Source organism: Kitasatospora aureofaciens (assembly GCF_001188955.3).
In the GTDB taxonomy this organism is placed as follows: domain Bacteria; phylum Actinomycetota; class Actinomycetes; order Streptomycetales; family Streptomycetaceae; genus Kitasatospora; species Kitasatospora aureofaciens.
Genome location: NZ_JPRF03000023.1, coordinates 57,216 through 145,481, shown reverse-complemented (window position 1 = coordinate 145,481; position 88,266 = coordinate 57,216). Strand labels below are relative to the sequence as shown.

The window sequence follows — 88,266 nt, the reverse complement described above, 5'->3', positions numbered from 1 at the left end:
GCGGGCCGCCCGCGGCGGGCGGCGGCTGGGGCAGCGCGACCAGCAGCCGGCCGTCCACCCAGGCGGTCCAGCCGTTGGAGCAGAGGATCTGCGCCCAGTCGCCGTGCCCGGCGATGAGTCGGACCGGGAGCAGCGGGTCGATCCGGGCCGACGGCCGTGCCGGGTCCGGGGCCGTCCAGCTCGCCATGCCGCCCGGCGGGGCGACGTGGGTGGGTCGGAACGCGAACTCGTCCATGGGCGGGTGGATTCCCTCCGCCGCGCGGGCCGGAGCCGATGGCTGAGCGGACGGCTGAGCCGGTGGCCGGGGCTGCGTACGGCACTGTCACCGCGGATCGGTTTCCACTCTACCGGCGGTGGCCGGGGCGGCTACTCGCGCATGATCGTCTACTTGCGCATGATGGTCGGCTCGCGCCGTCGCAGCAGGGCGAGCACCGCCAGCCCGTACGCCACCGCGAGGGCGAGCAGGGCGGCCATGTCGATCAGCCAGCCGGTGCGCTCGTGGCGGAACATCGGGTCGTCGGTGATCGGGCTGGGAGCGATGAGCCGGCCCAGGTCGACGGTGCGGGCCATGGCGGCCAGGCCCCACCGGGACGGGATCAGCCAGGCGAACTGCTCCAGTCCGGGGACGCCGTGCAGTTTGAGCATCAGGCCGCTGAACACGACCTGGACGATCGCGAGGAGCACCAGCAGCGGCATCGTGGTCTCCTCCTTGCCGACGAACGCGGAGACCACCAGGCCGAGCACCATCGAGGTGAAGGCGAGCAGCGCGATCGAGAGGATCAGCTCGGGCAGCTGGGGCATCAGCACGCCGCTGGTCACCGGCGGTGGGGCGTTCGGCCGCGGCTGTGCGGTGAGCGTGACTCCGGCCAGGCCGACCACGGTCAGCAGCGCGGACTGGGCGATCGTGACGATGCCGAGCACCACCACCTTCGAGACCAGGTACGCCGATCTGGACAGCCCGACCACGCGTTCCCGCCGGTAGATCGCGCGCTCCTTGACCACCTCGCGCACCGCGTTGGCCGAGCCGATGAGCACACCGCCGAGGCAGAGCGTCAGCAGGCAGTTGATGGCGTTCTCGTCGGTGAGCCGTGAGCCGGCCATCACCCGGCACATCGCGCCGATGAGGAACGGCAGGACGACCATCACGGTGAGGAACAGCCGGTCGGCGGCGAGCACCGCGGCGTACCGGCGCACCAGGGTGCCCAGCTGGGCGAACCAGCTCTGCGGCTTCTCCCGGCCGATCACGGGGGCGGAGGCCGCCGGTGGCTGCGCCGGGTGCGCGGCTTCGGCCGCCACGTACTGCCGGTACTGCGGCGAGGCGCGGAACCGCTCCTGGCAGACCCCCTCGGAGTCGCTCTCGAAGGACTCGAAGGCCTCCGGCCACTCCTCCTCGCCGAAGTACTCCAGCGCCTCGGTCGGCGGCCCGTAGTAGGCCGTCCGGCCGCCGGGGGCGAGCACCAGCAGGCGGTCGCACACGTTGAGGCTCAGGACGCTGTGAGTCACCACGACCACCGTGCGGCCGTCGTCGGCCAGTCCGCGCAGCATCCGCATCACCGAGCGTTCCATGCCCGGGTCCAGGCCGGAGGTCGGCTCGTCGAGGAAGAGCAGCGAGGGCTTGGTGAGCAGTTCCAGCGCGATGCTGACCCGCTTGCGCTGGCCGCCGGAGAGGCTGGCGATCACCTGGTCGGCCCGCTCCTCCAGCCCCAGTTCACGGATCACCTCGGAGACCCGGCCCTCGCGCTCGTCAGCCGCGGTGTCGCCCGGGAAGCGCAGTTCGGCGGCGTAGGACAGGGCGCGGTGGACGGTCAGCTGGGTGTGCAGGATGTCGTCCTGGGGGACGAGGCCGATCCGCCGGCGCAGCTCGGCGTAGTCGTGGTACAGGTCGCGGCCGTCGTACAGCACGGTTCCCTCGTCGGCGGGGCGCAGCCCGGTGAGCGCGTTGAGCAGGGTGGACTTGCCGGCGCCGCTGGGGCCGGCCACCGCGAGCAGCGTCCGCTCGGTGAGCGGGAAGCCGACGTCGTCCAGCAGCACCCGCTGGTCCGGGCCGACCCGTACGACCAGGTGCTGGACGTCCAGGGAGACCTCGCCGGTGTCGTCGTACTCGACCAACCGGCCGTCGACCAGGCAGAACTCGCTGTGGCCGATGCCGACGATGTCGGCCGGGCCGATCGGGGAGTGCCGCACCGGGAGGCCGTTGAGGTAGGTGCCGTTGTGGCTGCCCAGGTCGACGATCTCGTGGCGGCCGTCCGGCAGCTCGCGCAGTTCGGCGTGGTGCCGGGAGACCAGCAGGTCGTCCAGCACCAGGTCGTTGTCGGGCGCCCGGCCGATCCGTACGGTCGGGCCGGGCAGCTCCAGGACGGCGCTCGGGCTGCGGAAGACGCTGGAACTCTGCGGGGCGAGCAGCGTCGGGTGCTCGGCGGCTGCCGGTTCGGCGGCGGGGGCGGGCAGGCCGGCGAAGGTCGCGGACGGGCCGGTGGCCGGATCGCCGAAGCGCAGCCTGGTGCCCGGGCCGATGTCCTCGCGGTCGACCCGGCGGCCCTCGTCGTAGGTGCCGTTGGTGCTGCCGACGTCCTCCAACAGCCAGTGGCCCTCGGCCGTGCGCAGCACCGCGTGGTGCCAGGAGACCCGGGGGTCGTCCAGCACGATCTCACTGGTCGGGTCGCGACCCAGGTGGTAGGCCCGGGTCGGGTCGATCAGCCTGGAGTCGCGGTCGGTGACCAGGACGAGGGGCGGCGCGGTGGGTGCGCCGGGGCGCTCTCCCATGCAGCGAATTCTATCGTCGGGTGGGGCCGTCGTGCTTCGCGAACGCCCTTCCCGGATGCTGGCGTTGGACTGGACCACTGCCGCGGCGCGCCACTGTCGTCCCGCGTGCCCGCCCCCGGGGGGGTTAGGGATGCCATGAACGGTCCGGCCGCAGTTGCGCCGTGCCCGGACCGTTCGAGCCGGCCGTGCAGACGGCCGGGTGCCGCGCCGCGGGCGCGCGGCGCCGTCCGGCAGCTGGTCGCCGCGCGGCTGGGCGTCGGCCTTCGTCGCGGAGGCCGCCGAACCCGCTGAGCGGTCGGCGCGCTTCACCGCGCTCTGGTGTCGCGGCGAGGCCCGTGTGAAGGCGTACGGCGGGCGGCTGATCCAGGCGCTGGGGGTGTCGGCGGGCCCCTCCCCGCTGCTGCTGATCGACCCGCGACCGCTCGGCCGGTCCGGTGGGGCTGTGCGACATACCCGTCCCCGGGCCGCACCCGGGCCGCCGTCGCCCCGCTCGGTGACCGCCGATGGGACCAATCGCCTTTACTGGCAAGTAAGTTGATTTGACATCGGATAAATGGACGATCACCGTCGGCCGCTGGTAGCGTCCGGCCGTACCTCAGCTCCTCCGTTCCTCCGCTGAGCCCTTCCCGGCGAGCCGAAAGGCGCGTACGACGTGACTGCGCACAACGCTGCACCGCACGACGCGGCACCGAACGACCCCGCCCGGACCGGTCGGCAGGTCACCGTCCGCTTCGCCGCGACGACCGGCGGCTCCGGCCCGCTCACCCGCAGCCAGGACGACATGGTCCGGTGCATCAGGCGCGATGCCCCCGAGCAGATCAACAAGGGGTCGGTCTGGCCCGTGCCGCCCGGCGCCACGCTCGCCGCCGGTCTGCGCGCGCTGGGCGCGCTGGTCGAGCGGCACGAGTCGCTGCGGACCTCCTTCCCACCCGGCTTCGGCCCCGACGGCTTCCCGGACAGTCAGGTGGTGCACGGGGACGGCCGGTTCGCCGTCACCGTGATCGAGTCGGGCGGCCTGGACGATCGCGAACTGGACGCACTGGCAGCCCGGTTGGGTGAGGCCGACGTCGCCGTTCCGGTGGAGCTGACGGCCGTGCCGCGGGTCCGGTTCACCCTGCTCGCCGACGGTCCGGACCTGCTCCGGCTGGTCGCCGTGGTGTGCCGCGCGGGCGCCGACGGCGCCGCCACCGGCCTGCTGATCCAGGACTGGTACGCCCTGGCCGCCGGCAAGGAGCTGCCGCCCGTCACCGCTCCGACCCCGATCCAGATCGCCGCGGCCGAGCGCAGCCCCGGGGCCGCCGCAAGGTGACCGGCGCGACCCCGAGATCGTCGCCCGGCTCGACGCCCTCACCTGAACGTGGGACGGCCGGGGCGTCGGGTCGCACTCACCCCAACGGGTCCTCCTCCCTCCCCCGGCCCGTCTCGCCGAACTCCCACGGCAGGTCCCAGGAACAGGCCGCGGTCGTCCCGGAGGTGAGCCCCCACGGGCTCGGGACCTCCTGGGCCACCTCCGTGTCCCCGCCCTGGAGCGGCAGCCGGTCGATGACCGAGACCAGCGCGGGCGGCAGCTGCGGTGCCAGCCCGCGGTGCACGCGGGAGAGGATGTCGCGTCGGACGTTCTCCGGCAGCAGTGGCCGGCTCATCCGCAACGGCCGTGGTCCGGGCGGGCGTTCGGCCGATGACAGCTGCTCGGACCATGCCCGCCAGTAGTCCGCGTCGTCGGTCTCGCCGAGCTTCAGATGGTGCAGGTGGAGGCAGTAGGCGGCCGTCCCGCTGCCCGAGCCGGCGGCGAAGCGCCACCAGAACTCGGCGCCCTCCTCCTTGCCGGTCGCGTACAACAGGGCGCCGAACACCTCGGCCCCCTCCGGCTGGATCCGGCGCGCGTTGACCAGCAGGTCCAGGCCCCGGGAGGCGCACGGCGCGCCCAGCACCAGGGCGATCACCAGGCCCAGTTCGAAGGAGGCCTGCTCGTGCTCCGAGGGCAGGTGGGCCGGGGCGGCGGTGAGCCTGGCCTGCCGCAGGACCGCGATCCGCTCAGCGTGGGCGCGTTCGCGCCGGGGCACGCGGAACACCGTGCGCTCCCCACCGGCGGTGCGCGTCCCGCTGTCCGGCTCGACCTCCCGGCCGGTCGTCACGACTCGCCCTCGTGGTCCGGCAGTTCGCGCACCCCGAGCCGGCGTGCCAGCCGCTCCCGGGCGTGCCGCAGATTGGAGTGCACCGTGGCCACCGGCCGTCCCAGGTAGGCCGCGATCACCTTTGCGTGCAGCCCCAGCAGATAGCGCAGGATCACCACGTCCCGCTGCCGGTCCGGCAGTTCGAGGATCGCCGCGTACAGCCGCACCTCGTCCGCCTCGCTCTGCAGGAGTCCGGCTGCGACCTGCTTGAACGCCCCGATCACGGCGGCGAAGGTGACCGCCTCGACCTCGACCGGCTCGTCCGCGGCCACCCAGTCTCCGACGTGCCGGTTCGCCAACCGCCAGGCATACGCGGCCGGTTCCTCGAACCGCAGCACCTGCGACCAGCAGCGGGCCAGGTCGGCCTTGACCGCCTCGACCACCAGCAGGGCGTCGGCCCGGCTGCCTATCCGGGTCAACGCGAGGGCGTGCCACGCGGGTTCATGGGTCTCACAGAACGCGGCGTAGGTGATGTCCAGGCGCGGGACCGCCTCCACCTGCACCGCCGTCCGCTCCGGTCCGGGCGTGCCGGTGCCCTCCACCGCCGTCCCTCCGCGGTGCCCACGCACGGGGGCACCCCTGTCGATCGTCATCGAGCCTGCTTTCCGTGGCCGTCGGCTGCTCGCCGGGTCACCCGAGGGTCGGGCTGTCCGCGCCCATCCTCATTCCATCAGGCCCGTCACTCCAGGCTGCACACCGAATACAGATTGTCATCACATGTGATTGGTCCATGGGTTGAGCCCCCAGGAGGGACGATTGCTCCCCGGATGCGGTGGGCACCAATCGGACGGTGTCCGCGAGGCCGCGCGGGAAGAGGGGGAAGCCGGATGAGCCGCTACGACGGGGTCGACCTGCAGCTGAACGTGCCGCACTCGGCCCGGATGTACGACTACTTCCTCGGCGGCTTCACCAACTTCGCCGCCGACCGCGAGGCCGCCGGCCACGTCCTCGCCTCCGCCTCCTGGGTGCGCGACGCCGCCCGGGCCAACCGGGCCTTCATGCGCCGCTCGACCCGCATCCTCGCGCGGACGGGCATCGAGCAGTTCCTCGACATCGGCACCGGCATTCCCACCTCGCCCAACCTCCACGAGGTCGCCCAGGGCGTCCGGCCCCGCGCCCGGGTCGTCTACGTCGACAACGACCCGATCGTGCTGACCCACGCCCAGGCACTGCTCGCCAGCACCCCCGAGGGCCGCACCGCGTACGTCGAGGCCGACGTCACCGATCCCGACGGCCTGCTCGCCGAACCCGCCCTGCGCGAGACCATCGACTTCGACCGCCCGGTCGCGCTCTCCCTCAACGCCCTGCTCCACTTCGTCCCCGACGCGGCCGGCGCGTACGAGCTGGTCGAACGCCTGAAGTCCGCGCTCGCCCCCGGCAGCGCCCTGGTGATGACCCACGTCACGCCCGACTTCGCGCCCGAGGAGGTCGGCCGCATCGTCGGCGTCTACGAGGCCGCCGGCACCGCCCTCCAGGCCCGAACCCGGGCGCAGGTCGCCCGCTTCTTCGCCGGCTGGAGCCTCCTGGACCCCGGCGTCGTTCCCCTCCCGCACTGGCGGCCGGACCCGGACGAGCCCCCGGTGCCCGCCGCCGACGCCGCCGGCTACGCGGCAGTGGCCGTCCGGTCCTGACCGCCGAGGTGTGACCGGCGACGCCGTCGCGGCGCACCGCCGTACCCTTGTCACCCACTCGGGGGTCACTGCGCAGCTTTCTTGTGCCCGTTCCGGTCCCGCTGCACCCCGACCTGCCGTTCCGCCGGGGCGCGGACACCGGCGGCGGCTACGGAGCCCTGGTCGGGATGCACCTCAGTGCGGCTGTTCCGGCGGAACCGACCGGTATGGGGGCCGGCGCGGCGAAGGGGCGGGCCCGGACCGGCGGGCCCGCGGTCTCCCACCCGTGCGCCCCCGCCACCCCGGGCCCAGACTGGATGGCGGACCGCCGCACCCCGCGAGGGAGACGCATGCTGCTGGGACTCACCACCGCGCTGGTCGCCACCGTCTGCTTCGGGTTCGGCGCGGTGTCCCAGGCGCGCGGGGCGCGGGCGGCACCGCGGGCGGACCGGGTGCGGGCAGGCCTGGTGGCTGCTCTGCTGCGGTCCTGGCAGTTCGTCCTCGGGACGGTCCTCGACATCCTCGGCTTCGTGCTGAGCATCGTCGCCCTGCGCAGCCTGCCGCTGTTCCTGGTGCAGGCCGTCACCAGCTCCAGCCTCGCCGTCACCGCGCTCGCCGCCGTCTGGCTGCTGGGCGCGCGGCTGCGGCGGGGCGACGTCGCGGGAATTGTCGCGGTCGTCGTCGGTCTCAGCCTGCTGGCGCTCGGCTCCGGCGAGGAGGGCCGGGAGCACGCCCCGGCGGTCTTCCACTGGGGGCTGTTCGCCACCGCCGTCGCGATCCTGCTGGCCACGCTGGTGCTGGTCCGCCGGGACGGCACCGCCGCCGCGGCCGGGCTGGGCCTGCTGGCGGGGATGGGCTTCGGCATCACCAGCCTCGCGGTGCGGGTGCTGGACGCGTCCGGCCTCACCGCCGTGTTCACCGATCCGGCCGCATACGCCCTGGCACTGGGTGGTCTGGGGGGCTACCTGGCGTACGCCCTCGCCCTGCAGCGCGGCACCGTGACGGCGGCGACCGCCGCCGGGACGGTGGCCGAGACCTTCGGCCCGGCCCTGGTGGGGGTGGTCGCGCTGGGGGATTCCGCGCGCCCCGGCTTCGTCTGGTGCGCCCTGGCGGGCTTCGCGATGGCGGTGGGTGGAACGTTCCTGCTCTCCCGCTTCGGCGAGCTGGAGGGCGAGTCCGCCGAACTGTCGGCCCCGCACCAGGGAGCCGAGGCCCGGGGCGGACGCCGTGGTCGGGCCCGTCCCGGTAGCCCGGACGGCTCTGCCGTGCGAAGGTGACTTGCCGGACAAATCAGACGGCAGGACGCCCCACGGAGCGGCAGGTGAGCGATGGCGGAGGACCCCGCGATGGCTGAGGAAGCCCGGTCCCGGTCCCGGCGGTCAGGGTCGACCGACCGCCCCGTCGTGCTGATCACCGGCGCCTCCTCGGGCATCGGCCTCGCCACCGCCACCCGGCTGGCCGACGCCGGCTGGCAGACCCTGCTGTCGGGCACCGACCGCAACCGCCTCGACGCCCTCGCCGGACGCACCGGCGGACGCGCCCTGCCCGAGGACCTGAGCAAACCGGACGGCCCCGCCCGCCTCGCCGAAGCCGCGCTCGGCGCCGCCGGCCGGGTGGACGCCCTGGTCGCCAGCGCCGGCCTCGGCTGGCGCGGCCCCTTCGCCGAAACCCCCTCCGACACCCTCGACCGGATGATCGAGGTCAACCTCGCCGCTCCGCTGCGCCTGATCCGCCTCCTGCTGCCCGGCATGCTGGAGCGCCGCCGCGGCCGGATCGTGCTGCTCGGCTCGATGGCCGGCCAGGTCGGCGTGCGTGACGAGTCCGGCTACTCGGCCACCAAGGGCGGACTGGCGATGTTCGCCGAGAGCCTCTGGTACGAGCTGCGCGGTACCGGGGTCGGCGTGCGGCTCGTCCTGCCCGGCGCGGTGGACACCCCGTTCTTCGACCGGCGCGGCACCCCGTACCAGCGCGAACTCCCGCGCCCGGTCTCGGCCGAGCGGGTCGCCGACACCGTCGTCGCCACCATGACCACCGAGCGGGACCGCCTCTTCGTCCCGCACTGGCTCGGCTTCCCGGCCAGGATCCACGGGGTCGCGCCCGGTGTGTTCCGCCGGATGGCCTCCCGCTTCGGGTGAGCCCCCGGGCCGCCCCGGCCATCGCGCTCGCCCTCGCGGCGGGCGCGGAGTTCCTGCACCTCGCCCCGGCGGCGGTCCGCCTCCCGCCGCTGCGCCGCACCCTGGCCCGCCGCACCGCCGGCCACGGCACCACCCCGGGCCACCTCGCCCTCACCTTCGACGACGGCCCCGACCCGCGCAGCACCCCGTACGTCCTGGACGCCCTCGACGAGCTCGGCGCCCGCGCCACCTTCTTCCTGCTCGGCGCGATGCTGGAGCGCGCCCCCGCCCTCGGCCGCGAACTGGTGCTGCGCGGCCACGAGGTCGCCGTGCACGGCTGGTACCACCGGCGGCAGTGGTACCCGGCCCCGGGCCGCGACCTGGGCGAACTGCGCCGCGCCACCGAGGCGGTGACCGACCTGTGCGGCGCCCGACCGCGCTGGTACCGCCCGCCGTACGGCGTGCTCACCGCCGGACCGGCGCTGGCCGCCCGCCGCCTGGGCCTGCGCAGCGTGCTGTGGACCGCCTGGGGCCGCGACTGGACGGCCGCGGCCACCGGCGACTCCGTCTACGCGACCGCCCGCCCCGGCCTCACCGCCGGGGCCACCCTCCTGCTGCACGACTCCGACTGCACCTCCGCCCCCGGCTCCTGGCGCGCCACCCTCGCCGCCCTCCCGCTGATCGCCGCCCACTGCCGCGCCCACGCCCTCACCCTCGGCCCGCTGCGCGACCACGCCGTGCCGCCCGTCTCCTGCGGCGCACGCTCGTCGAGGCCTCGGCTTGACCTCAAGTCGACTTGAGGTGCGAGCGTGATCGGCATGACCGAGAAGACCTTCAACGAGATCACCGACGGGACCGCCGACGGGACCACCGGCAGGATCACCGACGGGACCACCGACGAACCGACCGGGGCCCGGGAGGTCCGGGCGATCAGGGAGGTCGTCGCCGTCGTCGAGCGCACGCAACGGGCCAAGGACCCCGACGGTTTCCTCGCCCTCTTCCGCCCCGACTCGCTGTGGACGACCGCCCACGGCAGGGTGCTGGTGGGTTTCGACGCGATCGCCGCCTTCACCCGGGAGGCGCTGCCCCGGGCGGACTGGGACGGCGAGGTGACGTACGAGGTCGCGCACGTGCAGTTCCTGCGGCCGGACGTGGCGGCCGTCAAGGTCCGGCAGGTCTACCACGGGCCCGGGGGTGACTCCGAGGGCACTCCGCTGTACCTGATGTCGCGTGACGAGGACGGGCGCTGGCTGCTGCACGTCGGTCAGAACACCGCGGTGCAGGCGGGGTAGGGGCGCCCGGCTACCCCAGTCCGACCCGCTCCAGCGCCGCCCCGAAACCCTTCTGCCAGGCCTTCGGGTCGGCGCCGGTGGACGGTTCGGGGGCCGGGCGGCCGAGGGCGGCGAGCGCGTTGCGGACCACCTCGGCTGGGCGCGCGGTGGCGACGTCGGCGTGGCCGAGCTCCAGCTCGTGCTGGAGGTTGTCCCGGCCGTGGCCCTGGACGACGTCGAGCAGCAGCAGCCGGCGCCCCAGTGCCCGGGCCTCGCTGCAGGTGTCGCCGGAGCTGGTGACGACCAGGTCGGCGGCGGCCATCAGGGCCGGGATCCGGTCGGTGTAGCCGAAGGGGTGCAGCCGCGGCTCCCGGCGGGCGGCCGCCCGCAGTCGCCGCTCCAGCTCCCGGTTGCGCCCGGCCACCGCGAGCACGTGCGGACCGGCGGCGGCCAGCGAGGCGGCGGTGCGGGCGATCGGCCCGAGCCCCCAGGCGCCGGACATCAGCAACACGCACTCGGCGTCCGGTGCCACGCGGAGCTCGGCCCGGGCCCCGGCCCGGTCCGGCGGGCGGTAGAACGGCTGCCGCAGCGGCGCGGGCACCACGGCGACGTCGGCGTCCGGCAGGTAGCGGCGCACGGCGCAGGCGGCGACCTCGGAGGTGACCAGGAACAGGTCGGTGCCCTCCTGCACCCAGAGCCGGTGCGGCGTCACGTCGGTGCAGAACACGAGGTGCCGGAAGTCCCGCCGCGGCAGCCGGTTGACCGCCGAGGTGGCGGTGGCGAACACCGAGACCACCAGCTGCGGCCGCTGGTCGGCGACCAGCTCGCGCAGCGCCGGGACGAGCCGGCTGCGGGCCGCCGCGTCGGCGAGCAGCGCGATCCGGGCACCTGGGCGCAGCGCCGAGAAGTGGAAGGCGTCGTAGACCCCGGGCAGGTCGAGCAGCCGACGGAAGACCGCCTCGCCGACGGCGCCCGAGCGGTGCCCGAGCAGGGCCATCGCGTCCACGGTGCCGGTGGTCCAGCCGCGTTCGTGCAGGGTTTCGGCGCAGGCCTGGGCCATCACGTCGTGCCCCTGGCCGAGCGAGCCGGAGACCAGCAGGGCGTGCGGCATCGGGCGGCCCCGGTCAGCCGGCGGTGGTCGGTGCGGCTGCGGTGGCCCGGTACCAGTCGGCGTAGCGGCGCACGCCGTCGGCGAAGTTGGTCCGCGGCGACCAGCCGAGCAGCCGCTTGGCCTGGGCGGAGGAGATCCGCCGCCCGGTGTAGTCGGCCTTGCGACCGTCGATGTGCTCGATGCTGACCGGGCCGAACAGCCGGTCGACGGTTTCGGCGATGTCGCGCACCGAGACCGCGGTGGAGCCCTCCAGGGCGAAGGTCCGGTCCTCGGCGGCGGGGGACAGGGCCCGGACGTGGGCGTCGGCGAGGTCCTCGACGTAGACGAAGTTGCGGCTCTGCCGGCCGTCCCCCGCGATGGTGATCGGCCGTCCGGCGAGCGCCGCCTGGACGAACCGGGCGACGACCAGCTCGTCGCGCATCCGCGGACCGTAGGGGATGCCGAAGCGCAGGATGGTGAAGTGCTGCCCGTACAGCTCGCGGTAGCTGTGCACCAGCATCTCGGCAGCCAGTTTGGTGGCCACGTACAGGTGCCCGCTGTGCTCCAGCTCGATCGGCACGTGTTCGTCCAACTCCTCTTCCTCACCACCGAGTTGACCGTCGGTGAGGGCGGCGCCGTAGACCCACACGGTGCTCGCCAGCACGGTGCGGCTCAGCCCGCCGCGCCGGGCGGCCTCCAGGACGGCCTCGGTGCCGTCGATGTTGGCCCGTACGGCCCCGACCGGGTCGGCGGAGACCTGTTCGACGTCGGCCATCGCGGCGAGGTGGTAGACCACCTCGCTGCCGGCCAGCGCGGAGGTCAGCGCCGGCACGTCGAGGATGTCGATCCGGGCGTGTTCGGCGTCGGGGTTGAGGTACTTGTCGGTGGTGTCCACGGAGAGGACCTCGTGGCCGGCCGCGATCAGGTGGTCCACGACGTGTGAGCCGATGAATCCGCAGCCCCCGGTGACGGCTATCCGCACGGTCTTGCTCCCTTCGCTCGGCTGCCCGGCCCGCCGCTACCCGGCCAGCCGCCGGTGCACGGCCGAGACGGCCTCGATCACCTGCTCGGTCTCGTCCTCGGTCATGTCGGAGTGCACCGGCAGGCAGACCTGCCGGGCGCAGACGTCCTCGGCCACCGGCAGCGGCCCGCGCCGGTAGGGGGCGAGGACCGGCTGCAGGTGCAGCGGCAGGTCGTAGACCTCGCCGGACAGCCGCACCCCGTACTCCTCGGCGACGGCCCGCTTGAAGGCGGCGCGGTCCACCCCGGGCGCCAGCAGCGCCACGTACTTGTAGTAGTTGCCGCGGCTGCCGGGCGGTTCGAGCACCGGCTCCATCCCGTCCAGCCCGGCCAGCGCCGAGTCGTAGCGGCGGGCGACGGCCCGGCGGGCCTCGATGAACTCCTTGAGCCGGCGCAGGTGCACCGCGCCGACGGCCGCGTGCAGCTCGCTCATCCGCCAGGAGTAGCCGAGCCGCACGTGGTGGTTGGTGCTGAAGGAGCCCTTGCCCTGGTCGCGGTAGATCCGGGCCTCGTCGCGCAGCTCCGGCGACTCCGTGAGCACCATGCCGCCCTCGCCGCTGGTGGTGACCTTGGTCGGGTAGAAGGAGAAGGCCCCGGCCAGGCCGAAGGTCCCGGCGGCGCGGCCGTCGTGGCTGCTGCCGTGGGCGTGCGCGGCGTCCTCGACCAGCGGGACGCCGTGCTGGTCGCAGAGCGCGCGCAGGGCGTCCACCTCCGGGGTGACCAGCCCGCCGATGTGGACGAGCACCACGGCCGCGGTCTCCGGGGTGAGGGCCGCCGCGAGGGTCTCCGGGGAGAGCGCCAGGGTGGCCGGGTCGACGTCGGCGAACACCGGACGGCCGCCGGCGTGGACCACCGCGCCGGCCGTCGCGTAGAAGGTGACGGCGGGGACGACCACGTCGCGGCCGCGGACGTCGACGGTGCGCAGGATCATCTCCAGCGCCGCCGTGCCGCTGCTCACCGCGACGGCGTGCGAGGCGCCGTGCTCGGCGGCGAAGGCCTGCTCGAAGCGCTCGGTCCACGGCCCGAGGGTCAGGGCGCCGGTGGTGAGCATCTCGGCCACGGCGTCGGCGACGGCCGCGCGGTCGTTCTCGTCGAACACGATGCGGGCGGCTGGCACGCCCATGGGGCACCTCCGGCGGCGGGCTGGGTTCAGCACCGATCGGGACGGGTCGGCCCGGACCGGGTGGAAACGGTCGGGCCCAGAGGCCCATCACGCTACTTCGCCGGGCCCGTCGCGGCCCGTTCGTCACCTCCGCACGGGTGACCCGCCGCTGCTCCCGCCGCAGGCCACCCGCCGCTCCCGGCTGCTCCCGGCGCGGGGCGTGCGCTCCGCCGTACGGGGGAGGGCCGTACTGCGTCCGCAGTACGCGAACGGCCTGCACAGGGACGACGACGGAGCAGGGGTCGGCGATCAAGGATTGGTCATGCTGCGAGCGGACCGCCTTCGTGCACCCGCACCCGCACCCGTCCCCGTCCGCATCTGCTTCCGAATCCGAAGGAGTCCGCTCTCCCGTGGCAACGTTCCTCTACCGCCTGGGCCGATGGGCCTTCGCGCGACGCCGGCTGGTGGCCCTCCTGTGGGTCGCCGTCCTGGCAGTCGGCGGAGTCCTGGCGGCCAAGGCGCCCGCCGCACCCGACGACGGCTTCTCGATGCCGGGGACGGAGGCCCAGAAGGCCTTCGACCTGATGAACGAGCGCTTCCCCGGCGGCCACGCCGACGGCGCCTCGGCCCGCCTGGTGTTCGTCGCGCCCTCCGGGCAGAAGATCACCGCCGGGCCGAACCAGCAGGTCGTGGAGAAGACCGTCGGCGAGCTCGTCCACGGCGAGCAGGTCACCAGCGCGGTGGACCCGTTCAAGATGAAGGGCGCCGTCTCCAAGGACGAGACGACGGCCTACGCCACCGTCAGCTACTCCGCCAAGGCGGGCGAGGTGTCCAGGAGCGCCACCGACGCGCTCCAGCAGGCCGCCCAGCACGGGCGGGACGCCGGGCTCAAGGTCGAGATCGGTGGCAACGCGCTGATGGCCAAGCCCGAGGCGGGCGGCAGCAGCGAGGCGATCGGCATGGCGCTGTCCGCGGTCGTGCTGGTGATCACCTTCGGCTCGCTGGTCGCCGCCGGCCTGCCGCTGCTCACCGCCGTGATCGGGGTCGGCCTCGGCATGTCGCTGATCACCGCCCTCGGCAGCACGCTCGGCCTCTCCTCGACCACCGGCACGCTGGCCATGATGCTCGGCCTGGCCGTCGGCATCGACTACGCCGTGTTCATCGTCTCCCGCTACCGGGCCGAGCTCTCCGAGGGCCGCACCCCGCAGGAGGCGGCCGGCCGGGCCGTCGGCACCGCGGGCTCCGCGGTGGTCTTCGCGGGGCTCACCGTGGTGATCGCGCTCGCCGGGCTCTCGGTGGTCGGCATCCCGATGCTCGCCAAGATGGGCATGGCCGCCGCCGGGACGGTCGTCATCGCCGTACTGGTCGCGCTGACCCTGGTGCCCGCCCTGCTCGGCTTCATCGGCCGCAAGGTGCTGCCCCGCAAGGTCCGCAAGGCCGAGAAGGCCGGCGGCGCGGTCCAGCCGGCCGGGGCCAGGGAGAACGGCGGCGCCCGCTGGGCCCGGTTCGTGACCCGCCGCCCGCTCGCGGTGCTGCTGCTCGGCGTGGTCGGCCTCGGCGTGCTCGCCGCCCCCGCGCTCGACCTGCGGCTCGGCCTTCCCGGCGACGAGGCCAAGCCCACCTCCACCACCCAGCGCCGCGCCTACGACCTGCTCTCCGAGGGCTTCGGCCCCGGCTTCAACGGCCCGCTGACCGTCCTGGTGGACGTCAAGGGCACGCCGGACCCGAAGGCCGCCGCGGGTGAGGTCGCCAAGGCCGTCTCCGGCGTTCCCGGCGTGGTCGCCGTGGCGCCGCCGATGTTCAACAAGGCGGGGGACACCGCCCTGCTCAACGCCGTCCCGGCCACCGGCCCGGCGGAGGCCGCGACCAAGGACCTGGTCCACACCATCCGCGGCCAGGCCGCCGGACTCAAGGCCTCCACCGGGGCGACGGTCCTGGTCAGCGGTACGACGGCGATGAACATCGACGTCTCGCAGAAGCTCACCGACGCGCTGCTGCCCTACCTCGCGGTGGTCGTCGGCCTGGCCGTCCTGCTGCTGCTGGTGGTCTTCCGCTCGGTCCTCGTCCCGCTCAAGGCGGCGCTCGGCTTCCTGCTCTCGGTGGCCGCCGCGCTCGGCGCGGTCGTCGCGGTCTTCCAGTGGGGCTGGCTGGCCGACCTGATCGGCGTGGAGCAGACCGGTCCGGTGATGAGCATGATGCCGATCTTCATGATCGGCGTGGTCTTCGGCCTCGCCATGGACTACGAGGTGTTCCTGGTCACCCGGATCCGCGAGGGCTTCGTCCACGGTGAGCAGCCCCGCGAGGCCATCGTCACCGGCTTCCGGCACAACGCCCGGGTGGTCACCGCAGCCGCCTTCATCATGATCGCCGTCTTCGCGGGCTTCATCGGGATGAGCGAGCCGATGATCAAGATGATGGGTCTGGGGCTGGCCGCCGCCGTCGCCTTCGACGCCTTCGTGGTCCGGATGACGATCGTCCCGGCCGTCCTGGCCCTGCTCGACCACCGTGCCTGGTGGCTGCCGCGCTGGCTCGACCGCCTGATACCGGACGTCGACGTCGAGGGCAGCAAGCTGCACACCGCCGCCCCCGAACCGGCGGCCCCGGCCCGGGAATCGGTCACCGTCTAGACCCGGCACCGGCCGGACCGGGCCGCCCACCGGGGCGGCCCGGTCCGGCGCCGGTCGGCTCGGACACCGGTTCGAGCGCCAACCGCTACCGTTGCTGTCGGGGCCGCCGTCCGTACGGACGCCCCCGACCCGGCCGCGCCGCACCCCACTCGGGGCGCGGCGCCGCACCGACTGGCAGTACCCGGCGAGGGGCGGCCAGGGCACCCCGACCCGGAGAGCACGACCATGAGCGACACCTGGCAGCGCCTGCGCCGCGAGCACCCCCGGCTGCTCGACGCCGCCGGAGGCCTGGCCCTGCTCGCGGTCACCGGCCTCGGCGCCACGGTCGACCAGGTCACCGGGCACTTCGCCCCGGTCGACCCGGCCACCGGCGTCCTCGCCCTGATCGCCGCCGCGGCCGTGTTCTTCCACCGCCGCCACCCGCGCGCGGTGGCCGCAGTCACCCTGGTCTGCACCATGATGCTGACCTGGACCAGCCCGCGGCTCACCCCGATGCTGGCCACCCCCCTGCTGCTCGCGCTCTACTTCCTCGCCGTGCGCACCGACCGCTCCACCGCACTGCGCGCCTCGATCGCCACCGCCGTCCTGCTCACCGGGATATCCCTGCTGTTCGGGCCCACCGGCCCGATCGGCGAGCGGATCAGCGTGCTCGCCTGGGCCCTGCTGCCCGGCGCCCTCGGCGACTCCATCCGCAACCGCCGCGCCCACCTCGCCGCGATCGAGGAACGCGCCGAACGCGCCGAACGCACCCGCGAGGAGGAGGCCCGCCGACGGGTCGCCGACGAGCGGATCCGGATCGCCCGCGACCTGCACGACGTCGTCGCCCACCACATCGCCCTCGCCAACGCCCAGGCCGGCATCGCCCTCCACCTCATGGACAGCCACCCGGTGCAGGCCCGCGAGGTGCTCAGCCACATCACCGACGCCACCGGCTCCGCCCTCCACGAGCTGCGCGCCACCGTCGGCCTGCTGCGCCGTGCCGAGGATCCGGCCCCGCTCGAACCCGCCCCCGGCCTGGACCGGCTCCCCGAACTGATCAACACCTTCGAACGGGCCGGAGTGCCGGTCCGGCTCACCGTCGAGGGTGAGTCCCGGCCACTGTCGCCCGGCGTCGACCTCACCGCCTTCCGGATCGTCCAGGAGTCGCTGACCAACGTCGCCAAGCACGCCCACGGCGCCGACGCCGAGGTCACCCTCTCCTACAGCGGCAGCCGGGTCGCGGTCACCGTCGCCAACGGCCGCCCGACAGCCACCGGTCGCCCCCGCACCGCCCTGCTGCCGCCGCCTGCCCCGGGCGAGAGCGGCTTCGGCCTGATCGGCATGCGCGAGCGGGCCGGCGCGGTCGGCGGGCGCCTGACCGCCGACCACCGGCCCGGCGGCGGTTTCCTGGTCACCGCCGAACTCCCGCTGCGCACCGGCGCCCGGGACGACGCCGGGCCCTGGACGGACGGTGCGGCCCGCCCCGCGGCCGCCACCACCGAACCGGGCGGCCCGGCCGAGCCCGCCGCCAGGGAACGGCCCGCCCACGCCTTCTGGCGCGACTGCACCGTCCGGCCCGCGCGCCCCGACCGCTCCGCCGACTCCGCGTCCGCGGCCGGCTCTCCCGACACCATCCGACAAGATCGCGTCATCCGGAAGGACAAGGACCACGCATGACCATCCGCGTGCTGCTCGCCGACGACCAGGCCCTGCTGCGCGGCGCCTTCCGGATGCTGATCGACGCCGAGGAGGACATGGAGGTGGTCGGTGAGGCCGCCGACGGCCGGGAGGCGGTGGAACTCGCCCGGGCCACCAAGCCCGACATCGTGCTGATGGACATCCGGATGCCCGGCGCCGACGGCCTCGGCGCCACCGCCGAGATCTGCGCGGACGAGGAGCTGTCCGGCACCCGGGTGCTCATCCTCACCACCTTCGAGATCGACGAGTACGTGGCCCAGGCGCTGCGCGCGGGCGCCGGGGGATTCCTCGGCAAGGGCGCCGACCCGAAGGAACTGCTGGCCGCCGTCCGCACCGTCGCGGCCGGCGACGCCCTGCTCTCGCCCGCCGCGACCCGGGCCGTGATCGAGCAGTTCCTCGCCCAGCCCGACCCGGCCGCCGTCGCGCCCTCCGAGCGGCTCTCCGTCCTCACCGCCCGTGAGCGCGAGGTGATGTCGATGGCCGCCACCGGGCTCACCAACGAGGAGATCGCCGAGCGGATGTTCGTCAGCCCGTTCACCGTCCGCACCCATGTGCACCGGGCGATGGCCAAGCTGGACGCCCGGGACCGGGCGCAGCTCGTCGCGATCGCCTACCAGTCCGGACTCGTCCCGCCCGGCAGACCGTCCTGACGCACCATCACCACTGCGATCCGCAACTCGCGCCGTCTACCGCGATTGCGGACTGAGGCAACGTCAGAACTCCCTCCTGAACGCTCCAAGATCCGGTCCTGGCCGAAAACCGCCGCCGAACTGGTGTATCAGCGAGTAGTCTGCCGATGACTCAGAATGAGGAGGATGTTCGTGGAAACCAAGGACACGGCCGGCGAGGTGCGGATTCTCCAGCCGTTGCCCGGGCGCACGGAGGGCGGATCGGAGGCGTTCGAGCTGCGGCTCGCGCGTCTGCTCCGCGTGCTCGGGGCCGAGGTCGCACCGGGGGCGGACTACCCGAGCGCGGCCCGATGGGAGGTCCACAAGGCGCTCGCCGGGCGGTCCGAGCTGCCCGAGGAGTACTTCGAGCCGCTGCTGGAGGCGGCGGTCCACGACCCCAACCCGAGCTTCAACCGCCGCCTCGTTGAGCCCGCCCTCGTCGCCTTCGGCCAGCGCCGGGTCCGCCTGACCCTGCTGGGCTACCTGCAGACCGGCACCAACCCGGAGCGCGCCGGTGCCGCCCGGGCCTGGTACTGGACGGCACTGACGGTCGGCGGCGGCCGGAACGCGACCGCCGACGAGGGCGCGACCGTCCGCGACAGCTGGAACGAGGCCGCGCTGCGGGAGTTCGTCGCCAACGAGGACCTCGACGTCCGCCGCTGCATCCTGCCCGGCCTGCCGCTGGTCGCGCGCGCCTACCCGGCCGAACTGCACGCCCTGGTCGAGGCGGCGGTCACGATCGCCCGCTCGCATCCCGACGAGTACATCCGCCACCGGGCCGAGATCCAGACCGGCCTCTGACCTTAGGGATCACCGCTCCGGACACAGCCTTTCGGGTGCGCCCGCCGAGGTGCGTACCCGGAGTGGGGATCCCTGCGGACCGCCCCGCCCCCACCCGGGCCCGCCGAATTTTTCACGGGGCGGGGCGGTCAGCCCGTGTTGACGGTGATGTCGCCGATGTCCGTACCCAGGTCCAGTTTGAACTTGCCGTTGGGGTCGTTCTGGACGCCGATGTGCTTCGAGCCGATGTCCGTCCCGGCGCTGACGCGGTAGGAACCCGGCGGGACGGTGAGGCGGATCTCGCCGTTGTCGGTGCTGGCCTTGACGTCCTGGGCCTTGGCGGCGGTGAGCTTGATCGCGCCGCTGTCCGTCTTGGCCTGGATCCGGTCGCCCTTGAGCGAAGTGCCGTCGATGTCACCGCTGTCGGTGCGCAGGTCGACCGCTCCGGTTGCCTGGTCGACCGAGATGTTGCCGGAGTCGGTGTGCACCGACACCGAGCCGACCTCGGTGAGGTGGATCCCGCCTGAGGAGGTGCCGCCGCTGACCGGCAGTCCGGCGGGCAGCTCGACGGTGTAGCTCACCGAGCAGTTGTGCCCGCAGCCGCCGAGCACCAGGACCCCGTCCTCGATCCGGGTGGTCGTCCCGGGCTTGCTGTCCTGGTAGGTGATCTTCCGGTGGACGGAGGCACTCCCGGTGCCGGACTTGCCGTGGACGGTGACCTCCCCGGAGAGGTCGTCCAGCTTGACGGCGGTGATCCTTCCGGAGACGGTCGCGTCGTCGCTGACCTCGGTCCCGACCGGGTCGCAGGCGGTGAGCGCGCCCACGGCGAGCCCGGCGACCACGGCGGCCCCGGCAAGACGCTGATAGCTGCGGTACTGGACCATGGTGTTCCCCCACGTCATGGACGGTCGTCGCGTGCGGACGGACTCCGTGACCGCCCCGGTCCGGAGCCGTCGCGACGACCGTAGCGGGGGACGGAGCCCGGGTCCCTGGTGCCAGCCCCCCTGTCCGGGGTCCAGAAGTCCCCACCCCCGGCCGCGCACCCCGCCCCGCACCACCCTCGAACCACTCACCCCCGTGCGTCCCTTTCGTCGTGCCCCGGCGGCCGTCCCGGCGCAGGATGGAAACCCCGGGCGGTGGGCCCGGCGGAGCCGGCGGGCCGGACGGAGCCGTCGGCAGGGCACGACACGGGAGGCCGAGGTCGTGGGGATCGCTATGGCAGACATCCGCGAGTGGCGCGGCCAGCCGGTGGTCGACGAGAAGGACCGCCGTATCGGCACGCTGGAGTCGGTGTACGTCGAGACGGCCACCGACGAGCCGTTCTTCGCCACCGTCCTGACCGGTGTGACCAAGCGCCGCCTGGTCTTCGTCCCGCTGGAGGGCTCGGTGGCAGGGCCGGCCTACCTGCGGGTGCCGTACCCGAAGGCCAAGGTCAAGCAGGCACCCGCGATCGGCACCGACGACGTCCTGCCCGCCACCGACGAACCCGAGGTGTTCGCCTACTACGAGCTACCGTACGCGACCGGCACCGGGGGCGAGCGCCGACTGGCCCGCCGCTGATCAGGGGCCCTTTCGGGAGGGCTTGGTCCAGCCGGGAATGAATACCCCGCCGGGTACACTTGGCAGCCGACAGTCGATGTGAAAGGCGGCCCGGACATGCAGGTGGACGAGGAGGCGGTCGGCGCGGTCCTGAACCGACTGCGTCGGGCTCAGGGCCAGTTGGCCGGGGTGATCGCGATGATCGAGGCGGGGCGGGACTGCAAGGACGTGGTCACCCAGCTCGCCGCGGTCTCGCGCGCCCTGGACCGGGCCGGGTTCAAGATCGTCGCCAGCGGGATGCGCCAGTGCATGGCCGCCGCCGACGAGGACGGCGCGCCGATGAGCGAGGCCGAGCTGGAGAAGCTGTTCCTCGCCCTGGCCTGAGCACGGGCCGGAGCACGGGCCCGGGCGCGAGCCGGAGCGCGAGCCGGAGCACGGGCCCGCCAACCCGGCGTCCCCACCGCTCATCCCCGGAGGGCCGCGACGGATCACCCGTCGCGGCCCTGCGTGTGCCGCCCCTGCCGACGCCCATCAGTGCGCTACCGCCCCGGAGTTCGCGAACCGCCCGATGCTCCGTCACGTGCCGTTCACGCCCTGGTTGCTGGCCTTCGGATGAATGAGCCCGCCCGCAGTTGTACAGCCAACTGCGGGTGCTCCTCCCTCCCAGCCTCCGTGACCAGCCGCGCGCGGTCCGGCACCGTCCCCCGGCGGACCGGTCCCGCGCCGGCGGACAGGACAACCGTGGCCGCAGGCAGCGCCCTGACCCTGACCTCCTCCAGCAGCCCCGCCGAAGGCGACCGGCTCACGTTCCACTGGACCACCGACGCCCCCGACGCCAAGAACTGGGTCGGCATCTACGACGGCAGCCGCCAACCCGGCAGCGGCGCCTCGCTGCTCTGGAAGTACACCCCCGGCACCTCCGGCGACGTCCAGCTCGACACCTCCGCGCTGACCGGCGGCCCGTACACCGCCTACCTGCTGGCCAAGGACGGCTACGGCGTCCTGGCACAGACCGCCCCGTTCGGCTTCCGCGCCAAGCCCCCGGTGGTCCGCCCGCATGCCGCCGTCGACTCCTTCACCGCCACCCCGGTCGCCCCCGGCGCCGCCGTGAAGATCGGGCTCGGCGGCCTCTGGTCCCGTCCCGCCGGCAATGCTCCCGGGTCGGCGGCCTACCGCAAGCTCGGCGGTGCGGCCTGGGCCTCGGTCGGCGCCGACGGCACCGTCACCGGCACGGCGCCCGCCGCCCCCGGCCGCAACCCCGAGCTGGTGGTGGTCGGCGTCAAGGACAGCACCGGCGCCACCGACACCGTCACCGTGCTCGTCCCCGTCGTGGATCCGGCGGCCCCGCCCCGGCTCAAGGCCGCCGGCTGGAACCTGCACGACGCCGGCTCCGGCTGCACCGACGCGCTGGAGAAGCAGCTGCGCATCGTCCTCGCCCAGGGCCTGGACGTGCTCGCGCTGCAGGAGACGGCCGGAGAACGGGCCAGGACCCTGGCCGACGCACTGGGCTGGTACGCCCACCAGAGCCCGGGTAGCGTCGGCATCCTCAGTCGCTACCCGCTGACCGAACTGACCCCGGCCACCGCCGAGTTGCCCGCCGTCGCGGCCACCGTCCAGCTGCCGGGCGGTCGCAGTGTCCGGTTCTGGGCCGCCCACCTCGACGAGGCGGGCTACGGCCCGTACGCGGTGCAGGACGGCAGCAGCGCCGCCCAGGTGCTGGCCGCCGAGAACGCCTCGGTGCGGCTCAAGCAGGCCAGGGCGCTGGCCGCCGCCGTGCGCGCGGACCTCGCCCGGCGCATCCCGGTGGTACTGGCCGGCTCCCTCTCCTCGCCCTCTCACCTGGACTGGACGGCCGCCACCGCCGCCGCCCACAACGGGGTCGGCGCGCTCAGGTGGCCGGTCACCGCGACTCTCCAGGAGGCCGGGCTCACCGACACCTTCCGCGAGGAGAACCCCGACCCGGTCAAGGCCCCCGGCTTCACCTGGTCGCCCACCCGCAAGCGGCGCGGCGACCGCCCCGAGCCGCAGGACCGCATCGACTTCGTCCAGTACGCCGGAGCGCTGAAGCTGGTCGAGGCGCACACCCTGGTCGCGGGCTGGCCCCAGCCGGAGCCGAACACCGCCGCCAACGAGTGGCCCTCCGACACCGCCGCCGCCGTCGCCACCTTCCAGCTCTGAGAGGCCACTTCACGATGCCCGAGCTCTCCCGCCGCACCTTCGTCGGCGCCTCCGCGGCCGTCGGCGCCACCGCCCTGACCGGCCTGTCCAGCACCCAGGCCGAGGCCGCTCCCGCCACCGCGGCCGACACCGCCCTTACCGGCACCATCAGGGACGTCAAGCACGTCGTCGTCCTGATGCAGGAGAACCGCAGCTTCGACCACTACTTCGGCACCCTGAACGGCGTGCGCGGCTTCGGCGACAAGCAGGCGCTGCAGTTCCCGGACGGCACCGACGTGTTCCGTCAGCCCGACGCCCGGCGCGGCGACGGCGGGGTGATGCTGCCGTACCGGATGGACACCTCGAAGTACAACGCGCAGAACGCCGGCGGCCTGGCCCACGACTGGGCGACCGGCCACCAGGCCATCAACAACGGCGCGATGAACAAGTGGATCGCCGCCAAGGGCGAGCGCACCATGGGCTACTTCACCCGGGACGACATTCCCTACCAGTACGCCCTGGCCGACGCGTTCACCCTCTGCGACGCCTACTTCACCTCGCTGGCCGGCCCCACCGACCCCAACCGGCTCTACCTCTGGACCGGAACCGCCGGCCCCGGCCGTGACGGCACCACCGGCCCCTGGATCGACAACACCCCGGTCACCGACAACCCCGTCGCCGACTGGACCACCTACGCCGAACGCCTGGAGGCGGCCGGCATCAGCTGGCGGGTCTACCACAACCCCAGCAAGGACGACCGCACCGGCGACTACGACGACAACGCCCTCTCCTACTTCAAGCAGTTCCACGCCTTCCCGCACGACGACCCGCGGTTCGTCAACGCGATGACCAAGTTCGACCCCACCGACTTCGACCGCCACTGCAAGGACGGCACCCTGCCGACCATCTCCTGGCTGGTCGCCCCCTACCTCTTCTCCGAACACCCGGAGGCCGGCCCCGCCTACGGCGCGCACTGGGTCAACCAGGCCCTGCAGTCGCTGATGTCCAACCCGGAGGTGTGGCGGCACACCGTCTTCCTGGTCATGTACGACGAGAACGACGGCTACTTCGACCACATGGTCCCGCCCACCCCGGAGGCCGGCACCCCCGAGGAGTTCACCCAGGGCCGGGCCATCGGCCTCGGCAACCGCGTCCCGCTCTGGGTGGCGTCCCCCTGGTCGCGCGGCGGCTGGGTCAACTCCCAGGTGTTCGACCACACTTCGGTGCTGCGCTTCATGGAGCTGGTCACCGGCGTGGCCGAGCCCAACATCTCCGCCTGGCGCCGGGCCGTCTGCGGAGACCTCACCAGCTGCTTCGACTTCGCCGCCCCGGACCACTCGCTGCCGAAGCTGCCCGACACCAACGCCCTGATGGCCAGGGCCGACGCGGGTACCAAACTGCCCGGCGTGGCCCTCCCGGCGGTCGGCACCCAGTCGATGCCGGTCCAGGAGCGCGGCGAGCGCCCGCACCGCCCGCTGCCATATCAGCCGTGGGCCGACGTCGCGGTGGACCGCCGGACCGGCAAGGTCACCTGCACCATGAGCAACGACGGCTCGGTGGCCTTCCCGTACACCGTCTACCCGAACATCCTGCTCCCCTTCGCGGGCACCCCGTACACCGTCGCCCCCGGCGCGAGCGCGACGTACGTCTGGGACGCCGCCGCCACCGACGGCCGCTACGACTTCACCGTCCACGGCCCGGACGGCTTCGTGCGCCGCTTCGCCGGCACGGTGGTCCGGGACGGGCAGGACGGCCAGAACGACATCGGCGTGCCGATCGTCACCGCCGACCTGCGCGGCAGCCTGAAGCTCATCCTCCAGGTGGCCAACGACGGCCTGACGGACGTGGCCTTCACCGCCGCGCCCAACGACTTCGCGGGCAGCGCGCAGACCGTGTGGGTCAAGCCCGGCAAGCAGGTCGAGCTCGCCTGGCCGCTGGACGGGCAGGGCCGCTACGACGTCGTGGTGACCGCCCACACCGGGCAACGCTTCGCGCAGCGCTACGCGGGCTGGGTGCACTGATCCGATGCCCGTCCGGCCGGGGCGCCGATCCGGTGACCCCCGGCCGTGGCTCGGCCGCGGTGCCGGGCCCCGCCGCTACCGTCGGGCCCATGCAGAAGATCACCACCTTCCTCTGGTACGACGACCAGGCCGAAGCGGCCGCCGCCCTCTACACCTCGCTGTTCCCCAACTCCCGCGTCACCGGGGTCACCCGCTACGGCGAGGCCGGGCCCGGGGAGCCCGGTTCGGTGATGACCGTCGAGTTCGAACTCGACGGCCGGCCCTACGCGGCGCTCAACGGCGGCCCCGAATTCACCTTCACCGAGGCGCTCTCGCTCCAGGTCGAGTGCGACGACCAGCGGGAGGTCGACGAACTCTGGGCGAAGCTCACCGCCGACGGCGGCCAGGAGGGCCCGTGCGGCTGGCTCAAGGACCGCTTCGGCCTCTCCTGGCAGATCACTCCGCGCGTCCTCCTCGACCTGATCGGCGACCGGGACCGGGCCAAGTCCGACCGGGTGATGGCGGCCATGCTGCGGATGCAGAAGATCGATATCCAGCAGCTGCTCGACGCGGCCAGGGGCTGAGGCCGTGACCGCCGTCAGCCACCGGAGCACCGTCTACCTGCGTGCCACCCCGGAGCGGGTATGGCACGCGCTCACCAACGCCGACGAGTCCGGCCTCTACTGGGGCCACCGCAACGTCTCCACCTGGCTGCCCGGCTCGCCCTGGGAGCACCAGCGCACCGACGGCTCCGGGATCGCCGACGTGATCGGCATCGTCGAGGTGTCCGACCGCCCGTACCGCCTGGTCACCACCTGGGCCGGGCCGGAGGGGCAGCGCGCGGAGGGGCCCAGCCGGGTCACGTTCGACCTCCGGCACTGGCAGGACCTGACCCGGCTGACCGTCACCCACGAGAACCTCGCCGACGAGGACGAGCGGGCGGACGCCGAACGGGGCTGGTCGGCGGTGCTGTCCAACCTCAAGACGTACCTGGAGACCGGCCACCCGCTGCCCCAGCAGCCCTGGCTGATGCCCTGACCTCCGCGGGCCCGTGGCGACGGGCGCATGACGACGGGCCCAAGACAACGGGCCCGTTCATCGGGCCCCGGCTCAGCGGGCCCGGATCAGAGCAGGCCCCGGATCAGAGCAGGCCCCGGATCAGCGCCCGGCCCCCACCGCCGGGCGCTCCCGTTCGCCCCGCCGCCGCCCGCCCCGCAGGACAGAACGCAGCCGGGCGAGGCCGGAGAACCGCTCGCGGCTCACCAGCGAGGCCCGGTCCAGCTCCTCCATCAGCCGCCGGCTGCGGTGCTCCAGGTCCAGTTCGTCCAGGATCCGGTCGATCTCGGCGAGCATCGAGCCGTGCAGCTGCCAGGCCTCCGGGTGTTCCTGGACCTTGCGCAGCAGTACCTGGGCGACGTTCTCCCGGGTGGCCAGGGCCGCCGCCAGCTCGGCGGTCAGCCGCTCCTCGGCCTCCTCGGCGTTGCGGCTGACCTGGGTGGTGACCAGCACCGCGAAGCTGACCATCGCCCCGCCGACGTGCGCCAGCAGCTCCTCCAGCCCGACCGCGACCTCGGGCGGGAACAGCTGCTCCTGCGGCCCGCGCCGCTTGGCCAGGTCGGTCACCGAGCGGGCCAGCACCCGGATCACCACCACGCAGATCTCCAGGGTGTCCAGCCCGGTGCGCAGCACCAGCCGGGAGAGCAGCCCCTCGCTGATCCGGGGGTTGAAGCGCAGGCTGTCCTCGGCCTGGCGCAGCGCCGCGTCCACGTCCGCGATCGCCTGGTCGAGCCGGCGGGCCTCGTGCAGCCGCTCGACGGCCCGGGCCACCGGAGTGGGGCGGCCCAGCTGCTCGGAGATGTCGAGCAGCAGCTGGCGGGCCCGCCGGGCGAGGTCCTCGATCGACTCCCCGGCGGTGTCCACCCAGACCGGCGGGGCGAAGAGCAGGTTGAACAGCAGGCCGACGGCCGCGCCGATCAGGGTCTCCAGCACCCGGTCCCAGGCCTGGGAGGCCAGCTTGGTGACGCCCAGGATCAGCATCGCGCTGATCGCGACCTCCTGGACGAACTCCTCGACCCGGACGTACCGCCCGATCACCAGGGAGGCCAGGATGACCAGCCCGAGGCTCCACCAGGAGAGCCCGACCACGGCGCTGAAGCCGATCGCGATCAGGACTCCGACCACCACCGAGACGACCCGGCGGACGCTGGTCTTGAGCGTGGAGTAGACGGTGACCTGGACCACCAGCAGCGCGGTGAGCGGTGCTGTCAGCGGGGCGGGCTCACTGCTGAGCTGGGTCGCCACCCCGTAGGACAGGGTGGCGGCCACGGTGGCCCGCAGGGTCTGGACGGCGAACGGGTCTCGGGCGCCGCGGCGGAGCTTGGCCGTGAGGGACTCCGGGAGAAGATCCATGTCGGCCTTCTTTCCCCGCGACAGCCGCTCACACTGCCGGTCGCCGCAGGGAATACTCGTCTAGCCCTCGCGGTTGAAGCGCAGCTTCCAGGGCGCGAGCGCCGACTCCACCTGCACCCCGATGCTCATCTTCGAGGCGCCCTCGATCCGCTCCTCGAACCGGATCGGCACCTCCCGGATGGTCAGCCCGCGCTGGATCACCCGGTAGTTCATCTCGACCTGGAACGAGTAGCCGTTGCTCTGCACGGTCGGCAGGTCGATGGCCCGCAGGGTGCTCGCCCGCCAGGCCTTGAAGCCCGCGGTGGCGTCCCGGACGCCCAGGCCGAGGATCGCGTTGACGTAGAAGTTCGCCCAGGCGGAGAGCGCCTTGCGGTGCCAGGGCCACTCCTCGGCGGTCGAGCCGCCGGGCACGTAGCGGGAGCCGAGCACCACGGCGGTGTCGTCGGCGAGCAGGACGCGAACCATCTCGGGTATCACCGAGGCCGGGTGCGAGAGGTCGGCGTCCATCTGGACCACGACGTCGGCGCCCTCGTCCAGGGCCCGGGCCATGCCGGCCAGATAGGCGCGGCCGAGGCCGTCCTTCTCGGTGCGGTGCAGCACGCCGACGGTGCCCCCGGAGTCGGCGGCCAGCTTGTCGGCGAGCTCGCCGGTGCCGTCGGGGGAGTTGTCGTCGACCACCAGCAGGTGCAGGTTCGGTACGGCGAGGTCCGCGAGGAGCCCGGCGAGGACCGGAAGGTTCTCCCGCTCGTTGTACGTGGGGACGACGACAACGACCTTGGGGGAGGCCTCGACCATGTCCTGTTTTCCTCCTGCCGTCGCCGGCCGGCACCCCGTGCCGCACCGGTCGGTTGTCCTGGACGACCTGCGCTGCTGTCAGACGTGCGAGTGTAGCCCGGCTGCGGGCCCGCTCCCGCCCGGGGCCGGGCGCGCCGGGTTCCGGAGCCCCGTCACGCCGCGCCGTAGACGGCGGTCAGGTTGTCCCGGGCGGGGTGGGTGCGGCCGGCCGGGCCGGCGGCGAAGGCGCGCAGGACGTTCTCGGTGACCTTGCGGACCACGTCCCCCGCGTGGGAGTCGATGCCGTGGTCGGCGTTGCCGCCGCCGGGGCCGTTGGCGTCCAGGGTCTCGACCCAGCGCATGGTGCCGCTGGCGAAGACCCCGGCGCCGCTGGGGACGGTGTAGTACGCGGTGTCGGAGTGGGAGTGCCGGCCCTCGCAGACGACGGGGGAGTGGGCGATCACCTCGATCGGGCGCGGGGTGGGGAAGGCGGTGTCGACCCGGTCGTACTCGACGCCGACCAGGTGCGGGAAGGACGCCCCGGCCGTCACTCCGGTGCCCTCGAAGGCCCAGTGGTCCGGCGAGGTGACCACGTACGGGGCGTCCACCGGGTAGCCGTCGTAGATCACCCCGAGCATCGAGCTCTCCGGGTCGGCGCCCGGGCCGACCCGGAAGTCGGTGGTCGCCGGGGCACCTGCCTGGTGGCCCGGGTCCTGCGCCCAGGCGTCCTTGTAGCAGACCACCGTACGGTCCGGCCCGAGGTCGGTGGGCTCGAAGCGGATCCGGCGGAAGCAGCAGTTGGCGCCGAGGATCGCCAGGTTCGTCCCGGCGTCGCGGGCCGCGACCACGTTGGCGCGCTGTTCGGGGGACCAGTACTCGTCGTGGCCGAGCGACAGCACGGCGCTCGCCCCGTGCAGCAGTCCCGGGTCGCGGGCCACGTCGATCCCGGTGGTGTAGGCGAGCGGCAGCCCGAGCTTCTCGGCCAGGGCGACAAGCGGCGCCTCGTAGACCAGGAACAGTCCGGCGCCGTGGTCGTAGCCGTACGGCCGGTCGAAGACGACCCGCAGCGAGCGGGTGGCCAGCGTGCCGGTCGGGCCGTTGTAGAGGCTGTAGCCGCCCCACTCGTTGTAGGCCTGCCAGGTCGCGGGGGCGCTCATGACCACGGTCCGGCCGGCGGTGCTCGCCGAGCGGACGGTGAGGGGGACGTAGCTGCGGCCGGAGCCGTCCTCTGCGTCCAGGCGCAGCAGGTAGGCGCCCTCGGGCCAGCCCGCGGTGTCCACGGCGAGGGTGCGCTGCCAGCCGGTCAGCACGGTGCGGGTGGTCTGGTCCACGTGCGGGGCGGCCTGCCTCGTACCGGGGACGTGCTCGCGGCGCCAGACCAGTCGGGCCCGGGCGCCGCCGTACCAGCCCATCCGGTAGGCGGAGACGGTGAAGGCGGCGGCGGAGGTGGAGACGTGCAGGCCGAAGGACTCGCCGGGCAGCACGCTGACCCGGTCGGCGAAGCCCTCGACGGCGCCGGCCCGGCCGGGGTCGGCGATCTGCCAGTCGGGGTTGCCGGGGCGGGACTGCTCGTCCTGGGCGTCGCCCTTGAGGCCGGCGTGCTGGGCGTCGGTGGGCCCGGCGGTGCCGGGTGTGGCCCGGGTGCCGGGTGTGGGCAGCGGCGCGGAGTCCGGGTGCCGGCTGCCGCAGGAGGTGACGGCGGCCGCCATCAGGCCCAGGCCGAGGATCCTCCGCCGAGTCGGTTCCGTCACCGCTGCCTCCCTGTCGCTCCGTTGCCGCACCCGTGGGCGCGTCAACCTGCCGAGTCAATGCGCGCGGACATGTTTACCCCTTTCGAGAAGGTGCCTGGCACCGCCGCGCCGGAAGCCCTGATCACGGCCGGTCGGAGCCGCCACCCGGGAGGGCCGTACGGGCGCACCCCGGCGTGTCGGCCCGTGCGGTTGCCGGGCGGCCGAGGGCCGGTCACCTAGCCTGACCAGGCCCGCCGTCCGGCGGCCCGGGGGGCCGGAACCGTGTGGCGGCCGGCCGAAGTCGTGGACAGGGGTGCACGTGGTCTCGTCGGGTTCGGCCCAACCGGGAGCGGCTCCCCCGACGCGGGGTGCGAGGTTCCGGGCGTGGATGCTCGAAGGCCTCTCGGACATGGCCAAGCAGCACCCCGGCCCGCACGCGGAGGCGCCCCGGGAAGAGGGCGCGCACTGGTTCCGGGTCATGTGCCTGACCGGCCTCGACTACTTCTCCACCCTCGGCTACCAGCCCGGCATCGCGGCGCTCGCGGCCGGCCTGCTGTCACCGATCGCCACCATCGTGCTGGTGGTCGTCACCCTGTTCGGCGCCCTGCCGGTCTACCGGCGGGTGGCCGTCGAGAGCCCGCACGGCCAGGGTTCGATCGCGATGCTGGAGCGCCTGCTGTCGTTCTGGCAGGGCAAGCTCTTCGTGCTGACCCTGCTCGGCTTCGCCGCCACCGACTTCATGATCACCATCACCCTGTCGGCCGCCGACGCGACCGCGCACCTGATTGAGAACCCGCACCTGCACAGCGCCCTGTCCGGCAAGCAGGTGATGCTCACCTTCGTCCTGGTGGCCCTGCTCGGCGCGGTCTTCCTCAAGGGCTTCAGCGAGGCCATCGGCCTGGCCGTGGTCCTCGTCGCGGTCTACCTCGCGCTGAACGTCGTCGTGGTGGTCAACGGCTTCTGGCACGTCCTCGAGGAGCCGCACGTGTTCGGCGACTGGACGGACGGGCTCACCGCCGAGCACGGCAACGCCCTCGCGATGATCGGGGTGGCGCTGATCGTCTTCCCCAAGCTCGCACTCGGCCTGTCCGGCTTCGAGACCGGCGTCGCCGTGATGCCGCACATCGAGGGCGACCCGGACGACACCGAGGAGAAGCCCACCGGCCGTATCCGCGGCGCCCGGCACCTGCTCACCACCGCCGCCGTGATCATGAGCGTCTTCCTGATCGCCACCAGCCTCATCACGACCCTGCTCATCCCGACGGCGGCCTTCAAGAGCGGCGGACAGGCCAACGGGCGGGCACTCGCCTACCTCGCCCACGAGAACCTGGGCAGCGCCTTCGGCAGCGTCTACGACCTGTCGACCATCGCCATCCTCTGGTTCGCCGGCGCCTCGGCCATGGCGGGACTGCTCAACCTGATGCCGCGTTACCTGCCCCGCTACGGCATGGCGCCGCACTGGGCGCGGGCCGTGCGGCCGACGGTGATCGTGCTGACCCTGATCGCCTTCCTGCTCACCTGGCTGTTCGACGCCAGCGTCGACGCCCAGGGCGGCGCCTACGCGACCGGCGTGCTGGTGCTGATCAGCTCCGCCGCGGTCGCGGTCACCATCGCCGCGCACAAGGCCGGGGAACGGCGCTGGACCGTCACCTTCGCGGTGATCGCCGCGGTGTTCCTCTACACCACGGCCGTGAACATCGCCGAGCGCCCGGACGGCGTCAAGATCGGCGCCTGCTTCATCGCGGGCATCATGCTGGTGTCCTTCCTCTCCCGGCTCAAGCGCGCCTTCGAACTGCGCGTCACCGACGTGGTGCTGGACGAGGTCGCGGAGCGCTTCGTCCGGGACTACATGCACCGCCCGCTGCGGCTGATCGCCAACGAGCCGAACAGCCGGGACCTCGCCGAGTACCGCGACAAGCTCCGCCAGATCCGCCAGGACAACGACATCCCGGCCGAGGACGACCTGGTCTTCGTCGAGGTCACCGTGCGTGACCCGTCCGACTTCGAGGCCGAACTGACCGTGCACGGTGAGGTGCTGCACGAGCGCTACCGGGTGCTGTCGCTGCAGAGTTCCAGCGTGCCCAACGCGCTGGCCGCCCTGCTGCTGCAGGTGCGCGACCTCACCGGGCAGCAGCCGCACATCTACTTCGAGTGGACCGAGGGCAACCCCTTCGCCCAGTTCCTGCGGTTCTTCCTGTTCGGGCAGGGTGAGATCGCCCCGGTCACCCGGGAGGTGCTCCGCGAGGCGGAGCCCAACCGCAGCCGGCGGCCCGCGGTGCACGTGGGCTGAGCCGCCCACCGCGGTTGCGCGTCGCTCAGCGGGGTGGGCGGTTCCTGCTCCAGGCCGGCGCCACGAGGGCCACCAGGGCGACGGCGAAGGCGAGTTGGAGGATGTGGCGGATCCAGTCGATGCCCGAGGTGTGGCGGACGCCGATCCAGCCGGAGACGGCGTTGCCCAGCAAGGCCCCGGCGGCGCCGAGCAGCATGGTCAGCCACCAGGGGATCGACTGCGGCCCGCGCAGGATCAGCTTGGCGAGGACGCCGAGCACGAAGCCGATGAGCAGAATCCACAGGAGCTGGAACATCGCGGTCCCTTCCCGGCGTCGCCGGCCCGTACCAGCGCGCCGAATCGCCGAAGACGCGGTTCTCCCATGATCACCTGGTCCGGCCGAACGGGCACCTCGGCGGGAGTCGTTGCAGGTGAGGCCCCGGCGGCGACCGGTCCGCGGCGGGAAGGGGCGAGAACGCGCCGCCGGTGGGGCCGGAAACGTACTGTCCGAAGGGTGCTTCGTGTCGATAGGAATGGCTCCTGGCGCGGACAGGCCGCGTCGCCCGAGAAGGAGCCGCCCCGTGACCCGACTTCGAGCCGCCGCCCTCGCCCTCGGCTGTAGCGCCGCCGCACTCACCCTCACCATGGGCACCGCCCAGGCGGCTCCAGGCAGCACCAGCACCATGTGCTCCTCCTCGCTGACCCCGGCCGGCTTCGTGGACGTCCAGTGGTGGAACAGCGCGGGGTGCGGTTCCGGGTTCAACCCGAACACCAAGAAGATCATGGACCTCACCGGTTACCCGGTCGGCACCGTGCTCAACGCCTGCGCCTCGACCTGGCCGCCGGCCGGCTGGACGATCGTCAGCAGCTACTACAGCTCCGGCTGCCAGTACTCCGCCGTGCCGAGCTTCGACAAGAACTCCTGGCAGCTGAAGCGCGTCTCCTGAGCCGGAATCGCCGGCGAGTCCGGAGCGCTCGGCGGATTCGGAGCGCTCGGCGGATCTCAGAGCGCCCGGACGTCCTCGACGGCCTCGCGGACGTCCAGGTGCGGATCGGCGGCGAGGCCGTCCAGCAGATCGGCGACGCCCGGCGTGGACCAGCCCTGCACCGCCCAGACCAGCTCCCGGCGGACGGTCGGGTCGGGGTGGGCGGCCAGCGGGGTGAGGCGTTCCAGCGGGCCGCGACGGCGCAGGCCGAACCAGTGCAGGGCGGCCCGTAGCGTGTCCGGATCGCCGGGCTCGCCCGCCGCCTCGATCCGGGCCAGCAGGACGGGGACGGCCGGTGGCGGCCCGTCCAGCGGGTGCGGATGGCGCTCGCGCAGCCGCCGGCCGCCGTACTCGCCGCGGATGCGGCAGCCGAAGCAGGTGCAGGGGCGGGTGCCGTGCGCGCCCGGGAGGTAGCGCCAGCCCGCGACCTGCGGCACCGCGCGGACCCGGTGCACCTCGCGGGCATCCACCGCGCGCGGCACGACCACCTCCCAGCCCCGCGGGTCCGGCAGGGCAGCGATCCGCGCCACCGCCTCGGCGGCGGTCAGCCACCGCTGGGCCTCCTCGGCGCGGTCCCGGTAGTGCCCGACGAGCACCTGCTGGGCGTCGTCCAGGCGGACGTGTACCGCGGCCAGTGAGCCCTTCGGGCCGAACCGGGCCAGCTCGCGCAGCCACTGGTGGGTGAGGGTGTAGGAAGGCAGCACGGGGAAGCAGTACACCCCCCGCACACCGCCCTGGCCCCGGCTGTCGGCCCGGATCCCGGTGCGGCGGATGCGCGGCGTGTTCGCCGTGGCGGTCAGGTGCACGAACATCGCCATGGCAGCGGATGGTAGCCGCCCGTGCGGCGCCGGTTCGACGCGTTTTCGGGTTACGCCTCCGTTCCCCGGTTCGTGCGGCGGCCGATCAGGGCGGCCAGGCCGTCCAGGATGCGGGCCAGGCCGAAGTCCAGGGCCTGGTCGCGCCCCTCCGGATCCGGATCGGCCATCGCCGCGGCCACCGCGGGGAAGCGGTCCGCGTGGCGGTGCACCACCGTGCCGAAGGCGGCGAGGAGCTGGGCCTCGGGGGAGCCGTGCGGGCCGGTCGCGCGAGCCTGCACCGCGATGCTGCGCACGTGCCCGGAGAGCAGTACGGCGGCGTCCATCCGCTCGGCGCCGGTCAGCCCGTGGCCGTCGAGGGCGGCCACCACCCGCTCCAGCCAGGCGAGTTCGTTGGGGCCGGGCACCCGGGGGCCGAGGGTGGCGTCCAGCAGCCAGGGGTGCCGGGCGAAGGCGTCCGCCAAGTGGCGGGCCCAGGCGGTGAGTTGTTCCCGCCAGTCGGGGGCGTCCGGGGCCGCGGGCGGCTCGCCGACCGCCGACTCGACCATCAGCGCCACCAGTTCGGCCTTGCCGGGGACATAGCGGTAGAGCGACATCTTGGTGAAGTCGAGCAGCCCGGCCACCTTCTGCATGGAGACCGCGCCCAGCCCCTCGGCGTCCGCCACCTCGACGCCCGCGGCGGCGATGCGCTCCAGGCTGAGGGCGGGCTTCGGCCCGCGGGTCGGCCGGGTGGGCCGGTCCCAGAGCAGCCGCACCGTGTCGTTCGCCGCCTCGCCCATCTTCCGCTCCCGTCCCGGGGGTTGTCCGCCCGCGCGAACTGCGTCTACCGTACACAGCAATGAACTGTGTCCATTGGACACAGTTATCAGATCCACGGACGGAGTGGTTTCCATGAGCGCTTCCCCGCACACCAGGGTGCTGATCTCGGGCGCGAGCATCGCCGGCCCCGCCCTGGCCCACTGGCTGGGCCGGTACGGCTTCGAGGTCACGGTCGTCGAACTCGCCCCGGCCCTGCGCGGCGGCGGGCAGAACGTCGACTTCCGGGGGCGCACCCACCTCACCGTGCTGGAGCGGATGGGCGTGCTGGAGGAACTGCGCACCCTCGGCACCGGCGGCAGCCCGATCACCTTCGTGGACGAGCGGGGGCGCCGGTTGCTGCACCTGCCGGCCGACTTCGCGGGCGGCGAGCTGGAGGTCCCGCGCGGGGAACTGGCCCAGGTGCTGTACCGCCACGGCAACTCCCGCGCCGAGTACGTCTTCGGCGACTCCGTCGAAGCCCTGGAGGAGACGGCGAGCGGCGTGCGGGTGGCCTTCCGGCACGGCGCGCCGCGCGAGTTCGACCTGGTGATCGGCGCCGACGGGCTGCACTCCACCGTGCGGCGGCTCGCCTTCGGCCCCGAGCGGCAGTTCGTCCGCCACCTCGGCTACTACGCGGCCACCTGGGAACTGCCCAACGACGACGGCCTGCCGGTCGGCGGAGTCGCCCTGAACGTCCCCGGCCGGCTGATGTCCGTCGGCGCCGACCACCGCGACCCGGCCGGCGCGGGCGCCTTCTGCCTCTTCGCCTCGCCCGAACTGCGCTACGACCGCCACGACGTCCGGCAGCAGAAGGCACTGGTCCGCGCCGCCTTCGACGGCCTCGGCTGGCGGGTGCCGCAACTGCTCCGGAGCCTGGACGCCGCGCCCGAGCTGTACTTCGACTCGATCAGCCGCGCGGACGTCCCCTCCTGGTCCACCGGCCGGATCGCCCTGCTCGGCGACGCCGCCTGCGGCGCCACCATCGGCGGAATGGGCACCGGGACCGCGGTGGTGGCCGCGTACGTGCTGGCGGGCGAGCTGGCGCTGGCCCGCAGCGACCACCGGGCCGCCTTCGCCCGGTACGAGAAACGGCTGCGCGGCTACGCCGAGGGCTGCCAGAAGGGCGGGGACCGGACCGGCCCGTTCCTGGCTCCGCACACGGCGGCCGGGCTGCGCCTGCGCAACGGGCTGCTCAACCGGCGGTGGGTGCTGAACCGGATGCTGGAGCTGGGCAAGCAGGTGTCCAGCCTCGAACTCCCGGACTACGAAGCCCTGTTGGCCGGCCGGGTCAATGCGGTGGGTTGAGCCGGCTGCCGTTGTCGAGCAGCGCCTCGACCCGGACGGCGGCCCGGGCGGGCCGCTCGACGGCGAGGGTGCGGTCCGGGGCCGGGCGGTCGACGGACCAGTCCGGGCCCCTGACGATGAGCCGGGTGACCCGTCGGCTGCCCGCCGCGAGCAGGTACTCGGCGCCCTGCGGGGAGCGCCACCACGTCCAGGCCACGGTGTCCTGCTCGAACCGGCTGCACGAGCGGCCCGGGCCGCCGCCGGTGCGCTGCGGGCCCCGGGCCGAGGGCAGCAGCACGGCGGTGGCCGCACTGCCCTCGCCCGTCCAGCGGTCGGCGCGCAGGCAGAACCAGGCCGCCGAACCCGCGTTCTGGGGCAGCGGCTGCACGGCGAAGGCCCAGAGGTTGAGCTGCTTGACGCCCGGGGTGCCGTCCGGCACCGCGCAGCCGGCCCGCGCCCAGGCCTGCAGGGCGTCCTGGGCGGTGGCCTCTCCCAGCCGGCGGTAGTGGCGCACCAGCACGGCCTCCGCCTCCGCCACCGGGCGGGCCCAGCCGCTCCGGGCCACCGGTGCCGCGCCCAGCGTCCGTACTGCCAACGGGCCCTCCCGGTGCCGCCAGTGCTGTCATGGTGGACGGTTCAACGAGTCGATCATGTGATGGTTGCGCCGTACGGGGGGGGTGAGGTGTCGCCGGGAGCGCGGAGGAGCGACGGCGCGGGCGGATGGTTCGTCGGGGAACTGTTCGATGGCCGGGGCCCTTGGTCCCACCCGTTCGGCCCCTTGGCCTCTGGCGATCCGCGCGGCCGGAGGCCATGCTTCCGGTACCGGCCCGGACGATCCGCGCCCGGTCGGACCAGCATCGTTGGACGAGGTGAACCGGCGTGCCGCATGCCACCGTCGAATCTGTGATGACCAGCCCCGTGGTCCGGGTCGCCCCCGAGACCGGGTTCCGGGAGATCGTCACGCTGATGACCGAGTACGACATCACCGGGGTGCCGGTAGTGGACCCGGACGGACGGCCGCTCGGGCTGGTGTCGGAGGCGGACCTGCTGCGCACGCTGGCCGCGCAGGAGGACCCGGCCAGCCTGCTGCCCGCGCCCGAGTCGGCGCAGGTGGGTCACGGCGGCGAGGTCACCGCAGCGGACCTGATGACGGCCCAGCCTGTGTGCACCACGCCCGACACCAGTGTGGTGGCGGCGGCCCGGCTGATGAGCCGGCACGGGCTGAAGCGGCTGCCCGTGCTGGACGAGGAGGGGCGGGTCATCGGGATGGTGAGCCGCGGGGACCTGCTGCGGGTGTTCCTGCGCGAGGACCGGGTGATCCGGCGGGAGATCGTCGAGGAGGTGCTCGGCCGGATCGACGGGGTGAGCCCGGCCGAGATCGGGGTGGAGGTCGACCAGGGCCGGGTGGTGCTCAGCGGCAGCGTGCCCGAGGCGCACCTGGTACCGATCGTGTTGAACCTGTGCCGCGCGGTGGACGGGGTGGTCTCGGTGACCGACCGGCTCCAGGCCGGGGGTGCCACCGCGTCGATCGGCTGATCGTCCGGTCGCCCCGGCGGCCACGCGAGCCCAGGCAGCCCCGGCCTCCCCGGCTGCTCCGTTCACCCCGCTCGTCCCGCTCGTCCCAACCCGCCCCGGACTGCGGAGGACCGGTTCGCATACTGCGGAGCGTATCGGGGAACTCACCCTGTGTGCCCGGCGGTTCGAGGCTGCCGGGGCGCCGGAGCAATGGGGAGGCGGCCGTGGCGGTCGTGTTCGACGCTGACTTCACTTCGACCAGGCAGTGGATCGCCGGGCGCAGCAGTGCGTACCCCCGGATGGGGCCGACCAACCGGAGCGACCACAAACTCGACTACCTGAGCAACGAGTACTGCCCCGGCGGGGTGTTCACCGCCGTACGGCGCCGCACCGGCGGGCTCTGGACGTGCAACCTGCTGACCACCGAGGGCAGTCCGGAGGGCTTCCAGGTCCGCACCGGGGACGTGCTCGCGACGCGGGTCACGCTGCCCCGCGAGGTGGGCGCCTGGCCGGCGATCTGGACCTGGCGGGACGGCGGCAACGAAGTGGACTTCTTCGAGTACCACCCGGACAACCCGGACCTGCTGGAGATCTCCAACCACGTGCGGGGAGGCTTCCGTTACTGGCACGGGGGTGGCGTCGGGATCGGCCCCGGTGCGAGCTTCGGTATGCGGGTGGTGCTCGGCGCGAACTCGGTGGACTGGTACGTCCAGGACGAGCTGGTCTACGCGGACCTGCACGGCGTCGGGGCCGGTTGGCACGCTTACCTGATCGTCAACCTGTCGGTGTCGGACGGTACCTACCACGAGCGGCCGCCGTTCGGCGGGCCGGAGCGGTTGAGCTGGGTCTGCCACAGCCTGACGGTCGAGCGCTGACGGGGGCTCGGCAGGGGCTCCGCAGGGTGCGCCTCAGGGGGCGAAGGCTGCGGTGACCGGGCCGCCCGGGCCGGAGCGCTGGAACCAGACCGCCCGGCGGTGCGGGCCGATGTGCGCGGGGTCGGTGACGTACAGGTCGTCGCGCGGAGCGCTTTCGTTGCCGGGGGCCAGCGCGGCGTCCACGGCGCGGTCGGCGAGTGCGCGCAGCAGGGCGGCGGCGGTCGCCTCGGCGGCGCTGGGGGCGATGGCCAGGGCGGCGAGTTCGGCCCAGAGCGCGGTGGACACGTAGGCGATCGGGGAGTGGTTGAGCGCCGGGTGGGGGCGGCCGTCGGCGTGGCGGCGGAGCACTCCGGCCGCGACGAGCTGCTCGGGGGAGCGGTGGTCGTCGGGTGGGTGGTGGCTCATGGGCGGCAACGCTACCCCGGTGAACGGGGTGGCATTGCAGGAACGTTTTCTCAGGCTTTCTTCACGGCGCTTTGACCGGTCGCGGGCGCACGATGGTGATAAGGCGCTGATCACCCCGGGCGGTGCGGCAGCCCTGCTGTACGGCGGTCGGCCCTCACGGCACCCAGGGTGATCCCGGTGCCGAGCACCTCGGCGGGCCCGGCGGGTCGGAGGAGGAGGTCCTGATGAGGCACTGGCACGGGCACGGCTTCGGGCCCGGATACGGAGGGCCGGGCGGCTGGGGCATCGCCGTCATGGCGATCGTCACGCTGATCGTCCTGGTGGTGCTGGTGCTCCTGGCCGTCGCACTGTTCCGGTACGTCTCCCGCTCGCGGCAACCGATCGCGCACGGCCCCGGCGCCGTGGGTGTCGGGCCCGGCGCGCCGCACGGCTGGGCGCACGGCCCGACTCCGGAGCAACTGCTCGCGGAGCGGTTCGCGCGGGGCGAGATCGACGCGGAGGAGTACCGGCACCGCCGGGAGACGCTGCGCTCGCCGGACGGGCCGAGCGGGACGAGTGGGCCTGGAGAGGCTGGTGGGCCGGATGGCCCCAGCGGGGTAGGTGGGCCGAGCGCGGGCTGACCGGGGTCGGCCGGGGCTTCGGAGGGGCGGGCGAGGCCCGCCGCACGCGGAGTGCGGCGGGCCTCGGTGCGCGATCGCCCCTGTCCTGCCCGTTACTCGACGACCAGCTCGACCGGGATGTTGCCCCGGGTGGCGCGGGAGTACGGGCAGACCTCGTGCGCCTGCTTGACCAGCTGCAGGCCGCTCTCGCCCGCGAGCGCGTCGGGCAGCTCGACGCGGAGCACGACGGACAGGCCGAAGCCGGCGTCGTCCTTGCCGATGGACACCTCGGCGGTCACCGAGACCTCGCTGGTGTCCACCCGGGCCTGCCGGCCGACCAGGCCGAGGGCGCTGGCGAAGCAGGCGGCGTAGCCGGCCGCGAACAGCTGCTCGGGGTTGGTGCCCTGGCCGCTGCCGCCAAGCGCGGGCGGCATCGCGAGGGCGAGGTCGAGCTGACCGTCCGAGCTGACGGCGCGGCCCTCGCGGCCGTTGGCGGTGGCGACTGCGGTGTAGAGCGCGTCCATGGTAGGTCCCTTCGTGGTGCGCGGTCCGTGGTGCGTGGAGGTGCGCGGGGGCGTGCGGAGTGGTCGTGCTTCGGCGGCGGTCGGGCCTTCGGTCGAGGTCCGGCTGCCGACCGCTCCATAAGTAGAGCACGCTATTCAATTGCGCACAACTCAATTGCGTAACTGTGATCGGTACCATGGGGTCATGACCACGCTCCCCGGCATGGCGGACGAGGAACTGCTCCGCCTCGACCAGCAGATCTGCTTCTCGCTCAACGCGGCCTCGCGCGCCTTCGGCGGCGTCTACCGGGTCCTGCTCCGGGATCTCGGACTGACCTATCCGCAGTACCTGGTCATGCTGGTGCTCTGGGAGGACGGCGAGCTGCCCGTCAAGCGGATCGGCGAGCGCCTGCGGCTCGACTCCGGCACCCTCTCCCCGCTGCTCAAGCGACTGGAGACGGCCGGACTGGTGCGCCGGGAGCGCAGTCAGGAGGACGAGCGGTCGGTCACCGTCACCCTCACCGCCGAGGGGTCGGCGCTGCGCGGGCGTGCCGGACAGGTGCCGCGCCGGCTGCTCGCCGCGACCGGGCTGCCGGTCGAGGACCTGGCGGCGCTGCGGGAGCTGCTGGACCGGGTGACCGTCGCGCTGGACTCGGCGGACGTGGAGCCGGCGCCGTAGCCGTGGCCGTGGCGGGCGCCGATCGTGGCGGGGGCGCCGCAGGGCTTGTCAAGCCGGTCTCCAGCGAGGTGTGATCTGGGTCACGTGCGGCCGGTCGGGTGTCGGTCCGCGAGTGCGAACGGGCAGGTCAGCGGCGCTGTTCGAAAGTGAACGGAAATCTTCGCCAATTGTCCGCCCGATCCGGTCAACAACCCGCGCCTCCCGGACGGTTACACCACGAGCCCCCAGAGGGCCGTCGGCGTGCCACCCGGTGGGCCGGCCAGCTGACCCAGGAAGGGGGCGCGTGTGAACACTCCCGGGCCGGGCGAGGAGCGGAGCCTGCGGGCCGACCCGCTCGACGACCTGCCGAACGACTTCGAGGCGTTCTTCACCCGCGAGAACACCGGCTACCTCCGCTACGCCCAGCAGCGTCTGCGCCACCGCGAGGACGCCCAGGACGCCGTGCAGAACGCCGGCACCACGCTCTACAAGAACTGGCGCCGCGCCCTGGCCAGCGAGGACCCGCAGGCCTTCGCCTTCAAGATCGTCAAGGACGCGGTGATCGACGTCCTGCGCGAACGCCGCCGAGCCGAGCGCAAGCGGCTCCGGGTGATCGCCCAGCGCCGCCCCGACACCAGCCAGGACGAGCTGGAGGAACTCGCCGAGCTGGACGCCCTGGACTGGGCGATGGACGAGCTCGCGCGGGCCGCGCCGATCCAGGCCGACGTGGTCCGGCTGCGCCAGTCGGGCCTGTCGTACCCCGACATCGGCCGGTCGCTCGGCATCGCGCACACCACCGCCCGCACCTACTACAGCCTCGGGCGGCGCCACCTGGAGTACCTGCTGGAGCACCCGGACGACGGCGGGCAGGCCACATGAAGGTCGCCGCGCTGCTGCACGCGCACGCCGCCGAACTGCACCAGGAGTTCCGCGACCACGATCCGGCGGCCTTCACCCGTCGGCTGGCCGAGCGGCTGGCCGACGCCCGGCGGGCCGTCCCGGCCGGGCGTGAGCGCCCCGCCCGGCCGCCCACCGTCGCCCGGCCGCGCACGCCCTCGCGGCCGGGGACCACCCCCGGACCGCCGGGCGCTCCGAACTGCGGCGCGACCTGCGGCACCTGTGCGCGGGAGTGGCCGGAGCGGCGGAGCCGGGAGAGCTGGCGCTGGACCTCGAACTCGCCGAGAAGGCCGCCTTCCGGACCCTCGGCTGCATGCTCTACGGCATGGGCCGTACGGCGGACGCGGTCTTCTGGTGGCGGATCGGCGCCCAGTACGGCGACCAACTGGCCGTCCACTGCCTGGCCGTGCACTACGCCGCCGAGGGCGAGCTGCGCGACGCGGCCCGCTGGGCAGCCGAGGCCGAGGACCTCAGCGCCCCGGGCCGGCTGCCGGAGTTGGCCCCGCAGGCCCGTCCGGGCTGCGCCGCCGAGCTGGCCCGGCTGCTGGCGGAACGGTACGACGGGGAGATCCTGCTGACCCTTCGGGAGGCGGTGGCGGCCCGGACGGGGGCCGCCGACGCCGGGCCTCTGGGCGTCCGGGCGGTGCGGGGGCGGGGGGTGACGCGGATCCGCTGAGGGGGAGCGGGCAGGCCCCGTGCGAGTCCGTACCGGCCCTATGTGAGTCCGGAGAGGGCGCTGCCGAGGTAGTCGGCGCCGAGCACGATCGGGACGGCAGTCATGATCGCCGCATTGTGCGCGGCCGTCCAGGCGCGCCACTCGCCGAGGGCGCGGACCGAGCGGTCGGCACCCCGGAGCTGGACGGCGAGTGGCAGGAGGGTGCCCAGCGAGCCGATCAGCACCAGGACGGCGGCGGCCACGGCCATCGCCCCGGGGGCGGGCCGGGCGGCGGCGATCGAGGCGGCCCCGCCGACGGCCGGGAGCAGGGTCCTGGGAGGGGACACGACCAGCGCCGCGGCGAGCCCGGCGGACCTGATGGGGGTCAGGCGATCGATCCCCAGCAGCCAGGCCGGGGGCGCGGTGACGTGCCCGGGGCGGGGACGGTCGCGCCACTGCTCGGCCGCCAGCAGGAGCAGTGCGGCGCCGAGGACGAGCTTCAGCCAGGAGCACCAGGTCGGAGCGCCGTCCGCCGGGTTCAGTGCGCTGCCCGCCACCAGCACCGGCGCCACGACCACTGCCAGGCCGAGCACCCAGCCCGCGGTGAACGCGAGCCCGTTGGGTCGGCCGCGTGGCGAGGCGAGGATCAGGAGCACGGCGATCAACGGCAGCGGACTGAGCGCGACCGCCACCGCCGAGGCCAGCACCGGACCGACCGCCTCACCCATCCCCGGACCTGCCTTCCCGTCGGCGGGCGCCGTCCGCCATTCAGCTACGTCCGGGGGCGGGGCGCACGACCGGGTCGGCCGTTCGGGTGAGGGTCGGCTGCGGAGGAACGGCCGGGGGCCGCCGCACCGGTGCGGTGCGGCGGCCCCCGGGACCGGCTGGAACGGGCGACGCCCGATCAGTCGGTCCCGGACTCGATCGCCGCGTGGTCCAGCGCGGTGGACTCCGCCTCGTGGCCGTTGCCCGCGGCGATCGGCGCCGCGCCGCCCGGGGCGAGCTCGCCGATCAGGCCGCTCCACTGCGCCAGCTGGCCGTGGCCCGCGTACAGCTCCAGCTTGCTGCGGGAGTCCGCGATGTCCAGGTTGCGCATGGTCAGCTGGCCGATCCGGTCGTCCGGGACGAACGCGGCGTCGACGCTGCGCTCCATCGACAGCTTCTCCGGGTGGTAGCTGAAGTGCGGGCCCTGGGTGTCGATCACCGAGTAGTCCTGGCCGCGCCGCAGCCGCAGCGTGACGCTGCCGGTGACGGCCTGGCCGACCCACTTCTGCAGGCTGTCGCGCAGCATCAGCGCCTGCGGGTCGAACCAGCGGCCCTCGTACATCAGGCGGCCGAGGCGCCGGCCCTGGGTGTGGTAGGTGGCGATGGTGTCCTCGTTGTGGATCGCGTTCAGCAGGCGCTCGTAGGCGATGTGCAGCAGCGCCATGCCGGGGGCCTCGTAGATGCCGCGGCTCTTGGCCTCGATGATCCGGTTCTCGATCTGGTCCGACATGCCCAGGCCGTGCCGCCCGCCGATCCGGTTGGCCTCGTGCACCAGCTCGACGGCGTCGCCGAACTCACGGCCGTTGATCCGGACCGGGCGGCCGAACTCGAACTCGACCGTGACGTCCTCGGTCTGGATCTCGACGGCCGGGTCCCAGAAGGCGACACCCATGATCGGGGCGACGATCTCCAGTGAGGCGTCCAGGAACTCCAGCCGCTTGGCCTCGTGGGTGGCGCCCCAGATGTTGGCGTCGGTGGAGTAGGCCTTCTCGGCGGAGTCCCGGTACGGCAGGTCGCGCTCGGCGAGCCACTCGGACATCTCCTTGCGGCCGCCGAGCTGGTCGACGAACGCCTGGTCCAGCCACGGCTTGTAGATCCGCAGGTTGGGGTTGGCCAGCAGGCCGTAGCGGTAGAACCGCTCGATGTCGTTGCCCTTGTAGGTGGAACCGTCGCCCCAGATGGATACGCCGTCCCCCTGCATGGCCCGCACCAGCAGGGTGCCGGTCACGGCGCGGCCGAGCGGGGTGGTGTTGAAGTAGGTCTGCCCGGCGGAGCGGATGTGGAAGGCGCCGCAGGCGAGGGCGGCCAGGCCCTCCTCGACCAGCGGGGCCCGGCAGTCGATCAGGCGGGCCTGCTCGGCGCCGTACGCGCGGCCGCGGGCCGGGACGTCGGCGAGGTTCGGCTCGTCGTACTGGCCGATGTCGGCCGTGTAGGCGTAGGGGACGGCGCCGTGCTCGCGCATCCACGCGACCGCGACGGAGGTGTCCAACCCACCGGAGAATGCGATGCCGATCCGTTCACCGACCGGCAGCTTGCTCAAGACCTTCGACATGCATGCACCCTTGACCCACCCGCGCGGCGCGGGCTCCTGATTTAGCGACGTGTGAGGGGATTCGGCCTGTTTGATCCGATGCCCGCACTCTGGCATAGATTTGCAGAGTACCGCAAGAGCATACGAACGCGTCGGTCGGGGCGGTCGCTTGGGAAGGCGTTCTGGGCCGCCCGGTGGACGGGCCAAGTCGGAGGATCGGCAGGGGGGTTGGGGGCCGAATGTGGGACGGGCCGGACTCCCGGGGATGGGGTCCGGCCCGTCCGTGCTGCGGCGGTGCGGCGGTGCGGCGGTGCGGTGGTGCGGTGGGGTGCGGTGGCGGCGTGGTCAGGGGGTTCGGCTCGGTTCTCGGCGGTGCGGTCCCTGGCGGTGCGGCCGCGGCGGTGGCGTTCTCCCGGGGTGCGGGCGGGCGGCGCGGGCCAGCAGCCAGGGCGAGCGGGAGGCGAGAACGCCCAGCCCGAGGGCCACCAGGTGCCCGGCGTCCGCCAGTTGCTGGTCCGCCGCCCAGGCTCCGGCCAGTGCCAGGGCGAGGGCCGGCAGGCCGTACCGGCGCAGCGCGGGCGGGCCCAGGGCCAGCAGGCAGCCGGCGGTGGCGACCAGTCCGTAACTGATCCCCACGTCCCGCGCGCGGGAGAGCGCGCCCGGGATCCGGGCGACCAGCATCACCCACATGGCACCCTCGGTGAGCAGGGTCGCGCCCACGTGCCCGGAGGCGAAGACCGCGCCCGCACGGGTCGGGCCCCAGCGCCACTCGGCCAGGCCCAGGACCACGGCGACGGCGGCGATGCCCGCCCAGGCCGGGACGCCGTCGACCACCAGACCACTGGTGAACAGCGACCACCACTTGCCGACTTCCATGTGGTGGACGTTGCTGCTGTTGTGCCGGACGAACCGGGCCCGCTCCGCGTGGCCCTGGGTGGCGAGCCAGGAGGCGACGGCGGTCAGCAGAAGGACGTAGACCGTGGTGAGCCGCAGACGGACGGCCGTCGCGGTGGCGTTCGCTCTCAGGGCGGCCGTTCTGGAGGGAGCCCCGGCGGAGGCTCCGGAGACCGGACGCCGGGCGGCAGCCGCCGGGCCGGCGTCGGTGGGGTCGGTGTCGGTCGGCCTGGTCGTTCCGAGGCGGTCCCTCATCGTGGCTGGCGCCCTCGCTGTGCGGTGTCCGGTGCCCGGCGGCTCCACGGGCGGCCGGAGAACCAGCCTATGCCAGTTCCCGAGGGCCGCCGTGGCGACGGTCCTCGGCCGGTACCCTCGGCGGTGCCCGGAGGCGGGCGGAGCAGGGGTCGGAGGTCGAAGCGGAGGCGGGGCGGGATCACCCGTACGGGTCGTCGCGGCGGCGGGCGGAGGCCGGTGCGGGCGAGGGTGAGGGGGAGCGTCGGGACCGTCGAGGAGGCGCCGATGAGCGGCAGCGCCACCAGGGTGCCGCGGGCGTGCCGGGGGGCCTGGTGGGCGCGGGCGGCCCGGGCGGTGTGGCGCTACGTCCGGCGGGCTCCCGGCACCTACATCTGGCTGGCGATCCTGCTGGCCACCACGGAGGTGATCCGGCACGTCGACGCGGCGACCGCGGACCGCATCCTGGAGCGCCGCTCGACCAATCTGCACCACCTCCAGGTCTCACCGGTCCGGGTGCTGGCGACCAGTGCGCTGTGGATCGCGGGCGGCGGCTGGCTGGGCTACTTCGCGCTCTACAACCTCTTCCACGTACCCGCCGAGCGCTGGCTGGGCACGCTGCGCTGGCTCTCGGTGGCGGTGCTGGCACACGTCGGCGCGACCTACCTCAGCGAAGGCGTCCTCGGCTGGGCGATCCACCGGGGCCTGGCGGCGCCGAAGGCGGTCTACACGCTCGACTACGGCGTCAGTTACGCGCTCGCCGGGGTGGTCGGGGTGCTCACCTACCTGGTCGTGCGGCCCTGGCGGTACCTGTACCTGGCGGGGGTGCTGGCCGTGTACGTCCTCGGCCTCCACCAGGGCCGGGACTACACGGGCATCGGCCACCTCAGCGCAGTCCTGATCGGCCTCGCCTGCTACCCGTTGACCCGGGAGCGCCCGGGAGAGTTCGACCCGGTCGCCTCGGCGCGTGCGCTCCGGCGGTGGTTGCGGCTGCGACGGTGGCTGCGGCAGCGCTCGCGTCCGTGGCCGGGGCGGGGATGACCGGACATCGGATTGTGGCGGGTGTCGGGCATTCCGTGAATGCCAACTGTTGTAGACGGTAAGGGTCTTAACCGTTTCTTACCGTAGGGACCTTCCCCCGACGGAGCGCACCGAGCAGGCTTGGCCCCCTGTTTCGCCGGGGCCGCGTGACCGCGCGGCCGGCCACAGGGGAGGACCGCACTCGTGCCCATCAGGCAACACCGACGGCTGCTGCTGAGCGCCGTCACGCTCACCGCCCTCGGACTGACCACCAGCCAGGCGCTCGCCGCGCCGTCGGCGCCGTCCGCACCGCAGCCCTGGCAGGTGCGGCACCAGGCGGACATCGGCAAGCAGCACGCGAAGAAGACCGGGGCCACCACCACCCGGTCGACCTTCAGCCCCAAGGCCGACTCGGGGGCCGGGGACGGTGGCGACGAGGCGGAGAACTCCGCCGAGGGCGTGGCCCAGTACACCGAGGCGCGCACCGCGCCGGGCGTCGTCGCGCCGGGTGCGTACGGTGCGGCCTGGTCGCAGCTCCAGTCGATGCCGCACACGGACGGCGACTGGAAGCACGTCACCGACGAGCCGTACAACTCGGACGACCCGCGCTACCGGGACGTCAACTCCAACTCCAGCGGCGGCGCCGGGCTGGTGACCGGCCGGATCACCGGTATCGCGGCGGACAGCAACGGCTACGTCTACGCGGGCGGCGCCAACGGCGGCGTGTTCCGCTCCCGCACGGGCGGCGGGCACTGGGAGCCGATCGCCGACAAGCTGCCGACCCTGTCGACGGGCACGCTGAACCTGGACGAGGGCGGGCGGCTCTGGTACGCCACCGGCGAGTCCAACACCGGCGCCACCTCGTACGTCGGCACCGGCGTGTACGTGCTGGCCGATCCCCAGCACGGCAAGTTCCAGCCGGGCAACCGGGTGGGCGGGTCGGAGCTGGAGTCGACCATCATCCACGCGCTGCGCTTCGGCGGTGGCAAGGTATGGGCGGCCACCAGCCGCGGGGTCTGGAGCCACTCGACGTCGGATCTGTCCGGCCCGTGGAAGCTGGAGTTCGCACCCAACCCGGACTACCTGCCGGGCGGTTCGAAGGCCAAGGACGCGAGCGCGCCGTACAAGAACATCGCCAACGACATCGCGATCGACCCCAGGGACCCGTCCAAGGTGATCCTGGCGGTCGGCTGGCGTGGCGGTGACACCTACAACGGTTTCTACGGCAAGGCCGCGGACGGCAGTTGGCAGCGGGTCTCCTCGCTCGGCGATCTGCCGACGGACGCCGCGAACGTCGGCAACGTCACCTTCGCGCGCTCGGCGGACGGCTCGCGCTACTACGCGATCGACCAGTCGCCGGACGTCGCCGCGCACAACCCGGACACCGGCCTCAAGGGCATCTACGTCTCCAAGTCCGGATCCCCGTACGGGCCTTGGGTGCTGATCGCGGACAAGGACAAGCTGAAGGGCTCCGGCTCCGCGCTTCAGGACCCGGGTTACCAGCCCGGCATCCAGTCCTGGTACAACCAGTCGCTCCAGGTCGACCCGGCAAACCCGGACCACGTCTACGCCGGTCTGGAGGAGGTCTTCGAGACCACCGACGGCGGTGCCAAGTGGGCGACCGTCGGGCCGTACTGGAACAACGGCTTCCCGTGCTGGAGCATCGACCCGACGAAGCAGACCGGTGACTGCTCGCCGACCGTGCACTCCGACCAGCACGCCGTCGCCTTCGGCAGCTACCAGGGCAAGGTGAACGTCTACGTCGGCAACGACGGCGGCATCTACCGCCGGCCGGGCAACGGGCAGTTGGACGCCTGGGGTCACGGCAAGGACTGGACGTCGCTGAACGACGGCACCATGGACACCCTGCAGTACTACTCGGTCGGCGTCGGCAAGGACCCGGCCGACAAGTCCGGCAAGGGCGTCATCGTCAGCGGTGGGTTGCAGGACAACGGTGAGTCGATCCTGCGCGCCCACGACAAGGTGATGGGCTCCAACTTCGGCGGCGACGGCGGCGACACCATGGTCGACCCGGCCAACGGCTGCAACATCGCCGAGGAGTACGTCTACCTCGACATGTGGGTCACCCAGAACTGCGCCGTGAACGACGGCAGTTGGACGAAGGACCCGAGCAAGGCCACCTCCTACGAGGTCGCCCCGCCGGACAAGGACTCCAGCGCCGCCAGGTTCATCGCCCCGATGACCAGTGACCCCAAGGACACCAACACCTGGGTGGCCGGCGGCCGGCACGTCTGGGTGCAGCACAAGGGGTACGCGATCCGCAGCGGCAGCGAGTGGACCTCCGCCTACGACCTGGGCGCCGGGCACGTCGCCACCGCCGTGGCCACCGTCAACGGTACGGTGTACGCGGGCTGGTGCGGCCCGTGCAACAACCAGGGCTTCAGCCGGGGCATCGCGGTCGGCAACACCGACGGCACCGGCTGGCACCAGCTCAACCTGCCCGTCGACGGCACCGTGCCCAACCGCTACATCTCCTCCTTCGCGGTGGACCAGAACGACGCCCAGCACGTCTTCGTCGCGATCAACGGCTTCTCGCGGACCTGGACCGAGGGCCCCGGCGCGGGCAACGGCCACCTCTTCGAGACCCGTGACGGCGGCGCCACCTGGACCGACGTCTCGGCCAACCTGCCCGACGTCCCCGCGACTTCGGTCAAGCTCCTGCCGAACGGCGGCCTCGCCCTCGGCACCGACCTCGCCGCCTTCTACCGCGCGCCGGGAGAGAGGAACTTCTCCGTCCTCGGCCGCAACCTGCCCACCACCGCGGTGGCGCAGCTGAAGACCGGCCCCGACGGGCGCCTCTACGCCGCCACCTTCGGCCGAGGCATCTGGTCGATCAACCCGAACGAGCTGTCCGAGGACGACGACAGCCAGGGCTGACCGTCCGCTCCGTTCCGGTGCCCGGCCCGCTCCCGAGGAGCGGGCCGGGCACCCGGCGTTTCCGCACGGGTGAGCCCGGTGGCCCGGTGCCCGGTGGGCGCGTGGACTGGCGAGCGGCAGCGGCCTCGAGTTCCGTCCGCCGCCGGTCGACCCCCGGGGCGGGGCGTCGGTCGAGGGAGGGTCCGTCCCGCTCAGGCGCGCAGGCCCTGGCGCTTGGTGTAGGCGAGGTGGAAGAGGAACAGCGGCACGGCGATGACCGGCCAGCAGGCCTGCATGGCGGCTGGCGCGGCGTCGACCGGCAGCAGATGGGCGAAGACGAGCTGGGCGAGGGCGTTGAGCAGGCTGGCCGCGCCCCAGACCGTGGTGAGCACCCGGAGTCCGCGGCGGAAGGCGGCGTCCTGGTGCCAGCGCCCCTCCCAGGCGCGCAGCCCGTCCTCGCCCGCTTTGACCTGCACGAACGAGCGGAAGAGGACCATCAGGGCCGGTCGTCCGTAGCCGACGGAGGCGAGCAGCCAGACGCCGATCAGTCCGCCGAGCATGCCGGTCCAGGCCTCGCGGACCAGCAGGGTGCGAGGGTCGCCGGTGAGCGTGGAGAGGAGGAGCCCGAGCCCGATCATGCTGAGGATCAGCAGGGCGAGGAAGTCCACGCGGCGGGTGCGGATCAGGCGGACGACGACGGTGGCCGCCGGTACCGCGGCCGACCAGAGCAGGGACCACCACTGGTCGACGCCGGCGAGGCGCAGCCCGTAGTAGACCCCGAGCGGCAGGACGAGGTCGAGCAGCAGGGGTAAGAGGCCGGCGGTCCGGCGCGGAGCGGTGCGGACGGTCATGACGCGCCTCCGTTCGCGGTGGCGAGGCCGAACAGGGTGACCAGTTCGCGCCCGTAGGCACGCGGGTCGAAGTCGTCGCCCACGGCGAGCCGGTTGGCGGCCGCGTCGATCGAGGCGCGGATCGCCATGGCCATGGCCTCCGCGTCGAAGGGCCGGAAGGCGCCGCTGCGCTGGCCGTCCCGCAGGTGCTGCACGAGCAGGGCGACGGGGGTGTCGAAGCCGGCCGCGCTGACCAGCGGACTGCCGTCCTCCCGGCGGGCGTTGGCGAGGACGTCCACCAGCGCCCGCACCTCGACGGGGTGTTCCGCCAGGAAGTCGAGGTTGGCCTCGATGTAGGCGGCCAGCATCGCGGCGGGTTCGTGCTGGGCGCGGACGCGCGGCTGCATGGCGACCCGCGCCTGCTCCTGGACGGTGTCGACCAGGGCCTGGAAGAGGTCCCCCTTGTCGTCGAAGTGGTAGGAGATCAGCCGCACGCTGGACAGCCCGGCCCGCTTGGCGATCTGTGCGAACGAGGCCCGCGCGTAACCGAGTTCCGCGACGGTCTCGATCGCCGCGGTGACGATCTGGGCACGCCGGGCGTCGGTGACGAAGGTCCGGCCGCTCTCCGGAGCCGCGGCGTCCTGAGGATTTACTCGCATGAGTAAAAAGTAACACGGACCGGCAAAACGAAGGGCGCAAAAACACCCCGCCGTCCCGTGAGGGGCAGGCCGGCGGGGCTGCGCGGGGAAGGAACGGCAGGTCAGGGCGCCCGGGCGATCAGGAGGGGCTGGAAGAAACCGGTGGCGTCGGGCTGCTCCCAGTCGGCCCCGACGAGGCCCGCCTCTGCGGCGAAGGAGCTCAACTGCGCCTGGCCGAGCGCCCAGTAGCTGGAGCGACGGACCGTGACCCGCCACTGCGCGGCGTCGTCCGGCAGCAGCTGGAACAGCTCCAGGTCGTAGTGCTCACCGTCCTCCCGCCAGTGCCAGAGCTGGAAGACGACCGACCGCCGGCCGTCCCGCTCGGCGGTCTGCGGCGGGGTGGAGGCCGGGCGGTCGCGGCGCAGCCGGTCGTACGGCCGGGTGGAGACCAGCAGCAGCCCGCCCGGTCGCAGGACCCGGCGCATCTCGCCCAGCGCGGCGCGGACGTCCTCGGCCGTGAGCAGGTGGGGCAGCGCGTTGTCGGCGCACACCACGACGTCGAAGCGCCCGTCCGGGAAGGGAAGCCTGCGCATGTCGGCGGCAGCCGCGGGCAGCCGCAGCCCGCGCCCGGCGGCCTCGGCGGCGGCCCGGGCGACAGCGACCGGGCTGAGATCGGTGCCGGTGACCGCGTGGCCGAGCGCGGCCAGGCCGATCGCCTGGGTGCCGATGCCGCACGCGCAGTCCAGCACCTCGGCGGGGGCCTCGCCCAGGCGTGCGCGGATCAGGGCGTCCAGCGCGCCGCCCTGACGGGCGAGCGAGGCGTCCCAGTCGGCGTAGAGCAGGTGGTAGTCGCGGGCGAAGTCGTCGTAGAAGCGGCCGAGTTCGGAGCTGGTCATGGCGTCGGAACCTCCACGGGCGGGGCAGGGGTAGCGGGCGACATAGGCGTTGAAGGCCGTGCGCCGTCTGCCGGGCGACATCGGCAACGACCCGTGGCCGAGCGGCTCGCCGGCTTCTTCGTCCGTCATGACGGCTATCCTCACCCGGACGCATTGACACGGAGTACCTGTTTTTCGAGGCCGCGGTTCCGGACCGGAGGAAAGGTGCGGCCCGTGGAACGGATACCGGACGAGGACCAGTTGGACGGGCTGCGCCCGCTGCTGGAGTCGGGCGAGGCCGTCCTCGGTTACGAGCCGGACGGGCCGGCCGGGCCCGGGCAGGGCTTCGCCGACCGCTGCTGGGTGCTGCACACCCTGCGAGTGGACGGGCGGCCGGTGCGCTGGGCCGAGGCGCTGGCCGGATCCGGGCGGCGCCTCGCCGATTGGCCGTTCACCCTGTCGTATCTGGTGTTCCGGGATCCGGTTGCCCTCGTCGGCGAGGTCGAGCTCCCGCGGATCGGGGAGCCGGACCGTGACTGCCTCGTACGGCTGGTGGAGGTGCTGGCCCGGCACAGTGCCGACGGGCAGGCGACGGACTGCCGCTTCGCCTCGGCCGCGATCGAGGACCTCCTGCGGCCGGTGACGGCCCATCGCGGCCGACTGGACGAGGCCGTGGCCCACTACGACGCCTGGCCGGAGGGCAGACAGTTCCCCGCGCACTGGTGGCCCTCGGACGGCTCCTGGTTCGTCCTCACCAACTGGGACCTCAGCGCCCCCGCGACGGTTCGAAAAGTACTCTGACCTGCGAAGGTGAAGTGCCGGACCTGGTGCTCGTCCAGTCAGCAACGTGCCCTCGATGTGCCGTCCCGGGCCGAAACGCTAGCACGCGGTCGAAGTCGGCGGTGTGGGCCACGGGGCCGGCACGCTACGGCCGACCGGTGAGCAGGTGGCCGACCGCCGCGATGCCCTCGGTGATGGCTCGCTCGCCGACGTTGCCGAAGCCGAGGACGAGTTGTGCGGGCGTAATGGTGCGTGAGGCACGGCAGGTGCTGATGCCGTAGAGGCCGACGGACCTGGCGCGGGCGGCGGTGACGATGTGGTGCTCGTCTGCGCCGGCGGGCAGGTGGGCGACGGCGTGGAAGCCGGCCGCGAGACCGGTGACCGGCAGCTCGGGGGCGTGCTCGGCGAGCGCGGCGAGCAGGGCGGCGCGGCGGGCCGCGTAGGTGGCGCGCATGCGGCGCAGGTGGCGGTCGAAGCGCCCGGACTCGATCAGCCTGGCCAGGGCGAGCTGGTCGAGCGTGGGCGTGCCGCGGTCGCTGCGGTGCTTGCGCTCGGTGAGCGGTTCGACCAGATCGGCCGGGCAGACCATCCAGCCTATCCGCAGGGCCGGGGCGAGGGACTTGCTGACGGTGCCGAGGGAGATGACCCGGTCTGGCGCCAGGCCCTGGAGCGCGCCGACCGGTTCCCGGTCGTAGCGGAATTCGGCGTCGTAGTCGTCCTCGATGACGATCGCGTCGCGGTCCCTGGCCCACTCGGTCAGGGCCAGTCGGCGCTCCGGGGTGAGGGCGACGCCGGTGGGCCACTGGTGAGCGGGGGTGACCACGACGGCGCGCGCGTCCGTCGCCGCCAGCGCGCTTACATCGATGCCGTGTTCGTCGACCGGTACGGGAATCGCCCGAAGCCCTGCCACCGCGGCGGCGTCGCGGACGGTGGCGGGTGAGCCGGGGTCCTCGAAGGCCACCGTCCGCGCGCCGCCGTCCGCGAGGACGCGCAGGGCGAGGCCAAGCCCCTGGGCGTAGCCGTTGCAGACGACGATGTGCTCGGGGTCGGCCGCAGCCGCGCGGACCCGGCGCAGGTATCCGGCGAGGACCTCGCGGAGGCCCGCGCTGCCGCGCGGGTCGCCGTAGTCGAACTCTGCCGTCGGCATGGCATGGGCCGCCTCGCGCATGGCCCAGAGCCAGTCCTGGACCGGGAAGGAGCCCAAGTCCGGTACGCCCCACCGGAAGTCGGCCACTAGGTGCGAAGCGGTGCTTCGCGGCCGTGCTGCGCCGGGCGGTGCTGCGGCGCCGGCCGCCACCCGGGTGGCGGAGCCGGGGCGGGTCACCAGGTAGCCCTCGGCCAGGAGTTGGGCGTAGCACTCCTGCACCAGCCCGCGTGAGAGGCCGAGCGTGCGGGCGAGTTCCCGGGAAGACGGCAGCCGTTCGCCGACGTGCAGGCGGCCGGCGCGGATCGCGTCCCGCAGCCCGTGCTCCAGCTGCGCGCGCAGCGGCTGGCCGCTGGTCCGGTCGACGGCCAGCAACAGCTCGGGCGGGGAACTGGACCACTCCAGGGGCATGGAACTGGAGCTTACCGGCGATCCGGTCGGCCGCTTAGCGTCCTGCCGTGACCGAAACGATCGACTCGACTCCTTCATCGCCCGCGCCACGCCCGCCGCTGGTGACGCGGCCGCTGCTGCTGCGCTTCGTGTCCATCCTGGGCGCTTCGACCAGCTTCTACCTGCTGCTGTCGGTCGTCCCCGGCTACGCGACGGCCGGCGGCGGGGGCGGCTGGACGGCTGGGCTGGCCACCGGCGCGCTGATGCTGGCGACGGTGGTGGGCGAACTCGCGACGCCCGCCCTGGTCAACCGCTACGGCTACCGGGCCGTCCTGGCCGTCGGCCTGGGCCTGCTGGGCGCACCGGCGCTGGCGCTGGTGTTCACCCCGAACCTGTGGTGGATCGTCACGGTCTGCCTGCTGCGCGGACTCGGTTTCGCGTTCACCGTGGTGGCGGGCGGCGCGCTGACCGCGTCTCTCATCCCGGCCGAACGGCGCGGTGAGGGACTGGCGCTGGTCGGGATCGTGAGCGGGGTGCCCTCGTTGGTGGCGTTGCCGCTGGGTGTGTGGCTGTCCGCGCACATGGGCTACGGCGTGGTCTTCACTTCCGGGGCGGTGGTCGCGCTCGCCGCGATCCTCGCGGTGCCCGGCCTGCCCGACCGGATCCGCACGTCGGGACGCCCGGTCGGGATCTCTGAAGGCCTGCGCACGGCCGGACTACGGCGCCCTGCCGTGGTCTTCGCCGTCGCGGCCGTCGCCGCCGGGATCGTCGTCACATTCCTGCCGCTCGCCGTCCCCGCTTCGGCCACGGGCCTCGTCGCCGTGGCGCTGTTCGTCCAGCCCGCGGCGGCCACGCTGGCCCGCTGGCTCGCCGGCCGGCACGGGGACCGGCATGGCTCCGCCGGTCTGGTGCTGCCTGGCCTGCTGCTGTCGGCCGCTGGCACGCTGCTGATGGCACTGACCCGCAGCCCGCTGGCCGTCGTCGTCGCGGTCGGTGTGTTCGGGATCGGCTTCGGCATCATCCAGAACGCCACCCTGACGCTGATGTACGCGCGCGTGCCCACCGCTGGCTACGGCACCATCAGCGCGCTGTGGAACTTCGCCTACGACGCGGGCATGGGCGCCGGCGCCGTCGCCTTCGGCTGGCTCGCGGCAGGAACCGGCTACCCCTGGGCCTTCACCCTGACCGGCACCGCGATGCTCACTGCCGTCGTACCGGCCTGGCGCGACCACCGCGCCGCCACCCGAGCCGAGGCGCGCGGAACGAAGGCACCCGCGTTGGCGCGCGCACCGCTCCAGTGACGACTGCCGTGACGCCAACCCACGGCAAGCCGTCCATGCCGTGCCCGTGACACACCCTCGCTGGTCGCATCTTGCCCGCTAACGCGGCTGTGGCCGGGGGCCGCCTGCCGCGAACTGGGCGTCACCCTCGTACGCACCGGGCTCTGACTCTTCCATCACTGACCACTCCGACCGCGATCACGATGTAGGAGATCCCTTGCAGCACTTTGTCCGTCCCCTTGACAGTCCGCCCGTCAACGGCTTCAGCCACGCGGTGGCGTTCGCCGGCCCCATGGTCGCGTCTCCGGCCAGATTCCCCCGGACGCCGAAGGCCGAATCGTGGGCGAGTCCGACGCCGCCGCCCAGACTCGGCAGGTCTTCACCAACCTGGCCACCGCGCTGCGGGCAGCCGGCGCCCGGATGCAGGACGTGGTCAAGCTGACCGTCTACCTGACCGATCTGGCCGACCTGGACGCCATCCGCCGGATCCGTGACGAGCATCTGGACCCCGCCCGCCTGCCGGCCTGTTCCCTGGTGAAGGTTGCCGGACTCGTCCACCCAGCTGGATATCACCGAGCGCGCCGTGCTCTTCGACCTGATCAGCGAGCAGGCGGAGGCGCTGGTTCACCTGTACGCGAGCTGTGACCGTGCCGTCGTGTATCCACGTTTCGGCGGCGCCCGGCCGGTCGTCTTCCGCGACCGTTTCACCGGCCGGGACCACACGCCACCGGACCCGGACATGCGCGCCTTCCTCGAAATCACTGCTGCCAACGAACTCGACGCGCTGGCACACAATGCCGACCTGGCCGAACGCTACGGCCGGGCACTGCAACGTTTGTTCCTCAGCTCGCGTGACCTGTTGTCCGCCGCGGCGTGGGACGCCTGCTCACGGCAGCTCGGCCAGTACTCCTCCGATCCCGACCAGTCCCGCGCCTCAAACTGAGAGGAACCCCACCCATGCCCGACTCCGGACAGTTCGCTGCCGAATCCCTCCTGATCCCGTCCCGCGCGACCATCGCCGTGCTCGGTCCCGGAGGAGTCGGCGGTCTGCTCGCCGCGCTGCTCTCCCGCGCCGGACACCGTGTGATCTGCCTCGCCCGCGAGGAGACCGTCTGTCCGCTGCGCCAGGACGGTATCCGTGTCCGCAGCAGGCAGTTCGGCGACTTCACCGGGGCGGTCGAGGTAAACACCGTGCTGCGCGAGCCCGTCGACCTGTGCCTGGTGACAGTCAAGAACACCGCACTCGGCGCTGCGCTCGACCGCATCCCACCACAGTGGCTCACCAACGGTGTGCTGCTGCCGCTGCTCAACGGCGTCGAGCACACCGACGCCCTGCGAGCAGGCTACGGGGACGAGCGAGTCGTACCGGCCGTGGTCCGCGTGGAGTCCGCCCGCACCGCGCCGGGCGTCATCAGGCACGGCAGCCCGTTCGTCGAGATCGACCTGGTCGGCCGCCAAGAGCAGCTCGCCCCGCTCGCCGAACTGCTCACCGGCGCCGGTGTGGCCACCCGCGTCCTTCCGGACGAGCGCCAAGTCCTCTGGGCGAAGCTGGCCTTCCTGGCCCCCTTCGCCCTGCTCACCACCCGCCATCGGCTGCCCATCGGCGGCATCCGGTCCGAGCGGCGGGACGAGCTGACGGCTCTGGTCGAGGAGACCGTTGCGGTCAGCCGGGCCTGCGGCGGGCAGACAGTGGTCTCCGAAGTCCTTCAGCGCTATGACGCGTTCCCCGCCGACAGCAAGTCGTCCATGCAGCGCGACGCCGAGGCGGGCCACGCGCTGGAACTCGACGCCATCGGTGGAGCCGTGCTGCGCGCTGCCGAACGGCACGGCATCCGCGTGCCGCTCACGACGCGACTCGTAACCGAACTCGCGGCTGGCATCGGCCTTCCCCGCCACGGCCGCGACAGCCCGGCGTGAACGCCCGACGGTCCGCGAAGGCGTCGCGGACGCGCACTGGCGCTCCCGGGCGCAGCACGCGGCGGGGCTGGGTGTCATCACCGACGGCAAGACCATCCTGCTGCTGCAATGGGCCGCCATGGACGGGCCCTTCGCCGCCACAGCGGGCACCAGCTGACGCCGCTGCTCCGGCCGGCCCCCGCTTCGAGGCACCCGTCCGGCTTGGAGCGCGTGCCGTCAGGCGGCAGTCGGGCCGCTCGACGAGCCGGCCGCGCTTGAAGCGGGCACCATCGCGCACGGGTGGGACGAGGTGGGCGCCGTTGAGGGTCTGTACGGTCTTCGGCTCTTACAAGATTTTCGTAACCGGTGATCCCGGTGATCTCTTCAACTCGCCTATGGTGTGGCTTGGTTGGCGGTGGGACGCTGTCTGGGTGTGGTGTCATGGCGGGGGACCTGCTGCCGCGGCTGGCCGTGGTGCAGGTCGAGCGCGTGGAGGCCAGCGGGGATCTACTGAGGATCACTGCCCGGACCAGGGATGACTTGCCGGCGGCGCGTCCGTTGTGCGGGCAGTCGTCGGACTGGGTGCACTCTCGATAGGAACGGCATGTCGCGGGCGAGGCGGTTGGCGGTCGGGCGGTCGTGATCGACTTATCGGTGCACCGCCTGTACTGCGAGACCCACCTCCTGGAAGTCTCGTCGTCCATGGCGGCCTGCCCGGCCATGCGCTCGCCCTCGGGGCGGGGGTCTCGTGCCGCACCGAGCCAATCAAGTGCCGGGCGGTACGCGGCAGATCCGTTCGGGCCCGAGTGGGCGGGCCAGTGGTCCCTGTATCGAGGTGTTCGGCAGGCCGGGTGCATCTCGTCGGTACGGCCCATCGATCGGCCGCGCCGGTTCCTCCCCTGGCCGGGGGCCTTACGGGACCGGAGACGGGGCAGAGCCGGACTGTCGGGGAGGGCTTCTGCGACAATCGACCGGCCGGTAGCCAGGACGGAAGGAGGCTCGCGTGGGTGGGGACGGGGTGCGGTCTCGGATGCCGCAGCTGCGGCTGGACGAACTGCTGGAGGAGCTCCAGGCGCGGATCGACGCGGCCCGCGGCACTCGGGACCGGGTGCACAGCCTCCTGGAGGCTGTGCTGTCGGTCGGCCGCGAGCTGGACCTGACACAGGTGCTGCGGCGGATCGTGGAAGCCGCGGCGGTGCTGGTGGACGCGAAGTACGCGGCGCTCGGCGTGATCGGGCCGGACGGCGAGACGCTCTCCGCCTTCCTGACCGTGGGCCTGTCGGAGGAGGAGATCGCGAAGATCGGCCCCTACCCAACGGGCCGGGGCATCCTCGGAGAGCTGATCCGCAACCCCGAGTCACTGCGACTGGAGAACCTCTCCGAGCACCCCGCGTCGTACGGCTGCCCGATGCACCACCCGGTGATGCGAACCTTCCTCGGCGTACCGGTACGGGTGCGCGACGAGGTCTTCGGCAACCTCTACCTGACGGACAAGCGGGGCGGCGAGGAGTTCGACGCCGACGACGAGTCCGTGATCGCCACCCTGGCGGTCGCGGCCGGCGTGGCGATCGACAACGCCCGGCTGTACGAGGAGGCTCAGCGCCAGCAGCGCTGGCTGAGCGCGAGCGCGGAGATCACCCGCGCGCTGCTGTCCGGGGGCTCGCGCTCGGAGGTGCTGGAGCTGATCGCGCAGCGGGCCCGGGAGATCACCGGCGCCGACCTCGCCGACGTCTCCGTGCCGCTGGCCGGGACGGACACCGTGCGGGTGGAGCTGGCTCTCGGTGGGGACGCGGTCGGCCGGATGGGCCTGGTCGTGCCGTTGGCGGGGTCATTGTCGGGTGAAGCCTGTGCTTCGGGCGTGCCGGTGACCACGGCGGATCTGGCCGGTGAGCCGCGGCTGTCGGCGGGGGCGCGCCGGTTCGAGGGGCTCGGTGCGGCGGTCGCGGTCCCTCTGGGCCGGGCCGAGGGGCAGATCGACGGTGTGCTGCTGCTCGCCAGGGAGGCCGGCGCGCCCGAGTTCACCGACCGCGAGATCGGCCCGCTGCTGGGCTTCGCCGACCAGGCCGCGCTGGCCCTGGAGCTGGCGGAACGCCGCCGGGACGCCGAGCAGCTGGCGATGCTGGAAGACCGCGACCGGATCGCCCGCGACCTGCACGACCTGGCCATCCAGCGGCTCTTCGCGACCGGGATGACGCTGCAGAGTGCCGCCCGCTTCATCGAGCACCCCGGCGCGTCGGACCGGGTGCTCCGTGCGGTCGGCGACCTGGACGAGACGATCAAGATCATCAGGTCGACGATCTTCGGGCTCCGCGCTCGCGAGGAGCGCTCCGGCCAGGGCCTGCGGGCCAGGGCCGTGCGGGCCGTCGAGCAGGCGCAGGCGGTCCTGGGCTTCCCGCCCCGGCTGAGCATGGAGGGTCTGCTGGACACCGACGTGCCGGCGGAGATCGCGGAACACGTCGTGGCCGTCCTGGGGGAGGCGCTGAGCAACGCGGCCCGGCACGCGAAGGCGGACCGGGTGGAGGTCGTGCTGGGCGCCACCGGGCAGCAGGTCATGCTGACGGTGCAGGACAACGGTGTCGGCGTTCCCGAGCAGGGGCGGCGCAGCGGCCTGCGCAATCTCGCCGAGCGGGCGGAAGGGCTCGGGGGCGGGTTCGAGCTGATCAGCCCTGCGGAGGGCGGTACTCGACTGACCTGGTCCGCCCCGTTGCGGTGAGGCGGGCTGACGGGGCCGCGGGCGGGTCACACCTCGCACGCGGGTGAAGCGGGCAGGGAACGCCCGGACACCAGTTCCGGACGGATCCGGATGGTCACCTGGTCGGCCGACTTCGCGGGGGCGGGCACGGCGGCGGGAACGGGATGGCTCGCCGCGCTGACGGATGTGACGTCGGCCCGGCCGAGCAGGGTGACGCTCCACCCGCTGCGGTCGGTCTCGCTCAGCTCGCTCGCCTCGAAGGCGACGACCGCGTCGGTGACGGCGAGGGCGATCTCGGAGCCGGCGTTCGCCTGGAGCAGGACGCTGCCGTCGGTCGCGATCCGGTATCGGACCGGCATCACGGCGGGTAGGGCGCCGACGGTGTAGACCAAGCGGCCGACGGCTGTCCCGCCCAGCAGTTTCAGGCACTGCGACTCGTCGAGTGGAGTGAATTCGGCTGTCATGGCGTCCATGCTCGGCGGAGGCCGGTCGGCCTGCGAGGGTCCGATGGTCCCTCGTAGGACTTCTGGCGGTCCTGCCGTGCCGGGGGCCTGTCGGCCCAGGGGCATCCCCCCGGGCTCAGACGGCCGTGCGGGCTCCCGTCTGGTTGCGGCCCGACAGTACCTGGGTGGCGATGATGGCCGCCTGGACTCGGCGTTCCACGCCGAGTTTGGCGAGCAGGCGGGAGATGTGGTTCTTGACAGTCTTCTCGGCGAGGTAGAGACGCTGGCCGATCTGCCGGTTGGTCAGGCCCTCGCCCACCAAGGCGAGGATTTCCCGCTCGCGGTCGGTGAGGTGCGGACCGTCGGACGGCTGCTGAGCGGCCTCGCCGCGCAGTCTGGCCATCAGCCGGGTGGCGGCGCCGGGGTCGAGCATGGACTGGCCGGAGGCCACCGTGCGGACCGCCGAGACGAGGTCGGTGCCGCTGATCTGCTTGAGGACGTAGCCGGCGGCGCCGGCCATGATCGAGTCGAGCAGCGCCTCCTCGTCGTCGAAGGACGTGAGGATCAGGCAGGCCAGCTCCGGCATCCGGGAACGCAGTTCACGGCAGACCGTCACGCCGTCGCCGTCGGGCAGCCGCATGTCCAGGACCGCGACGTCCGGCCTGAGCGCCGGAACGCGGGTGAGCGCCTGCGCCACGGTGGAGGCCTCGCCGACGACCGTGAAACCGGGCTCCGAGTCCAGCAGGTCGTGCACGCCTCGTCGGACGACCTCGTGGTCGTCCAGGAGGAACACCTTCACCGGGTCGCCTGCGCCCGCCGCCGTGTTGTCCGCCATCACCGCTCCGTGCTCGATGCCTGTCCCCAGTGGCAGGTCATGCAGTTCTCGTCGCAGTCTGCCGGATGCCGGGCGGAGTCGATAGGGCCGGAGGGCCCTAATCGTGAGGGCGGGCCTGAGGTCACCGGGGTTCGACCGGTCCACGTTCTCGTCGCTCAGCCAGGGCCAGACGTGGAGAAGGCACAGTGCCGATCCGAGCCTCTGAGCCTCCTGCGCCGCCCACGCGGCGGCGGCCTCGCTCTGCGGTGACCCGTCGAGACCCACCATGCCCTGTCGTGTCGTCACGACCGCTCCTCACCTGTCGCTTTGGGCCGGGGCCAGGTACCGACCGGCTGTGCACGAATCTCCCGTCGGGCCGAGCGGGAGCCAAGGGACTGACGGGACCCGGTGGTGGGCCGGTGGTCCCTGCGGGGCGCGGCGGGCAGTGCGTCGCGCGCCGGTGCGCGACGTGACTCCTCGGGACCATCGGGCGGGGGAGGCAGGGACCGCTGGGGCGGGGGAACGGGACTGTCGGCCCATGGGATGCGCTGCCCGCCGATCCGAAGATCTTTCTCGGCGGGTGGCGGCGAAGGCCAGGCCCATCCGCATGGTTCAGCACCTGGCAAAGGAGCCTCTGATGTCCGTACACGACCGCGGAAGACCACCGGTGAGCACGGCGGAGGACGGACCGCGACGGCGCAGCGGCACGTTCGGGTTGCCGGGTGCCACCGCGCTGGTGGTCGGCAGCATCATCGGTACCGGCGTGTTCGCGCTGCCGTCGGCGCTCGCGCCGTACGGGCCGATCGCGCTGGTGGCGTTCGTCCTGGTGACCGTCGGGGCGCTGACGCTCGCCGTGACCTTCGGGCGGCTGTCGGAGCGGGTGCCGGGCAGCGGCGGGCCCTACGTCTACGCCCGAGAGGCATTCGGCGAGTTCGCCGGGTTCCTGACCGCCTGGTCGTACTGGATCACGGCCTGGGCCGGGAACGCGGCCATCGCCGTGGCCTGGGTCGGCTACGTCGAGGTGTTCGTCAACAAGGACCACCACACCTGGGCCTCGATCGCGATAGCCCTGGTGGGTCTGTGGCTGCCCGCGATCGTCAACCTGACCGGCGTGCGCAGCATCGGCGCTTTCCAGGTGGTCACCACGGTGCTCAAGTTCCTGCCGCTGGCGTTCATGGCGACGGCCGGCCTGCTGTTCGTGAAGTCCGGAAACCTCGGGGCCTTCAACGCGAGCGGCGGCTCGGCGATGGGCGCCGTCTCGGCGGCCGGGGCGATCGCGCTGTTCAGCTACATCGGCCTGGAGACCGCCTCGGTGGCGGCCGGGCGGGTGCGCGAACCCAAGCGCAACGTGCCGCGAGCGACCATCTACGGCACCCTGGCCTGCGCGGCGATCTACCTGCTCGGCACCCTCGCCGTGTTCGGTACCGTGCCGCACGCGCAACTCGCTTCCTCCACGGCGCCGTTCACCGATGCGATGAACAGCATCGCGGGCGGACACTGGGCCGGGAACCTGGTCGCCGTCGCCGCGATCGTCTCCGGGCTCGGGGCACTGAACGGCTGGACGCTGATCTGTGCGGAGATGCCGATGGCCGCCGCCCGCGACGGACTGTTCCCGTCCGCGTTCGCCGGCACCCGCGGCCGAGGCGAGGTACCGGCCTTCGGCATCGTCTCGGCGACCGTCCTCGCGTCGGTGCTCACCGTGATCAGCTACACCCGGTTCACCAAGGTCTTCACCGAGATCGTGCTGCTGAGCGTGCTGACCGCCGTCATCCCCTACCTGGTCTCGGCGGCCGCGCAGCTGTACTGGCTGGCGCTGCACGGCAGGGAGCAGCTGGACCGGCGCCGCCTCACCCGCGACACGGCCGTCACCGTCCTCGCACTGGCCTTCTCGTACTGGTCGATCCAGGGCAGCGGCTACCAGACCGTCTACTACGGCCTCTTCACCATCCTGCTCGGCATCCCGGTCTACATCTGGCTGAAGCGACCGCACGCCCGACCCGCGACCGACGCCCGTACGGATACCGGCACCGACACCCGACCGACCGACATCCGTCCAGCCCGCCGCGACGCACCGCCCGCCAAGGCGGCCCGAACCGCCCGCCCGGTCGGCTTCGCCACCATCGTCCTGCGCGCGCTGACGCCGCGCCAGCAGCACTGAGAACAAGGGAGTACACCGAGATGTCCACCCTGCGTGTCGACTCGGAAGCCGGCCGCCTGCGGCAGGTGATCCTGCACCGCCCGGGCCTGGAGCTCGCCCGGCTGACCCCGCGCAACGTCGACGAGCTGCTCTTCGACGACATCCTGTGGGCCAAGCGCGCCCGCGAGGAGCACGGCGCCTTCGCCCAGGTCCTGCGCGACCACGGCGTGCGCGTCCACCACTACGCCGATCTCCTTGCCGAGACGCTCGACCTGCCGCCCGCCCGGGCCTGGCTGCTCGGCCAGGTGGTCACCGAGGCCACCGTCGGGCCCGCGCTCGTCGAGCCGGTCCGGGAGCTGTGCGAGCAGCTCGACGGCACCACCCTCGCCGAATACCTGATCGGCGGCGTACTCAAGGACGACCTGCCGCTGCGCAGCCCCCGCAGCCTGCACTGGAACACCCTCGGGGAGCAGGACTTCGCCCTCCCGCCGCTGCCCAACCACCTCTTCCCGCGGGACAACTCCTGCTGGATCGGCGGCCGTTACAGCCTGAACCCGATGGCGAAGCCGGCCCGTCGGCGGGAGACCCTGCACACCGCCGCGATCTACCGTTTCCACCCGCTGTTCGCCGAGACCGCGCCTCCGCTGCTCGACGGCACCACCACGCCGCCCGGGCTGAGCCTGGAGGGCGGGGACGTCCACGTCGTCGCACCGGGCGTCGTCATGGTCGGGATGGGCGAGCGCACCACCGCGCAGGCTGTCGAAACCCTCGCCCAGCAGCTGTTCCTGACCGGCACCGCGCACCGGCTGATCGCCGTCGGCCTGCCGGAGAGCCGGGCGTTCATGCACCTGGACACCGTCCTGACGATGATCGACCGGGACACCTTCACCGTCTACCCGGGCCTGGCCGACGGCCTGCGCTCCTGGACCCTCACCCCCGCCCCCGAGCTCCTGACCGGCTTCGACGTGCGGACCGACACCGACCTCGCCGCCTCTCTTGCGGAGGCCCTAGACCTGGACAAGGTCCGCTTCCTGTCCGCCGAGCAGGACGAGCGGGCCGCCGAGCGCGAGCAGTGGGACGACGGCAGCAACTTCCTCGCCCTCGCCCCCGGCGTCGTCGTCGGCTACGAGCGCAACACCGCCACCAACACCTACCTGCGCAAGCAGGGCGTCGAGATCGTCACCATCGCCGGCTCCGAGCTCGGCCGCGGCCGGGGCGGCCCGCGCTGCATGAGCTGCCCGATCCAGCGCGACCCCGTCAACTGACCACCGAGGAGCAACCGTCATGACCGCCGACCTCACCGGCCGCCACTACCTGCGCGAACTCGACTTCACCGCCGCCGAGATCCACCACCTTCTCGACCTCGCCGCCGAGCTGAAGGCGGCCCGGCGGGCGGGCACTGAGATCCCCCGGCTGACCGGCCGCCGGATCGCCCTGATCTTCGAGAAGAGCTCCACCCGGACCCGCTGCGCCTTCGAGGTCGCCGCGGCCGACCAGGGCGCCATGACCACCTACCTCGGCCCGGACGGCTCGCACATCGGCCACAAGGAGAGCATCGCCGACACCGCCCGCGTCCTCGGCCGGATGTACGACGCCATCGAGTACCGCGGCTTCGACCAGGACGCCGTCACCGAACTCGCGGCCCGTGCCGGTGTCCCCGTGTACAACGGCCTCACCGACCAGTGCCACCCCACCCAGAGCCTGTGCGACGTGTTCACGATGCGTGAGCACAGCGCAAAGCCGCTGGGGGAGATCTCCTTCTGCTACCTCGGCGACGCCCGCAACAACACCGCCAACTCCCTGATGGTCATGGGCAGTCTGCTCGGTATGGACGTGCGCATCGCGGCCCCGCGCGACCTGTGGCCCGATTCGGAGCTCGTCTCGGAGTGCCTCCGGCTCGGCCGGGACAGCGGCGCCCGGTTCACGCTCACCGACGAGGTCGAGGAGGCGGTGCGCGGAGCGGACTACCTCTACACCGACGTATGGGTGTCCATGGGCGAGGACCACGCCCGGTGGCCTGAGCGCATCGCCCGGTTGCTGCCGTACCAGGTCAATGCCAAGACGCTGGCGGCCACCGGGAATCCGGACACGGCCTTCCTGCACTGCCTGCCCGCCCTGCACGACCGCCGCACCGACCTGGGCGCGGAACTCGCCGCCGAGCACGGGCTCGACGGCCTCGAAGTCACCGACGAGGTCTTCGAGTCGCCGGCCTCGCTGGTCTTCGACCAGGCCGAGAACCGCATGCACACCATCAAGGCGATCCTGGTCGCCACCCTCCGAAGAGACTGATCATGCGCATCGTCGCCGCACTCGGAGGGAACGCCCTGCTCCAGCGGGGCGAACACCCCGACGCCGACATCCAGCAGCACCACGTCCACGATGCCGCCCGCTCGTTGGCCGAACTCGTCACCGCCGGACACGAGTTGGTGATCACCCACGGCAACGGCCCGCAGATCGGCCTGCTCGCCGAGGAGAGCGAGGCCGACCCGGCGCTCGCCGCGCCCTACCCGCTGGACGTCCTCGGCGCCCAGACCCAGGGCATGATCGGCACCCTGCTCGTCCGCGAGCTCCTGGGCCGACTGCCCGGGCACCCCGTCACTGCGCTGACCACCCACACCGAGGTGGACCCGCACGACCCCGCGTTCGGGCGGCCCGGGAAGTTCATCGGCGGGCAGCTCACCGAGCAGCAGGCCAGGACGATGGAGACCGAGCGCGGCTGGACCACGGCGCGCGACGGTGAACACCTCCGCCGGGTCGTCCCCTCGCCCCGCCCCACCGCGATCGTCGAACTCCCGTCCATCCGGGCCCTCCTGGCCACGGGCGCAGTGGTGATCGCCGCCGGGGGCGGTGGTGTCCCGGTCACGCGGGACCCGGACACCGGCCGCGTGCGCGGAGTCGAGGCCGTCGTCGACAAGGACCTGGCCTCGGCGCTTCTCGCCGAACAGCTCGACGCCGACGCGCTGCTGATACTCACCGACGTCACCCACGTATTCACCCGCTTCGGTTCCACCCGCCCCGGCCCCCTGGTCAGCGTCACACCCGACCGGCTGCGCGAACTGGACCTGCCGGAAGGGTCGATGCGGCCCAAGGCCGAGGCCGCCGCCGCCTTCGCGGAGCGGACCGGCCATCTCGCGGCCATCGGCCCCCTCGACAACGCCCTCGGCACGATCCTCGGCACCACAGGCACCACGGTCCGCGCACTGCCGGGGGCCGCGGGGGAGGGACCCAAGGCGTTGCCGGCGGGACCTTCGGACCTCGGCCCGGCCGATCAGCGCGCGGCAGTCTGAAAACCACCCGGAAAGGAAACCGCGATGACCCGTCTGCAGACCCGACCCGCCACCGAGGTCCTGGTGACGGCCCGTGGCGAAGTCTCTCTGGCTGCGCCCGAATACGCCCGGACCAAGCTGCTCGCGGCGCTCGAACGCCTCGACGAGCCGGTCCTCGCGGCCCGGGTGAAGCTCACCCAGGAGGCCGACCACGCGGTCGCCAAGCCGTCGATCGCCCAGGCCACGGTCGACCTCAACGGACGGCCCGTGCGCGCCCACGTCGCCGCCACCACCATGCAGGAGGCCGTCGACCTGCTCCAGGACCGCCTGAACGCCAGGATCGCCCGCCTCCGGACCCACCGCCACGACCGCCACCACAACGAGGCACACGCGGCCGCCGGGCACGAACACCGGCCGCAGCGCCGCGCGCTGGGCACGGAGGAGCGCCGCATCGAGCGACACAAGACCTACAGCCTCGCGCGGCAGAGTGCGTGGGCGGCGGTATTCGAACTGGAGGCGATGGACTACGACTTCCACCTGTACACCGACACGGTGACGAACTGCGACAGCGTCGTCTACCGGGACGGGACGGCGGGGGAGTACCGGATCTCCTCGGCCGGTCCGGCGCCCGAGGCCGAAGCGGGTATCTCGGTGAGCACCGCCGGCGTCCCCGAGATCACCGTCGCCGAGGCGGTCGCGCGTCTCGACCTGGGCGGCCTGCCGTTCGTCTTCTTCACGGACGCCTCGACCGGTCGCGGCAACATCCTGTACCACCGGTACGACGGCCACTACGGACTGATCACTCCCGCGGACCAGTAGCGCGGGTGAAATCCAGGTCGGTTGTGGGAGCTTGACCCGGACCAGGACGAAGCGCCGGGAGCGGGTGGGGCCGCTCCCGGCGCTGCTGGCTGTTCGGCCCGGTTCGGCGTGAAACGGGCGTTCCGCCGCGGCTCCCCCGGGCAGGAGCGCACCATGGGCGCCCACCTCATCACCCGTGCCGGTTCGGGCATCGGAGCCACCGTGGCGGGGCTGCTCGCGGAGCACGGCGAGGAACCGTGGCTGCTGGCCAGGAACGAGGAACGGGCGGAGGCGCTGGGTACACGGTTCTTGAGGAGCCGAACCGTGGTGGCGGATCTCGCCGAGCCGTCGGTCCTGGTCACCGCACTGGAGAAGCAGGGGCTTCCGGACCGGCTGGACTTTTTGCGGCACGTCGCCGGGGTCCTGGAACCGGGGACGGCGGCCGGATTCGACGCGGCGGCGTGGCAGGAGATACTGGCGGTCAACGGGGTGGCGCCAGGACGGCTGACCCGTCTGGTGCTGCCCGCGCTGCGCGGAGCCCGGGGGCACGTGGTGTTCCTGGACTTGGGGGCCGGGCCGCACGCGCCTCCCGGCCTGGGCGGTGACGCCGCCTCGAAGTTCGCGCTGAAGGCGCTGGCCGAGTCGCTGCGGGCGGAGGAGTACCGCAACGGCTTACGGGTCACCGCGGTCTACACCCGGGTGAGGTCGACATGCCGGTGCAGGTCAGGCTCCACCGGACGCTGGGCCTGCCCTACGACCCGGACACCTCTATCACGGTGGGTTCCGTCCAGCCGCAGTGGTCGGCCTGCTGGACTTTCCTGCCGGGGAAGTCGCCGTCGCGGATCAGGAAGGCCGCGGCGGCCAGTGCCGCTATTCCGCCGCCGACCAGGTAGGCCTTCGTCTCGCGCCCACAGTCGATCATGATCCGTCCATTCGTCGTCGCGCCCGCCCGTCCGGAGTACCTGCACCGTTCGGCAGGTGCCGCCAGCCTGCGGCAGAAGCGGCACCTCCACGCAGGGCCGGCAGTCCCCTTTCCCGGGCCGTACGTCCCGGCGGCGGGTGGCGGGCCGGGGCCGTTCGAGTGAGGCCCGGACGAGCAGGGACCACCGGCCCGTTCTCCCTCGCGGAATGTGGCCCGTTCGGCCCTGCGGAAGCTCTGGCCGCGGGGCGACGATGAGTGCCGACCGCCCGTAACGGTCGGTGAAGCCGGCAGACTCCGAGGAGACCACAGCCATGTCCGTCACCCCCAGTTCGGCTCCCGGTGGACCGTCCGACGAGGAGATCCGGGCGCTCGACACCCACTGGCGGGCCGCCAACTACCTCGCGGCGGGCCAGATCTACCTGATGGCGAACCCGCTGCTGCGCGAGCCGCTGCGCCCAGAGCACATCAAACCCCGGTTGCTGGGCCACTGGGGCACCTCGCCCGGCCTCAACCTTGTCCACACCCACCTCAACCGTGTGATCAGCGCACGGGACCTCGACGCCGTCTGCGTCTGGGGCCCCGGTCACGGCGGGCCCGCCGTCCTCGCGAACTCCTGGCTGGACGGCAGCTACACAGACACCTACCCGGACGTCACCCGCGACGAGGCCGGCATGGCCCGGCTGTTCCGCCGGTTCTCCTTCCCCGGCGGTGTGCCCAGCCACGTCGCCCCTGAGACACCGGGTTCGATCCACGAGGGCGGCGAACTCGGCTACGCGCTCTCGCACGCCTACGGCGCCGCCTTCGACAACCCCGGGTTGCTGGTCGCCTGCGTGATCGGCGACGGAGAGGCCGAGACCGGCCCACTGGCGGCCTCCTGGCACGGCAACAAGTTCCTCGACCCCGTCCACGACGGCGCCGTCCTGCCGATCCTGCACCTCAACGGCTACAAGATCGCCAACCCGACCGTGCTCGCCCGCCTGCCCGAAGGGGAGCTCGACGCCTTGCTGCGCGGCTACGGCCACGACCCGCTGTACGTCGGCGGCAACGACCCACTGACGGTTCACCATGCCATGGCCGGGGCCATGGACACCGCCCTGGACCGGATCACCGCCATCCAGCAGGAAGCCCGCGCCGACGGCGGCACCCGCCGACCGCACTGGCCGCTCATCGTCCTGCGCACGCCCAAGGGCTGGACCGGCCCGGCCGAGGTGGACGGCCTGCCGGTGGAAGGCACCTGGCGCGCCCACCAGGTACCCCTCGACCAGGTCCGCGACAACCCTTCGCACCTCCGGCAGCTGGAGGACTGGTTGCGCTCCTACCGGCCGGAGGAACTGTTCGACGACCACGGCCGCCCGGCGGCGCGGGTCCTCGACCGCGTCCCCGAAGGCACCCGCCGTCTCGGCGCGAACCCGCACGCCAACGGAGGCCTGCTGCTGCGAGACCTGCCGATGCCGCCGCTGGAGCGCTACGCCGTACCCGTGGACAAGCCCGGTGCGACGCTGCACGAGCCCACCCGGGTCCTGGGCGACCTGCTGGCCCGGGTGATGGCGGACACCGCCGAGCGCCGTGACTTCCGCCTGGTCGGCCCGGACGAGACCGCCTCCAACCGCCTCCAGGCCGTCTACACCGCCACCGGCAAGGCCTGGCAGGCCGACACCCTGCCCGTCGACGAACACCTCGCCCACGACGGCCGGGTGATGGAGATCCTCTCCGAACACACCTGCCAGGGCTGGCTGGAGGGCTACCTCCTCACCGGCCGACACGGCCTCTTCTCCTGCTACGAGGCCTTCGTCCACATCGTCGACTCCATGGTCAACCAGCACATCAAGTGGCTGCGCACCACCCGCGCGCTGCCCTGGCGCGCACCCATCGCCTCGCTCAACTACCTACTCACCTCGCACGTCTGGCGCCAGGACCACAACGGCTTCTCCCACCAGGACCCCGGCTTCGTCGACCACGTCCTCAACAAGAGCCCCGAAGCCGTGCGGGTCTACTTCCCACCGGACGCCAACACCCTGCTCGCCACCGCCGACCACGTACTGCGCAGCCGCGACTACGTGAACGTCGTGGTCGCCGGCAAGCAGCCCTGCTTCGACTGGCTCACCCTCGACCAGGCCCGCGCCCACTGCGCCCGGGGCGCCGGGATCTGGGAATGGGCCGGCACCGACGACAGCAGCCGGGAGCCCGACGTCGTCCTGGCCTGCGCCGGGGACGTGCCCACCCAGGAGGTCCTCGCGGCCGCCGATCTGCTCCGCCGGCACCTGCCCGACCTCCGCGTCCGGGTGGTCAACGTGGTCGACCTGGCCCGGCTGATGCCCGCGGAGGAACACCCGCACGGGATGCCCGACGCCGAGTTCGACGCCCTGTTCACCCACGACCGGCCGGTGATCTTTGCGTACCACGGCTACCCGTGGCTGATCCACCGCCTGGCCTACCGCCGTGCCGTCCACCCGCAGCTGCACGTGCGCGGCTACAAGGAGTCCGGCACCACCACCACGCCGTTCGACATGGTGGTCCGCAACGACGTGGACCGCTACCGCCTCGTCATGGACGTCATCGACCGCGTCCCCGGCCTCGCGGTGCGCGCCGCCGCCGTGCGCCAGGAGATGGCCGACCGGCGCACCCGCCACCACGACTGGATCCGCGAGCACGGCACCGACCTGCCCGAGGTCACCGACTGGACCTGGCAGGGCTGACCCGAAACCAGGGGGGCCGACCGTCAGGAGAACAGCACCATGGAGCTACCCGTCACCGGCGGAACGGTTCCGAAGCCGGCCTGGCCGCCGCCGACTGGGCCGCCGCGAGGCGCTGCTGCGCGGCTGCCCGCTGCGCGTCCTGCACGCGCTGCCGCTGATGCCTCATCTGCTCCCCGGGAGGTTCGCAGGGCGGCGACCCGACCCGGGCGCCCTGTTGCACGAGGTCCGCCACATCCTGGCGGTGCGCTATCCGCAGCTGGAGACTCGCACCGACGAGGTCCACGACATCGCCACCGCGGCGCTGCTGGCCTCCGGGGAGGACGCCGAACTGCTCGTCGTCGCCGCCCGCGGAGCCGGCGGCTTCCCCGGCTTGCGTATCGGGTCCACTGCCCCGCACCTGGCCGCCCGGGCCGGCTGCCCGACCGTGGTGCTCCCCGCGGACCCGCCGGGCCCGGAACCGCGTGAGCAGGTCGTGGTCGGGCTGGACGCCCGCCGACCCGCCGAGGCGGCCCTGGAGTCAGAACGTCAGGTCGCGTGCAGTTGCGCCGCGACCGTCGAATGAGGGAGGAGCGTCATCATGTCGCACGCCATAGTGGTCGGAGTCGACGGATCGGAACCGAGCAAGGCCGCGGCCGAGTGGGCCGCTCGGCAGGCCCACCGCAGTGGCCGGCCGCTGTGGATGATCCACGCCGGGGCGGCAGAGGAGTTCACACCCACGGAGGCCGACGGCGGCGGTGAGTTCCTTCCGCAGCCGGTGCTCGCTGTGCGGGACCACATCACGCGCGTGCTGCCGGGCCTGGAGGTCACCTGTCGGCACGTCCCCGGCAATCCGGCCTACGCGCTGGTCGCCGCCAGCGGGCGGGACGGCCTGCTGGTCGTCGGCTCACGCGGATCGGGCGGGCTCACCGGCCTGCTGGTCGGCTCGATCGCGCTGCGCACGGCGGCGCGTGCCCACTGCCCCGTGGTTCTGGTGCGAGCCAGGGCGGACGGACCGGCGGCCGACTCCGGTGATGTGGTGGTCGGGCTGGACAGCGCCCTGCCCAGCGGCGAGGTACTCGCCTTCGCCTTCGAACAGGCCGCCGCGCGGGCCGCGACGCTTCGGGCGCTGGAGAGCCGCACGCTTCCCGCCGGGCCCTACCTGACGGAGGCGTCGGTGGGGCAGCCTGAGATCAGGGACTCCCTGGCGGCGGCGGAGCTGGTGCGTCTCCAGGACACACTCGCGCCCTGGCGTGAGAAGTTCCCCCAGGTACGCGTCGAGGCCGAGGTGACGGCCTGGCCGGCCGGTCGGGCGCTGGTGGAGGCGTCGCGGGGAGCCTCGTTGACGGTGGTGGGCCGCCGGACGTCCGGGCTGCACTCGGCCGCACCCTGGTTGGGCGGTGTAGCGCATACCGTCCTGCACCACGCACACAGCCCGGTCGCGGTCGTCCCGCACGACTGATCCGTCCGCACCGAGGTGGCCGTGGTACCGACGAACGGGTCGGCACCACGGCCACCGGCGTTCCGGCGCGCGGACCGGGACCGGTGGTCCGCGGGTGAGGGACCTTCGGCCTTCGGGTGTGCCCCATTGGCCGGGCCCCAGGCGGAGGGTGCCGAGGCAGGCTGACGGTGGAGGCGCGAGCGGGACCCGCGAGCGCGCAACTCCGATGACGAACCGAAAGGTGTTCCAGCCATGCCGCGTCGCCCGCAGACCGAGGAACAGACCTCTCCCGCCCCGGCACCACTCCCGGACAGGGCGGCAGGCCCCGACGACGCCGTCGGCACACTGGTCGCCAACGCGCTGACCTCCCTTCAGGAGTACGCCCCCTTCACCCAGGAACAGGTCGACCACATCGTCAAGAAGGCGTCGCTGGCCGCGCTGGAACGGCACACCGCGCTCGCGGTGCGGGCGGTGGAGGAGACCGGGCGCGGGGTGTTCGAGGACAAGGCGGTCAAGAACGTCTTCGCCTGCGAGAACGTCACCCACGTGATGGCCGGGACCAAGACGGTCGGGGTGGTGCACCGCGACGACATCGACGGAATCGTGGAGATCGCCGAGCCGGTCGGCGTAGTCGCGGGCATCACCCCGGTGACCAACCCGACCTCGACGACCATCTTCAAGTGCCTGCTGGCCCTCAAGACCCGCAACCCGATCGTCTTCGCCTTCCACCCCTCGGCCCAGCGCTGCTCCGCCGAGGCCGCCCGGATCGTGCGGGACGCGGCGGTTGTGGCGGGGGCCCCGGAGCACTGCATCCAGTGGATCGAGGAGCCGTCGATGGCGGCCACCGGCGCGTTGATGAACCACCCGGACGTGGCGACGATCCTGGCCACCGGCGGCAACGCGATGGTGCGCGCCGCGTACTCCTGCGGCAAGCCGGCCCTAGGAGTCGGTGCGGGCAACGTCCCTGCGTACGTGGAGCAGAGCGCGGACCTGAAGCAGGCGGTGAACGACATCGTGCTGTCGAAGTCCTTCGACAACGGCATGATCTGCGCCTCCGAACAGGCCGTCGTCCTGGACGCGGAGATCCGCGACGCCGCGCTCGCCGAGTTCTGCAAGCTCAAGGCGCACCACGCGAGCGCCGAGGAGAAGGCGCTGCTGGAGCGCTACCTGTTCGGGACCGGCGACGGCACCGGCTGCGCCGGCGGCCGGCTGAACTCGGCGGCGGTGGGCCGTTCGGCCGCGCAGGTGGCCGAGGCGGCGGGCTTCAAGGTGCCGGCCGACACCTCGGTGATCCTGGCCGACTGCGAGCGGGTCGGGCCGGCCGAGCCGCTGACCCGGGAGAAGCTCTGCCCGGTGCTCGCCGTCCTCACCGCCCGTTCGCGCCGGGAGGGCGTCGGACTGGCCACCGCGATGGTGGAGTTCGACGGCCTCGGGCACTCGGCGGCGGTGCACACCGAGGACGCCGCGTTCGTGGAGGAGTTCGGGCACGCGGTCAAGGCCTGCCGGATCATCTGGAACGCGCCCAGCTCGCAGGGCGGCATCGGCGACGTCTACAACGCCTTCACCCCCTCGCTGACCCTCGGCTGCGGCAGCTACGGGCACAACTCGGTGTCCGGGAACGTCTCGGCGCTGAACCTCGTCAACATCAAGCGGATCGGGCGGCGCAACACCAACATGCAGTGGTTCAAGGTCCCGCCGAAGATCTACTTCGAGCGCAACTCGGTCAAGTACCTGGCGAGCATGCCGAACGCCCACCGGATCGTCGTCGTCACCGACCGGACCATGGTGGAGATCGGCCACCTGGGGCGGATCCGGGGCGTGCTCGACCGCCGCCGCGAGCCGGTCGAGGTGCGGGTGGTGGACGACGTCGAGCCCAATCCGAGCATCGACACCGTGCGCAAGGGCGCCGCGCTGATGCGGGAGTTCGAGCCGGACACCATCGTCGCGCTCGGCGGCGGCTCGCCGATGGACGCGGCCAAGGTGATGTGGCTGATGTACGAGCACCCGGAGGTGGAGTTCGCGGACCTGAAGGAGAAGTTCTTCGACATCCGCAAGCGCGCCTTCACCTTCCCCGACCTCGGCGCGAAGGCGAAGCTCGTCTGCATCCCGACCACCTCGGGCACCGGCAGCGAGGTCACCCCCTTCGCGGTGATCACCGACACCGCCACCGGCCAGAAGTACCCGCTCGCCGACTACGCGCTCACCCCGAGCGTCGCCATCGTGGACCCGGCGCTCACCACCGGCCTGCCGAAGCACGTCACCGCGGACACCGGCTTCGACGCGCTCACCCACTGCATCGAGACCTACGTGTCCGTCTACGCCAACGACTTCACCGACGGCCTGGCGCTCCAGGGCATCCGGCTCATCTTCGAGAACCTGGAGCGGGCGGTGGTGAACGGCCCGGACGACCCGGTGGCCAGGGAGAAGATGCACAACGCCGGGACGATCGCCGGAATGGCCTTCGGCTCCGCCTTCCTGGGTGCGGTCCACGCCATGGCGCACACCCTCGGCGCCACCTTCCACATCGCCCACGGCCGCACCAACGCCCTGCTGCTGCCGCACGTGATCCGCTGGAACGGCTCCGCCCCGGCGAAGGTCACCGGCTGGCCCAAGTACCAGAGCTACGTGGCTCCGGAGCGCTACCAGGCCATCGCCCGGATGCTCGGCCTGCCGGCCGCGACCCCGGAGCAGGGCGTCGAGTCCCTCGCGGCGGCGGTCGAGGAACTGCGCGACAAGGTCGGTATCCCGCGCTCCTTCAAGGCGGCGGGCGTGGACGAGGCGGCCTTCCTCGCCGCCGTGCCCCAGCAGGCGATGAACGCCTACGAGGACCAGTGCGCTCCCGCCAACCCCCGGATGCCGATGCTCGCCGACCTGCAGCGCCTGATGCGCCAGGCCTACTACGGCGACCACGTCTGAAAGGGACCAATGGCCCAGGCCAGCGGGGACTTTCCGGACAAGGGCCGGGGCCGTCGACCAACCACCATGGTGACGAGGGAATCGAAGCGGGAGCAGAAATGACTGTCCAGCAGACGGACGCGACCACCCGGACGGCCTGGGACGGCTTCAAGGGCGGCCTGTGGTGCAACACGATCGACGTCCGTGATTTCATCCAGCACAACTACACCCCGTACGAGGGCGACGCCGCCTTCCTGGCCGGCCCGACCGAGCGCACCGCCGAGGTGTGGCGGCAGATCACCGACCGCTTCCCCGAGGAACGTGCCAAGGGCGTGTACGACGTCGCCTACGACGTCCCGGCCGGCATCACCGCGCACGCCCCCGGCTGGATCGACCGGGAGAAGGAGCTGATCGTCGGCCTGCAGACCGACGCCCCGCTCAAGCGCGCGATCATGCCCTACGGCGGCTGGCGGATGGTCGCGGGCGCACTGCGCACCTACGGCTACCCGGTCGACCCGCAGCTGGAGCAGGTCTTCACCCGTTACCGCAAGACCCACAACGACGGGGTCTTCGACGCCTACACCCCCGAGATCCTCGCCGCCCGCAAAGCCGGCGTCATCACCGGCCTGCCGGACGCCTACGGCCGTGGCCGGATCATCGGCGACTACCGCCGCGTCGCCCTCTACGGCGTGGACCGGCTGGTCGAGGCCAAGCGCGCCGAGAAGGCCGAACTGGACGCGCCGCCCACCGACCCCGCCCGACTGGAGGAGACGATCCGCGAACGCGAGGAACTCGCCGAGCAGATCCGGGCACTGGGCGAACTCAAGGAGATGGCCGCCGGGTACGGTCACGACATCTCCGGCCCGGCGCGCACCGGCCGGGAGGCGATCCAATGGCTCTACTTCGCCTACCTGGCCGCGGTGAAGGAGCAGAACGGCGCGGCCATGTCGCTCGGCCGCACCTCCACCTTCCTCGACGTCTACCTCCAGCGCGACCTGGAAGCAGGCCTGCTGACCGAACGCCAGACGCAGGAACTGATCGACGACTTCATCATCAAGCTGCGGATCGTCCGCTTCCTGCGCACCCCCGAGTACGACGAGCTGTTCTCCGGGGACCCGACCTGGGTGACCGAGTCGATCGGCGGCATGGGCACCGACGGCCGCACCCTCGTCACCCGGACCTCCTTCCGCTACCTGCAGACCCTCTACAACCTGGGACCGGCCCCCGAGCCGAACATGACCGTCTTCTGGTCGCCACAACTCCCCGGGGGATTCAAGGAGTTCTGCGCGAAGGTGTCCATCGACACCTCCTCCGTCCAGTACGAGTCCGACGAGCTGATGCGCCCGCGCTTCGGCGACGACACCGCGATCGCCTGCTGCGTCTCCGCGATGGAGGTCGGCAAGCAGATGCAGTTCTTCGGCGCCCGGGTCAACCTCGCCAAGACCCTGCTCTACGCGATCAACGGAGGCCGCGACGAGAAGTCCGGCGCCCAGGTCGGCCCGGCCACCACACCGGTCGGCGGGGCCGTCCTCGACTACGAGGAGGTGCTGGCCCGCTTCGACGAGCAGATGGAGTGGCTCGCCGAGACGTACGTCCACGCCCTCGACGTGATCCACTACATGCACGACAAGTACGCCTACGAGCGCCTCGAAATGGCCCTCCACGACCGAGCCGTGCGGCGCACCATGGCCTGCGGCATCGCCGGGCTCGCTGTGGCCGCCGACTCGCTGTCGGCCATCAAGTACGCGAGGGTCCGGCCCGTGCGGAACGAGACCGGGCTGGTCACCGACTACCTGGTCGACGGGGAGTACCCGGCGTACGGCAACAACGACGACCGGGCGGACTCGATCGCCGTCCGACTGGTCGAGGACTTCATGGCGAAGGTGCGCAAGCACCCCACCTACCGGGGCGCCGAGCACACCCAGTCCGTCCTGACCATCACCTCCAACGTCGTCTACGGCAAGAAGACCGGCAACACCCCGGACGGACGGCGGGCCGGCGAGCCGTTCTCCCCCGGCGCCAACCCGATGAACGGGCGCGACGCCCACGGCTACCTGGCCAGCGCGCTGTCCGTCGCGAAGCTGCCGTACGAGCACGCCGAAGACGGCATCTCGCTCACCAACACCGTCACCCCGGACGCGCTCGGCCGCACCCCCGAGGAACGGGTGCGCAATCTGGTCGGCGTGCTGGACGGGTACACCACCTGCCGCGGCTTCCACATGAACGTCAACGTCCTGGACCGCGACACCCTGCTGGACGCCATGGACCACCCGGAGAAGTACCCGCAGCTCACCATCCGGGTCAGCGGCTACGCGGTCAACTTCGTCCGGCTCACCCACGAACAGCAACTCGACGTGATCGGCCGCACCTTCCACGACGCCCTGTAGCCCTCGCTGCAGGCCCACCCCCCCGCTCGCGGTGCCGGCGCATCCCCGACCAGGGCGCCGGCACCGCGCATGACCGGGAGATTCCCATGCCCGACCCCATCCTGCCCGTCCACCTGCCGAGTCGATCCGCGTCGGCCGCGACACCGGCCGCCGCCGTCACCAGGCGCCCGGCCGGCGGAATGTTCCACTCCTGGGACCTGTCCACCGGCGTCGACGGCCCCGGCACCCGCTTCGTCGCCTTCCTGGCCGGCTGCCCGCTGCGCTGCCTGTACTGCCACAACCCCGACACCTGGCACCTGCGGGACGGGCGACGCATCCGCGCGGACGAGATCGTCAGCGAGGCGGCCAAGTGCGTCGAGTTCATCCGCGCTTCGGGCGGCGGCGCCACCGTCAGCGGTGGTGAGCCGTTGCTCCAGCCGGTCTTCACCGGCGAGTTGCTGCACCGCTTCAAGCACGACCTCGGGCTACACACCGCGCTGGACACCTCCGGCTTCCTGGGCACCCGCGCCACCGACGCGCTGCTCGCCGACACCGACCTCGTCCTGATCGACATCAAGTCCTGGGACCGCGCCCTCTACCGGCACCTGACCGGGCAGCGGCTCGCCCCCACCCTGGACTTCGCCCGCCGCCTGGCCGACCTCGGCAAGGAGGTCTGGGTCCGCTTCGTCCTCGTCCCCGGACTGACGGACGCCGTCGAGAACGTCGAGGGGGTCGCCGCATTCGCCGCCTCGCTGGGCAACGTCACCCGGGTCGACGTCCTTCCGTTCCACAAGCTCGGCGTGGCGAAGTGGCGCGCGCTGGGCCTGGACTGCACGCTGGCGGACGCCCCGGTGCCCACCGGCGACCAGACGGCGCAGGCGCGTGCCGTGTTCGAGGCCCACGGCCTGCGCACCGTCTGACGGCCCTGATCGGACGCGGATGCGGACACCGACGCATCGCGAGAGAACGAGGCCCCCCGACGGGAAGCCTCGTTCTGGTGTGCTCCGGGGCCGAGGTGCCGTGACGGGCACGTGCCGCGGGCCGACGGGGCCTCCAGGCCGTGGCAGGCTCGGTGTCGGAAAGCAGGGGTGCTGCACCGGGAGCTGCATGAGCCGGCGCCTCCTTGCCTCCTGAGGGAAGGACGCGCCGGCTCATGCAGCGGGGAGGCGGGCGGTGCCCGCCTCCCCGGGGCGAGCCGGTCGGGCTACTTCCGGTGCATGGTGTGCAGCGCCTGGGCCAGGAGGTGCGGGTCGTGGTGGCCCTTGTAGACGGCCGGGGGCTGCCGGTCGAGGTCGAGCAGTTGCGTGACGGCGGTCCAGGCGGTCCGCACGGAGTACTCGACGGTGAAGACGACGTCGTCGGGGACCTCGGCGTACTGGCCGATGAAGGCGAGGTTGGTGGAGCCCCTCGGGACCACCTGCGGCCGGTCGCCGTGGCTGCGCGTCAGGAACTGGCTGGTGATGTACGGCATCAGGCAGGGGACGACGGTCGAGGTCCCGACGATCCGGTCGGCGATGTCGGGGTCCACGGCCAGGTGCTGGAGGACCTCGTGGAGGATCTCCGCGCCGCTGCACTCCCGCATCGGCTTCTTGACGAAGGTGCCGGGCTTGTCGGGGAAGAGGCCGTAGCCCCACCACACGGAGACGCCTTCGGGCTGCTGCTGGTAGACCGGCTGGCGGTTGACGACGACGGTGAGCAGCCACGGGGAGTCGGTGAGGGTGAGCAGGCCGCCGCGGCCGGTCGGGCGGCCGGTGAACTTCTCCATCCAGTCGAGGAAAGCGGGGCCCTTGGCGGTGACGGTGAAGGACTCCCAGGTGGATTCGTCCGGGTGGCGGTCGAAGACGGCGGGGTTGCCGAAGTCGTCGCGGCCGCGCGCGATCCGGTGCCACAGCAGGAAGGAGTCGGGGCTGAGGGAGGTGTTCGGGTTCGCCGGCGGGGCGGTGTGGGAGCCGAGGACGGAGTCGGCGGTCATCGATCCGTTGGTGACGAACACGAGGTCGTCCTCGGCGACTGGGAGGTCGGTGTGCTTGCCGGTGAAGTGGATGCGCTCGACGTTCGTGCCGGGCCCGTGCCGGAAGGCCAGGTCCGCGACCCGGCGGCCGGTGTGGAGGTGGACGCCCTGCTCCAGGAGCCAGGCGGTGAGCGGTCGGACGATCGAGTCGTACTGGTTGTAGCGGGTCCGGTAGATCCCGGACATCGTCTCGAACTCCGGGAAGAGGTGGACGAACCGCTTGAGGTAGCGCCGGAACTCGATGGCACTGTGCCAGGGTTCGAACGCGAAGGTGGTGCACCACATGTACCAGAAGTCGGTGGTGAAGAAGTCCTCGTCGAAGCAGTCCGTGATGCGCTTGCCGTCCAACAGCCGCTCGGGCGTGGCCAGGCACTTGACCAGTTCGAGCCGGTGGCGTTCGGAGAAGCCCATGGCGTGTCCGTCGCAGATCTCGCCACCCGCCCGCACCAGCCGCGCGGGGTCGTCCCAGGGGGACTCCTCGTGTGAGTCGAAGATGTCCTGGGTGGCCGACTTCGACGGGTCGTCCAGCGACGGGATCCCGGACAACAGGTCGTACGTGCAACGGAACTGCGCCTCGAACATCCGGCCGCCGCGCATCGTGTACCCCGTCTCGGGCGTGCCGCCCGCGTCGAGGCTGCCGCCGACCTCGTCCTGGCCCTCATAGAGGTGGATGTCGCCGCCGGCGAAACCCGTGTCCCGGATGAGGAACGCTGCTGCGGACAGGGCGGCTATGCCGCCGCCGACCAGGTGAGCCTTGGGCATCGGATGTCTCCTCAACTACTGCGGCGAATCGTCATCGGCTGGATGACCGGCGATCCCGGCGGTTGGTGCAGGGCGATCGAGTCCATCGATCGGGGGTGTGGCGACAGCCTGCTGCCGGGCCGGCTGGTGGGTCGTTGGGCCGTTGGTCACCGGTGGCGGAACGACGGTCCCGGTGGCATCCCGGGTGCGCGGGACCGGCGGACCGGGACTTTCGGGCCGTCGTGCCCGTGCCCGGGCCCGTGGTCATCGGCGTCGGTCGCTCCGCGGCCGGCCTCGGAGCCGTCACCTGGGCGGCGGACGAGGCCGCCCGCACCGGCCGGGCCCTGGCGCTGCGGCTGGTGTCGAGCACACGGAGTGCCTGCTGATCGTCGTGCCGAGGAAGGGGCGCTGAGGGCAGGACGCGGATCCCGGCGCAGGCCCCGGCCGCTCGTGCGGTCCAGGCGGGACCAGCAGCCCCGAGAGCGCACCGCACGGCATTGCCTTCGGCAAGGGAATCCGCATCCCTGTACCGGGCAACGGTCGGGCTGAAGGTCCCGCCCTTCGGGACCCGTTCGGTCCTTCGCAACATCCGCTGCGACGCCGATGGTTGAGACCAACAGAGAACACAGAAGGAGAAGGCCAGTGAGTGAGCAGGATGGAATGCGGCAGCAGCGGATCGTGGTCGGTGTCGACGGATCGCCGGCATCGGTCGACGCACTCCGCTGGGCCATCGGCCAGGCCGGCATGCAGGGCGCCGTGGTGGAGGCCCTGATCGCGTGGCAACACCCGGTGGCCACCGGGTGGACGGTGCCGATCGAGGCCTACGAGGACCTTCCGGGCATCGCACGGAAGATCCTCGACGACAGCGTCACGGAGGCGACCGACCGCGACGCTGCCGTCGAGATCAAGGCCCGGGTGCAGGAGGGCGGCGCCGCGGCGTGCCTGCTGGAGGCGGCCCACGGCGCAGAACTCCTGGTCGTCGGCAGCAGGGGACACGGAGGCTTCGCCGGAGCCCTGCTCGGCTCGGTCGGCCAGCACTGCGTCCAGCACGCGCCCTGCCCGGTCGTAGTGGTTCGCCACCGGAACGACTGACCCGGCCGGCGCACCGGCCCGCCGGCCCACACCCGCACACCCAGCCCGCCGCACACGCAGTGACCCGCACACCCAGCACCCAGACGCGCGGCCGTGCCGCCGATCGAACAGGAGCGAACCGACCATGCGACACCGGATCGTGGGAGAACTGATGACGTCGGCCGTCGTGCACGTACGGCCTGACACCGGGTTCAAAGAGATCGCCCGGCTGCTCGCCGAGCACGACATCACCGCCGTGCCTGTCCTCGACCAGGAAGACCGGCCGCTCGGCCTGGTCTCCGAGGCCGACCTGCTGCTCAACGAGGCCGCCCGGGAAGACCCCGCCGGACTGCTCCTCACCCCGGACCTACCGCCCCGCGAGCGCGCCCGCAGCCGGGCCACCACCGCCGTGGGCCTGATGACCGCCCCGGCCGTGTGCGCGCGCCCGGAGTGGACGGTCGTCGAAGCGGCCCGCCTGATGCAGAGCGAGCGCGTCAAGCGCCTGCCCGTCGTCGACGAGGCCGGCCGCCTGGTGGGCATCGTCAGCCGCAGCGACCTGCTCCGCGTGTTCCTCCGGCACGACACGGCGATCCGCGAGGAGATCCGGGCCGAGGTCCTGCGCCGCGTCCTCGGCATCGACCCGGATGCGCTCGACGTACAGGTCCACAACGGCCGTGTCACCCTCACCGGCACGCTCGACCACCATGGCCAGGCACCGGTGGTCGAGCGCCTGTGCCGAAGCGTGGACGGCGTCGTCGACCTCACCAGCCACCTCAGCCACCGCACGGAGGCCGCCGCCCTGCACCAGGTCGGCTGACCCACCGCCGCACCCACCCGCCGGAGTCCGGCCTGGGCCGCCGTCGACGACTTCGACGGCGGCCGACCGGTACCGTTCGCACCCGGAGGTGGATCTCCTTCCTGAGCCGCCCTCCGGACAGCATCGGTCGGTCGAGGACAGTGTGGTTCTTCAGCAGCTCGTGGCCGCCGTTAGTCGGCTACCCCGGCAGGCGGACATGGAGGCGGTGCGGTAAACCGTGCTCGGCTCCCGACTCCTAATCCGCGTCAGCCGGGCCAGGTTCCGGTCAAGCGACGCACAGCGGTGGCTCCGGCGCGGTCGACGGCCGCCTTGACCACGGCGAAGATCGCGCCCTGGAGCGTGGCTGCGAGCAGCACCTCGGGCCAGGAACGATCTTCGTCGGTGGCGTCCGGAGCGTCCTCGTCGTGACCGAGCACCTTCCACGCCTGCTTGAACAGCGCTCCCGCAGCCAGGCCACTGACGGCGCCGAGCGCGAGACCGACCGGCCTGTAGGCGATCTTCGATGCCTTCACCCGGCTCACCCCTTCCGGCGGCGGCAGGCCAGCCACACCAGGACGGCCACTCCTGCTGCCGCCACCAACACCGTGCGGTTGTCCCGCGCCAGCTGCGCCCCCCGCGCGGTCTTCTCCCGCACCGGCTCGGGCGCCTTCTCCTCCCACAGATGACCGACCTCGGCGGCCTTGGCCCGGGCCTGCCCGGCGGCCTGGGCGGCCTTGTCCCTGACCGGATCGGGCAGCCGGTCCTGCGCCTGGTGCGCCAGGTCGGCGACCGTTGCCTTCAGTTCCCCCGCCTTGAGTGCGGCCTGCTCCCTCAGCTCGCCGGCTTTCGCCGCAGCCTGCTCCTTGACCTCGGCGGCCTTCTCCTGGGCGCGCGCTTTGACATCGGTCTTCGCCGCGAGCGCCTGGACCGTCTCTCCGAGCTCTGCCCGGGTCCGCTCGGCCTGTTCGCGCAGTTCCTCGACGCTGGAGGCGATGGGTTCGTCGTGAGGCGGCTGGGTCATCGGTGTGCACTCTCCTTGATCTCGGCCACGTCGGCCTTCACGTTCTCGACGGTCTGCTTGGGCGTGGGCGGCCCGGCCTGGTCGACCTGCTTCTTTCCACTCACGGCCATCAGCGCCGCTATCACAGCCAGCGCCGCTGTGACGACCAGCCCAGCCGCCCATACCGGCAGCGCCACCGCCAGTGCGGCGATCACGGTGGCGACCAGCGCCTGGGCCATCAGGAAGCCGACCACGCCGGCGCCGCCGAACAGGCCGCCGCCCTTGCCGTAGAGTTTGCCCTTTTCCTTCATCTCCGCCTGCGCCAGGCGCAGTTCGCCTCGCACCAGCTCGGTGAGCTGCTGCGAGGCTTGCTGTACCAGCTCGCCCACCGGCTCCTGGCCCAGGTGGTCCGCGCTCGGGGCGGAGCTGGCATGGTGCGGCTGCATGCGCGACACGGCACTCCCCTCCTGTCCCTGTGAATTCCTGGCGGCGGGACTTCCACGCCTGTGCCCGACCACCCGATGTGGGGGCGAGTACCCCGCGCAGGCGAGTTCAGGCAGGGCGTACGGCGGCTCTGCTTCTTTCGCCTGTCCTCCTGGCCCTCTCCGAACCTGCTAGAGCCAGTGACGCTGGCGGGCGCCCGGCCCGACGGCGGATCCCCCCTGACCCGCCAGATCCGCCAACGGGGCGTGATCACCGGCCTCGGCGCGACCACCGCATGGCTCATCGGCTCCCTCACCCCCGGCAGCGCACGACGCACCGGCACCATGGCCCTGTGCGGAGTGGTCGGCGCCCCACTCCCCCAAACCCTCGCGGGCAGAGAACACAGCCCGTTGGTCTTGGCCACGACCCTAGGCTCTGCGGCCGTCCTCGTGGGTATCGTCCAGACTCCGCTGCTCAGTCACTTCTTCGGCTGCACCCCACTGGGACCGGTCGCCTGGACCGGCGTCGGTGCAGCCATCACCGTTGCCGCGGTGAGCCCCTGGGCCCTGGATACCGCCGAACGCCTCCTGCCCGATGCTCTGGCGAGGCTGCGCTCCGACCTCCGGACTGCCACTTGACCGCCCGCCGGGCAGGAGAACCGGCCGCGCCGACGGGTACGCGCTCACTGAGCTCGGTCGCGGGGCGGGCGACTTCGCGGGCGGTGGGGTCCGAATCGTCGCGCGCGGGTCGGTCAGTGCGGCGGCCGCGGCGAAGCGGCCGCACCCGTCGCCGAGACGGCTCTGCGACCGCGCCGCAAACGGGCGGCCATCCACCAGGCGAAGCGAAGCCCTCGGCGAGTACCGGCTCGGCGCCCGGATCACCGCTCACAGGGCAGACGCTAGCCGTCCAGTACCCAAACTGTGTGAAGAGGAGAGGATTCTGCGATGCCGTGGGGTCATGTTCGCCATCCTGCCCACGCGCCCGAGCACCATCGCTCTGTCGGCTGGGTTGCTGGAAGCCTGCTGCGCTTCGTGCCCTGGGTGGGGCCGGTTCTCAGGGTGCGGCGCGCGCTCAGGCGCAGGCACTCCCACTGAACACGCCTGGACAGCAAGCGAGCAGCGCGAACGGCTGAGCAACAACGCTCCTGGTGCGGCAGCCGGCGTCCCTTCCCGTGCCGCCGGCCCAAGGTTGCCTTCCGGGAGGGGAAGTCCTGAGTCAGGGCCGGCTGTCAGTGTGGCCGCACACCCAGGCCAGCGCGTCGTGGACGCCCTGGCTGTAATCACGGGGCACGGTACGTTCCACCTGGTTCTCCAGGGCCACGTTCGCCGCGTCCACCTCCGCGGTCAACACGTCGTTGCCGGGCAGGCCCTCGGTCCGCACCCCGGTGACCGGAGCGCCGTCGCCGCGGCCCAACGCCCACAGGTAACCGGCCAGGGCCCCCCTGGACCACTGCGTCTGATGGTTGGGCCCCCCCGCGCCCGCCTCCAGTTCGGCACAGGCCCGCTCCACCTCGGCGGCCTTCCGCACTCCCACTGTCACCGCGGAATCCACGGGTTGGCTCTCAGTCATGGGGGGCGTATAACCGCTCGACCGCCCGCCCATGCCCGACCGGCACACAAAGCACCCCGGGGAGGCAAGGTGGCCGCGGTCGGCCGCACCGGCCAGTCCCGCAGCCGGTACTCAGGTCACGGTGGTGCCCACCGCGGGGGCGACTGCCGGCGTCAGCTGCCCACCCGGTGTTCAGGGCGCCGTGAGGTCGCGGGGTCGTCGTCCGCCCGCCGCCGACGTCGTCGCCACAGTGCGTGGACACCAAGTCCTAGGACGAGCAGCGCGGCGACGGGCAGGAGCAGGAGCTGGTAACGCACGGCCTGGTGATAGAGCGGGCCGATATCGGTCCCGGCGCCGTAGCCGAGCCCGGCCCACACTGCGGTCCACACGGCAGCGCCCACCGCGTTGGCGACGCAGAACCGGGTGTGGGGCAGGCGATTGGCGCCGGCGAGCAGACCGTTGGTCTGGCGCAGCACGTCGACGAACCGGGCGGCGAAGACGATCGGCAGGCCCCGACGACGGTAGAAGTCCTCCGCCCGCTCGTATCGCCGCGTGGTGAGGCCCACGTAGCGCCCGTAGCGCTCGATCAGCGCACTGCCCTGGTGGCGGCCCAGCACGTAGGCTCCCTCAGCGCCCGCGGTGGCGGCTGCCCAGGCGACCAGCGCGACGAGGACCACGTTCATCCGGCCGCTGCCCGCATACACCGCGGCCACAATCAGCACCGTCTGCCCGGGGACCGGCACGAGTACGTTGTCCAGGCCCACCAGCAGCGTCAGGGCGGCGTATCCTCCCCGGTCCAGCAACGGCTCGAGATGCGCCAGGGCCCCCGGCAGACCGGGACCGGCGCTCACCGCCGGCCCGCCGCTTCCACCCGCGGGCTCCCAGTCGCAGTCCGGCCGCCAGACAGACGCCACACGCACGTCCGCCCAGGCGGGTGCAGGGCCAGGAGCACCGCCAGCCCCACCGACACCAGCAGCACACTCATGGTCATGGTCACTGCGCAAGGCCCCCAGAGAATCGTTGCCCGACATCCTGCCTCAGCGCTTACCCGATCAGTCGGACACACGCCGCCGTCGACCAGGCGAGCGCGGTCAGAAGGCCGCCGGCCAACAGCATCTGTGGGTTCTGGCCAGAGATCGTGCCGCCGCCCGATGCCCAGGTGAAGACCCACACCGCGTCGAAGCGACCGCCCAGCCCCGTGGTCGGCGAAGCCCGAGTGTGACCGGGCCGCGCTCCGGGGGCCGCAACCGACAACTCCGGGGCCGGCGCGCAGACCGCGGCGCATCTGTGCGATCCAGCACGCGACGGGCACCGGCGGCGACGGTGGCGCCCACCGAAGAACCCGATTCCCGGCTGGTTGCACGCGGCGCCTACCGAGCGCCGCCCGGCAGACACGGCGCTCGGCTCCGCCCATCCGCCCGCGCACCGGCACCCCGATTCCGTCTCAGCGCGAGGTCCGGGCGTGGCGCGGCCCGCGGACCTGGTCGGGCCGGACTATGGCGGCTCGCAATCGGCGACCGCGACGGGCGGACGAGGGAGCGGTCGCCATCAGGACCATCGCGAGCGCGATGGGGACCACCAGCAGGACCATGGATACGGGCATCATTCACGCCTCCAGGGATCATCGGCATTTGGCCTCGGTCCGCAACGCCTGCCCCGCATCACCGGGCTCATTCAGTTACTTGACCATCGTCCTACCGGCGGGGCGCGGAGCCGGTACCGGTGGCGAGCAGCTTGTTGTCTGCGTGCGTTCGGGTGGGGCGGGTGGGCGCGAGCTTTGGCCCGACGGGCTGATCGGATGAGCAGGCCTCGGAGGGAAGGGGTCCTCCTCCTCGTCGCGGACGTGCGCCGAGCACCTCGCTGTCGGCCCCAGGGCCCGGCCGGGCGGTGCTGTGGCCCAGCCGGGCTCTGGGGCCGTCTCCTGCCGTCCGGCCGTAGCGGAGCTTCTCGGCGACGGGTGACTGCTGGAACGCCCCGTTCGGTGCCGCCCCCACGGGCCGGGGACAGCGCTTGACGGACCCGGAGAGCGCCGAGCCGTCCGGGCCTTCGGGGCGCCTGGACGTCCGTCGGTGCGGCGGATTCCGCATCTCCCGACGGTGTGGCGCTCCGAAGTCGGGCCTTTGGCTGTGTGCCACGGTGACGGGAGCATTGTCCGATCAGCGCTCGGCATGCTCAGCCGCCCGCTCCACCTTCTTGCCGAAGTACCCCGCACGGGTCAGCAGGCCGGGGATGAGCAGGGCCACGCCGCGCGGGAACGCGATGTTGGCCGTCGGGAGAGGCGCCCGCGTGCTGCTCACAGGCCGGGTGCCTGGAGTCCGTTCAGGTACCAGAGTGGGGCGGCGTACCAGATCAGGGCGATCGCGGTGACGAGGGTGCCGCCGGCCAGGGGGAGTGCCCAGCCGGGCCAGCGGCGGTGGCGGACCACGATGACCTTGGCGACGAAGGCCCCGTAGAGGAAGCAGCCGGTGAGCGAGTGCAGCGCCACGCGGGTGGGGGTGAATTGGACGCCGTAGGCGGTGATGCAGTGCCGGGCGATGGGCAGGGAGAGGAGGAAGGCGGTCAGGCCGATGAGGCGGTGCGTCGTGTGGACCCGGTGCGGTGCGGCTCGCAGTGCGGGCAGACGGCCGTAGATCCATAGGGCGAGGAAGAGCTGGATCAGCGCCAGGCCCATGAGTGCGGAGCCCATTTGGGCTTTCAGCAGTTGTGCGTCGCTGCCGCGGTTCCCGAAGAGGCTGGTCTCGTAGTTGGGTGTGTGTGCCCGGCCGAACCAGAAGAGGCCGACCACCACCGCCACGGGCAGGAGGAGCCACAGGACGTCGTAGAGCCGTCGGTGTTCTGCGGGGTGAGCGAGGCCGGTCACGTACTCGGCCACCCCGACTCCCGATTTTGCCGCCGCGACCTCGGTTGCCTTCCAGGCCACGAGGATCAGCAGGGTGAGCGTCTCGGCGATGAGGCTGAGCAGGGCCTGTGGGGCGGGTTGCAGGCCGTTCTCGGAGAATCCGAACAGTCCGGTGGTGCGGGATGCGACGAAAGCGGCGAGCGTGCAGATGGCGATCGTCGTGGCGGCGATTCGCAGGGGTGGGGGTGCCGCCAGCAGAAGGAGTGCGGCCACCGCGAAGGCGGTGCTGGCCTGCAGCAGGAACAGCGAGCCGATGATGTGGACGAAGCGGTATCCGTTGATGTAGAGCTGGGCGTGGATGTATCCGCTTGCCGCGAGTGTGGCGGCGAGTACCAGGCGCGGGGCGAGGGCGGGCAGGATCCGGGTGTTCATGCGAGTTTCGTGTCCTTGACGGCCAGTGCGTGGTTGCCCTGCCA

At 72.7% G+C, this 88,266-nt stretch carries 82 protein-coding genes and 4 pseudogenes (1 of these 86 cut by a window edge); 49 read left to right on the top strand and 37 right to left on the bottom strand.

Features of this window, described 5'->3' with window-relative positions:
* Both HS99_RS16700 and HS99_RS16695 read right to left on the bottom strand, forming a co-directional pair.
* Positions 1–235: pseudogene (locus HS99_RS16700) on the bottom strand (hypothetical protein); the annotation flags it as partial.
* Between the two features lie 149 nt (positions 236–384).
* Positions 385–2,763, bottom strand: a complete 2,379-nt coding sequence (locus HS99_RS16695) for an ABC transporter ATP-binding protein/permease (RefSeq protein WP_030284520.1) — start codon at positions 2,761–2,763, stop codon at positions 385–387.
* A 652-nt stretch (positions 2,764–3,415) separates the two neighbouring features.
* Between HS99_RS16695 and HS99_RS16690 the strand changes: the two genes are divergently transcribed.
* Positions 3,416–4,072 (top strand): condensation domain-containing protein, encoded by a 657-nt coding sequence (locus HS99_RS16690; RefSeq protein WP_030553065.1) that lies wholly within the window; start codon positions 3,416–3,418, stop codon positions 4,070–4,072.
* A gap of 76 nt (positions 4,073–4,148) precedes the next feature.
* Here the strand turns inward: HS99_RS16690 and HS99_RS16685 are convergent, their stop codons facing one another.
* Positions 4,149–4,898, bottom strand: coding sequence for a hypothetical protein (locus HS99_RS16685; protein WP_050366344.1), 750 nt, complete (start codon positions 4,896–4,898; stop codon positions 4,149–4,151).
* Positions 4,895–5,530, bottom strand: coding sequence for an RNA polymerase sigma factor (locus HS99_RS16680; protein ID WP_078867330.1), 636 nt, complete (start codon positions 5,528–5,530; stop codon positions 4,895–4,897). The genes HS99_RS16685 and HS99_RS16680 overlap by 4 nt, the downstream gene beginning before the upstream one ends.
* Before the next feature lie 234 nt (positions 5,531–5,764).
* On the opposite strand from HS99_RS16680, the gene HS99_RS16675 reads away from it, so the two are divergent.
* The 5 genes from HS99_RS16675 (at position 5,765) to HS99_RS16655 (ending at position 9,953) form a co-directional block, all read left to right on the top strand.
* A complete protein-coding gene (locus HS99_RS16675; RefSeq protein ID WP_030284528.1) occupies positions 5,765–6,568 on the top strand; it encodes an SAM-dependent methyltransferase in 804 nt (267 codons plus the stop codon).
* Between the two features lie 329 nt (positions 6,569–6,897).
* Complete coding sequence (locus HS99_RS16670) at positions 6,898–7,824, top strand: hypothetical protein (protein WP_052405397.1); 927 nt, start codon at positions 6,898–6,900, stop codon at positions 7,822–7,824.
* Positions 7,825–7,893: 69 nt separating this feature from the next.
* Positions 7,894–8,682: an SDR family NAD(P)-dependent oxidoreductase gene (locus tag HS99_RS16665; protein WP_050367098.1), complete on the top strand. Its 789-nt coding sequence runs from the start codon at positions 7,894–7,896 to the stop codon at positions 8,680–8,682.
* A complete protein-coding gene (locus HS99_RS16660; protein ID WP_046386718.1) occupies positions 8,679–9,461 on the top strand; it encodes a polysaccharide deacetylase family protein in 783 nt (260 codons plus the stop codon). The genes HS99_RS16665 and HS99_RS16660 overlap by 4 nt, the downstream gene beginning before the upstream one ends.
* Positions 9,462–9,479: 18 nt before the next feature.
* Positions 9,480–9,953, top strand: coding sequence for an SgcJ/EcaC family oxidoreductase (locus HS99_RS16655; RefSeq protein WP_078938951.1), 474 nt, complete (start codon positions 9,480–9,482; stop codon positions 9,951–9,953).
* Positions 9,954–9,963: 10 nt separating this feature from the next.
* Here the strand turns inward: HS99_RS16655 and HS99_RS16650 are convergent, their stop codons facing one another.
* The 3 genes from HS99_RS16650 to HS99_RS16640 are packed head-to-tail and all read right to left on the bottom strand — an operon-like array spanning position 9,964 to position 13,165.
* Positions 9,964–11,043, bottom strand: a complete 1,080-nt coding sequence (locus HS99_RS16650) for an MGDG synthase family glycosyltransferase (RefSeq protein ID WP_030284537.1) — start codon at positions 11,041–11,043, stop codon at positions 9,964–9,966.
* Between the two features lie 13 nt (positions 11,044–11,056).
* A complete protein-coding gene (locus HS99_RS16645) occupies positions 11,057–12,004 on the bottom strand; it encodes an NAD-dependent epimerase/dehydratase family protein (protein WP_043388245.1) in 948 nt (315 codons plus the stop codon).
* Between the two features lie 36 nt (positions 12,005–12,040).
* A complete protein-coding gene (locus tag HS99_RS16640) occupies positions 12,041–13,165 on the bottom strand; it encodes a DegT/DnrJ/EryC1/StrS family aminotransferase (protein ID WP_030553053.1) in 1,125 nt (374 codons plus the stop codon).
* Between the two features lie 389 nt (positions 13,166–13,554).
* Here HS99_RS16640 and HS99_RS16635 point away from each other — a divergent pair, with 389 nt between their 5' ends.
* The 4 genes from HS99_RS16635 to HS99_RS16620 all read left to right on the top strand — a co-directional run bounded on the left by HS99_RS16635 (position 13,555) and on the right by HS99_RS16620 (position 18,917).
* The gene (locus HS99_RS16635; protein WP_030553052.1) at positions 13,555–15,771 is read left to right on the top strand and encodes an MMPL family transporter; all 2,217 of its coding nucleotides are present in this window, start codon (positions 13,555–13,557) and stop codon (positions 15,769–15,771) included.
* Between the two features lie 225 nt (positions 15,772–15,996).
* Positions 15,997–17,427: a sensor histidine kinase gene (locus HS99_RS16630; protein ID WP_063737866.1), complete on the top strand. Its 1,431-nt coding sequence runs from the start codon at positions 15,997–15,999 to the stop codon at positions 17,425–17,427.
* Positions 17,424–18,098, top strand: a complete 675-nt coding sequence (locus HS99_RS16625) for a response regulator transcription factor (protein WP_030284548.1) — start codon at positions 17,424–17,426, stop codon at positions 18,096–18,098. Before HS99_RS16630 ends, HS99_RS16625 begins: the two co-directional genes overlap by 4 nt.
* Before the next feature lie 171 nt (positions 18,099–18,269).
* The gene (locus HS99_RS16620; protein ID WP_223885872.1) at positions 18,270–18,917 is read left to right on the top strand and encodes a hypothetical protein; all 648 of its coding nucleotides are present in this window, start codon (positions 18,270–18,272) and stop codon (positions 18,915–18,917) included.
* 128 nt (positions 18,918–19,045) lie between these two features.
* Here the strand turns inward: HS99_RS16620 and HS99_RS16615 are convergent, their stop codons facing one another.
* Positions 19,046–19,798 carry a DUF4097 family beta strand repeat-containing protein gene (locus tag HS99_RS16615; RefSeq protein ID WP_046386807.1) on the bottom strand — a complete coding sequence of 251 codons (753 nt, stop codon included), beginning with the start codon at positions 19,796–19,798 and terminating at the stop codon, positions 19,046–19,048.
* Between the two features lie 313 nt (positions 19,799–20,111).
* Between HS99_RS16615 and HS99_RS16610 the strand changes: the two genes are divergently transcribed.
* From HS99_RS16610 to HS99_RS16585, 6 genes are all read left to right on the top strand, one after another.
* Positions 20,112–20,456 carry a PRC-barrel domain-containing protein gene (locus HS99_RS16610; protein WP_030553046.1) on the top strand — a complete coding sequence of 115 codons (345 nt, stop codon included), beginning with the start codon at positions 20,112–20,114 and terminating at the stop codon, positions 20,454–20,456.
* Positions 20,457–20,552: 96 nt separating this feature from the next.
* On the top strand, positions 20,553–20,819 hold the full coding sequence (locus HS99_RS16605) for a metal-sensitive transcriptional regulator (RefSeq protein WP_030553044.1): 267 nt from the start codon (positions 20,553–20,555) through the stop codon (positions 20,817–20,819).
* Positions 20,820–21,176: 357 nt separating this feature from the next.
* A complete protein-coding gene (locus tag HS99_RS16600; RefSeq protein WP_030553042.1) occupies positions 21,177–22,613 on the top strand; it encodes an endonuclease/exonuclease/phosphatase family protein in 1,437 nt (478 codons plus the stop codon).
* A 14-nt stretch (positions 22,614–22,627) separates the two neighbouring features.
* Positions 22,628–24,613, top strand: coding sequence for a phosphocholine-specific phospholipase C (locus HS99_RS16595; RefSeq protein WP_030553039.1), 1,986 nt, complete (start codon positions 22,628–22,630; stop codon positions 24,611–24,613).
* Positions 24,614–24,702: 89 nt separating this feature from the next.
* Entirely contained in the window at positions 24,703–25,176 is a 474-nt protein-coding gene (locus HS99_RS16590) for a VOC family protein (protein WP_030284561.1), read from the top strand.
* Positions 25,177–25,180: 4 nt separating this feature from the next.
* Positions 25,181–25,630 (top strand): SRPBCC family protein, encoded by a 450-nt coding sequence (locus tag HS99_RS16585; protein ID WP_037829697.1) that lies wholly within the window; start codon positions 25,181–25,183, stop codon positions 25,628–25,630.
* A gap of 120 nt (positions 25,631–25,750) precedes the next feature.
* On the opposite strand, the gene HS99_RS16580 is transcribed toward HS99_RS16585, so the two are convergent.
* The 3 genes from HS99_RS16580 to HS99_RS16570 all read right to left on the bottom strand — a co-directional run bounded on the left by HS99_RS16580 (position 25,751) and on the right by HS99_RS16570 (position 29,526).
* Positions 25,751–27,001 (bottom strand): FUSC family protein, encoded by a 1,251-nt coding sequence (locus tag HS99_RS16580; RefSeq protein ID WP_030284565.1) that lies wholly within the window; start codon positions 26,999–27,001, stop codon positions 25,751–25,753.
* Positions 27,002–27,061: 60 nt separating this feature from the next.
* Complete coding sequence (locus HS99_RS16575; RefSeq protein ID WP_030284567.1) at positions 27,062–27,796, bottom strand: polyprenol monophosphomannose synthase; 735 nt, start codon at positions 27,794–27,796, stop codon at positions 27,062–27,064.
* 152 nt (positions 27,797–27,948) lie between these two features.
* Positions 27,949–29,526, bottom strand: a complete 1,578-nt coding sequence (locus tag HS99_RS16570; RefSeq protein ID WP_370863260.1) for a N,N-dimethylformamidase beta subunit family domain-containing protein — start codon at positions 29,524–29,526, stop codon at positions 27,949–27,951.
* A 367-nt stretch (positions 29,527–29,893) separates the two neighbouring features.
* Between HS99_RS16570 and HS99_RS16565 the strand changes: the two genes are divergently transcribed.
* The gene (locus HS99_RS16565; protein ID WP_094742930.1) at positions 29,894–31,795 is read left to right on the top strand and encodes an APC family permease; all 1,902 of its coding nucleotides are present in this window, start codon (positions 29,894–29,896) and stop codon (positions 31,793–31,795) included.
* Positions 31,796–31,820: 25 nt separating this feature from the next.
* Here HS99_RS16565 and HS99_RS16560 read toward each other — a convergent pair whose 3' ends face one another.
* Positions 31,821–32,090 carry a GlsB/YeaQ/YmgE family stress response membrane protein gene (locus tag HS99_RS16560; RefSeq protein ID WP_030284570.1) on the bottom strand — a complete coding sequence of 90 codons (270 nt, stop codon included), beginning with the start codon at positions 32,088–32,090 and terminating at the stop codon, positions 31,821–31,823.
* Between the two features lie 265 nt (positions 32,091–32,355).
* Between HS99_RS16560 and HS99_RS16555 the strand changes: the two genes are divergently transcribed.
* Complete coding sequence (locus HS99_RS16555; protein ID WP_030553031.1) at positions 32,356–32,721, top strand: hypothetical protein; 366 nt, start codon at positions 32,356–32,358, stop codon at positions 32,719–32,721.
* Positions 32,722–32,777: 56 nt separating this feature from the next.
* Here HS99_RS16555 and HS99_RS16550 read toward each other — a convergent pair whose 3' ends face one another.
* Both HS99_RS16550 and HS99_RS16545 read right to left on the bottom strand, forming a co-directional pair.
* Entirely contained in the window at positions 32,778–33,578 is an 801-nt protein-coding gene (locus HS99_RS16550) for a HEAT repeat domain-containing protein (RefSeq protein ID WP_030553029.1), read from the bottom strand.
* 50 nt (positions 33,579–33,628) lie between these two features.
* Positions 33,629–34,354 (bottom strand): TetR/AcrR family transcriptional regulator, encoded by a 726-nt coding sequence (locus HS99_RS16545; RefSeq protein WP_030553027.1) that lies wholly within the window; start codon positions 34,352–34,354, stop codon positions 33,629–33,631.
* A 112-nt stretch (positions 34,355–34,466) separates the two neighbouring features.
* Between HS99_RS16545 and HS99_RS16540 the strand changes: the two genes are divergently transcribed.
* Positions 34,467–35,678, top strand: coding sequence for an FAD-dependent monooxygenase (locus HS99_RS16540; protein WP_030553025.1), 1,212 nt, complete (start codon positions 34,467–34,469; stop codon positions 35,676–35,678).
* On the opposite strand, the gene HS99_RS16535 is transcribed toward HS99_RS16540, so the two are convergent.
* Positions 35,662–36,252 (bottom strand): hypothetical protein, encoded by a 591-nt coding sequence (locus tag HS99_RS16535; RefSeq protein ID WP_141763739.1) that lies wholly within the window; start codon positions 36,250–36,252, stop codon positions 35,662–35,664. The genes HS99_RS16540 and HS99_RS16535 overlap by 17 nt on opposite strands.
* A 311-nt stretch (positions 36,253–36,563) precedes the next feature.
* Here HS99_RS16535 and HS99_RS16530 point away from each other — a divergent pair, with 311 nt between their 5' ends.
* Entirely contained in the window at positions 36,564–37,193 is a 630-nt protein-coding gene (locus HS99_RS16530) for a CBS domain-containing protein (protein WP_030284578.1), read from the top strand.
* A gap of 203 nt (positions 37,194–37,396) precedes the next feature.
* Complete coding sequence (locus HS99_RS16525; protein ID WP_030553024.1) at positions 37,397–38,047, top strand: LamG domain-containing protein; 651 nt, start codon at positions 37,397–37,399, stop codon at positions 38,045–38,047.
* Positions 38,048–38,080: 33 nt separating this feature from the next.
* Here the strand turns inward: HS99_RS16525 and HS99_RS16520 are convergent, their stop codons facing one another.
* On the bottom strand, positions 38,081–38,452 hold the full coding sequence (locus tag HS99_RS16520; RefSeq protein ID WP_030284582.1) for a hypothetical protein: 372 nt from the start codon (positions 38,450–38,452) through the stop codon (positions 38,081–38,083).
* A gap of 224 nt (positions 38,453–38,676) precedes the next feature.
* Here HS99_RS16520 and HS99_RS42590 point away from each other — a divergent pair, with 224 nt between their 5' ends.
* Positions 38,677–39,072 (top strand): SHOCT domain-containing protein, encoded by a 396-nt coding sequence (locus tag HS99_RS42590; RefSeq protein WP_046387148.1) that lies wholly within the window; start codon positions 38,677–38,679, stop codon positions 39,070–39,072.
* Between the two features lie 92 nt (positions 39,073–39,164).
* Here the strand turns inward: HS99_RS42590 and HS99_RS16510 are convergent, their stop codons facing one another.
* Positions 39,165–39,575, bottom strand: coding sequence for an organic hydroperoxide resistance protein (locus HS99_RS16510; protein WP_030284587.1), 411 nt, complete (start codon positions 39,573–39,575; stop codon positions 39,165–39,167).
* A gap of 184 nt (positions 39,576–39,759) precedes the next feature.
* On the opposite strand from HS99_RS16510, the gene HS99_RS16505 reads away from it, so the two are divergent.
* The 3 genes from HS99_RS16505 (at position 39,760) to HS99_RS16495 (ending at position 41,785) form a co-directional block, all read left to right on the top strand.
* Positions 39,760–40,233 (top strand): MarR family winged helix-turn-helix transcriptional regulator, encoded by a 474-nt coding sequence (locus tag HS99_RS16505; protein WP_030284589.1) that lies wholly within the window; start codon positions 39,760–39,762, stop codon positions 40,231–40,233.
* Positions 40,234–40,518: 285 nt separating this feature from the next.
* Positions 40,519–41,091, top strand: coding sequence for an RNA polymerase sigma factor (locus tag HS99_RS16500; protein WP_050366341.1), 573 nt, complete (start codon positions 40,519–40,521; stop codon positions 41,089–41,091).
* A gap of 250 nt (positions 41,092–41,341) precedes the next feature.
* Entirely contained in the window at positions 41,342–41,785 is a 444-nt protein-coding gene (locus HS99_RS16495) for a hypothetical protein (protein WP_063737865.1), read from the top strand.
* 38 nt (positions 41,786–41,823) lie between these two features.
* On the opposite strand, the gene HS99_RS16490 is transcribed toward HS99_RS16495, so the two are convergent.
* The 3 genes from HS99_RS16490 to HS99_RS16480 form a co-directional block, all read right to left on the bottom strand.
* On the bottom strand, positions 41,824–42,492 hold the full coding sequence (locus HS99_RS16490; RefSeq protein ID WP_030284595.1) for a GAP family protein: 669 nt from the start codon (positions 42,490–42,492) through the stop codon (positions 41,824–41,826).
* A gap of 176 nt (positions 42,493–42,668) precedes the next feature.
* Positions 42,669–44,081, bottom strand: a complete 1,413-nt coding sequence (gene argG / locus HS99_RS16485) for an argininosuccinate synthase (protein WP_030553018.1) — start codon at positions 44,079–44,081, stop codon at positions 42,669–42,671.
* A gap of 324 nt (positions 44,082–44,405) precedes the next feature.
* Positions 44,406–45,209 (bottom strand): rhomboid-like protein, encoded by an 804-nt coding sequence (locus HS99_RS16480; protein ID WP_191898832.1) that lies wholly within the window; start codon positions 45,207–45,209, stop codon positions 44,406–44,408.
* A gap of 264 nt (positions 45,210–45,473) precedes the next feature.
* Here HS99_RS16480 and HS99_RS16475 point away from each other — a divergent pair, with 264 nt between their 5' ends.
* Together HS99_RS16475 and HS99_RS16470 are read left to right on the top strand one after the other, a co-directional pair.
* Positions 45,474–46,226, top strand: coding sequence for a rhomboid-like protein (locus tag HS99_RS16475; RefSeq protein ID WP_046386610.1), 753 nt, complete (start codon positions 45,474–45,476; stop codon positions 46,224–46,226).
* Positions 46,227–46,409: 183 nt separating this feature from the next.
* Positions 46,410–49,103: a hypothetical protein gene (locus HS99_RS16470; RefSeq protein ID WP_030553012.1), complete on the top strand. Its 2,694-nt coding sequence runs from the start codon at positions 46,410–46,412 to the stop codon at positions 49,101–49,103.
* Positions 49,104–49,294: 191 nt separating this feature from the next.
* Here HS99_RS16470 and HS99_RS16465 read toward each other — a convergent pair whose 3' ends face one another.
* From HS99_RS16465 to HS99_RS16455, 3 genes are all read right to left on the bottom strand, one after another.
* Positions 49,295–49,933: a VC0807 family protein gene (locus HS99_RS16465; RefSeq protein WP_046386611.1), complete on the bottom strand. Its 639-nt coding sequence runs from the start codon at positions 49,931–49,933 to the stop codon at positions 49,295–49,297.
* Positions 49,930–50,571 carry a TetR/AcrR family transcriptional regulator gene (locus HS99_RS16460; RefSeq protein WP_030553010.1) on the bottom strand — a complete coding sequence of 214 codons (642 nt, stop codon included), beginning with the start codon at positions 50,569–50,571 and terminating at the stop codon, positions 49,930–49,932. The genes HS99_RS16465 and HS99_RS16460 overlap by 4 nt, the downstream gene beginning before the upstream one ends.
* Before the next feature lie 101 nt (positions 50,572–50,672).
* Entirely contained in the window at positions 50,673–51,446 is a 774-nt protein-coding gene (locus tag HS99_RS16455; RefSeq protein ID WP_030284610.1) for a class I SAM-dependent methyltransferase, read from the bottom strand.
* 213 nt (positions 51,447–51,659) lie between these two features.
* On the opposite strand from HS99_RS16455, the gene HS99_RS16450 reads away from it, so the two are divergent.
* Positions 51,660–52,226: a hypothetical protein gene (locus HS99_RS16450; RefSeq protein WP_030553009.1), complete on the top strand. Its 567-nt coding sequence runs from the start codon at positions 51,660–51,662 to the stop codon at positions 52,224–52,226.
* A 124-nt stretch (positions 52,227–52,350) separates the two neighbouring features.
* Here HS99_RS16450 and pdxR read toward each other — a convergent pair whose 3' ends face one another.
* A complete protein-coding gene (gene pdxR / locus HS99_RS16445; protein WP_030553008.1) occupies positions 52,351–53,760 on the bottom strand; it encodes a MocR-like pyridoxine biosynthesis transcription factor PdxR in 1,410 nt (469 codons plus the stop codon).
* A 47-nt stretch (positions 53,761–53,807) separates the two neighbouring features.
* On the opposite strand from pdxR, the gene HS99_RS16440 reads away from it, so the two are divergent.
* The 5 genes from HS99_RS16440 (at position 53,808) to HS99_RS16425 (ending at position 59,628) form a co-directional block, all read left to right on the top strand.
* The gene (locus HS99_RS16440) at positions 53,808–55,040 is read left to right on the top strand and encodes an MFS transporter (RefSeq protein WP_072653958.1); all 1,233 of its coding nucleotides are present in this window, start codon (positions 53,808–53,810) and stop codon (positions 55,038–55,040) included.
* A 318-nt stretch (positions 55,041–55,358) separates the two neighbouring features.
* Positions 55,359–55,664: a RidA family protein gene (locus HS99_RS41290; protein WP_370863259.1), complete on the top strand. Its 306-nt coding sequence runs from the start codon at positions 55,359–55,361 to the stop codon at positions 55,662–55,664.
* On the top strand, positions 55,603–55,962 hold the full coding sequence (locus tag HS99_RS16435; protein ID WP_191093530.1) for a hypothetical protein: 360 nt from the start codon (positions 55,603–55,605) through the stop codon (positions 55,960–55,962). The genes HS99_RS41290 and HS99_RS16435 overlap by 62 nt, the downstream gene beginning before the upstream one ends.
* A gap of 14 nt (positions 55,963–55,976) precedes the next feature.
* A complete protein-coding gene (locus tag HS99_RS16430) occupies positions 55,977–56,936 on the top strand; it encodes a ketopantoate reductase family protein (RefSeq protein WP_046386613.1) in 960 nt (319 codons plus the stop codon).
* 1,009 nt (positions 56,937–57,945) lie between these two features.
* Complete coding sequence (locus HS99_RS16425) at positions 57,946–59,628, top strand: GAF domain-containing sensor histidine kinase (RefSeq protein ID WP_030553005.1); 1,683 nt, start codon at positions 57,946–57,948, stop codon at positions 59,626–59,628.
* A 26-nt stretch (positions 59,629–59,654) separates the two neighbouring features.
* Here the strand turns inward: HS99_RS16425 and HS99_RS16420 are convergent, their stop codons facing one another.
* From HS99_RS16420 to HS99_RS48420, 3 genes and pseudogenes are all read right to left on the bottom strand, one after another.
* Positions 59,655–60,071 carry a pyridoxamine 5'-phosphate oxidase family protein gene (locus HS99_RS16420; RefSeq protein WP_030553003.1) on the bottom strand — a complete coding sequence of 139 codons (417 nt, stop codon included), beginning with the start codon at positions 60,069–60,071 and terminating at the stop codon, positions 59,655–59,657.
* A gap of 115 nt (positions 60,072–60,186) precedes the next feature.
* The gene (locus tag HS99_RS16415) at positions 60,187–60,885 is read right to left on the bottom strand and encodes a response regulator (RefSeq protein ID WP_030284627.1); all 699 of its coding nucleotides are present in this window, start codon (positions 60,883–60,885) and stop codon (positions 60,187–60,189) included.
* A gap of 132 nt (positions 60,886–61,017) precedes the next feature.
* Positions 61,018–61,152 (bottom strand): annotated as a pseudogene (locus HS99_RS48420) (universal stress protein); the annotation flags it as partial.
* Between the two features lie 349 nt (positions 61,153–61,501).
* On the opposite strand from HS99_RS48420, the gene HS99_RS16410 reads away from it, so the two are divergent.
* From HS99_RS16410 to HS99_RS46740, 6 genes and pseudogenes are all read left to right on the top strand, one after another.
* Positions 61,502–63,022 carry an amino acid permease gene (locus tag HS99_RS16410; RefSeq protein ID WP_094742929.1) on the top strand — a complete coding sequence of 507 codons (1,521 nt, stop codon included), beginning with the start codon at positions 61,502–61,504 and terminating at the stop codon, positions 63,020–63,022.
* Positions 63,023–63,042: 20 nt separating this feature from the next.
* Positions 63,043–64,266, top strand: a complete 1,224-nt coding sequence (locus tag HS99_RS16405) for an arginine deiminase (RefSeq protein ID WP_030553001.1) — start codon at positions 63,043–63,045, stop codon at positions 64,264–64,266.
* A 19-nt stretch (positions 64,267–64,285) separates the two neighbouring features.
* Positions 64,286–65,290 carry an ornithine carbamoyltransferase gene (argF, locus tag HS99_RS16400; RefSeq protein WP_030284633.1) on the top strand — a complete coding sequence of 335 codons (1,005 nt, stop codon included), beginning with the start codon at positions 64,286–64,288 and terminating at the stop codon, positions 65,288–65,290.
* 2 nt (positions 65,291–65,292) lie between these two features.
* Positions 65,293–66,288 carry a carbamate kinase gene (locus HS99_RS16395; protein WP_063737863.1) on the top strand — a complete coding sequence of 332 codons (996 nt, stop codon included), beginning with the start codon at positions 65,293–65,295 and terminating at the stop codon, positions 66,286–66,288.
* Positions 66,289–66,312: 24 nt separating this feature from the next.
* A complete protein-coding gene (locus tag HS99_RS16390) occupies positions 66,313–67,086 on the top strand; it encodes a ribosome hibernation promotion factor (RefSeq protein ID WP_030552998.1) in 774 nt (257 codons plus the stop codon).
* Positions 67,087–67,239: 153 nt separating this feature from the next.
* A pseudogene (locus tag HS99_RS46740) lies at positions 67,240–67,704 on the top strand (SDR family NAD(P)-dependent oxidoreductase); the annotation flags it as partial.
* A 112-nt stretch (positions 67,705–67,816) separates the two neighbouring features.
* On the opposite strand, the gene HS99_RS46735 reads toward HS99_RS46740, so the two are convergent.
* Entirely contained in the window at positions 67,817–67,987 is a 171-nt protein-coding gene (locus HS99_RS46735; protein WP_223885871.1) for an oleate hydratase, read from the bottom strand.
* Positions 67,988–68,298: 311 nt separating this feature from the next.
* On the opposite strand from HS99_RS46735, the gene HS99_RS16385 reads away from it, so the two are divergent.
* The 6 genes from HS99_RS16385 (at position 68,299) to pflA (ending at position 78,281) form a co-directional block, all read left to right on the top strand.
* Entirely contained in the window at positions 68,299–70,683 is a 2,385-nt protein-coding gene (locus tag HS99_RS16385) for a phosphoketolase family protein (RefSeq protein WP_030552996.1), read from the top strand.
* Between the two features lie 94 nt (positions 70,684–70,777).
* Complete coding sequence (locus HS99_RS44965; protein ID WP_267885543.1) at positions 70,778–71,245, top strand: universal stress protein; 468 nt, start codon at positions 70,778–70,780, stop codon at positions 71,243–71,245.
* Positions 71,246–71,260: 15 nt separating this feature from the next.
* Positions 71,261–72,121: a universal stress protein gene (locus HS99_RS16370; RefSeq protein ID WP_030284643.1), complete on the top strand. Its 861-nt coding sequence runs from the start codon at positions 71,261–71,263 to the stop codon at positions 72,119–72,121.
* 231 nt (positions 72,122–72,352) lie between these two features.
* Complete coding sequence (adhE, locus tag HS99_RS16365) at positions 72,353–75,016, top strand: bifunctional acetaldehyde-CoA/alcohol dehydrogenase (RefSeq protein ID WP_046386105.1); 2,664 nt, start codon at positions 72,353–72,355, stop codon at positions 75,014–75,016.
* 98 nt (positions 75,017–75,114) lie between these two features.
* Positions 75,115–77,382: a formate C-acetyltransferase gene (gene pflB, locus HS99_RS16360; RefSeq protein ID WP_030552992.1), complete on the top strand. Its 2,268-nt coding sequence runs from the start codon at positions 75,115–75,117 to the stop codon at positions 77,380–77,382.
* Positions 77,383–77,468: 86 nt separating this feature from the next.
* Positions 77,469–78,281: a pyruvate formate-lyase-activating protein gene (gene pflA / locus HS99_RS16355; RefSeq protein ID WP_046386104.1), complete on the top strand. Its 813-nt coding sequence runs from the start codon at positions 77,469–77,471 to the stop codon at positions 78,279–78,281.
* Between the two features lie 284 nt (positions 78,282–78,565).
* Here pflA and HS99_RS16350 read toward each other — a convergent pair whose 3' ends face one another.
* Positions 78,566–80,134, bottom strand: a complete 1,569-nt coding sequence (locus HS99_RS16350; RefSeq protein WP_030552988.1) for an oleate hydratase — start codon at positions 80,132–80,134, stop codon at positions 78,566–78,568.
* A 227-nt stretch (positions 80,135–80,361) separates the two neighbouring features.
* Here HS99_RS16350 and HS99_RS44960 point away from each other — a divergent pair, with 227 nt between their 5' ends.
* From HS99_RS44960 to HS99_RS16340, 3 genes are all read left to right on the top strand, one after another.
* Positions 80,362–80,499, top strand: coding sequence for a hypothetical protein (locus HS99_RS44960; protein ID WP_157881820.1), 138 nt, complete (start codon positions 80,362–80,364; stop codon positions 80,497–80,499).
* Between the two features lie 274 nt (positions 80,500–80,773).
* Positions 80,774–81,205, top strand: a complete 432-nt coding sequence (locus HS99_RS16345) for a universal stress protein (protein ID WP_030284654.1) — start codon at positions 80,774–80,776, stop codon at positions 81,203–81,205.
* A 124-nt stretch (positions 81,206–81,329) separates the two neighbouring features.
* Complete coding sequence (locus HS99_RS16340; protein ID WP_030552986.1) at positions 81,330–82,001, top strand: CBS domain-containing protein; 672 nt, start codon at positions 81,330–81,332, stop codon at positions 81,999–82,001.
* A gap of 245 nt (positions 82,002–82,246) precedes the next feature.
* On the opposite strand, the gene HS99_RS16335 is transcribed toward HS99_RS16340, so the two are convergent.
* Genes HS99_RS16335 through HS99_RS16325 form a run of 3 tightly spaced genes read right to left on the bottom strand, consistent with a single transcriptional unit; the run spans position 82,247 to position 83,426 of the window.
* The gene (locus tag HS99_RS16335; RefSeq protein ID WP_030284659.1) at positions 82,247–82,513 is read right to left on the bottom strand and encodes a DUF4235 domain-containing protein; all 267 of its coding nucleotides are present in this window, start codon (positions 82,511–82,513) and stop codon (positions 82,247–82,249) included.
* A gap of 5 nt (positions 82,514–82,518) precedes the next feature.
* Positions 82,519–83,001, bottom strand: a complete 483-nt coding sequence (locus tag HS99_RS16330; protein WP_046386103.1) for a DUF3618 domain-containing protein — start codon at positions 82,999–83,001, stop codon at positions 82,519–82,521.
* On the bottom strand, positions 82,998–83,426 hold the full coding sequence (locus HS99_RS16325; RefSeq protein ID WP_191898830.1) for a phage holin family protein: 429 nt from the start codon (positions 83,424–83,426) through the stop codon (positions 82,998–83,000). The genes HS99_RS16330 and HS99_RS16325 overlap by 4 nt, the downstream gene beginning before the upstream one ends.
* A gap of 207 nt (positions 83,427–83,633) precedes the next feature.
* On the opposite strand from HS99_RS16325, the pseudogene HS99_RS16320 reads away from it, so the two are divergent.
* Positions 83,634–84,041: pseudogene (locus tag HS99_RS16320) on the top strand (cation transporting ATPase C-terminal domain-containing protein); the annotation flags it as partial.
* 577 nt (positions 84,042–84,618) lie between these two features.
* Here the strand turns inward: HS99_RS16320 and HS99_RS16315 are convergent.
* From HS99_RS16315 to HS99_RS16300, 5 genes are all read right to left on the bottom strand, one after another.
* Positions 84,619–84,942: a hypothetical protein gene (locus HS99_RS16315; RefSeq protein WP_141763738.1), complete on the bottom strand. Its 324-nt coding sequence runs from the start codon at positions 84,940–84,942 to the stop codon at positions 84,619–84,621.
* Positions 84,943–85,124: 182 nt separating this feature from the next.
* Entirely contained in the window at positions 85,125–85,802 is a 678-nt protein-coding gene (locus HS99_RS16310) for a DedA family protein (protein ID WP_046386102.1), read from the bottom strand.
* A gap of 1,305 nt (positions 85,803–87,107) precedes the next feature.
* Positions 87,108–87,248 (bottom strand): hypothetical protein, encoded by a 141-nt coding sequence (locus HS99_RS44955; protein ID WP_157881881.1) that lies wholly within the window; start codon positions 87,246–87,248, stop codon positions 87,108–87,110.
* Positions 87,245–88,222: a DUF6529 family protein gene (locus tag HS99_RS46730; protein WP_223885869.1), complete on the bottom strand. Its 978-nt coding sequence runs from the start codon at positions 88,220–88,222 to the stop codon at positions 87,245–87,247. The genes HS99_RS44955 and HS99_RS46730 overlap by 4 nt, the downstream gene beginning before the upstream one ends.
* On the bottom strand, positions 88,219–88,266 hold the end of the coding sequence (locus tag HS99_RS16300) for a metallophosphoesterase family protein (RefSeq protein ID WP_030552975.1). Its footprint extends 906 nt past the window's final position; the window shows 48 of its 954 coding nt (coding positions 907–954); its start codon lies beyond the right edge, outside the window; its stop codon occupies positions 88,219–88,221. Before HS99_RS16300 ends, HS99_RS46730 begins: the two co-directional genes overlap by 4 nt.

Bases quoted from the DNA above. Each gene is read 5' to 3' on its own strand.
- HS99_RS16695 (WP_030284520.1), bottom strand. From the start codon at position 2,763: ATGGGAGAGCGCCCCGGCGCACCCACCGCGCCGCCCCTCGTCCTGGTC.
- HS99_RS16680 (WP_078867330.1), bottom strand. From the start codon at position 5,530: ATGACGATCGACAGGGGTGCCCCCGTGCGTGGGCACCGCGGAGGGACG.
- HS99_RS16675 (WP_030284528.1), top strand. From the start codon at position 5,765: ATGAGCCGCTACGACGGGGTCGACCTGCAGCTGAACGTGCCGCACTCG.
- HS99_RS16670 (WP_052405397.1), top strand. From the start codon at position 6,898: ATGCTGCTGGGACTCACCACCGCGCTGGTCGCCACCGTCTGCTTCGGG.
- HS99_RS16665 (WP_050367098.1), top strand. From the start codon at position 7,894: ATGGCTGAGGAAGCCCGGTCCCGGTCCCGGCGGTCAGGGTCGACCGAC.
- HS99_RS16655 (WP_078938951.1), top strand. From the start codon at position 9,480: ATGACCGAGAAGACCTTCAACGAGATCACCGACGGGACCGCCGACGGG.
- HS99_RS16650 (WP_030284537.1), bottom strand. From the start codon at position 11,043: ATGCCGCACGCCCTGCTGGTCTCCGGCTCGCTCGGCCAGGGGCACGAC.
- HS99_RS16640 (WP_030553053.1), bottom strand. From the start codon at position 13,165: ATGGGCGTGCCAGCCGCCCGCATCGTGTTCGACGAGAACGACCGCGCG.
- HS99_RS16630 (WP_063737866.1), top strand. From the start codon at position 15,997: ATGAGCGACACCTGGCAGCGCCTGCGCCGCGAGCACCCCCGGCTGCTC.
- HS99_RS16625 (WP_030284548.1), top strand. From the start codon at position 17,424: ATGACCATCCGCGTGCTGCTCGCCGACGACCAGGCCCTGCTGCGCGGC.
- HS99_RS16615 (WP_046386807.1), bottom strand. From the start codon at position 19,798: ATGACGTGGGGGAACACCATGGTCCAGTACCGCAGCTATCAGCGTCTT.
- HS99_RS16610 (WP_030553046.1), top strand. From the start codon at position 20,112: ATGGCAGACATCCGCGAGTGGCGCGGCCAGCCGGTGGTCGACGAGAAG.
- HS99_RS16605 (WP_030553044.1), top strand. From the start codon at position 20,553: ATGCAGGTGGACGAGGAGGCGGTCGGCGCGGTCCTGAACCGACTGCGT.
- HS99_RS16595 (WP_030553039.1), top strand. From the start codon at position 22,628: ATGCCCGAGCTCTCCCGCCGCACCTTCGTCGGCGCCTCCGCGGCCGTC.
- HS99_RS16590 (WP_030284561.1), top strand. From the start codon at position 24,703: ATGCAGAAGATCACCACCTTCCTCTGGTACGACGACCAGGCCGAAGCG.
- HS99_RS16580 (WP_030284565.1), bottom strand. From the start codon at position 27,001: ATGGATCTTCTCCCGGAGTCCCTCACGGCCAAGCTCCGCCGCGGCGCC.
- HS99_RS16575 (WP_030284567.1), bottom strand. From the start codon at position 27,796: ATGGTCGAGGCCTCCCCCAAGGTCGTTGTCGTCGTCCCCACGTACAAC.
- HS99_RS16565 (WP_094742930.1), top strand. From the start codon at position 29,894: ATGCTCGAAGGCCTCTCGGACATGGCCAAGCAGCACCCCGGCCCGCAC.
- HS99_RS16560 (WP_030284570.1), bottom strand. From the start codon at position 32,090: ATGTTCCAGCTCCTGTGGATTCTGCTCATCGGCTTCGTGCTCGGCGTC.
- HS99_RS16550 (WP_030553029.1), bottom strand. From the start codon at position 33,578: ATGGCGATGTTCGTGCACCTGACCGCCACGGCGAACACGCCGCGCATC.
- HS99_RS16545 (WP_030553027.1), bottom strand. From the start codon at position 34,354: ATGGGCGAGGCGGCGAACGACACGGTGCGGCTGCTCTGGGACCGGCCC.
- HS99_RS16540 (WP_030553025.1), top strand. From the start codon at position 34,467: ATGAGCGCTTCCCCGCACACCAGGGTGCTGATCTCGGGCGCGAGCATC.
- HS99_RS16530 (WP_030284578.1), top strand. From the start codon at position 36,564: ATGACCAGCCCCGTGGTCCGGGTCGCCCCCGAGACCGGGTTCCGGGAG.
- HS99_RS16520 (WP_030284582.1), bottom strand. From the start codon at position 38,452: ATGAGCCACCACCCACCCGACGACCACCGCTCCCCCGAGCAGCTCGTC.
- HS99_RS42590 (WP_046387148.1), top strand. From the start codon at position 38,677: ATGAGGCACTGGCACGGGCACGGCTTCGGGCCCGGATACGGAGGGCCG.
- HS99_RS16510 (WP_030284587.1), bottom strand. From the start codon at position 39,575: ATGGACGCGCTCTACACCGCAGTCGCCACCGCCAACGGCCGCGAGGGC.
- HS99_RS16505 (WP_030284589.1), top strand. From the start codon at position 39,760: ATGACCACGCTCCCCGGCATGGCGGACGAGGAACTGCTCCGCCTCGAC.
- HS99_RS16490 (WP_030284595.1), bottom strand. From the start codon at position 42,492: ATGGGTGAGGCGGTCGGTCCGGTGCTGGCCTCGGCGGTGGCGGTCGCG.
- argG (WP_030553018.1), bottom strand. From the start codon at position 44,081: ATGTCGAAGGTCTTGAGCAAGCTGCCGGTCGGTGAACGGATCGGCATC.
- HS99_RS16480 (WP_191898832.1), bottom strand. From the start codon at position 45,209: ATGAGGGACCGCCTCGGAACGACCAGGCCGACCGACACCGACCCCACC.
- HS99_RS16475 (WP_046386610.1), top strand. From the start codon at position 45,474: ATGAGCGGCAGCGCCACCAGGGTGCCGCGGGCGTGCCGGGGGGCCTGG.
- HS99_RS16465 (WP_046386611.1), bottom strand. From the start codon at position 49,933: ATGACCGTCCGCACCGCTCCGCGCCGGACCGCCGGCCTCTTACCCCTG.
- HS99_RS16460 (WP_030553010.1), bottom strand. From the start codon at position 50,571: ATGCGAGTAAATCCTCAGGACGCCGCGGCTCCGGAGAGCGGCCGGACC.
- HS99_RS16455 (WP_030284610.1), bottom strand. From the start codon at position 51,446: ATGACCAGCTCCGAACTCGGCCGCTTCTACGACGACTTCGCCCGCGAC.
- pdxR (WP_030553008.1), bottom strand. From the start codon at position 53,760: ATGCCCCTGGAGTGGTCCAGTTCCCCGCCCGAGCTGTTGCTGGCCGTC.
- HS99_RS16430 (WP_046386613.1), top strand. From the start codon at position 55,977: ATGCCCGACTCCGGACAGTTCGCTGCCGAATCCCTCCTGATCCCGTCC.
- HS99_RS16425 (WP_030553005.1), top strand. From the start codon at position 57,946: ATGCCGCAGCTGCGGCTGGACGAACTGCTGGAGGAGCTCCAGGCGCGG.
- HS99_RS16420 (WP_030553003.1), bottom strand. From the start codon at position 60,071: ATGACAGCCGAATTCACTCCACTCGACGAGTCGCAGTGCCTGAAACTG.
- HS99_RS16415 (WP_030284627.1), bottom strand. From the start codon at position 60,885: ATGGCGGACAACACGGCGGCGGGCGCAGGCGACCCGGTGAAGGTGTTC.
- HS99_RS16410 (WP_094742929.1), top strand. From the start codon at position 61,502: ATGTCCGTACACGACCGCGGAAGACCACCGGTGAGCACGGCGGAGGAC.
- HS99_RS16405 (WP_030553001.1), top strand. From the start codon at position 63,043: ATGTCCACCCTGCGTGTCGACTCGGAAGCCGGCCGCCTGCGGCAGGTG.
- argF (WP_030284633.1), top strand. From the start codon at position 64,286: ATGACCGCCGACCTCACCGGCCGCCACTACCTGCGCGAACTCGACTTC.
- HS99_RS16395 (WP_063737863.1), top strand. From the start codon at position 65,293: ATGCGCATCGTCGCCGCACTCGGAGGGAACGCCCTGCTCCAGCGGGGC.
- HS99_RS16390 (WP_030552998.1), top strand. From the start codon at position 66,313: ATGACCCGTCTGCAGACCCGACCCGCCACCGAGGTCCTGGTGACGGCC.
- HS99_RS46735 (WP_223885871.1), bottom strand. From the start codon at position 67,987: ATGATCGACTGTGGGCGCGAGACGAAGGCCTACCTGGTCGGCGGCGGA.
- HS99_RS16385 (WP_030552996.1), top strand. From the start codon at position 68,299: ATGTCCGTCACCCCCAGTTCGGCTCCCGGTGGACCGTCCGACGAGGAG.
- HS99_RS16370 (WP_030284643.1), top strand. From the start codon at position 71,261: ATGTCGCACGCCATAGTGGTCGGAGTCGACGGATCGGAACCGAGCAAG.
- adhE (WP_046386105.1), top strand. From the start codon at position 72,353: ATGCCGCGTCGCCCGCAGACCGAGGAACAGACCTCTCCCGCCCCGGCA.
- pflB (WP_030552992.1), top strand. From the start codon at position 75,115: ATGACTGTCCAGCAGACGGACGCGACCACCCGGACGGCCTGGGACGGC.
- pflA (WP_046386104.1), top strand. From the start codon at position 77,469: ATGCCCGACCCCATCCTGCCCGTCCACCTGCCGAGTCGATCCGCGTCG.
- HS99_RS16350 (WP_030552988.1), bottom strand. From the start codon at position 80,134: ATGCCCAAGGCTCACCTGGTCGGCGGCGGCATAGCCGCCCTGTCCGCA.
- HS99_RS16345 (WP_030284654.1), top strand. From the start codon at position 80,774: ATGCGGCAGCAGCGGATCGTGGTCGGTGTCGACGGATCGCCGGCATCG.
- HS99_RS16340 (WP_030552986.1), top strand. From the start codon at position 81,330: ATGCGACACCGGATCGTGGGAGAACTGATGACGTCGGCCGTCGTGCAC.
- HS99_RS16330 (WP_046386103.1), bottom strand. From the start codon at position 83,001: ATGACCCAGCCGCCTCACGACGAACCCATCGCCTCCAGCGTCGAGGAA.
- HS99_RS16325 (WP_191898830.1), bottom strand. From the start codon at position 83,426: ATGCAGCCGCACCATGCCAGCTCCGCCCCGAGCGCGGACCACCTGGGC.
- HS99_RS46730 (WP_223885869.1), bottom strand. From the start codon at position 88,222: ATGAACACCCGGATCCTGCCCGCCCTCGCCCCGCGCCTGGTACTCGCC.